This is a genomic window from Escherichia whittamii (assembly GCF_014836715.1).
Lineage (GTDB): Bacteria > Pseudomonadota > Gammaproteobacteria > Enterobacterales > Enterobacteriaceae > Escherichia > Escherichia whittamii.
Genome location: NZ_JACSQI010000002.1, coordinates 491,136 through 578,055, shown reverse-complemented (window position 1 = coordinate 578,055; position 86,920 = coordinate 491,136). Strand labels below are relative to the sequence as shown.

84 protein-coding genes, 5 tRNA genes, 3 pseudogenes, 1 riboswitch and 1 other annotated feature are annotated in these 86,920 nt (G+C 48.2%); of the genes and pseudogenes, 46 read left to right on the top strand and 46 right to left on the bottom strand.

The annotated features are described in order from the left end of the window. The first annotated feature begins 239 nt into the window (after window positions 1-239). From H9644_RS05755 to wzzB, 4 genes are all read left to right on the top strand, one after another. On the top strand, window positions 240-1,343 hold the full coding sequence (locus H9644_RS05755; RefSeq protein WP_064529428.1) for a glycosyltransferase family 4 protein: 1,104 nt from the start codon (window positions 240-242) through the stop codon (window positions 1,341-1,343). Between the two features lie 141 nt (window positions 1,344-1,484). Continuing rightward, window positions 1,485-2,891, top strand: coding sequence for an NADP-dependent phosphogluconate dehydrogenase (gene gndA / locus H9644_RS05750; protein ID WP_064529427.1), 1,407 nt, complete (start codon window positions 1,485-1,487; stop codon window positions 2,889-2,891). A 245-nt stretch (window positions 2,892-3,136) separates the two neighbouring features. Then, window positions 3,137-4,303, top strand: a complete 1,167-nt coding sequence (gene ugd, locus H9644_RS05745; protein WP_064529426.1) for a UDP-glucose 6-dehydrogenase — start codon at window positions 3,137-3,139, stop codon at window positions 4,301-4,303. 145 nt (window positions 4,304-4,448) lie between these two features. Beyond that, window positions 4,449-5,429, top strand: a complete 981-nt coding sequence (wzzB, locus tag H9644_RS05740) for an LPS O-antigen chain length determinant protein WzzB (protein ID WP_064529468.1) — start codon at window positions 4,449-4,451, stop codon at window positions 5,427-5,429. A 97-nt stretch (window positions 5,430-5,526) separates the two neighbouring features. Here wzzB and hisIE read toward each other — a convergent pair whose 3' ends face one another. The 9 genes from hisIE to hisL all read right to left on the bottom strand — a co-directional run bounded on the left by hisIE (window position 5,527) and on the right by hisL (window position 12,756). Then, window positions 5,527-6,138 carry a bifunctional phosphoribosyl-AMP cyclohydrolase/phosphoribosyl-ATP diphosphatase HisIE gene (gene hisIE, locus H9644_RS05735; protein ID WP_064529425.1) on the bottom strand — a complete coding sequence of 204 codons (612 nt, stop codon included), beginning with the start codon at window positions 6,136-6,138 and terminating at the stop codon, window positions 5,527-5,529. Then, window positions 6,132-6,908 (bottom strand): imidazole glycerol phosphate synthase subunit HisF, encoded by a 777-nt coding sequence (gene hisF / locus H9644_RS05730; RefSeq protein ID WP_064529424.1) that lies wholly within the window; start codon window positions 6,906-6,908, stop codon window positions 6,132-6,134. Before hisF ends, hisIE begins: the two co-directional genes overlap by 7 nt. After that, entirely contained in the window at window positions 6,890-7,627 is a 738-nt protein-coding gene (hisA, locus tag H9644_RS05725) for a 1-(5-phosphoribosyl)-5-[(5-phosphoribosylamino)methylideneamino]imidazole-4-carboxamide isomerase (protein WP_191773669.1), read from the bottom strand. The genes hisF and hisA overlap by 19 nt, the downstream gene beginning before the upstream one ends. Next, window positions 7,627-8,217 (bottom strand): imidazole glycerol phosphate synthase subunit HisH, encoded by a 591-nt coding sequence (hisH, locus tag H9644_RS05720; protein ID WP_064529422.1) that lies wholly within the window; start codon window positions 8,215-8,217, stop codon window positions 7,627-7,629. Before hisH ends, hisA begins: the two co-directional genes overlap by 1 nt. Continuing rightward, window positions 8,217-9,284, bottom strand: coding sequence for a bifunctional histidinol-phosphatase/imidazoleglycerol-phosphate dehydratase HisB (gene hisB, locus H9644_RS05715; protein ID WP_191773667.1), 1,068 nt, complete (start codon window positions 9,282-9,284; stop codon window positions 8,217-8,219). The genes hisH and hisB overlap by 1 nt, the downstream gene beginning before the upstream one ends. Then, on the bottom strand, window positions 9,284-10,354 hold the full coding sequence (gene hisC, locus H9644_RS05710) for a histidinol-phosphate transaminase (RefSeq protein WP_191773665.1): 1,071 nt from the start codon (window positions 10,352-10,354) through the stop codon (window positions 9,284-9,286). Before hisC ends, hisB begins: the two co-directional genes overlap by 1 nt. Continuing rightward, complete coding sequence (gene hisD / locus H9644_RS05705; RefSeq protein WP_191773663.1) at window positions 10,351-11,655, bottom strand: histidinol dehydrogenase; 1,305 nt, start codon at window positions 11,653-11,655, stop codon at window positions 10,351-10,353. Before hisD ends, hisC begins: the two co-directional genes overlap by 4 nt. A gap of 5 nt (window positions 11,656-11,660) precedes the next feature. Next, on the bottom strand, window positions 11,661-12,560 hold the full coding sequence (gene hisG, locus H9644_RS05700; RefSeq protein ID WP_000131782.1) for an ATP phosphoribosyltransferase: 900 nt from the start codon (window positions 12,558-12,560) through the stop codon (window positions 11,661-11,663). A gap of 46 nt (window positions 12,561-12,606) precedes the next feature. Beyond that, window positions 12,607-12,730, bottom strand: a sequence feature (His leader region). Next, window positions 12,706-12,756, bottom strand: coding sequence for a his operon leader peptide (gene hisL, locus H9644_RS05695; protein WP_001364200.1), 51 nt, complete (start codon window positions 12,754-12,756; stop codon window positions 12,706-12,708). (Overlaps the previous feature by 25 nt.) A gap of 281 nt (window positions 12,757-13,037) precedes the next feature. Here hisL and yefM point away from each other — a divergent pair, with 281 nt between their 5' ends. From yefM to plaP, 6 genes are all read left to right on the top strand, one after another. Next, window positions 13,038-13,289 (top strand): YoeB-YefM toxin-antitoxin system antitoxin YefM, encoded by a 252-nt coding sequence (gene yefM / locus H9644_RS05690; RefSeq protein ID WP_001259255.1) that lies wholly within the window; start codon window positions 13,038-13,040, stop codon window positions 13,287-13,289. Next, window positions 13,286-13,540, top strand: coding sequence for a type II toxin-antitoxin system mRNA interferase toxin YoeB (yoeB, locus tag H9644_RS05685; RefSeq protein ID WP_000767829.1), 255 nt, complete (start codon window positions 13,286-13,288; stop codon window positions 13,538-13,540). Before yefM ends, yoeB begins: the two co-directional genes overlap by 4 nt. An 82-nt stretch (window positions 13,541-13,622) precedes the next feature. Further along, entirely contained in the window at window positions 13,623-14,447 is an 825-nt protein-coding gene (locus H9644_RS05680; protein WP_191773660.1) for an SDR family oxidoreductase, read from the top strand. A gap of 45 nt (window positions 14,448-14,492) precedes the next feature. After that, the gene (locus H9644_RS05675; RefSeq protein WP_191773657.1) at window positions 14,493-15,422 is read left to right on the top strand and encodes a LysR substrate-binding domain-containing protein; all 930 of its coding nucleotides are present in this window, start codon (window positions 14,493-14,495) and stop codon (window positions 15,420-15,422) included. 214 nt (window positions 15,423-15,636) lie between these two features. After that, window positions 15,637-15,699, top strand: a complete 63-nt coding sequence (gene yoeI / locus H9644_RS05670) for a membrane protein YoeI (protein ID WP_010723108.1) — start codon at window positions 15,637-15,639, stop codon at window positions 15,697-15,699. Next, window positions 15,689-17,047, top strand: coding sequence for a putrescine/proton symporter PlaP (plaP, locus tag H9644_RS05665; RefSeq protein ID WP_000019197.1), 1,359 nt, complete (start codon window positions 15,689-15,691; stop codon window positions 17,045-17,047). The genes yoeI and plaP overlap by 11 nt, the downstream gene beginning before the upstream one ends. 73 nt (window positions 17,048-17,120) lie before the next feature. Here plaP and sbcB read toward each other — a convergent pair whose 3' ends face one another. Continuing rightward, the gene (gene sbcB, locus H9644_RS05660; protein WP_191773655.1) at window positions 17,121-18,545 is read right to left on the bottom strand and encodes an exodeoxyribonuclease I; all 1,425 of its coding nucleotides are present in this window, start codon (window positions 18,543-18,545) and stop codon (window positions 17,121-17,123) included. Between the two features lie 211 nt (window positions 18,546-18,756). On the opposite strand from sbcB, the gene dacD reads away from it, so the two are divergent. From dacD to H9644_RS05640, 4 genes are all read left to right on the top strand, one after another. Then, on the top strand, window positions 18,757-19,923 hold the full coding sequence (gene dacD, locus H9644_RS05655; protein WP_191773653.1) for a serine-type D-Ala-D-Ala carboxypeptidase DacD: 1,167 nt from the start codon (window positions 18,757-18,759) through the stop codon (window positions 19,921-19,923). Between the two features lie 118 nt (window positions 19,924-20,041). Beyond that, window positions 20,042-20,515, top strand: coding sequence for a DNA gyrase inhibitor SbmC (gene sbmC / locus H9644_RS05650; protein ID WP_130216383.1), 474 nt, complete (start codon window positions 20,042-20,044; stop codon window positions 20,513-20,515). A gap of 202 nt (window positions 20,516-20,717) precedes the next feature. Further along, window positions 20,718-21,776 (top strand): FUSC family protein, encoded by a 1,059-nt coding sequence (locus H9644_RS05645; RefSeq protein ID WP_064529412.1) that lies wholly within the window; start codon window positions 20,718-20,720, stop codon window positions 21,774-21,776. A gap of 171 nt (window positions 21,777-21,947) precedes the next feature. After that, the gene (locus H9644_RS05640; RefSeq protein WP_064529411.1) at window positions 21,948-22,277 is read left to right on the top strand and encodes a DUF496 family protein; all 330 of its coding nucleotides are present in this window, start codon (window positions 21,948-21,950) and stop codon (window positions 22,275-22,277) included. Between the two features lie 109 nt (window positions 22,278-22,386). On the opposite strand, the gene H9644_RS05635 is transcribed toward H9644_RS05640, so the two are convergent. Genes H9644_RS05635 through pduA form a run of 19 tightly spaced genes read right to left on the bottom strand, consistent with a single transcriptional unit; the run spans window position 22,387 to window position 36,918 of the window. Beyond that, window positions 22,387-22,830 carry a EutP/PduV family microcompartment system protein gene (locus H9644_RS05635; protein WP_064529410.1) on the bottom strand — a complete coding sequence of 148 codons (444 nt, stop codon included), beginning with the start codon at window positions 22,828-22,830 and terminating at the stop codon, window positions 22,387-22,389. 4 nt (window positions 22,831-22,834) lie between these two features. After that, window positions 22,835-23,185 carry a propanediol utilization microcompartment protein PduU gene (gene pduU / locus H9644_RS05630; RefSeq protein ID WP_064529409.1) on the bottom strand — a complete coding sequence of 117 codons (351 nt, stop codon included), beginning with the start codon at window positions 23,183-23,185 and terminating at the stop codon, window positions 22,835-22,837. Further along, window positions 23,185-23,739 carry a propanediol utilization microcompartment protein PduT gene (pduT, locus tag H9644_RS05625; RefSeq protein WP_191773650.1) on the bottom strand — a complete coding sequence of 185 codons (555 nt, stop codon included), beginning with the start codon at window positions 23,737-23,739 and terminating at the stop codon, window positions 23,185-23,187. The genes pduU and pduT overlap by 1 nt, the downstream gene beginning before the upstream one ends. Before the next feature lie 2 nt (window positions 23,740-23,741). After that, on the bottom strand, window positions 23,742-25,085 hold the full coding sequence (locus tag H9644_RS05620) for a 4Fe-4S dicluster domain-containing protein (protein ID WP_191773648.1): 1,344 nt from the start codon (window positions 25,083-25,085) through the stop codon (window positions 23,742-23,744). After that, entirely contained in the window at window positions 25,082-26,194 is a 1,113-nt protein-coding gene (locus tag H9644_RS05615) for a 1-propanol dehydrogenase PduQ (protein ID WP_064529406.1), read from the bottom strand. Before H9644_RS05615 ends, H9644_RS05620 begins: the two co-directional genes overlap by 4 nt. 10 nt (window positions 26,195-26,204) lie before the next feature. After that, window positions 26,205-27,590, bottom strand: a complete 1,386-nt coding sequence (gene pduP / locus H9644_RS05610) for a CoA-acylating propionaldehyde dehydrogenase PduP (protein WP_064529405.1) — start codon at window positions 27,588-27,590, stop codon at window positions 26,205-26,207. After that, window positions 27,587-28,594 (bottom strand): two-domain cob(I)yrinic acid a,c-diamide adenosyltransferase PduO, encoded by a 1,008-nt coding sequence (gene pduO, locus H9644_RS05605; RefSeq protein WP_191773646.1) that lies wholly within the window; start codon window positions 28,592-28,594, stop codon window positions 27,587-27,589. Before pduO ends, pduP begins: the two co-directional genes overlap by 4 nt. Before the next feature lie 11 nt (window positions 28,595-28,605). After that, a complete protein-coding gene (locus H9644_RS05600; RefSeq protein WP_191773644.1) occupies window positions 28,606-28,881 on the bottom strand; it encodes a EutN/CcmL family microcompartment protein in 276 nt (91 codons plus the stop codon). Window positions 28,882-28,884: 3 nt separating this feature from the next. After that, window positions 28,885-29,376: a microcompartment protein PduM gene (pduM, locus tag H9644_RS05595; protein ID WP_191773642.1), complete on the bottom strand. Its 492-nt coding sequence runs from the start codon at window positions 29,374-29,376 to the stop codon at window positions 28,885-28,887. Then, window positions 29,373-30,005: a phosphate propanoyltransferase gene (locus H9644_RS05590; protein ID WP_191773640.1), complete on the bottom strand. Its 633-nt coding sequence runs from the start codon at window positions 30,003-30,005 to the stop codon at window positions 29,373-29,375. Before H9644_RS05590 ends, pduM begins: the two co-directional genes overlap by 4 nt. A gap of 11 nt (window positions 30,006-30,016) precedes the next feature. After that, the gene (locus H9644_RS05585; protein WP_191773638.1) at window positions 30,017-30,430 is read right to left on the bottom strand and encodes a BMC domain-containing protein; all 414 of its coding nucleotides are present in this window, start codon (window positions 30,428-30,430) and stop codon (window positions 30,017-30,019) included. A gap of 23 nt (window positions 30,431-30,453) precedes the next feature. After that, the gene (pduJ, locus tag H9644_RS05580; protein ID WP_001057752.1) at window positions 30,454-30,729 is read right to left on the bottom strand and encodes a propanediol utilization microcompartment protein PduJ; all 276 of its coding nucleotides are present in this window, start codon (window positions 30,727-30,729) and stop codon (window positions 30,454-30,456) included. Between the two features lie 19 nt (window positions 30,730-30,748). Continuing rightward, entirely contained in the window at window positions 30,749-31,099 is a 351-nt protein-coding gene (locus H9644_RS05575) for a glycerol dehydratase reactivase beta/small subunit family protein (RefSeq protein WP_064529399.1), read from the bottom strand. Then, window positions 31,089-32,921: a diol dehydratase reactivase subunit alpha gene (locus H9644_RS05570; RefSeq protein WP_064529398.1), complete on the bottom strand. Its 1,833-nt coding sequence runs from the start codon at window positions 32,919-32,921 to the stop codon at window positions 31,089-31,091. The genes H9644_RS05575 and H9644_RS05570 overlap by 11 nt, the downstream gene beginning before the upstream one ends. 9 nt (window positions 32,922-32,930) lie before the next feature. After that, window positions 32,931-33,449 carry a propanediol dehydratase small subunit PduE gene (gene pduE / locus H9644_RS05565; RefSeq protein WP_064529397.1) on the bottom strand — a complete coding sequence of 173 codons (519 nt, stop codon included), beginning with the start codon at window positions 33,447-33,449 and terminating at the stop codon, window positions 32,931-32,933. A gap of 14 nt (window positions 33,450-33,463) precedes the next feature. After that, the gene (locus H9644_RS05560) at window positions 33,464-34,132 is read right to left on the bottom strand and encodes a propanediol/glycerol family dehydratase medium subunit (protein WP_064529396.1); all 669 of its coding nucleotides are present in this window, start codon (window positions 34,130-34,132) and stop codon (window positions 33,464-33,466) included. A gap of 9 nt (window positions 34,133-34,141) precedes the next feature. After that, the gene (gene pduC, locus H9644_RS05555; protein ID WP_064529395.1) at window positions 34,142-35,806 is read right to left on the bottom strand and encodes a propanediol dehydratase large subunit PduC; all 1,665 of its coding nucleotides are present in this window, start codon (window positions 35,804-35,806) and stop codon (window positions 34,142-34,144) included. A gap of 18 nt (window positions 35,807-35,824) precedes the next feature. Further along, a complete protein-coding gene (gene pduB, locus H9644_RS05550) occupies window positions 35,825-36,637 on the bottom strand; it encodes a propanediol utilization microcompartment protein PduB (protein WP_064529394.1) in 813 nt (270 codons plus the stop codon). After that, a complete protein-coding gene (pduA, locus tag H9644_RS05545; protein WP_001183614.1) occupies window positions 36,634-36,918 on the bottom strand; it encodes a propanediol utilization microcompartment protein PduA in 285 nt (94 codons plus the stop codon). The genes pduB and pduA overlap by 4 nt, the downstream gene beginning before the upstream one ends. A 513-nt stretch (window positions 36,919-37,431) precedes the next feature. Between pduA and pduF the strand changes: the two genes are divergently transcribed. From pduF to H9644_RS05505, 8 genes and pseudogenes are all read left to right on the top strand, one after another. Next, a complete protein-coding gene (gene pduF, locus H9644_RS05540) occupies window positions 37,432-38,241 on the top strand; it encodes a propanediol diffusion facilitator PduF (RefSeq protein ID WP_064529393.1) in 810 nt (269 codons plus the stop codon). A gap of 204 nt (window positions 38,242-38,445) precedes the next feature. Next, window positions 38,446-39,360 (top strand): transcriptional regulator PocR, encoded by a 915-nt coding sequence (gene pocR, locus H9644_RS05535; RefSeq protein WP_191773636.1) that lies wholly within the window; start codon window positions 38,446-38,448, stop codon window positions 39,358-39,360. A gap of 89 nt (window positions 39,361-39,449) precedes the next feature. Then, a riboswitch (cobalamin riboswitch) is annotated at window positions 39,450-39,624 on the top strand. A gap of 218 nt (window positions 39,625-39,842) precedes the next feature. Then, window positions 39,843-40,277 (top strand): cobalamin biosynthesis protein, encoded by a 435-nt coding sequence (locus H9644_RS05530; protein WP_191773634.1) that lies wholly within the window; start codon window positions 39,843-39,845, stop codon window positions 40,275-40,277. Window positions 40,278-40,411: 134 nt separating this feature from the next. After that, entirely contained in the window at window positions 40,412-40,957 is a 546-nt protein-coding gene (gene cobU, locus H9644_RS05525; RefSeq protein ID WP_191773632.1) for a bifunctional adenosylcobinamide kinase/adenosylcobinamide-phosphate guanylyltransferase, read from the top strand. Beyond that, complete coding sequence (gene cobS / locus H9644_RS05520; protein ID WP_191773630.1) at window positions 40,954-41,697, top strand: adenosylcobinamide-GDP ribazoletransferase; 744 nt, start codon at window positions 40,954-40,956, stop codon at window positions 41,695-41,697. The genes cobU and cobS overlap by 4 nt, the downstream gene beginning before the upstream one ends. 24 nt (window positions 41,698-41,721) lie before the next feature. Next, entirely contained in the window at window positions 41,722-42,801 is a 1,080-nt protein-coding gene (gene cobT, locus H9644_RS05515) for a nicotinate-nucleotide--dimethylbenzimidazole phosphoribosyltransferase (RefSeq protein WP_064529388.1), read from the top strand. A 60-nt stretch (window positions 42,802-42,861) separates the two neighbouring features. Next, window positions 42,862-43,797 (top strand): L,D-transpeptidase, encoded by a 936-nt coding sequence (gene ldtA / locus H9644_RS05510; RefSeq protein WP_074399582.1) that lies wholly within the window; start codon window positions 42,862-42,864, stop codon window positions 43,795-43,797. A gap of 75 nt (window positions 43,798-43,872) precedes the next feature. Continuing rightward, window positions 43,873-44,055, top strand: a pseudogene (locus H9644_RS05505) (transposase); the annotation flags it as partial. Window positions 44,056-44,102: 47 nt separating this feature from the next. Here the strand turns inward: H9644_RS05505 and H9644_RS05500 are convergent. Further along, entirely contained in the window at window positions 44,103-44,444 is a 342-nt protein-coding gene (locus H9644_RS05500; protein WP_064529386.1) for a DHCW motif cupin fold protein, read from the bottom strand. A 108-nt stretch (window positions 44,445-44,552) separates the two neighbouring features. Between H9644_RS05500 and H9644_RS05495 the strand changes: the two genes are divergently transcribed. Next, a complete protein-coding gene (locus H9644_RS05495; protein WP_225567258.1) occupies window positions 44,553-45,098 on the top strand; it encodes a tyrosine-type recombinase/integrase in 546 nt (181 codons plus the stop codon). A gap of 141 nt (window positions 45,099-45,239) precedes the next feature. Here H9644_RS05495 and H9644_RS05490 read toward each other — a convergent pair whose 3' ends face one another. After that, window positions 45,240-45,383: a tautomerase family protein gene (locus tag H9644_RS05490; protein WP_404825843.1), complete on the bottom strand. Its 144-nt coding sequence runs from the start codon at window positions 45,381-45,383 to the stop codon at window positions 45,240-45,242. 12 nt (window positions 45,384-45,395) lie between these two features. Beyond that, a complete protein-coding gene (locus H9644_RS05485) occupies window positions 45,396-46,136 on the bottom strand; it encodes an SDR family NAD(P)-dependent oxidoreductase (protein WP_064529385.1) in 741 nt (246 codons plus the stop codon). Window positions 46,137-46,255: 119 nt separating this feature from the next. On the opposite strand from H9644_RS05485, the gene H9644_RS05480 reads away from it, so the two are divergent. Beyond that, a complete protein-coding gene (locus H9644_RS05480; protein ID WP_064529384.1) occupies window positions 46,256-47,176 on the top strand; it encodes a LysR family transcriptional regulator in 921 nt (306 codons plus the stop codon). Window positions 47,177-47,249: 73 nt separating this feature from the next. Here the strand turns inward: H9644_RS05480 and H9644_RS05475 are convergent. Then, window positions 47,250-47,414 (bottom strand): annotated as a pseudogene (locus H9644_RS05475) (Arm DNA-binding domain-containing protein); the annotation flags it as partial. Window positions 47,415-47,567: 153 nt separating this feature from the next. Next, window positions 47,568-47,643, bottom strand: a tRNA-Asn gene (locus H9644_RS05470). Between the two features lie 324 nt (window positions 47,644-47,967). On the opposite strand from H9644_RS05470, the gene nac reads away from it, so the two are divergent. Continuing rightward, entirely contained in the window at window positions 47,968-48,885 is a 918-nt protein-coding gene (gene nac, locus H9644_RS05465) for a nitrogen assimilation transcriptional regulator NAC (RefSeq protein WP_064529383.1), read from the top strand. 101 nt (window positions 48,886-48,986) lie between these two features. Continuing rightward, on the top strand, window positions 48,987-49,937 hold the full coding sequence (gene cbl, locus H9644_RS05460; RefSeq protein WP_064529382.1) for an HTH-type transcriptional regulator Cbl: 951 nt from the start codon (window positions 48,987-48,989) through the stop codon (window positions 49,935-49,937). 36 nt (window positions 49,938-49,973) lie between these two features. Here cbl and H9644_RS05455 read toward each other — a convergent pair. Next, window positions 49,974-50,049, bottom strand: a tRNA-Asn gene (locus H9644_RS05455). A 160-nt stretch (window positions 50,050-50,209) separates the two neighbouring features. Here H9644_RS05455 and yeeO point away from each other — a divergent pair. Both yeeO and H9644_RS05445 read left to right on the top strand, forming a co-directional pair. After that, the gene (yeeO, locus tag H9644_RS05450; RefSeq protein ID WP_318240974.1) at window positions 50,210-51,667 is read left to right on the top strand and encodes a toxic metabolite efflux MATE transporter YeeO; all 1,458 of its coding nucleotides are present in this window, start codon (window positions 50,210-50,212) and stop codon (window positions 51,665-51,667) included. 129 nt (window positions 51,668-51,796) lie between these two features. After that, window positions 51,797-51,872, top strand: a tRNA-Asn gene (locus H9644_RS05445). A 94-nt stretch (window positions 51,873-51,966) separates the two neighbouring features. Here H9644_RS05445 and amn read toward each other — a convergent pair. The 3 genes from amn to H9644_RS05430 form a co-directional block, all read right to left on the bottom strand. After that, window positions 51,967-53,421, bottom strand: coding sequence for an AMP nucleosidase (amn, locus tag H9644_RS05440; RefSeq protein WP_064529381.1), 1,455 nt, complete (start codon window positions 53,419-53,421; stop codon window positions 51,967-51,969). A 101-nt stretch (window positions 53,422-53,522) separates the two neighbouring features. Beyond that, a complete protein-coding gene (gene shiA, locus H9644_RS05435; RefSeq protein ID WP_191773628.1) occupies window positions 53,523-54,839 on the bottom strand; it encodes a shikimate transporter in 1,317 nt (438 codons plus the stop codon). Between the two features lie 347 nt (window positions 54,840-55,186). Further along, window positions 55,187-55,276 (bottom strand) — tRNA-Ser (locus H9644_RS05430). 93 nt (window positions 55,277-55,369) lie between these two features. On the opposite strand from H9644_RS05430, the gene mtfA reads away from it, so the two are divergent. The 9 genes from mtfA (at window position 55,370) to H9644_RS05385 (ending at window position 64,341) form a co-directional block, all read left to right on the top strand. Next, window positions 55,370-56,167, top strand: a complete 798-nt coding sequence (gene mtfA, locus H9644_RS05425; RefSeq protein ID WP_064529465.1) for a DgsA anti-repressor MtfA — start codon at window positions 55,370-55,372, stop codon at window positions 56,165-56,167. 100 nt (window positions 56,168-56,267) lie between these two features. After that, a tRNA-Asn gene (locus H9644_RS05420) sits at window positions 56,268-56,343 on the top strand. Window positions 56,344-56,509: 166 nt separating this feature from the next. After that, complete coding sequence (locus H9644_RS05415; RefSeq protein ID WP_191773626.1) at window positions 56,510-57,772, top strand: tyrosine-type recombinase/integrase; 1,263 nt, start codon at window positions 56,510-56,512, stop codon at window positions 57,770-57,772. A gap of 803 nt (window positions 57,773-58,575) precedes the next feature. Then, window positions 58,576-59,037, top strand: a complete 462-nt coding sequence (locus H9644_RS05410; RefSeq protein ID WP_191773624.1) for a hypothetical protein — start codon at window positions 58,576-58,578, stop codon at window positions 59,035-59,037. Beyond that, complete coding sequence (locus H9644_RS05405; RefSeq protein WP_191773622.1) at window positions 59,034-59,282, top strand: helix-turn-helix domain-containing protein; 249 nt, start codon at window positions 59,034-59,036, stop codon at window positions 59,280-59,282. Before H9644_RS05410 ends, H9644_RS05405 begins: the two co-directional genes overlap by 4 nt. Before the next feature lie 1,039 nt (window positions 59,283-60,321). Then, a complete protein-coding gene (locus H9644_RS05400) occupies window positions 60,322-61,203 on the top strand; it encodes an integrase domain-containing protein (protein ID WP_191773620.1) in 882 nt (293 codons plus the stop codon). Between the two features lie 234 nt (window positions 61,204-61,437). Further along, window positions 61,438-62,067 (top strand): DarT ssDNA thymidine ADP-ribosyltransferase family protein, encoded by a 630-nt coding sequence (locus H9644_RS05395; RefSeq protein ID WP_134947454.1) that lies wholly within the window; start codon window positions 61,438-61,440, stop codon window positions 62,065-62,067. Window positions 62,068-62,071: 4 nt separating this feature from the next. Then, complete coding sequence (locus H9644_RS05390; RefSeq protein WP_058821674.1) at window positions 62,072-62,779, top strand: DarT1-associated NADAR antitoxin family protein; 708 nt, start codon at window positions 62,072-62,074, stop codon at window positions 62,777-62,779. A 299-nt stretch (window positions 62,780-63,078) separates the two neighbouring features. Beyond that, on the top strand, window positions 63,079-64,341 hold the full coding sequence (locus tag H9644_RS05385) for a tyrosine-type recombinase/integrase (protein ID WP_064529379.1): 1,263 nt from the start codon (window positions 63,079-63,081) through the stop codon (window positions 64,339-64,341). A 1,153-nt stretch (window positions 64,342-65,494) separates the two neighbouring features. On the opposite strand, the gene H9644_RS05380 is transcribed toward H9644_RS05385, so the two are convergent. From H9644_RS05380 to H9644_RS05360, 5 genes are all read right to left on the bottom strand, one after another. After that, window positions 65,495-66,379, bottom strand: a complete 885-nt coding sequence (locus tag H9644_RS05380) for an integrase domain-containing protein (protein ID WP_191773617.1) — start codon at window positions 66,377-66,379, stop codon at window positions 65,495-65,497. A gap of 814 nt (window positions 66,380-67,193) precedes the next feature. Further along, on the bottom strand, window positions 67,194-67,526 hold the full coding sequence (locus H9644_RS05375; RefSeq protein ID WP_191773615.1) for a type II toxin-antitoxin system PemK/MazF family toxin: 333 nt from the start codon (window positions 67,524-67,526) through the stop codon (window positions 67,194-67,196). After that, on the bottom strand, window positions 67,527-67,784 hold the full coding sequence (locus tag H9644_RS05370; protein ID WP_064529376.1) for an AbrB/MazE/SpoVT family DNA-binding domain-containing protein: 258 nt from the start codon (window positions 67,782-67,784) through the stop codon (window positions 67,527-67,529). A 422-nt stretch (window positions 67,785-68,206) separates the two neighbouring features. Next, complete coding sequence (locus tag H9644_RS05365) at window positions 68,207-68,458, bottom strand: helix-turn-helix domain-containing protein (RefSeq protein WP_191773613.1); 252 nt, start codon at window positions 68,456-68,458, stop codon at window positions 68,207-68,209. Beyond that, the gene (locus H9644_RS05360) at window positions 68,455-68,925 is read right to left on the bottom strand and encodes a hypothetical protein (RefSeq protein ID WP_191773611.1); all 471 of its coding nucleotides are present in this window, start codon (window positions 68,923-68,925) and stop codon (window positions 68,455-68,457) included. The genes H9644_RS05365 and H9644_RS05360 overlap by 4 nt, the downstream gene beginning before the upstream one ends. 481 nt (window positions 68,926-69,406) lie before the next feature. Between H9644_RS05360 and H9644_RS05350 the strand changes: the two genes are divergently transcribed. The 5 genes from H9644_RS05350 to H9644_RS21775 all read left to right on the top strand — a co-directional run bounded on the left by H9644_RS05350 (window position 69,407) and on the right by H9644_RS21775 (window position 79,970). Further along, entirely contained in the window at window positions 69,407-73,309 is a 3,903-nt protein-coding gene (locus H9644_RS05350) for a hypothetical protein (RefSeq protein WP_191773607.1), read from the top strand. A 3-nt stretch (window positions 73,310-73,312) separates the two neighbouring features. Beyond that, window positions 73,313-75,769, top strand: coding sequence for a hypothetical protein (locus H9644_RS05345; RefSeq protein ID WP_105289029.1), 2,457 nt, complete (start codon window positions 73,313-73,315; stop codon window positions 75,767-75,769). Window positions 75,770-75,906: 137 nt separating this feature from the next. After that, complete coding sequence (locus H9644_RS05340) at window positions 75,907-77,979, top strand: ATP-dependent nuclease (RefSeq protein WP_064529372.1); 2,073 nt, start codon at window positions 75,907-75,909, stop codon at window positions 77,977-77,979. Beyond that, the gene (locus H9644_RS05335) at window positions 77,972-79,705 is read left to right on the top strand and encodes a UvrD-helicase domain-containing protein (protein WP_105289030.1); all 1,734 of its coding nucleotides are present in this window, start codon (window positions 77,972-77,974) and stop codon (window positions 79,703-79,705) included. Before H9644_RS05340 ends, H9644_RS05335 begins: the two co-directional genes overlap by 8 nt. A 28-nt stretch (window positions 79,706-79,733) precedes the next feature. Continuing rightward, window positions 79,734-79,970: a hypothetical protein gene (locus H9644_RS21775; protein WP_316246032.1), complete on the top strand. Its 237-nt coding sequence runs from the start codon at window positions 79,734-79,736 to the stop codon at window positions 79,968-79,970. Here the strand turns inward: H9644_RS21775 and H9644_RS05330 are convergent. Together H9644_RS05330 and hchA are read right to left on the bottom strand one after the other, a co-directional pair. Further along, window positions 79,956-81,020, bottom strand: a complete 1,065-nt coding sequence (locus H9644_RS05330; RefSeq protein ID WP_064529358.1) for a glycosyltransferase family 9 protein — start codon at window positions 81,018-81,020, stop codon at window positions 79,956-79,958. The two genes, H9644_RS21775 and H9644_RS05330, sit on opposite strands and share 15 nt — an antisense overlap. A gap of 296 nt (window positions 81,021-81,316) precedes the next feature. Further along, a complete protein-coding gene (gene hchA, locus H9644_RS05325; protein WP_064529357.1) occupies window positions 81,317-82,168 on the bottom strand; it encodes a glyoxalase III HchA in 852 nt (283 codons plus the stop codon). A gap of 696 nt (window positions 82,169-82,864) precedes the next feature. Between hchA and H9644_RS05320 the strand changes: the two genes are divergently transcribed. After that, complete coding sequence (locus H9644_RS05320) at window positions 82,865-83,269, top strand: universal stress protein (protein ID WP_064529356.1); 405 nt, start codon at window positions 82,865-82,867, stop codon at window positions 83,267-83,269. An 89-nt stretch (window positions 83,270-83,358) separates the two neighbouring features. Here the strand turns inward: H9644_RS05320 and ompC are convergent, their stop codons facing one another. Continuing rightward, the gene (gene ompC / locus H9644_RS05315) at window positions 83,359-84,540 is read right to left on the bottom strand and encodes a porin OmpC (protein ID WP_064529355.1); all 1,182 of its coding nucleotides are present in this window, start codon (window positions 84,538-84,540) and stop codon (window positions 83,359-83,361) included. A 647-nt stretch (window positions 84,541-85,187) separates the two neighbouring features. On the opposite strand from ompC, the gene drpB reads away from it, so the two are divergent. The 3 genes and pseudogenes from drpB to dcm all read left to right on the top strand — a co-directional run. Then, the gene (gene drpB, locus H9644_RS05310; RefSeq protein ID WP_016158467.1) at window positions 85,188-85,469 is read left to right on the top strand and encodes a cell division protein DrpB; all 282 of its coding nucleotides are present in this window, start codon (window positions 85,188-85,190) and stop codon (window positions 85,467-85,469) included. A gap of 39 nt (window positions 85,470-85,508) precedes the next feature. Beyond that, window positions 85,509-86,228 (top strand): phosphohydrolase, encoded by a 720-nt coding sequence (locus H9644_RS05305; RefSeq protein WP_191773604.1) that lies wholly within the window; start codon window positions 85,509-85,511, stop codon window positions 86,226-86,228. Window positions 86,229-86,270: 42 nt separating this feature from the next. Continuing rightward, window positions 86,271-86,920: pseudogene (gene dcm / locus H9644_RS21545) on the top strand (DNA-cytosine methyltransferase); the annotation flags it as partial.

Below are 86,920 nucleotides of genomic sequence, written 5' to 3'. Positions count from 1 at the left end.
GATGCGAAAAGCAGCCATGGACAGAGACTACCTCGCGTCAGTCCTTGCGGGGGGCGGGCTTTCGTAATCTTGCCCTGGTTTAGAGCGTTTTTTATTAGTGCACATTTAAATAATTTTATAAACAATGATAATTTATTAATTATAATATTAAAGTGTTTTATATTTTAATTGCCAATTTTTTATAGCAATGCTCCATAATAATTCTGAATGGTGTTTTTTCGTAAACGGTAAACTATTATATGACAGCTAGTACAACTAAAGTTTTGCACTTACAATTACTCCCACTCTTAAGTGGTGTTCAAAGGGTAACATTAAACGAAATTAGTGCTTTATATACTGACTATGATTATACACTAGTTTGCTCAAAAAATGGTCCGCTAACCAATGCATTGCTGGAATATGATGTCGATTGTCATTGTATCCCCGAACTTACGAGAGAAATTACCGTAAAGAATGATTTTAAAGCATTGTTCAAGCTTTATAAGTTTATAAAAAAAGAAAAATTTGACATTGTGCATACGCATTCTTCAAAAACAGGCGTTTTGGGGCGAGTTGCAGCCAAATTAGCTCGTGTTGGAAAGGTGATCCACACTGTACATGGGTTTTCTTTTCCAGCAGCATCTAGTAAAAAAAGTTATTACCTTTATTTTTTCATGGAATGGATAGCAAAGTTTTTTACGGATAAGTTAATTGTCTTGAATAAAGATGATGAATATATAGCAATAAACAAATTAAAATTCAAACGGGATAAAGTCTTTTTAATTCCTAATGGAGTAGACACTGATAAGTTTTCGCCTTTAGAAAATAAAACTTATAGTAGCGCCTTGAATTTAGTAATGGTTGGTAGATTATCAAAGCAAAAAGATCCTGAGACATTATTGCTTGCTGTTGAAAAACTATTGAATGAAAATGTTAATGTTAAGCTGACACTTGTAGGAGATGGTGAATTAAAAGAACAGTTAGAAAGCAGGTTCAAACGGCAAGATGGGCGTATAATTTTTCATGGATGGTCAGATAATATTGTTAATGTTTTGAAAGTTAATGATCTGTTTATATTGCCTTCTCTTTGGGAGGGCATGCCATTAGCAATTTTAGAGGCATTGAGCTGTGGACTACCATGTATAGTCACCAATATTCCAGGCAATAATAGCTTAATAGAAGATGGCTATAATGGTTGTTTGTTTGAAATTAGAGATTATCAGTTGTTATCTCAAAAAATTATGTCATATGTTGGTAAGCCAGAACTGATTGCACAGCAATCCACCAATGCACGATCATTTATTCTGAAAAATTATGGATTAGTTAAAAGAAATAATAAGGTCAGACAGCTATATGATAATTAGTGAGACCGAAAAGTTAAAAAAGAACAGATTCTTCAAAGTAATAAATAAAATTACAGTTTTTTTATTGCAATGATTCACGTAACATCTGCATTACATTCAAGCCGCACACCCCGCGGTGACCACCCCTGACAGGAGTAAACAATGTCAAAGCAACAGATCGGCGTCGTCGGTATGGCAGTGATGGGACGCAACCTTGCGCTCAACATCGAAAGCCGTGGTTATACCGTCTCCATTTTCAACCGTTCCCGTGAAAAGACGGAAGAAGTGATTGCCGAAAATCCAGGCAAGAAACTGGTTCCTTACTATACGGTGAAAGAGTTCGTTGAATCTCTTGAAACGCCTCGTCGCATCCTGTTAATGGTGAAAGCAGGTGCAGGCACGGATGCTGCTATTGATTCCCTTAAACCATATCTCGATAAAGGTGATATCATCATTGATGGTGGTAATACCTTCTTCCAGGACACCATTCGTCGTAACCGCGAGCTTTCTGCAGAAGGCTTTAACTTCATCGGTACGGGTGTTTCCGGTGGTGAAGAGGGCGCGCTGAAAGGGCCTTCCATCATGCCTGGTGGGCAGAAAGAAGCCTACGAACTGGTTGCGCCTATCCTGACCAAAATCGCCGCCGTGGCTGAAGATGGTGAACCGTGCGTTACCTATATTGGTGCTGATGGCGCAGGTCACTATGTGAAGATGGTTCACAACGGTATTGAATACGGTGATATGCAACTGATTGCTGAAGCCTATTCTCTGCTGAAAGGTGGTCTAAATCTCTCTAACGAAGAACTGGCACAGACCTTTACCGAGTGGAATAACGGTGAACTTAGCAGCTATCTGATTGACATCACTAAAGACATCTTCACCAAAAAAGATGAAGACGGTAACTACCTGGTTGATGTGATCCTGGATGAAGCAGCGAACAAAGGTACGGGTAAATGGACCAGCCAGAGCGCTCTGGATCTCGGTGAGCCTTTGTCGCTGATCACCGAATCAGTGTTCGCACGTTACATCTCTTCTCTCAAAGATCAGCGTGTAGCTGCATCTAAAGTACTGTCAGGTCCTCAAGCGCTGCCAGCAGGGGACAAAGCAGAGTTCATCGAGAAAGTTCGCCGTGCGCTGTATCTGGGTAAGATTGTTTCTTACGCTCAGGGCTTCTCTCAACTGCGTGCCGCGTCAGAAGAGTACAACTGGGATCTGAACTATGGTGAAATCGCGAAGATCTTCCGTGCCGGTTGTATTATTCGTGCTCAGTTCCTGCAGAAAATCACGGATGCTTACGCCGAAAATCCGAAGATTGCTAACCTGCTGTTAGCTCCGTACTTTAAGAAAATTGCCGACGATTACCAGCAAGCTCTGCGTGATGTTGTTGCTTATGCTGTGCAGAACGGTATTCCCGTACCTACCTTCTCTGCAGCGGTTGCTTATTACGATAGCTACCGTGCCGCAGTACTGCCTGCGAACCTGATCCAGGCACAGCGTGACTATTTCGGTGCGCATACCTATAAGCGCATTGATAAAGATGGCGTATTCCATACCGAATGGTTGGATTAATCTGATTTAATTATCAATGCACTAAGGCCCGGCATTTATCGCCGGGCTTTTTTTTGCCATCAATCTTATTGATTTAATTTCATTGCTTAATACTAACTTAATAAATAGCAGCTATTCTTATAAAGAAAATCTGAAATGTTTTTCGTTTCGTTGACCAAGGTTCATCGTGGCGTTAAAACTTTTAACTCTTATCAGGGTGCTAAAAACATCATGATTCATAGTTAAGTTAATTCTGAGAGCATGAAATGAAAATCACCATTTCCGGAACCGGTTATGTTGGCCTGTCTAATGGGCTCTTAATCGCACAAAATCATAACGTTGCAGCATTAGATATTTTACCAACTCGTGTTGCAATGCTGAATGATCGGATATCTCCTATTGTTGATAAAGAAATTCAGCAATTTTTGCAATCAGACAAAATACGTTTTAATGCGACGTTAGATAAAAAAGAAGCCTACCGGAATGCTGATTATGTAATCATCGCAACCCCGACCGACTATGATCCTAAAACCAATTATTTCAATACATCTAGCGTAGAGTCTGTAATTAAAGATGTTACAGAAATAAACCCTTATGCAGTGATGATTATTAAGTCCACGGTTCCGGTAGGTTTTACGGCCGCGATGCAAAAAAAGTTCAAGACTGAAAACATCATCTTCTCCCCTGAATTCCTCCGAGAAGGCAAAGCCCTTTACGATAACCTTCATCCTTCCCGTATTGTGATAGGCGAACGTTCTGAACGTGCACAGCGTTTTGCCGCGTTATTACAGGAAGGGGCGATTAAGAAAAATATCCCTACTCTGTTTACTGATTCAACAGAAGCAGAGGCCATTAAACTTTTTGCCAATACTTACCTTGCCATGCGCGTGGCGTACTTTAACGAGCTGGACAGTTATGCAGAAAGCCTGGGGTTGAACACCCGTCAAATCATTGAAGGTGTTTGTCTTGATCCGCGTATCGGCAACCATTACAACAATCCATCATTTGGTTACGGTGGTTACTGTTTACCGAAAGATACCAAGCAGCTTCTGGCAAATTATCAGTCTGTGCCAAACAACATCATTTCTGCCATCGTTGATGCTAACCGTACCCGCAAAGACTTTATAGCCGATGCTATCTTGTCGCGTAAACCAAAAGTCGTCGGGATATATCGCCTGATTATGAAGAGCGGTTCAGATAACTTCCGTGCGTCTTCCATTCAGGGGATCATGAAGCGTATCAAAGCTAAGGGGGTAGAAGTGATTATCTATGAACCGGTAATGAAGGAAGAAATGTTTTTCAATTCACGACTGGAACGTGATCTCGCCACCTTCAAACAACAAGCCGATGTCATTATTTCCAACCGTATGGCAGAAGAGCTTAAGGATGTGACAGACAAGGTTTATACTCGCGATCTCTTTGGCAGCGACTAACCTTCTGTAATCAGGGCTATTTTCGCCCTGATTGTCTTTTGTAATTCGTATAACAATTCATTGTTTTTATCATTTATCCTATAGCATTCATGCAGATTATCGCTAAACTATGGCGACCTGAAATTTTCCGTCTGTTAGGGTAATGATGAAAGTTGAAAATAATAATATTTCTGGGCATAACAATGACCCGGAGCAGATTGATTTAATTGATTTACTGATGCAACTGTGGCGTGGGAAGATGACAATCTTCATCACTGTCATTGTGGCTATCGCGCTGGCTATCGGATATCTGGCGGTAGCGAAAGAGAAATGGACGTCGACAGCCATTATTACTCAGCCAGATGTGGGGCAAATTGCTGGTTATAACAATGCCATGAATGTTATCTATGGTCAGGCTGCACCGAAAGTGTCGGATTTACAGGAGGCGTTAATTGGTCGCTTCAGTTCTGCCTTCTCTGCATTAGCCGAAACGCTGGATAATCAGGAAGAACCAGAAAAACTGACCATTGAGCCTTCTGTTAAAAACCAGCCGTTACCGCTAGCTGTTTCTTATGTCGGGCAAACTGCGGCGGGCGCACAGAAGAAGCTGGCTGAATATATTCAACAGGTTGATGACCAGGTGAATAAAGAGCTGGAAAAGGACCTGAAAGATAATATTGCTTTGGGTATGAAAAACCTGAAAGACTCTTTGAAAACGCAGGAAGTGGTGGCGCAGGAGCAAAAAGATCTGCGTATCCGCCAGATTCAGGAAGCGTTGCAATATGCAAATCAGGCGCAGTTGGCAAAGCCGCAGATCCAGCAGACTGGTGAAGATATCACGCAAGACACATTGTTTCTGTTAGGTAGCGATGCACTGGAGTCGATGATCAAGCATGAATCAACTCGTCCTCTGGTTTTCTCGCCTGGCTACTATCAGACTCGTCAAAACCTGCTGGATATCGAAAGTCTGAAGGTTGATGATCTTGATATAAATGCCTACCGTTACGTCATGAAACCTACACTGCCAGTACGTCGCGATAGTCCGAAAAAGGGCATCACTCTGGTTCTGGCTGTGCTGCTGGGCGGTATGGTCGGCGCGGGGATTGTGCTTGGGCGTAACGCGCTGCGTAATTACAACGCGAAGTAATCTTTTTAGCTTTAAAGAAAACGGGCAGGGTGGTGACACCGTGCCCGTTTTTTGTTGCCGGATGCGACAACAGTGTCGCATCCGGTCAGCCTGCAACTCACTGATGCCGTTTACGCAGGTTCTCAATCACCGTCGTTAAATCCAGATCCTGATCCTGCAGCAATACCAGCAGGTGATACATCAAGTCAGACGCCTCGTTGGTCAGCTCAAAGCGGTCATGTACTGTCGCGGCCAGTGCGGTTTCCACGCCTTCTTCACCCACTTTCTGCGCAATGCGTTTGGTGCCGCTGGCATACAGTTTGGCGGTGTAAGAGGTTTCTGGGTCGGCAGATTTGCGTTCGGCGAGCAGTTGTTCCAGTTGATACAGGAACAACCACTGGTGAGCGGTGTCGCCGAAGCAGCTACTGGTGCCTTTATGGCAGGTCGGGCCGATGGGATTCGCCAGCACTAATAACGTGTCGTTGTCGCAGTCCGACGCAATGCTCACTACGTTGAGGAAATTGCCCGATGTTTCACCTTTGGTCCACAGTCTTTGTTTAGTACGTGAGAAGAAGGTGACTTTGCCGCTTTCGATGGTTTTGTCTAAGGCTTCCGGATTCATATAGCCCAGCATTAACACTTCGCCGGATACCGCGTGTTGCACAATCACCGGCATCAGCCCGTCGGTTTTTTCCCAGTCCAGTTCGCGGCGTTGTTGTTCTGTTAACATATCCTGATCTCCACGCCCTGTGTTGCCAGGTACGCTTTTAATTCACCAATATTGATTATTTGTTTGTGAAAGACGGAAGCTGCCAGCGCCCCGTCAACGTCGGCATCACGGAAGGCTTCAAGGAAGTGTTCCATGGTACCTGCGCCACCAGAGGCAATTAACGGCACGTGGCAGACGTCACGCACTTTTTTCAGTTGTTCGAGGTCGTAACCGTTACGCACACCGTCCTGATTCATCATGTTGAGGACGATTTCTCCAGCGCCGCGTTTTTGTACTTCCTCTACCCAGTCGAGTGTTTCCCATTGAGTGACGCGGGTGCGGCTTTCATCGCCGGTATATTGATTAACGTGATACTTGCCGGTTCCGGCGTCGAACCAGGTATCAATGCCGACCACAATACACTGCACACCAAAGCGGTCCGCCAGACGAGTAATTAATGTCGGGTCTGCCAGCGCAGGGGAGTTGATGGAGATTTTATCCGCGCCAAAGGAAAGAATTTTGGCTGCGTCATCCAGCGATTTAATCCCGCCCGCCACGCAGAACGGAATGTCGATCACTTCCGCCACGCGAGATACCCAGCTTTTATCTACCACGCGACCATCGCTGGAAGCGGTGATATCGTAGAATACCAGTTCGTCTGCGCCTTCTTCGGCGTAGCGTTTTGCCAGCGGCACGATATCGCCAATGATTTCATGGTTGCGAAACTGTATGCCTTTCACCACCTGACCATCACGAACGTCGAGACACGGAATTATGCGTTTTGCCAGCATGCGATAGCCTCCTTCACGGTGAATTTACCTTCCAGCAATGCACGACCAACAATTACGCCGCGCACGCCACTACCACGCAGGGCAGCGACATCATCAATGTCGCCAATGCCGCCGGAGGACTGAAATGCCACTTGCGGATATCTGGCGCACACCTCTTCATATAAAGAGACATTAGAGCCTGCCAGCGTGCCGTCGCGCGAAATATCGGTACACAGCACATGTTTCAGGCCGACAGGCAGATAGGCTTCCACCAGTTGTTCCAGCGAAACGCCCGAGTTCTCTTGCCAGCCGCTGACTGCCACCTGCTTGTTGCCTTGCTCGTCAATGCGCACATCCAGTGCCAGTACTAAGGCATCGGCCCCGAAGCGTTCAAACCAGCCTTTCACTACGTCGGGTGATTTCACTGCGGTGGAGCCAATCACCACGCGTGCAACGCCTGCTTCCAGTAACGCCGCCACGTCTTCTTCGCTACGCACACCGCCGCCAACCTGCACCGGGACGTTAACGCCCGCGACCAGGGTTTTAATCAGTGGAATTTGCCGTTTAGCTGGATCTTTTGCCCCGGTCAGATCCACCAGGTGCAGCACTTCGGCACCTTGTGCGGCGTAATCCTGTAAGCGCGGCAGCGGGTCGTTACCGTAATCGCGCTGTTTACCGTAATCGCCCTGATGGAGACGCACCACGGTGCCGTCGATTAAATCTAATGCCGGAATAATCATCACATCTCCAGGAAATTTTTCAGCAACTTAGCGCCAGCAGCGCCAGAGCGTTCCGGGTGGAACTGTACGCCGTAGAAGTTATCTTTTTGCACTGCAGCGGTGAACGGCTCGCCGTAGTTGCACTGAGCGATAGTCCACGGATTGATCGGCATCGCGTAGCTATGCACAAAGTAAAAATACGCGCCGTCTTCAATCCCCTGAAACAGGCGATTGCCAGCCTGCGGGTAAACGCGGTTCCAGCCCATATGCGGTAGCGGCAGACCGAAGTCGGTCATTTTCGGCACATCTTCGTCGATGATGCCCAGCAAATCGATGCCGTTGCTCTCTTCGCTGCGTCGCCCCAGCAGTTGCATCCCCAGGCAGATGCCCAGCACCGGTTGGGTACAGGCTTTGATGAGATCAAACAGTTCGCGCTCACGCACCTGATCCATCGCCGCTTGAGCGGTGCCGACGCCAGGTAAGAAAAGTTTATCGGCCAGCAACACCACGTCCGGGTCACGGCTGACTTTTGGTTCATAACCGTGACGCGCAATGGCAGACTTCACCGAGTTCAAATTGGCGCAGCCGGTATCAAGGATCACCACGTTCATTACAGCACTCCTTTCGACGAGGGCAGGGTGTCGCCTTCCACGCGGATGGCCTGGCGCAGAGTGCGACCAAAGGCTTTGAACAGGCTCTCTACACGGTGGTGATCGTTTTTACCTTTGGTTTTCAGGTGCAGCGTCACGCCCATGGTGTAAGAGAGCGAACGGAAGAAGTGTTCGATCATTTCGGTGCTAAGATCGCCCACGCGCTGGTAGGTAAACTCGGCTTTATATTCCAGGTGCGGGCGACCAGAGATATCCAGCGCGCAGCGGGCAAGGCATTCGTCCATCGGCAGCACAAAACCAAAGCGGCAAATACCGCGTTTGTCGCCGAGGGCAATTTTTAACGCTTCGCCCAGCGCCAGCCCGGTATCTTCGACGGTGTGGTGATCGTCGATATACAGATCGCCTTTAACGCTGATTTCCATGCGGAAACCGCCGTGTGTGGCTATCTGATCCAGCATGTGGTCAAAGAAGCCAACGCCGGTGTTAATCTTGCTGCCGCCTTCGCGATCCAGCCATACCTGAACGTCAATCTGTGTCTCTTTAGTGTTGCGCACTACGTGAGCGTAACGATCACGTCTGGTGAGTTGCTCGCCAATCATCGGCCAGTTCAGGGTTTCGCGGTCGTAGCGTAAACCATTAATACCCATGTTTTCCGCCAGTTGAATATCGGTCGCGCGATCGCCAATCACGTAACTATTGGCGCGGTCCATCGCCTGTTCAGCCAGGTAACTCTCCACCAGTTTTACTTTCGGCTTACGGCAGTCGCATTCATCGGAAGGCATGTGCGGGCAAATCAGCACTTCATCAAACTGCACGCCTTGCGAGGTGAAGATCTGCATCATCAGATTGTGCGGGCCATCGAAATCCGCCTGTGGGAAACTTTGCGTTCCCAGACCATCCTGATTGGTGATCATTACCAGCTTATAGCCCGCTTTTTGCAGCTTCAGCAGCTCCGGGATCACGCCTGGTTCAAAGGCGAGTTTGTCAAAACGGTCCACCTGAAAATCACTCGGCGGCTCGCTAATCAGGGTTCCATCGCGATCGATAAAAAGATACTTCTGACTCATCAAACTTGCTCCGCACGTAAGGCGTCAATGACGCGCTGGCTTTCTTCACGGGTTCCGACGGTAATTCGCAGGCAGCCGCTTAAAGAGGGTTGTTTATTTTGATCTCGTAAGATAATGCCCTGATCCCACAAAGATTTAAACACTGCGCTGGAAGCTTTAAAGCGCGCCAGAATGTAGTTGGTTTCGGAGTCGAAAACCTGCTCCACGCAGGGAGTTTCTTTCAGTGCGGTAATCAGGTACTCGCGTTCTGCGATGATTTGCTCCACTCGTTCGCGCATGGCGAGAATTCCCTGCGGACTTAACGCCTGAGCTGCAATGTCGGCAACCGGCGTGGACAGCGGGTAGGGGGCGATCACTTTCATCAGTAGGTTGATGACTTCTTCGTTTGCCAGCGTAAACCCGCAACGAAGACCCGCCAGAGCGAAGGCTTTCGAAAGAGTACGCAAAATAGCCAGGTGCGGATATTCCGCCAGCCAGCCCGCCAGCGATGCCTGCGGACAAAATTCAATATAGGCTTCATCGGCAACTACAATCGCCTTACCGCGCGTTAACTCCAGCAGCGTGCGAAAATCCTGCGGATTGATCAGTTGCCCGGTCGGGTTGTTGGGGCTGCAAACATAGACCACTTTTACGCCATCCAGCTTGTCGGAAATGCCCTGCAAGTCCAGTTGCCAGTTTTCCAGCGTCGGCACTGTTCGGCACTCAACGCCAATGGTTTCGGCGCTGACGCTGTACATGCCGTACGTTGGCGGGCAATAGAGAATCGCGTCTTTGCCCGGTTCGCAAAAAGCGCGAATCAGCAGTTCAATACCTTCGTCCGCACCACGGCTGACCAGAACCTGCTCCGGCTTCACGCCCGCATACTGCGCGTAATTTTCAATTACCGCTTTCGGCTGGCATTCCGGGTAGCGGTTGAGCGTTTGCTGAGTAAGCTGAAACTCGACGGCTGTGGGATATTCGTTGGCGTTCAGCCAGACGTCGCCGTTACCGCCCAGACGACGCGCCGACTGATACGGCGTCAGGTTGCGGACGTTTTCACGCGCTAAATCGGTAATAGTCACGGTGCTCATGCTTGCTCCTTCAGGGCGTTAACACGCAAGGTAACGGCATTTTTGTGGGCGGTCAGGCGCTCGGTGGCGGCCAGTGTTTCAATGGTCGAAGCCAGCGCGGAGAAACCCTCTTTCGACAGTTCCTGTACGGTCATGCGCTTCTGGAAATCCGCCAGCCCGAGGCTGGAACAGGTGGCGGTGTAACCGTAAGTCGGCAGCACGTGGTTAGTCCCGGAGGCGTAATCACCCGCCGATTCCGGTGACCAGTCACCAAGAAATACCGAACCGGCGCTGGTGATGCTATCGACCAGATCGCGGGCGTTGCGGGTCTGAATGATCAGGTGCTCCGGGCCGTACTGGTTGGAGATTGCCACGCATTGCGCTAAATCGTTGGTCACGATCAGGCGGCTGGCGCTCAGTGCCTGACGTGCGGTTTCGGCACGCGGCAGTTCTGCCAGCTGGCGTTCGACGGCTTCTGCAACGCGACGCGCCATATCGGCGTCAGGCGTCAGTAAGATCACCTGTGAATCCGGGCCGTGTTCTGCCTGGGAGAGTAAATCAGAGGCGACAAAATCCGGCGTAGCGCCGCTATCAGCAATCACCAGCACTTCCGATGGACCCGCAGGCATATCGATCGCTGCGCCGTCCAGACGCTGGCTAACCTGACGTTTTGCTTCGGTGACAAAGGCGTTACCTGGCCCGAAGATTTTGTCCACTTTCGGCACAGATTCAGTACCAAACGCCAGCGCAGCAATGGCCTGTGCGCCACCGACATTAAACACGTCCTGCACGCCGCACAGTTGCGCCGCGTAGAGGATCTCATCGGCAATCGGCGGCGGCGAGCACAACACCACTTTATTACAGCCCGCAATACGCGCTGGCGTCGCCAGCATTAATACCGTTGAGAAGAGCGGGGCAGATCCGCCAGGAATATACAAACCTACCGAAGCCACTGGTCGCGTTATCTGCTGACAACGTACGCCAGGCTGAGTTTCGACATCTACTGTCGGCAGTTTTTGCGCAGTGTGGAAGGTTTCAATATTCTTTACTGCGACCGCCATCGCCTGTTTTAGCTCGTCGCTCAGGCGTTCGCAGGCTTCGGCAATTTCTTCAGCTGACACTTTAATCGCGGTAACTGTGGTTTTATCAAACTTCTCGCTGTATTCCCGCAGGGCGTCATCGCCACGTGCTTTAACATTATTGAGAATGTCGTTAACAGTGCGGGTAATGCTTTCAGATGCGGAGATCGCCGGACGCGTTAACAGCTGGCATTGTTGCTCTGCAGTACAGCTATTCCAGTCAATGATTGTGTTAAAGCTCATGGCGATCACTCCATCATCTTCTCAATCGGCAGGACCAGAATCGAACTGGCACCCAGCGCTTTCAGTTTTTCCATGGTTTCCCAGAACAGAGTTTCGCTACTGACCATGTGCATGGCGACGCGCTGTTGGTCACCCGCCAGCGGCAGAATGGTTGGGCGTTCGGCACCTGGCAGCAGGGCGATAACTTCATCGAGGCGCTCGGTTGGTGCGTGCATCATGATGTATTTTGATTCGCGCGCCTGGATAACGCCCTGAATACGGGTCAGCAGTTTGTCGATCAGTTGCTGTTTGGATTCTTCCATTTCACCATCGCGCTGGATCAGGCAGGCTTTCGAGCGGTAGATAACCTCCACTTCGCGCAGGCCGTTGGCTTCCAGCGTGGCGCCAGTGGAAACCAGATCGCAAATCGCATCTGCCAGTCCGGCGCGCGGGGCCACTTCAACAGAACCGTTCAGTAAGCAGGATTTAAAAGAGATACCTTTCTGGTCGAGATAACGCTTGAGCAGGTGAGGATAAGAGGTGGCGATACGTTTACCGTTTAAGGAGAGCGGGCCGTCCCAGGCTTCATCAACCGGCGTTGCTAGCGAAAGGCGGCAGCCGCCGAAATCCAGACGACGCAGGGTAAAGTAGCGCGGATCTTCACCCTGGGCGCGGCGGTTAAGCAGCTCTTCTTCCAGCACGTTTTCGCCAATAATCCCGAGGTCAACCACGCCGTCCATCACCAGACCGGGAATGTCGTCGTCACGGACCCGCAGAATATCAATCGGCATGTTTTCTGCCATCGCGATCAGGCGCTGTGTGTGAAGATTAATTTTAATGCCACAGCGCGCCAGTAATTCGCGTGAGTCATCACTTAAACGTCCGGATTTCTGCATAGCTATGCGTAAACGAGTGTTGTCTGTCATTTTCTTCTTCCTCTTTTAACCTGTCTGAACCGTTATCAACCGCGCAATAAAAAAGCCCCCGGAAGGTGATCTTCCGGGGGCTTTCTCATGCGTTCATGCACCACTGGAAGATCTGAAAGTCTTCCAGCACACATCGCCTGAAAGACTAGTCAGGGTGATGGTGATGATGGTGGTGTTTAAATTGAACGCGTGTCATAAAATTCTCTGTGAATGTTTATTCAACTGATGTCTCTTAACCTAAACCACTTTAACGTTAGAAAGCAAGGGCTTTTTTATATATTTTGTGGCGATGGATTTGTTTAATGAATGAGCAGGGAAGGGAGGGGCTAAGAGGGCTGTCCTCTAACCTGACGGCACCAAAAATAGCAAAGTCTGATTTTTCGTCTCGCTGACAATGTCTTGATCTACAAACTAATTAATAAATAGTTAATTAACGCCCATCATTGTACAATGAACTGTACAAAAGAGGAGATTGACATGCGTACAATTAGCTACAGCGAAGCGCGTCAGAATTTGTCGGCAACAATGATGAAAGCCGTTGAAGATCATGCCCCGATCCTTATTACTCGTCAGAATGGAGAGGCTTGTGTTCTGATGTCACTCGAAGAATACAACTCGCTGGAAGAGACGGCTTATCTACTGCGTTCCCCCGCTAACGCCCGGAGATTGATGGACTCAATCGATAGCCTGAAATCAGGCAAAGGAACGGAAAAGGACATTATTGAGTGAAACTAATCTGGTCTGAGGAATCATGGGATGATTATCTGTACTGGCAGGAAACAGATAAGCGAATTGTTAAAAAGATCAATGAACTTATCAAAGATACCCGCAGAACACCATTTGAAGGTAAGGGGAAGCCTGAACCCCTGAAACATAATTTGTCAGGCTTCTGGTCCCGACGCATTACAGAGGAACACCGTCTGGTATACGCGGTTACTGATGATTCACTGCTCATTGCAGCATGTCGTTATCATTATTGAAGAGATTCATTCATAGAATGAATTGTCAGTTTTGATACGCTAGCGTAGCCTTATAGATCTAAGGTGTATCAGGAGAAAACGGATGAAAAAGGTCGCAATTGTCGGGTTAGGGTGGTTAGGCATGCCGCTGGCGATGTCACTTGCAGCGCGAGGCTGGCAAGTCACCGGGAGTAAAACTACACAAGATGGCGTAGAAGCGGCCCAAATGAGTGGGATTGATAGCTATCTGCTTCGCATGGAGCCCGAATTAGTTTGCGATTCTGACGATCTGGATGCCCTGATGGATGCTGACGCGCTGGTGGTTACGCTTCCGGCACGTCGTAGCGGCCCTGGCGATGAGTTCTATTTACAAGCTGTGCAGGAGTTGGTAGACAGTGCGCTGGCTCACCATATTCCCCGCATTATTTTTACCAGCTCAACGTCTGTCTACGGCGACGCACAAGGCACTGTGAAAGAAACCACCCCGCGTAATCCGCTGACCCATAGTGGACGAGTGTTAAAAGAGCTGGAAGACTGGCTGCACAATTTACCTGGTACTTCGGTTGATATTTTGCGTCTTGCTGGTCTGGTCGGACCTGGGCGTCATCCTGGACGCTTCTTTGCCGGAAAAACCGCACCGGACGGTGAACATGGTGTGAATTTAGTCCATTTAGAAGATGTTATTGGCGCTATCACTCTGTTGTTACAGGCACCTAAAGGCGGACACATCTATAATATATGTGCGCCAGCTCACCCTGCGCGCAATGTTTTCTATCCGCAGATGGCCCGTTTACTGGGGCTGGAGCCTCCGCAGTTCAGAAACAGTCTGGACAGCGGCAAAGGTAAAATTGTTGATGGGAGTCGGATCTGTAATGAACTGGGATTTGAATACCAGTATCCCGATCCGCTGGTAATGCCGCTGGAGTAAACCATCACGCCAGCAGGACGCCGCATACACTGCAAGGGGGCGTGTATGAAACCACTGCTGGATGTGTTGATGATCCTCGATGCCTTAGAAAAGGAAGGCAGTTTTGCGGCGGCGTCGGCCAAACTTTACAAGACGCCGTCCGCTCTGAGTTATACCGTTCATAAGCTGGAAAGCGACCTTAATATTCAATTACTCGATCGTAGCGGACACCGCGCTAAATTTACCCGCACCGGAAAAATGCTATTAGAGAAAGGGCGGGAAATACTCCACACTGTTCATGAACTGGAAAAACAAGCGATCAAACTCCATGAAGGCTGGGAAAACGAACTGGTGATTGGTGTTGATGATACCTTTCCCTTTTCACTGCTTGCGCCACTCATTGAAGCTTTTTATCAACATCACAACGTCACGCGTCTGAAGTTTATCAATGGCGTCCTGGGCGGTTCCTGGGAGGCCCTGACCCAGGGCAGGGCAGATATTATTGTTGGTGCTATGCATGAACCGCCATCTTCCAGCGAATATGGTTTCTCTCGGTTGGGCTGTCTGGAACAAGTTTTCGCGATTGCACCTCATCATCCGCTAGCTCTGGAAGAGGAACCGCTAAATCGCCGTATCATTAAACGCTATCGGGCGATTATCGTGGGTGATACTGCGCAGGCAGGCGCTTCTACGGCATCACAACTTCTCGACGAACAAGAGGCCATTACCGTATTTGATTTTAAAACCAAACTGGAATTGCAAATCAGTGGCCTTGGGTGCGGTTATTTACCGCGCTATCTGGCGCAACGCTTTCTCGATAGTGGCGCGTTAATTGAGAAGAAAGTGGTTGCGCAATCCCTCTTTGAACCCGTATGGATTGGATGGAATGAACAAACCGCAGGACTTGCCAGCGCGTGGTGGCGTGATGAGATTTTAGCAAATAGTGCTATTGCTGGTGTTTATGCAAAATCTGAAGACGGAAAATCAGCCATTTAAATAAAAAATTATATGACAAGCTTCTCATTCTCTTGTCATTTACCCCCCATTTAGGCACAATGCGCCGCTGTCAAAAAATGACTAAAAACCGACGTTTAATCTGCGTCGGTTATTTTTTGCTTCAAACCAATCATTCATACCAAGAGGCCGGGCTTCGTACCGGATAGATATTTACTAAAAATCGACAGTTGTTGTCGCTGAGGAATCCAAAAAAATGGGGCAATTTTTTGCTTACGCGACGGTTATCACCGTAAAGGAGAATGACCATGTCGCATAACGTTACTCCAAACACCTCTCGCGTGGAATTGCGTAAAACGCTTACGTTAGTTCCGGTTGTAATGATGGGTCTTGCCTATATGCAGCCGATGACGCTGTTTGATACATTTGGTATCGTTTCAGGCCTCACGGATGGTCATGTGCCTACAGCCTATGCGTTCGCGTTAATCGCGATCCTGTTTACGGCTCTGAGCTACGGGAAGCTGGTTCGCCGCTATCCTTCTGCTGGCTCTGCATACACTTACGCCCAGAAATCCATTAGCCCGACCGTCGGCTTTATGGTGGGTTGGTCTTCTCTGCTCGACTATTTGTTCGCGCCGATGATCAACATTCTGCTGGCAAAAATTTATTTTGAAGCTCTGGTGCCTTCCATTCCATCGTGGATGTTTGTGGTGGCGCTGGTGGCCTTTATGACTGCCTTTAACCTGCGTAGTCTGAAATCCGTAGCGAACTTCAACACCGTAATTGTGGTGTTGCAGGTTGTGCTGATCGCGGTAATTCTGGGCATGGTCGTTTACGGCGTATTTGAAGGTGAAGGCGCTGGTACGCTGGCAAGCACCCGTCCGTTCTGGTCTGGTGATGCACATGTCATCCCGATGATCACTGGTGCGACGATTCTGTGCTTCTCCTTTACCGGCTTTGACGGCATCAGCAACTTGTCGGAAGAAACCAAAGATGCAGAGCGCGTGATCCCGCGTGCGATTTTCCTGACCGCGCTGATTGGCGGCATGATTTTCATCTTTGCAACTTACTTCCTGCAGCTGTACTTCCCGGATATCTCTCGCTTTAAAGATCCGGATGCGTCACAGCCTGAAATCATGCTGTATGTTGCGGGTAAAGCGTTCCAGGTTGGCGCGCTGATCTTCTCCACCATTACCGTACTGGCGTCCGGTATGGCAGCGCACGCAGGCGTAGCGCGTCTGATGTACGTAATGGGTCGTGACGGCGTGTTCCCGAAGAGCTTCTTCGGTTATGTACACCCGAAATGGCGTACTCCGGCAATGAACATCATCCTGGTTGGCGCGATTGCTCTGCTGGCAATCAACTTCGACCTGGTAATGGCAACGGCGCTGATTAACTTTGGTGCGCTGGTGGCGTTCACCTTCGTTAACCTGTCGGTTATCTCGCAGTTCTGGATCCGTGAGAAGCGTAACAAGACGCTGAAAGATCACTTCCAGTATCTGTTCCTGCCGATGTGCGGTGCGCTGACTGTTGGTGCGCTGTGGGTTAACCTGGAAGAAAGCTCGATGGTTCTGGGGCTAATCTGGGCGGCTATCGGCCTGATCTACCTGGCTTGCGTGACTAAGAGCTTCCGCAACCCGGTTCCGCAGTACGAAGACGTTGCATAATCTTTAAAGCCGGATGACATAATCATCTGGTAAATCTCAAAAAGCCGGAGTTTATCGCTCCGGCTTTTTTGTTTCAGACGATCTCTTCCGCGTACTGCCAAAGCGCTTTTAACAGCGCTACTTTCTCTTTGTCATCGGCATATTGTTGTGCCAGCATCTGCAATTCATCAGCATAACCTTGCAAAAACTCTGGCGTGAAGACCTGACGGCGATGCTCCAGCCAGCGTTGCTGCTCGGCGTAATCCAGCGTTCCCGGAAAGTTACGCGCACGATAATTGAACAACAGTTTCTCAATACGTTTATCGACAAAGGTGATATCCAGTGCCGGTAAATTACGGGGCTCGGTTTCCAGCACAATTTTCATTGCTGCACGATCGGCGTCGCTGAAAAAGCCGTTATAAAGCTGGGCATCCACGTTATCTGAAGGCGTAAATGGTTCGGCTTCAGCGAATATCGCTACCACTTTTTCGCGCACTTGCGGGTTTTCACGCAGAATTTTCAGGTTATCGAGACAATGCTGACGATTAATTCCCAACCTGTCGGCATCTTCCGGGCGCAGCGTATTCGCCTGAGCCAGCACCGGGCATTTATTAATATGCACCAGCTTAACCGGAACGGCGGCGTTATCGTCCAGATCGGCTTTTGCGGTATACAGACGCTCGCGCAGCGTGTCGCTGTCCAGCTCCAGCAGTGGCGAAATGTCTCCCGCCAAATCCACCATAATCACGGCATTGCGATTTTCAGGATGCCACGCCAGTGGCGCTACCCAGCTGGTATTACCGCGCCATGCGCCAAACATACCGGAAACATGCACCAGCGGTTTCATCTGCGGCACATCTATTAACGCCGTCAGTTTGTGCTTATTACGATGGCTAAAGAGATAATCAAACAGGCGTGGCTGGCGCGTTTTCACCAGCTTCGCCATCGCGATCGTTGCGTACACATCGGCCATAGCATCGTGGGCGTTGCTATGCTCAATACCATTAGCTTTGGTTAAATGCTCAAGGCGAAAACTGGGCAAACCATCTTCATTTTCAGGCCAGTTGATCCCCTCCGGACGCAGGGCGTAGCAGGCACGCATCACGTCCAGCAGATCCCAGCGAGAGTTATCATGCTGCCAACTCCAGGCATAGGGATCGTAGAAATTACGATAAAAGATATTGCGCGTAACTTCGTCGTCAAAACGCACATTGTTGTAACCAAGAATACAGGTCTTCGGTACGGTAAAAAGCGAGTGAATACGGGCGGCAAAGGCAGCTTCGTTTTCCCCTTTCGCACGGGCTTCTTGCGGAGTGATGCCGGTAATTAACACCGCCCCTGGCTGTGGTAAATAATCATCCGCAGGCTTACAGTAAAAGACTTCAGGTTCGCCGATAATATTGAATTCGCTATCAGTGCGAATGGCGGCAAACTGCGCAGGGCGATCTAACGCGGGGTGCGTGCCAAAGGTTTCGTAATCATGAAACAAAAAGGTAGATTGTTGCTTACCGTCATTCATCGTTAGGTTAAATCCGTTATTTCTGTTGTATGCCAGAGTATCAAATATCACCGTGCTAATCAGCTTTAGAGCGATATTTTGGCAGAGAGTAACAGCAGATAATTTCAGATTAAAATGAGACAACAGTCACATTTTCTTGCACTTTATTCCAGCCAGTTCATCAGGATTTCCGTAAAAAGAACAGCTATTTGAAACTCCTGAGGATTTGCTGTTGAAACGCCGTCTTATTGTTGCTGCTTCTTTGTTCGTTTTTAATTTATCGTCTGCTTTTGCGGCGGAAAATATTCCCTTTTCACCCCAACCTCCGGAGATTCATGCTGGGTCATGGGTATTGATGGATTACACAACCGGACAGATCCTCACGGCGGGTAATGAGCACCAACAACGTAACCCGGCCAGCCTGACTAAGCTAATGACGGGCTATGTTGTCGATCGCGCTATCGATAGCCATCGCATTACGCCAGACGATATTGTCACCGTAGGGCGCGATGCGTGGGCGAAAGATAACCCGGTATTTGTCGGTTCTTCACTGATGTTTTTGAAAGAAGGCGATCGAGTATCGGTACGTGATTTAAGCCGTGGATTAATTGTGGATTCCGGCAATGACGCCTGTGTGGCGCTGGCTGATTATATTGCCGGCGGGCAACGGCAGTTCGTCACAATGATGAACAATTACGCTGAAAAGTTGCATTTACAGGATACCCATTTTGAAACGGTGCACGGTCTGGATGCGCCCGGGCAGCACAGTTCGGCCTACGATTTAGCCGTACTTTCTCGCGCCATCATTCACGGTGAACCTGAGTTTTATCATATGTACAGTGAGAAAAGCCTCACCTGGAATGGCATCACCCAGCAAAACCGAAACGGGCTATTGTGGGATAAAACTATGAATGTTGACGGCCTGAAAACGGGTCATACTTCCGGGGCCGGGTTTAATCTCATTGCGTCGGCTGTGGATGGTCAGCGTCGTCTCATTGCGGTGGTGATGGGGGCTGACAGCGCAAAAGGTCGCGAAGAAGAAGCAAGAAAATTACTGCGTTGGGGGCAACAGAACTTTACTACAGTGCAAATTTTGCACCGTGGGACAAAGGTTGGCACGGAACGAATCTGGTATGGCGATAAAGAAAACATCGCCCTGGGAACGGAACAAGAGTTCTGGATGGTGCTGCCAAAAGCGGAGATCCCTAATATCAAAGCAAAATATACCCTTGATGGTAAAGAACTCACTGCGCCAATTGCTGCTCACAAGCGGGTAGGGGAAATTGCGCTTTACGACCGGGATAAATTGGTTGCGCACTGGCCATTGGTTACCCTGGAATCTGTCGGTGAAGGCGGAATGTTTTCCAGGTTGAGCGATTATTTCCACCATAAATCCTGACCTTTATATACCGCAGACTGGCAGGAGTGCGAGTCTGCTCGCATAATCAACACTCATTCCTTGTGGTTTTAATATTGCAAAATACACTGTACAAAAAAACAGTGTATGTGGAGGCGTCATGAACTACGAGATTAAGCAGGAAGATAAACGTACCGTTGCAGGTTTCCATCTCGTTGGCCCGTGGGAACAAACGGTGAAGAAAGGTTTTGAGCAGTTGATGATGTGGGTAGACAACAAAAAAGTTGTACCTAAGGAATGGATCGCCGTCTATTACGATAACCCAGATGAAACACCCGCCGAAAAGTTACGTTGTGACACGGTGGTTTCCCTGGAGAACAACTTCACTCTACCGGAAAACAGTGAAGGCGTGATCCTGACGGAAATCTCCGGTGGGCAATATGCGGTTGCCGTTGCCCGCGTCGAAGGCGATGATTTTTCTACGCCATGGTATCAGTTTTTTAATACTCTCTTGCAAGACAGCGCTTATCAGATGTCCCCTAAGCCCTGTTTCGAAGTTTATCTTAATAACGGAGCGGAAGACGGCTATTGGGATATTGAAATGTATGTCGCAGTGCAGCCAAAAATGGGTTAATTCTGGTGCAACAACAAGGTGTTAACCTGATTGCTTCGCTGTTTTTCGTCATGTAAAAGGGTAAAATTGGCCTTCAGACTTCTGACAATTCCTTAGGGAATGTTCCTGATTACTGGTTGTAAGTCGGCTAGACACCTGGTTTAGTGTCTGGCCGCGGTAATCGTTCTGAGTTAACTTTATCCTTATTTAACGGAGTCCCAGCGTGCGAGCTGATAAGTGCCTTAGTCCATTTGAAATTCGTGTGTATCGTCATTACCGTATCGTTCATGGTACTCGCGTCGCGCTGGCATTCCTGCTGACTTTTCTCATTATTCGCCTGTTTACTATCCCGGAAAGCACCTGGCCACTGGTCACTATGGTGGTGATTATGGGGCCAATCTCGTTCTGGGGTAACGTCGTCCCTCGTGCATTCGAACGTATTGGCGGTACAGTGTTCGGCTCGATTTTAGGTCTTATAGCCCTGCAACTGGAGTTAATTTCGTTACCTCTGATGTTGGTCTGGTGCGCGGCGGCAATGTTCCTTTGCGGCTGGTTGGCGCTGGGCAAGAAACCTTATCAAGGCTTATTGATAGGTGTGACGCTGGCGATAGTTGTTGGTTCCCCAACAGGTGAAATTGATACGGCATTATGGCGAAGTGGCGATGTCATCCTCGGCTCTTTACTGGCAATGCTGTTTACCGGTATCTGGCCACAACGGGCGTTCATCCACTGGCGCATTCAACTGGCGAAAAGTCTGACCGAGTATAATCGGGTCTATCAATCTGCATTCTCACCGAACTTACTTGAACGCCCGCGTCTGGAAAGCCATCTGCAAAAACTCCTGACCGATGCCGTGAAAATGCGTGGGCTGATTGCACCCGCCAGCAAAGAAACCCGTATTCCAAAATCGATATATGAAGGTATCCAGACGATTAACCGTAATCTGGTTTGTATGCTGGAGCTGCAAATCAATGCTTACTGGGCCACCAGACCCAGTCATTTCGTGCTACTGAATGCACAAAAACTGCGCGACACACAACAAATGATGCAGCAAATAGTGCTGACTCTTGTTCATGCTCTGTACGAAGGCAATCCACAGCCGGTTTTTGCCAATACAGAAAAACTGAACGATGCTGTGGATGAGTTGCGCCAGTTGCTCGCTAATCATCATGATCTGAAAGTCGTTGAGACGCCGATTTATGGCTATGTGTGGCTAAACATGGAAACGGCGCATCAACTGGAGTTGCTGTCAAATCTGATTTGTCGGGCTTTGCGCAAATAAATTCCGACCTTCAGAATCAAATTGCTGCTGCTTCGATTCAGCAAGGATAAAGGGTATGATAGTGAATAGGGATAAAAGCATTGTCATCTGCGGCAGCTATGAGTAATGTTGGCCCTAACGAATAGCGGTTGCTTAAACGAATCCGACTCTCACATTATCAGGGGTATAAAAATGGAAACTACCAAGCCTTCATTCCAGGACGTGCTGGAATTTGTTCGTCTGTTCCGCCGTAAGAACAAGCTGCAACGTGAAATCCAGGACGTTGAGAAAAAGATCCGTGACAACCAGAAACGCGTCCTGCTGCTCGACAACCTGAGCGACTACATCAAACCGGGTATGAGCGTTGAAGCAATTCAGGGCATCATCGCCAGCATGAAAGGCGACTATGAAGATCGTGTTGATGACTACATCATCAAAAATGCTGAACTCTCCAAAGAACGCCGCGATATCTCCAAAAAGCTGAAAGCTATGGGCGAGATGAAAAACGGCGACGCGAAGTAAGTTCTACTTTATTCAATGAGGATTGCCGGGCAATCCTCATTGTTCATTGATTCTTTTCTCAGTGTCGTAAGTCATCATTCCCGTCTGATAACAGATTGAAATTTCTAACTTAACGACAGCCTTCTTCTGTATGCAGCAAGGCAAAAAGTTCTGCAACTCCGATGTTATTTACCGCACTGGTCACTAACACCTTTCGTGCTCCGGCTTCCCGTAGCCAGCATTTCACCAAAGATATCTGTTCTTCATTGGCTAAATCCACTTTGGTGACTATTCCAATGACCGGACGATTCATTGACGTGGTAAAGCCAGGTGAAAAGGGGGACCACGGTGCGTCCGCATTAAGCACCAGGGCGATAATGTCTGCTTCGCAGGCGCTGACCAGCAGCGCGCTGTAAAGACTGCGGTTTTCTAGGTATTCCCCGGGAGTGTCAATGGTGGCCGGTGACCAGACGATTGCCTGCGTTTTCTGATACTGAATGTCTTCCCCACGCAGGCATTGCGTGAGTGACGTTTTTCCGCACTGGCTTGGGCCGATGAACATCATTCGTTGCATCGTGTCAGGTCCGCGTAATGGGGCAGGCGGTAAAGCGCATCATTTCACCCAGTGTACGGGTAACCTGGCTAAGTGCATATTCGATAGCAGAAACATCGCCAGTCAGTACTACCGCGCCGGTAAAGCGATCAAGAAAACCAATCTCTACAGCGCCTGACTTTGTGGCGATATCGCACGCGATGATAGATGCTTCACTGGGGGTAATCGTCAGAATACCAATGGCAGAAACGGTGTCTGGTAAACCTAATTTCTTAAACAGATCCTTTCCTGGATTTGCAATAACATGTGCCAACGTAACCTGTTTACCGGGGACGTATTCCTGAATCATTCGTTCAGTAGTGTGCAGAGTTGTCATTATCCCTCCACCATCTGCCGCCACATGGCTTCATGCGGACGGGCAATCACCGAGCGATAGACCAACAAACCTTTTTCCCCCGCTCGCTCGCTGGCGACGGATACCGCGTTATTAACATCTGAAATATCGCCCGCAACCACCATGTAGCATTTACCGCCAATGCCGAAGGCCATATGTACCCGCACAAGTGTGACGTTCGCAGCTTTAACCGCATAATCGGCAGCATCAATGCAGGCTGCGACACTCCAGGTTTCGACGACACCGACAGCCCGGCGCTGTTCAACGTGGTTCAGACCGCTGATAGCAGGCAGGATGCTGGGATGAATATTGGGGAGGACCAGACTGTCGACCAGCATTTCACCTGCAAGGGAAGTGCCGCTGTTGATGGCTTGTTGCACCGCACCCACATCGCCCCCGAGCATCAACAAAAATTTACCGGGGCATAGCGTTTTGCTGACCAGTAATTCAACATTGGCGCTTTTCAGCATGGCATCGCCGGTTTCCATCCCTTTCGCGATACTACTAAGTTCTAAAATACCTACCGCTTTCGACATGGTTAACCTCTCACTATCGTAATCGCGTTTTCTGTCACATCGCCGATCGAGCCATCAATACTGGCATGAATAGGGGCACCTAATGCACCATGTGGAATTTGCCCCACGCATTGCCCACGAACGACGCAATCGCCTTTTTGTACACATGGAATTGCGCTGGCACCGATGTGCTGGCGTAACAATAGCGTCACTTTTTCGGGGTTTGGTACGTGTTCAGACAATGGTGCGTCCTGATACCACGAGGTTAATCCCAGTCGGGCCACCAGCCGCTTTACTGGAATCAGCCGATAATTTGCCATGACATCTTCAGGATTTAAGGCACCTTCATAGCGGAGATTTTTGGCGCGTAATTCCTGCTTAAGCAGGCGGTTTATGCGCATCGGTGAAATACCTACCGGGCAGGCGATGCTGGCACAGACGTTGCACTCCGAACAGGTGAGCGCAGTCAGTAACAGTTGCGGCGTAGCGAGCTGTTGGTAGTTAAGTGCCCGTACTAACAAATGTGGCGACAGTTCGTGACCAATTAAATGACGTGGGCAGAGATCGGTACATAAGCGGCATTGCTCACAAACGGTTTTCGCGACGGCAAGTACGCTAAGGTCATCCTGCATTCGACGTTGGATCAGTGAATGAGAATTGGGTAAAACCAGCAATCCGCCAGTGGTTTTACTGACTGGCGTATCGAGCGATGTGATCAAACTTCCCATCATCGGTCCGCCATTGATAAAACCAGGATTATCCACTGTTGCGCCGCCCGCCAGCGCCAGTACTTCGCGTAAAGACATCCCGATGGGAACGGTCACCGTTATTGGTTTAGCCACTGCACCATTAATGGTTAGTGTACGGCGCGTTACCGGATATTGTTGTTCAACGGCTCTGGCAATATTGAGCACGGTCTGGACGTTATTGACGACTACGCCGACGCTAACGGGTAACGCGGCTGGTGGAACGCGGCGACCTGTTGCCATCCAGATGGTCAGCACTTCGTCCCCTGCGGGGTAAACGTCGGGCAAAATATGCAGGCGGATATCCGGCGGTAGCAGTGGCGTGAGTGCGTTTATTGCCAGTTGATATTTCTCTTTCAGCGCGATGATTCCGCTACTGGCCCCGGTGGCTTTCATCGCATAGTGAACACCGCGAAGCAGGCGGCTGGCTTGCTGTGCCATTAACTGTTGATCCACTTTCAACATGGGTTCGCATTCCGCCGCATTCACCAGGAAAGTGTCAACACGCGCCTGCAGCTTGATATGCGTTGGAAAGCCTGCGCCACCAGCACCCACTACCCCTGCTGCCTGTACTCGCTCGCAGATCGTCTGGCCGTCGCAGGACGTTAACTCGACGTTCATAACAACTCCTCAAGCAGTTCCGTAATAGCATTGGCATCAGCTGCACGTGGGTTGGTACGCAATGTAGCGTCCGCCAGCGCCGCCTGAACCATATCCGCGATCCGCGATGGCCATTCTGCTTTTTTTTCTTTCAGAGCATTGGCGAGAGTTGGTATTGAACACGCTTTTTTGAGCTGTTCAATATGTTGAATGAGTGCATTCAGGCTTGCGGTGTCATTGGTATTTTCCGGGCATAAATGACACGTTTTAGCCAGCCGGGCGTAGCGTTTGGCGGCGCGAGGATCGCCAGCATTAAAACGAATAACTGACGTGAGGAGGAGCGCATTTGCCAGACCGTGGGGCAAATGAAACTGCCCGCCGAGTTGATGGGCAATTGCATGGTTTAACCCAAGCCCCGCCTGGCTAAAGGCCATTCCTGCAAGCGTCGAGGCATTATGCATTTTGCCACGGGTGGCAAGACAATCGCCTTTCTTCACGGCTGTAGGCAGGTAGTGAAAAACAATTTGCACAGCTTTTTCAGCCAACGCATCCGTGAAGTCGCTGGCACGGGGAGAAATATAAGCTTCAAGCGCATGAGTTAAAACATCCATTCCGGTATTGGCAGTTATCGCCGGTGGCACGCTCACGACCAGCGAGGGATCGAGGATCGCGATATCCGGATAAAGTGCGTTATCGAAAAGGGGATATTTAATTCCTTTCTCAGGATCGCTGATGACACAGGCGCTGGTCACTTCTGAACCGGTACCGCTGGTGGTGGGAATGGCGACGCAGGTTTCAATCTCAATGGCACACTGGCGACTAAACCAGACAATAGCTTTTGCGGCGTCCAGAGCAGAACCGCCGCCAAAACCGATAACCACATCCGGGCGTAAAGTTTGCATCTGAGAGATGCCTTTTACCACGGTCTGGATAGTTGGGTCGGGCGTTATTTCGCTAAAAATACTGAAGCGGTTGCTGTCGGGTAGCGCCTGGCGCAACGTATCAATCAATGGCGATCGTGCCAGAAAAGCGTCGCAAATAATCCAGATGTGCTTATTCGTGAAACGGCTAAGAACTTTGAGACTTCCCGGTCCGCTGTATAAACGCGTCTGCAGTGAAAAAGTATTCATTTCCGTTTCTCTAGCGAATGGAAAAGCCGCTGGTTAACACACAGCGTCGTGAGCGGGAAAAAGTCCGTGCAGACGTTGTCCCTTCTCCGGTCGGTGTAGCAATGGTGAAGGTGGTAAAGCCTTCGCCGCCGACGCCAATGCCAGCCCAGGAAGGGCCGTTTTTAACAAAGATTGAGGTTTGCATAACGCGCGCGGCAAGGTTGAGCCGTGAGATGTTCTGCGAGTGCATAATTGCGGTGTGGTGCAAACTGTCTTCCACATTCAGCGCCAGTGTGAGGGCGCTATCAAAATCGTTGACCTTCACAATGGGTAGCATTGGCATGAGTTGTTCGCTGGTAACCCAGCTATCATCGGCGTCAACAACGGCAATCAGTAAGCGTGGCGCTTTTACTGGCAAAGGGAGGCCTGCGGCTTCCAGCAAGGTTGATGGGCTTTTGCCGACCAGTTTTTTATTGGCGACACCGTCTGGCAGGCAAACGACTCGCAATTTTTCAGTTTGCTCATGGTTAAGAAGAAGGGCGCCAAAACTTTGCATTTGCTGGATTAAATAATCTGCCACTGACGCCACGACGATCAGGCTTTTTTCAGCGATACACGGCAGGTTGTAATCAAATGAGGCTCCGTTGATGATGTCTTCGGCAGCTTTCACAATATCTGCCGTTTCATCGACGATGCAGGGGGGATTACCCGCACCGGCACCAATCACTTTCTTGCCACTTTTCATTCCCATGGCGACGATGCCCGGACCGCCGGTAATCGCCAGAACGCTGATTTTAGGGTGCGCCATCATCTGTTCGGTGGCAGCAAAGGTCGGTTCAGATACAGTAACGATCAGGCTATGAATGCCACTACAGCGAAACGCGATGTCTTCGATTATGGTGATCAATTTCAGCGATACGTTTTTGGCTCCCGGGTGTGGACTGAAGTAGACGCTATTGCCAGCTGCAAGCATGCTGATGCTGTTGTTAATGATAGTTTCCGTGGGATTGGTACTTGGCGTGACCGAGCCAATAACGCCAAACGGGGAGTATTCAAACAAAACCATGCCACCATCACCGGTCAGTGCAGTGGTGGTTAAATCTTCAATTCCAGGCGTGTTATCGAGTGCCGCTTTGTTTTTTAAGTACTTATCTTCTTTATTTCCCATCCCCGTTTCGTTGGCGCTCTCTTCCGCCAGTTCTGTAAGGCGGGGAGTTAATTCTTCGCGAATGGCGCTGATAATGGCGCTGCGGGTTTTAAGCGGACACTGTTGAAAGCGCAAAAAGGCCAGGTGTGCAGCGCAGACAGCTTCATCGACAGTCTGGAAAATACCGTTTTTATGCGTTTGCGAAGTCGTGGGGACTAACTGCTCGCGCAGAATATTGCGGATCAGTGTTTCTAATTCAGAGTTGTTCATTGGTTTACTCCCACGTTAATCGCCGCCATTGCGCTTTGGGCAATATCCATGTCTTGTTCAACACTACCGCCGCTAATGCCAAGCCCTCCAAGCAATATTCCGTCACGCCAGAGGGGGAAGCCGCCACCAAAAGTGACGACTTTGCCTTGCATATGGCTTTCGAGCCCGTAAAGCGGCGCACCCGGTTGCACGGTATCAGCAAGCTTGTGTGTTGCCGTTTTCATCGCCACGGCGGTCCAGGCTTTTTTCGGTGCCAGTTCACTGCTAACCAGCAGTGCATCAGGCATCCGCCAGGTAACACTTTCTGTTCCGTTGGCATCGACAATGCTGATAACAACGGGAATATGCAGTTCATCCGCACGCATTGCCGCGCTACGAATGAGCTGGTGAAGATCCTGAAAAGTGAGCGACATCGTGCGTTCCTTCAATGCTGAAGTGTGGTTGGCCTCGCGATAACGTTTTGTGATTTCCTGAATCATCAGGTTCTGATGAGCAACGTTGTCTTCCATGCGGGCGAGGGCATACAGGCAATCGGAAAGTCGGTTGATATAGTGCAGTAAAACATGGCGGACGCTGGCTTCTGTTGTCAGTTCAACCAGGCGCCTTTCAGCCCGTCGGGCTACCGTGCGGGCGAAATGCATGCGGCTCGCGGCTTCACAACGTCCCGGCAGAATGAAGCTGTGAACTGGCGGAACAGCGTTCATTGCGCTATCGATCGCTTTTTCAAGCGCGGCAATTTCTTCCGTGCTGATGTAACGCTGCTGCGTTGATGGCTGTTCGCTTTCACTGGCGAGTTCGGCGCTAAACCAAAATATCTGTTGTTGAATGGCTTCCAGTAATATGCGATGGCTTTCGATGGAGGTGGCGCAATAACACAGACTTAGTGTCGCGTTCAGTTCATCCAGCGTGCCGTAGGCTTCGACGCGTAGATGAGTTTTACTGACGCGTTGTCCGGTAAATAGAGATGTACTTCCTGAATCACCTGTGCGGGTATAAATCGCCATCTTTCAACTCCTTAGCGTGAAAGCGTATCTACAATGCCGACCACTGCCAGGTCGATGGCTTCGTTGGGGCCGTTAAAAACATGTCTGGCGCTGGAGCCGCTGCTGAGGAGTACCAACTCACCGACGCCAGCGCCAACGGAATCAACGGCAACTTCGTCGCCAGTTAATGGCGTGAGAGGCAGTTCGCCGTCAACACTGACCCGGCGAACCAGCAGCAGTTTTTTCCCGACCAGGGAAGGTGATTTTTGCGTGGATACCACCGCGCCAGTGACTCGAGCCAGATGCATGGGTTACTCCTGCCTGATTAACTGAATGTTTCGGGTAATTGCCGCTTCGCGCGCGAGTGCAGTCACACAACATTTCCGCTGTAGCACCAGAATCCCCGCGCATAACTGCGCTATGTCGGCATAACTTAAAAGTCGGTCATGATGAAGGTAGATTGGTTGCCCTTGTTCATCGCACCAGGTTAGCGGTAGACGGGCGAGAGCCTGCAATTTGATGGCGTTCAGGAAATGACTCTGCAACGACAATTGAATGTGCACTCCCCAGGCTAACGCCCCGTGAATGAAGAGCGCCGCTCGATCTGACGTTTCGTTGTCCGCAAGTTGTCGCAACAGCGGCAGATCGACATATCGAATTTGTAACGATGCATACTGACGAACTATCTCGTGAACGCTTGCTTCTCGTAGTTGCGGAACAGTCAGTGCGAGTGTTTTTCCCGCTCGTTGTTTCAGGCGAAAAATGACTTCGTCAACAATATGCTGCATCAGCACGCTATTCATGGCGCTGACACCAGAGTGGCAAAAACTTCAGGATTATCAGCGCCTGCGGCGTTGGCCTCGTCGGTATCAATATGCATTTCAAGACGCATATCCGGTGCGACGCGAACAGCAACGTTATCGAATATCAGTCGTCGCTCATTACCTTCAACGGCGACCGCCACTTTATCGCCATGTGTAACGCCATAAATCAGGGCATCAAGCGGAGACATATGAATATGCCGTTGCGCGACAATAACGCCAGAAGCGATTTCCAGCTCTGCAAATGGGCTTATCAGACGAACCCCAGGAGTGCCGCTGAGATCGCCTGACATACGTAGCGGGGCTGTGATCCCTAACGTTCTGGCGTCGGTCCGGGAAATCTCCACCTGACTTGAGTTACGTAACGGCCCCAACAAGCGAACGTTGTGTAATTTTCCTTTTGGTCCCACCAGCGTAACAACTTGTTCAGCAGCGAATTGACCTGGTTGCAATAATAGTTTTTTCTCGCTGATCGGCTGTTCAGGAAAAAGGCGCACATAATCTGCTGTTGAAAGGTGAATATGACGACTGGAAACGCCCAGAGGGATAGGGCGCTTGCGCATCTCATCCAGGACCAGGCTAACAGTCTCCTGCAAAGTTTGTTTATCCATTGCTACACCTCTCACTTAGTGGAGTGCAGGCAAAGAGAGCGGGGCTCACCTTTTTGCCGTTGGCACGCTGGATCAAGACACAAATTACAACTGATAACCTCTGAGGCAATTGTTGGTGCTGGCGTTTCGCTTGCTTCGACCCTCACATTCAATGCTTCTGTTGTGCGGGGCAGTATTCCTTCTCCCGGGCGGGCAATTACTTTGTGTGCGACAAGGCCATTTCGCTGTCCGGCGAAACTGGCACCCGTCGCGATCGCCGCATTAACTGAGGCGACGTCACCGGTGATTTTGATGAGCGTCCAGCCTGAACCATTGGTCTTCTCAATGCCAACCAGCGTGATGGACGCGGCTTTTGCCATAGCGTCTGCGCAACTGATGGCGAGTGCCAGACCACTGACTTCAAGTAATCCCAGTGATTGCTTCACGCTGTGCTCCTTAGTAAATGGGTTTATGCAGATTTAGGTAGAATGGCCTCAACATCACTGTGTGGCCGTGGGATGACATGGCAGGATTTCACTTCGCCAACTGCGCTTGCCGCGGCGCTCCCTGCATCAACGGCGGCTTTTACTGCGCCAACGTCGCCGCGGACCATTACCGTAATCAGACCTGAACCAATCTTTTCATAGCCAACCAGTTGCACGTTGGCGGATTTAACCATGGCATCTGCAGCTTCAATTGCGCCAACTAACCCTTTTGTTTCAACCAGTCCTAGTGCGTTGTTCATACAGCGTCTCTCCTGTGGATTATGAGTGGCATTCCCTGAAGGGAATGCCTTTTACCAGGCGGGCAGCGTTATTGCCGATGCTACGCCGGGCATGGTTATCTTGTTGATACATCAGCGTAAACAGTGGCGCTGATGCCGGTAAGTTTTTGTAATGCACAATCAGTTTTTCCCGGTCGCAGGCTATGCCAACCAGCAGGGGGGACTGACGAGCAGCCAGCCAGGCGCTATCGATAACTTCACCTGACGGAATATGTTGAATGCGAAAGGGAATACCTTCCTCTTCAATGCCAAGAAGCACCTCATTCCATGTATTGATGCAGTCACCGATTTCTGTGACGACAATGACTGGCGCATGATCTTTACTTTCCATGAGCCGATTCCTTGTGCCAGGAAATGAGTAGCCCGGTAGCTACCGCATTGCGCGGGCCTTCACTACCACGGATATTCCCGCGCCCGGCGACCAGCCGATAATGCGCCAACGCATCGGTGACTAACTGCGGTACTTCGAAATCCAGCGAAGAACCGCCCACCAGAACGACGAACGGAATATCGCGAATGTTTCCGCCAGGACTTACCTGACGTAGCGCGCGCAGGGCATTGGTTACGAAGACGCGCTCTTTCGCACTGCGACGAACAGCACGAACTTTTTCCAGCGTTAAATCGCCGGGAATAGGCACCAGTTCGTCAGGTTTCACTACACAAACGCGGGCAAATACATGAGGGGATAGGGGAGTAGGGAAGAACTGAACGCTGCCGTCTTCATGGCGTAAGTGGAACAGGCTTTCTACTTTTGCCAACGGGTACTTTTTGATTTCTTCTGCCAGATAACGATCATTTAAGCCCAGTTCCCGGGCAATAATCATGGTCACCATGTCGCCCGCACCCGCAAGGTGAGTGGCTATCATTTCCCCTTTCTGATTGATGATGGAGGCATCGGTAGAACCTGCGCCTAAGTCCAGAATTGCCAGAGGGCGTGTGGTTCCAGGGGTAGTCAAGGCTCCCTGAATTGCGGCTTCTGCTTCAGCGCCTCCAACCTGAACATCAACATGCAGTTTTTGCTTAATTTCACTGGCGATCATCGCCATTTGCAGTCGGTCGGATTTCACCATTGAAGCGATACCCACTGCCTGTTCCAGTGAAAACTCACCAGCCAGACCACCGGTTACGCTGACGGGAACAGAGGTATCTATCGCCAGTAAATCCTGAATAAAAATTTCGTGGCTGGGTTTATTGGTCAGCTCCGCCATAGTCTGGCGAACATGTTCCAGCATACCGCCGATGTTGGTGCCTGGTTCTCCCGTCACGTTTTCCAGTTTTGAGCACTCGCCGACGGCTTTCATAATGGCGTCGGCACCTGCAGCAACATCAACTCGAATTGTGCGTCCGGCAGAAAGCAGTTCGATGTTTCCGGCGGGTATCGAACGGGCTTTAACGTCGCCAGAAGGTGTTTTCACCACTACTGCAGAACGGTTGCCGATTAGCGCTCGTGCAACAGGAACGATATTTTTAGTCTCTTCAGCATTGAGGGCGAAAACGGTGGCAATCCCATACGGGTTCGACAGGGTTTCGATAACCTTCCCGGGAACGGCGACTTCAATAGCGGCCAGCATACCGAGCGGAATACGATCGATGTAGAGGACTTCATCAACAATGGGTAAAGGGATTTCCAGTCGGTTACTGACCAGCACGCCATCATCGCGTTGCAGAATAACGCCAGTCAGTTGATATCCAGCACGCACGGAGGCGTTTATCATGGTCGCGATATCGGCAAAATCAAATGCCGATGACACGACCAGAATGTACGGGGTGTTTGCCGGGCGTGTTAACAACTCTTGTGGCGTGATGGTGAGCCCCACGCCCAGTCCCACTCCGCCCGGAGTTTTCGGATTGTGACCAATCATGGTTGATTCGGTGATGATGGTTTCTGTAATGGTTTCCATCGCCACATCACCAATGACCGGAGTTGCTTCGTTGATACGAATAAGCGAAATATCGCTGACATTGATGCCGACTTTTTTCGTTGCCTGTGCGAGCGCCTCCTGAATACCATGTACGTTACGCAACGTACCTTTGATTCCAGTAGTTTCCGCAAGAGCGCTGCTCACGAATGACAATTCTCCAGACGTACTGAGCGTCGCCAGTGCCACTTCTGTGGATGAATTGCCGATATCAATGCCTGCTATATATCGCATAGTTCGTCCTTAATCATCGCCTTTCAGTTTTTTACGCTCGACATAGAGTTCTGCAGCTTCGCGGACAAATGCAGCGCAAATTTTGGCCTGATAACGACGTTCAAGATCGTCAGCAATGGCAATGAGTTCTTGCTTAGTTGAACGATAAGGGCGTAACGCATTGTAGATTTCAAGGATGCGATCGTCCGGCACAGAGGTAAGCTCGGCGGCACGTTCAAAATTCATCGCCAGGCGATCGCGACCAGCATCTCTGGCAATCGCGGCCTGAATACGCAATGTTTCAGGGGTTATGCGCATGTCCTGGGCGATGACTTTATCGCTGAGTACATTTTCCAGAGTGAAATCGTCGAGCGTTTTATTGGTCGCCGTTTTGACCCATTCTGGATGTTTATTTGCCAGTGGGTAATCAGTCACTTTGGCGCTCTGTATTGACGCGTTGGGGGCTGCAGGAACAGGAGTTACACTCTGTAGACTGTTCATGCGGTTCAACACGTCCCTGACCATCGACTCAATTGCATCGGTATTCATGAAGGTTTCCTTTGTTAAAACGTCACGCGCAGTTCTTGCGGTTTTTTGCCAGTTACCACGTACTTCGTCTCTTTGATATGCAAAATGGCTGATTTGGCCTGGTATTTAGGCCGCGCCATTTGATCGTTGAGGGTCGGAACTGGTTGTGGAGACTCACGCTTCGCATAACGCGCGGCGTTTTTGCCAATCTGGCGATAAGTTTCCAGCGTCAACAAAGGCGCTTGCGGGAAAAGTTCCAGGTTAGACAAAGGGGGAAGCCCCTGCTGGTGGATAACCGTGGTGCCTTTTGACTGAATACCAATAGCAATGCCGGAACCACTAAGGCGATCGCCTTCGACCGCCACGAATGCGACATCAGACGATTTAAAGCAGCGAATCACACGGGCTTTAATGCCTTCTTCTTCGATACCGGCAATCACTTCGCGCAAGATGTTTTTATGCGGAATGCCGATAATATTGACGGTCTGCGCCAGGCCAAATGCCGGGCCTACAGCAATAATGACTTCATCCTGCTGAGTGCCTTGTTGGGCTTCGCCTATTTCGGTCAAAAAACTCCCGGCATCCGGTGCAGAAGTGGCAGTTGCGGAGACAGGTGCGCGAAATGAAACGGACTTGTCGCTGGTTTGCATTTCTGCCAACACGTCTTCGATTACCTGACGTAGTAATTTTTCGTTAATTTCCATTTCTCACCCTTAGTCAATTTCGTTGGGGTCAAGTGCACCGGGAATATTTTTGATCTCTTCCCAGCGTTTCCCTTGTAGGCGATAACCCGTAGCCGGTCCGGCGTAATCATTGACGTCATTGACCGCAGAGAGCACTTGTCCGTCATCGACGATAATGGCTGAGGTATGGAGATAATCGCCGGTCAGTTTCGCTTTTTGCATGTTGAGCATGTCCTGGGCGACATCGGTAAACCCACCTTGCGCCAGGGCTTTCACTACTTCCAGGCTGTTACGGTTTTTATTGATAATTTCCTGGGCGAACTTAATGTCTTCTACGATGTTGCGTTCTGGCATATCTTTCGAGCCGTGGGCATAGGTCGCCGCTTCGACTTCTTCATCGGTAATAGGGGGTAAACCCATACCGGCAAAGACAGCCTGTAAAGCGCGTGCGGCTTTATTGCGGATGGCGACAACATCTTCTTCGCGCACCGGTCGCAGACCGCCATCAACCTTCAGGTCACGCTGAATGACGTTGTAATCATCGAAGTCTTCGGCATCTTCGTTTGAACCGGCAAACATGTTGTCGTAGTTCGGCACAGCGGAAAAACCGGAAGAGATAAAGTCAGTACCCGGCAGGAACTGCATCAGAAAACGCGCGGTACGGCGCATATCTGAGTGGGTAAAGGTCTGGTCATTACTGGAGGCACATTCCAGATCCAGCGATGCGCAAATTAGGTTTTCCGCCAGCACTGCACGGATGCCTGACGGCACCGCTGATGGAACACCAATGCAACTTACCGAACCATTCTGCAGCCCCTGAACACCTGCGGCTTTGGTGATGTAAATGCAACGAGCCTCGAGATAAAGCATTGATTTTCCTTCCGCGTAGCCCATCTGCACTTCAGAGCCGGAGCCGGAAGTAAAGCGCATTTTTAAGCCGCGAGAAGCATAAGACGACGCGAGAAATCCTTTTGACCACGGGGTGTCATCGCCATCGGTGAAAACGGGTTCTGTGCCGTAGACAGAAATAGTTTCGGCGTAACAGGTGTGGCCTAACATACCGAGTTTCAGTTCGGTGGCTTCTTCCAGCGAACACTGGGTCAAAACGCCCGGGCGCCCAACCTGCGAACCTACCAGCAGAGCGATGGCGTTGAACGGGGCATAGCGAGCAACAGCGACGGTGGTTTCCTGTTCGTCAAACCCGCGCCATGCCCCTTCAGCCGCGTCGGCAGCAATTTGTACCGGATTATCTTTAACGTTGGTGACGTGAGCCTGTTGTGATGGTGTCCGACGGGCGCGCATTTTTTGCATCGCCATCATCATCTCTACCACGTTCATTTGCGAAACGACTTCGACGATTTTAGCGGGCGTCATTGCTGTGGTAAGGGGAACGATATCGCTACGTTTGACATTTGGATCGCACAACATATTGGCAAGTTTGACCGAATCCATCGCGATGACTTCTTCGGCGCGCGCGAGATTGATGCCGTAGCGGGCGATAAAGTGGTCGATCAGGTCAAACTGGCTGGCGGGCTTTCCATCCAGCTCGGTGACGACGCCGTTAACAATTTTGATTGACGGTTTTGGATCGTTCGGGCTTTCCATCGCAATGAAGCCTTCTTCAATCCACTCTTTAACGAAACCGTCCTGGTTGACCGGGCGTTTGGCCAGTGCTTCAAATCTTTTCGATCTCATGAATCTGCCTCAGGGAATTCAGATGTAGGAAGGGCGATCGTTTTTCGGTGTATCGCCGAGAGTCGAAAGTACGGTTTTACCGATTTCGCGTGCGGAGATGACCGCCTGACGGACTGCGCCGGAGTCACCCGAGATAATCAGAATGACTTCATTGCTGTAGCTGGTGCCATGAGCAGGTGAGCTGTACGCCACGACATCCACATTGGCGGACTTCAGCGCGGTATCGGCCATCAGAACACCAACAGCAGCTGGAGCGCCGACAATAACGCCGCAAGCGCGCCCCAGCGGAGCGCCAAACGCTTTTTCCAGTGCATAGCTGGCACGGGCGGTATATTGCAGTTCAAGATGCCCGGCTTCGTTGGCATAGACATCACCAAAGGTCCGGTCGAGTTCTTTCAGGGCAACTTCAATACCGCGTTTCACATCGGAAACATCGTTGCCACCTAAGAGGATTAATGAGCCGTGTCCGGCACCGCCTTTGGTATCGCGAGGAAGTTCAATACTAATTACTTCAGTGTTGGTGGCTTTGACCGCTTCATCAGCAGCCATAATGTGTGGACCTGCGCCAATACGCGCACCCAGAATGCCAATGGAGCGATAGCGTTTTTCGAGTTTCATCGCGTCCAGCAGGGCGCTATCAACGTTCGCAATGACCAGACCTACAGTGTCGCCAATAGCGGTGCCAACAAATTCTGTTAACGTGCAGCTTTTTTCTGCCATAGCCGTCTCTCGTGTTTGATGAGTGGTTTCCGGGAGAACCTCATGCTCTGGCGTCGCTACGCGGGCGATGACCTGTGCCATGATTTGTTCGACCAGTTCATTGCTGCTCATGGGTTAATTCCCTTTGGCAAGATTTTTTCGACATCGGTATGTGGGCGGGGAATAACGTGTACGGCTTTCACTTCACCGACGTTACGCGCAGCGGCGGCACCTGCGTCTGTTGCCGCTTTTACCGCCCCGACATCACCACGAACGATGACGGTCACCAGCCCGGAACCTATTTTTTCGTAGCCGACCAGCAATACATTTGCCGACTTCACCATGGCGTCTGCGGCCTCTATGGCGGCAGTTAAGCCTTTGGTTTCTACCATTCCTAACGCTTCTTGTTGCATAAAGACCTCGCATGGATTTTTTGTCGATATGACTATAAAAAAAAGCGAGGAAAAAGAATGGCTGACTTAACCGGCCAATGAGAAAAATTAATAGAGAACAAATATTATAAAATTGCTTTTATAAACTATATGTTATTAATTTATTGGTTATTTTATGGGTGTTTCAATGTGAATTAATTGCGTTGGCTAGTGGGCTTAATCGAGAATAATATTTCGTTGGGTTTGGTTCGCAGAAGGGAACTGTGATATTTGTTTAAATTTTATTATATCGTGATGACAATTTTTTATTGTGAAAATTGGGCAGTAATTATTACTATCAGCACTGATTAACGCTGTGTTGCATGCTTCGGCAATGACAATAATTTGCTATGTCAGCACGATTTTTCCACGAGTCTGTCATGCATGTTAGCAATATTTTCTGCAGAGCAATTTTTATAGTTGCGCTCGATATACACAACAATCAGCAATTCTGTTGGCTGATGAAGAAATAAACTCCGCAAAGAAGGTGTCACTATGAATGATTCACTCAAGGCGCAATGCGTTGCCGAGTTTTTGGGCACCGGACTGTTCCTCTTTTTTGGCATTGGTTGTTTGTGTGCCCTCAAACTTGCCGGGGCAAGTCTGGGACTGTGGGAAATTTGTATTATTTGGGGGTTAGGTATTTCACTTGCTGTTTATCTTACGGCAGGAATTTCCGGCGCTCATCTCAACCCGGCGGTTACGATTGCTCTATGGTTGTTCGCCGCTTTTCCTGGCCGTAAAGTGCTGCCATTTTGTGTGGCGCAATTAGCGGGTGCCTTTGGTGGTGCGGTTCTGGCGTATTTTTTATATAGCAATTTGTTTACCGATTTTGAATCTACCCACAATATGGTTCGTGGTAGTACAGAAAGTTTACAACTCGCCAGTATCTTCAGTACTTACCCGGCAGCGGCAATAAATGTATGGCAGGCGGCGTTGGTCGAAGTGGTCATAACGTCTATGTTAATGGGATTGATTATGGCGTTGACCGATGACGGCAATGGCGTACCAAAGGGGCCTCTTGCCCCTTTACTGATTGGTATTCTGGTTGCTGTTATTGGTGCTTCTACTGGACCATTAACTGGTTTTGCCATGAATCCAGCGCGTGATTTTGGACCAAAAATTTTCACCTGGCTTGCTGGGTGGGGAGAAATAGCGATGACTGGCGGACGCAATATTCCTTATTTCATTGTACCCATTATTGCTCCGGTCATTGGTGCCTGCGTTGGTGCGGCGATTTATCGCTTTCTCATTGCGCAAAATTTACCTGTCAATAGTGTTACGCCTAAAGATATCACCGAATAACGAAATAACCAGGCGGTTATAAACGTTTATTTTTTTACTGTTTGTGATCTGCTTTCCGAACTTATTAAAAAGTCTCCCGCTTCATGGAGGCTTTTGTTATTGTCTTTTGTGCTTCTCGTCAGTAAATCATCAGGGATGATGTGAAGATTAAATGTAAAACAATTGTTTTTTACAATAACAATAAATTAACTGGGAGGTTTTATCATGATTTCTGCGGCGGTACTTAATTCAGAACTCATTAATAAAATCGCGCAGGATTTTGCACAGGCGACCAGCCTTGCGGTTGTCGTGGTCAATATCCACGGTGATGAAATTTCCGAACTGTTTAACTTCACCCCGTTTTGTCAGATGATGCGGCAACATCCACAGCTTAGTACTCGTTGCCGCATGAGCGATCGTTGCGGAGGCCTGGAAGCCTCTAAATCCGATCAACCTTGTATTTACCGTTGCCACGCAGGGTTAACCGATTTCTCTATTCCTTTGGTGATTGCCGGGCATTTAGTCGGCTTTGTGTTGTGTGGACAAGTCCGCCTGCGTAATGGTGATGTCGATTTGATCGATATTCTGAATGTCGATGATCGTTGGCAAGCCGATCCCGAATTACTTAATGAATTTCGCAAAGTCCCGGAGATGGATTACTCGCGAGTTATGGCCTCTGCTGATTTGTTGAAGTTGATTGTGGAAAATTGCCTCAAAAAACAACTCAATTTTGTTGTTATTAAAGAGAACAAATCTCAGTCAGATTCGGTACGCCAGACTCGTGCGCCTAATCCCCACGACAATAAAATGAAAAAAGCTTTACGCTATATTGATTCGCATTTATCGGACGATTTGCGTTTGGAAGATGTTGCCTCGCACGTTTATCTAAGTCCTTATTATTTTAGTAAATTATTTAAAAAATACCATGGGGTCGGTTTTAATGCGTGGGTAAACCAACAACGGATGGCTAGTGCTCGTGAGTTGCTGTGTCATAGTGACTGGAGCATCGCCAGCATTGCGCGTAATTTAGGTTTTTCGCAAACCAGTTATTTTTGCAAAGTTTTTCGTCAGACTTATCAGGTTACGCCGCAGGTGTATCGGCAGCAAGTGAGTGAAACTGCGGCGATGGAAACGGTATAGAGTAAATGCCCAAAAAAGAGGAAGGTTTAAATAAACTCTGGAATGAATAATTAACGTTATTTACGTGTTATGGGAAAAGTGAAATCAGCTCATAACATACGCTGACAGGTGTGGCACATTTGTGCCTGGGAAGAGGGTGGAAATCCCTCGCAGCCCCCGCTGCTGTAATGCTGACAACCCCGAAAATACCACTGATCGCGAGATTGGGAAGGCCGGGGGAGGATGATGCGAAGCCAGAAGACCAGCCTGTTAGTCAATACCAACAACTTCGGTGGGAAGTGGGTTGTCCGGAAGCGCCCGGTTGAGTACTGGCGCGTCTTTATACCCCTACCACCCTGAGAGGATCAGGGTATGGCGGCATCATTTAGTTCATTCATTGTAGTGCCGACAGGCACCTGGGCTGCACTTAAATCGCGGCAATCGTTTTTTTTGGTATATCAGCCTGACCGTCATTGCAGGAAACGAAGCGGAGGACGGGGGATATGAAAATGATAAAACCCGAATCGATAGCTCTTTTTTGCCTCTCCTCTGGCGATATTAATCTGGCGAAATATCTGGCTGAAATGTTGCCTGTTACCTGTTTTGTTGGTGAGGATTGGCAGCAAAATTTCCTGCCTTTTAACGGTGGGCCAGAACAATCATTATCAGATGCGTATAGCGATTATTCAGTGCTGTTATTGATTGCTGAAAGCGGGACACTCATACCAGAAAGGCTCCCTCAGTCTGATGGCGTGACGGTAATCTTAATAGTAGAGCACAATGCTCGTTTGCTGACTGGTCCGGCTGGTGGGGCTGTAGCGTTAATCCATTATCTGAATGAAACGTGTCAATTCAGAGAAACCGTTGCTAATGACACATTCTGTCGGTCGTTCACGCAGGGAAATCGGGCTATTTCACAATGTCTCCCTCATTCGTAATGGATTGAGAATGCTGGATTTTTATTTTTAATACGCGCAGTATTAATCGAAGAAATGTTATTACGGTCAGTAACAATGGAGCATCCATTGTTCTGGTCAATAAATACCATCATACAATTGAACCGGGAGCCCGTATGATGATTTTGGTGACGGGAGGCGCACGGAGCGGGAAGAGCCGGCACGCCGAGGCGCTTATTGGGGATACTCCACAGGTCCTGTATATCGCCACTTCGCAAATCTTTGATGATGAAATGGCGGCGCGGGTTGAACATCATCGGCAAGGCCGCCCGGCGCACTGGCACACGGTGGAACGCTGGAAAAATCTTGATGAGTTTATTAACGCAGACATTAATCCGCAGGCTGCCGTGTTGCTGGAATGCATTACAACAATGGTGACTAATCTTTTGTTTGAATATGGCGGCGATAAAGATCCTGAAAAATGGGATTATGACGCGATGGAGCAGGCGATTAATGGTGAGATTCAGTCGTTGATTGCTGCCTGTCAACGTTGTACTGCAAAGATCGTATTAGTGACCAATGAAGTGGGAATGGGGATTGTGCCGGAGAATCGTCTGGCGCGACATTTTCGTGATATTGCCGGGCGGGTAAATCAGCAGTTGGCTGCTGCGGCAGATGAAGTATGGTTGGTGGTTTCGGGTATTGGAGTAAAAATCAAATGAGTAAATTATTTTGGGCGATGCTCTCTTTTATTACGCGTCTGCCTGTACCGCGTCGCTGGTCCCAGGGGCTGGATTTCGAGCATTATTCTCGCGGTATCATAACTTTTCCTTTAATTGGTTTATTGCTTGGCGCGATTAGCGGACTTGTCTTCATGGCGTTGCAGACATGGTTCGGCGTACCACTGGCGGCATTGTTTAGCGTGTTGATGCTGGCGCTGATGACCGGTGGATTCCACCTGGACGGCCTCGCAGATACCTGTGATGGCGTATTTTCTGCACGTAGCCGCGATCGCATGTTGGAAATTATGCGTGATAGCCGTTTAGGTACCCACGGCGGTCTGGCGCTGATTTTTGTGGTTCTGGCAAAGATTCTGGTGTTAAGCGAGTTGGCGCTGCGTGGCGAACCGATCCTTGCATCGCTGGCGGCGGCATGTGCGGTTAGCCGTGGGACTGCCGCATTGTTGATGTATCGTCATCGTTATGCCCGGGAAGAAGGGCTTGGTAATGTGTTCATTGGCAAAATTGACGGGCGACAAACCTGTGTCACCCTCGGTTTAGCCGCTATTTTTTCTGCCGTATTATTACCAGGCATGCACGGTGTTGCTGCTATGGTGGTGACGATGGTGGCGATTTTCATCCTTGGTCAGCTTCTCAAACGTACTCTGGGCGGGCAAACCGGCGATACGCTGGGAGCAGCCATAGAGCTTGGTGAACTGGTCTTCCTGCTGGCACTGCTATAAGACTGATTACCTAAGAGACGCGACATGCAAACACTTGCCGATTTACTGAATACGATCCCTGCCATCGATCCTGCCGCGATGTCGCGTGCCCAACAGTATATTGATGGGTTACTCAAACCTGTCGGTAGTCTGGGAAGACTGGAGACGCTTGCCGTACAGTTGGCAGGAATGCCGGGGCTGAATGGTGTGCCTCATGTGGGCCAAAAAGCAGTACTGGTTATGTGTGCCGATCACGGCGTCTGGGATGAAGGTGTTGCTATTTCTCCGAAAGCGGTGACAGCCATTCAGGCTGAAAATATGACACGCGGAACAACTGGGGTGTGTGTACTGGCAGCACAAGCGGGCGCTAAAGTTCACGTGATTGATGTTGGGATTGATACCGTTGAGCCTATCCCAGGGCTAATTAACATGCGTGTCGCACGAGGTAGCGGTAATATTGCCGCGGGCCCGGCAATGAGTCGCAGTCAGGCTGAAGAGCTGCTTCTGGACGTCATACAATATACGCGCGAGTTAGCGAGAAATGGCATCACGCTGTTTGGTGTGGGTGAACTGGGGATGGCAAATACCACACCGGCAGCGGCGATAGTCAGTACGATTACTGGACACGATCCTGAAGAAGTGGTCGGTATTGGCGCAAACCTGCCGACAGATAAACTGGCTAATAAAATTGATGTTGTTCGTCGGGCAATAACATTGAATCAACCGAATCCACTGGATGGTATTGATGTGCTGGCCAAAGTGGGTGGCTTTGATTTGGTCGGAATCGCTGGCGTGATGTTAGGTGCCGCATCCTGTGGTTTACCGGTGTTGCTGGATGGATTTCTTTCTTATGCCGCTGCACTTGCCGCCTGCCAGATGTCGCCTGCAATCAACCCCTATCTCATTCCTTCCCACTTGTCGGCGGAAAAAGGGGCGCGTATTGCGCTGGCACATTTGGGACTGGAGCACTATCTCAATATGGACATGCGTTTAGGTGAGGGGAGTGGTGCAGCGCTGGCAATGCCCATCATTGAGGCTGCCTGCGCGATATACAGCAACATGGGCGAGCTTGCTGCCAGTAATATTGTTCTACCGGGGAAGACGACTTCTGAATTGAACAGTTAAAAACGAAAAGCCAGATAAAGCTATACTTATCGGATAGCTTTCGCGACTTAGGAAAGGGACATGATGCGTCGTGTAAATATTCTTTGCTCATTTGTTCTGCTTTTTGCCAGCCATAATAGCCTGGCGGTAACTTATCCACTCCCTCCAGAGGGTAGCCGTTTAGTTGGGCAGCCTCTTACGGTTACGGTTCCCGATCGCAATACCCAGCCGCTTGAAACCTTTGCTGCGCAGTACGGGCAAGGGCTGAGTAATATGCTGGAAGCGAATCCGGGAGTTGACGTTTTTTTGCCGAAGTCTGGCTCGCAACTCACCATTCCGCAGCAATTGATTTTGCCCGCCACTGTTCGTAAAGGGATTGTAGTTAACGTCGCCGAGATGCGTCTTTATTACTACCCGCCAGACAGTAATACTGTGGAAGTTTTTCCTATCGGCATCGGTCAGGCCGGGCGTGAAACGCCGCGCAATTGGGTGACAGCCGTTGAACGCAAACAAGAAGCGCCGACCTGGACGCCAACCCCTAATACTCGCCGCGAATATGCGAAACGTGGGGAGAGCCTGCCAGCATTTGTCCCCGCTGGACCCGATAATCCTATGGGGCTTTATGCCATCTATATTGGTCGGCTTTATGCCATCCATGGTACTAATGCCAATTTTGGCATTGGCTTACGGGTGAGCCAGGGCTGTATTCGTCTGCGCAAAGATGACATAAAGTATTTATTCGATAATGTTCCAGTCGGGACGCGCGTGCAAATTATCGATCAGCCGGTGAAATATACAACGGAACTGGATGGCTCAAAGTGGCTGGAAGTTCATGAACCGTTGTCGCGCAATCGGGCGGAATATGAGTCCGACAGAAAAGTGCCACTGCCGGTAACTCCTTCATTGCAGGCGTTTATCAACGGACAAGAAGTTGATGTAAATCGCGCAAACGCAGCCTTGCAGCGTCGTTCAGGAATGCCAGTGCAAGTTAATTCTGGGGCGAGGCAGATGTTTTAAAATAGTTGTTACGTAGAAAGCAAAAAACCTGCTCGAAAGCAGGCTTTTTTGAATCTGGCTCTTCTGGTTGGATGCGGCTCAAATGAAAATACAAACAGATTACTCAGACAGTATTTTCCAAAAGGAACTGACTTATCAGTTCACAGCCAACAAAGACTAAACAGTGTTGCCAGACAGCTCAACGAGAGGCTGAGAAAAACGCTAGACTATGAATCACCCGCAGAACGGTTCAATAAGTGTGTTGCGTCTATCAGTTGAACTCACAGCTGGAATCGGACGTCACAATCGCAACAACGATGAATCCGTCAGTCCACGATAAAGAGTTTTGCTCCTGTCTCCGTTCTGGACTGATGTGATTCTGCGTTATCACCAACCTGATAACTCATCCCCGCAGTTAAAGTGAATTTGCGGCCATCTGCGAGTAGTGTTTCGAGTTCACCCTCCAGGCATAAAAGGACATGACCTTTACTGCACCAATGATCCGCAAGGTAACCTGGGGTATATTCAACCATTCGCACACGGATTTGGTTTGGCTTGTGACCAAAAAATTGTGTGCGCCAGTAGGCCATGCCTGTTTCCCCTGGATGTTCTGTTTTTTCGACTTCACCCCAGTTAGTGGTGCCAAAAGCAAATGCTTCGATATTCATTTTATGGCCTTTCGTTGTTAAGAAAGAGTTCTTGAACTCAGAGATTTGAATATGAACACGTCACCGTGGAACAAAGACCGTATCATAGGCTAAAAAAGACCACTTCAGATATCTCATATCTGGGGTATCCGAATCCGACTTGAACTGGAAGGTAAAACGCGCGATTTAGCTCTGTTCAATATGGCCCTGGACAGTAAGCTTCGGGGCTGTGATCTGGTCAGACTCAAAGTATCTGATGTTGCATATGGTAGCTCTGTTTCAAGCAGAGCAACGGTGTTGCAACAGAAAACCGGTAGCCCTGTGCAATTCGAGATAACCAAAGGGATAAGAGAAGCTGTTGCTGCATTGATAAAGCTTGGCAACTTGCACAGTAAAGACTTCTTGTTCCGATCTCGTGTTGGTACTAACCAGCACATATCAACCCGTCAATACAACCGAATTTTTCATGGGGGAGTAGCAAAGCTTGTTCTCGACGATTCGCTTTACAGCACACATTCCATAAGAAGAACAAAACATTACCTAATCTACAAGAAAATTAAGAATCTTCGGGTGATCCAACTTCTGTTAGGTCATAAGAAACTGGAGAGCACAGTCCGTTATCTGGGAATTGAGGTCGATGATGCGTTAGAGATCTCGGAGTCGATTGAAGTCTAAGGTTGTCAGGGCTGCAACAGCAGCCCTGTGCCAGAGGAAGAGGTTTATTTTTACATTGGAAAACGCTTGGTTCGGTGAACATAAAGACGAGTTTTCCAGATAGAACGCCCGGTCAGTACTGACAGACTGGACTGAATTTTATCAGGAAAATTTACGGCAGCCTATGACGCAAAGGATGACACCGAATGTAATCAGTATCATCAGCGGGCTAATGGCTTCAATCAGCAGTCGTTTATGTTCAGCGCTGACGCCTTCCCTGGTGACCTTGATATTGACATAAGACATCGTACACTCTCCTTACCAGACACCTGCGCTGGCACCACCATCTACCGTCAGCACTGTTCCTGTGACAAAAGTAGAGTCGGCCAGATAAAGCACCGCATCAACGATATCCTGGGGGTGCCCAATCCGTTCAGTCGGAGCCAGCCCCTTTAAAAACTCCAGACTCTGTTCATCCGACTCATGCATAGGAGTCGCGATGACGCCGGGCGCAACGCCATTAACCATAATATTATGCGGCGCCAGTTCCAGCGCTAGCCCGCGGATCGCCTGATTCAACCCACCTTTAATCAGCACGGGTAACAATGCCGGGATTTTACGGTTAGGCTGCATCGCGATTGACGCCGTGATGGTAATGATATGCCCTGAACCACGCTGTGACATGTGGCGTGCCGCAGCCTGCGCCGGATAGAAGAAGCCCTTAAGATTAGTGTCTGTCATGGAAACGACGTCCTGGGGCGTATAGTCAGTAACGGGTTTTGCAATAAAAATACCCGCATTGTTGACCAGAATATCGACCTGCCCGAAGTGCTTCTCAGACAGGGTGAATAAGTTGGCTGCCGTTTCAGGGAGTGAGATATCACCCGGCACTAGCAGCAAATTACGCGGGTTGCCCAGACCATCAGCCATGTTTTGCAATCGCTGAAGTGATCGAGCGTTCGCGACAACATTATAATTCCTGGCCAAAAAGGCCTGTGCAATCGCTAAACCCAGACCACTTGATGCGCCCGTCACAATAACCGTTTTCGTTCTGTTCATGTTATGTCCTCTTTCAGGAAGTTAGTTGCGTGACATGAACGTTAATTCATACCCAGAAGTTGAAAAACAGGGCTTAATGAATTTTAATTAATACATAATGTAATAAATGAGGAAGCAGTGTGCGGCGCTATTTTGACGATCTCCAGTTGGGCAGTATCGAACTATTTTGCCTGACAGTTGAAACTGGTAGCTTTACTGCCGCCGCAGCGGCGGCAGGTGTAACGCCAGCCGCCGTCAGCCGCTCTGTCGCCAGACTGGAGAAACGGCTGCAAACACGATTATTTATTAGAACAACACGCAGCATGCGTCCGACAGACATCGGCCAGCGTTACTATCTGGATTGCCGCAGGGCGCTGAACCAGTTCGTGGAGGCAGAGGAAAAAATATCTGATCAACAGCAGATTCCTGTTGGCACTCTCAGTATCAGCGCTCCCTCGCTTTACGCGCACTTTCGCCTGCTGCCACGGTTGTCTGAATTTTGCGCCCTTTATCCTGAGCTGACAGTGAATCTGGAAGTGAGCGATCAGAATATTGATTTCTCTGAAGACAAATTTGATCTGGCCATTCGCGGCAGCGAACTGCTCGACTCTGGTCTGGTTGCGCGCCGCCTGGAAGATGCTGAACTTATTGTTGTCGCGACGCCGTCATATCTGCGAAATCATCCGGCCCCGACCACTCCCACCGATTTGGCGCATCACAACTGCATTCAGTACATCCTTCCGGGCAATGGCCGTCCTGCCCCCTGGTCGTTTATGGAAAAAAAACGGGAATTCAGAATTGAAACCAGCGGGCGGTTAGTCTGTCGGGAAGATTATCTTGCGACCCTGACGTTAGTTAAAAACAGCGCAGGTGTGATGCAGGTTTACCGATTTAGCGTCGAGGATGAGTTAAAGCGCGGAGAGTTGATTGAGCTATTGCCTGGCTTTGGCGGCACCTCCCGACCCTTTATGATTATCTATCCATATAAGCGCTTTCTACCGTTAAAGGTCAGAAAATTTATCGATTTCCTGACAGGGGTAACAGAACCGTGTATTGACTGATTATCCCGACAAATACATATCCACGAGCGTCAGGTACTTTGACAAAACCGATACACCTTACGCAGCGTGATCAGGGGACAAAGGCTAACTTTTTCTCTTTGCCGTCGATACGGTACTTCATGTACCAGTGTTTTGAACCATTATGTTTGACCAATAGGTACAGTCCGGAACTGTCTGTCATTTTGAAGGGGTTGTCAGAGGATTTAGTCTTGCGAATAGCTGTGTCTGTTAATGCTATAGCGTGGGGGCTCCTTTTGCTCGCTGAACCGTGAAGCCCCCAAAAACCATGGACATCAAAAAACCCGGTGGTTTCTTTTGAAACAACCGGGTAAATATAATTTCTTGTTTTTAAACATCTTAAGACTCATAGAGATGTCTCAAGACTAAAATCTGGCTCCTCTGACTGGACTCGAACCAGTGACATACGGATTAACAGTCCGCCGTTCTACCGACTGAACTACAGAGGAATCGTGTGAACGGGGCGCATATTAATGGCAGTGCATGGGGATGTCAAAGGGGGAAATGCATTTTTTAGTTTGTTTGCTGCCAATTTCAACAAAGTGGTGAGCTTTCAATCTTTTGGGTAATGAACCATCGTGGTGCATACCCTTCTGTCATGGGGCAGGGAACGCTTTTTCTGATAACAAGAGCAAATGACGAAACTATCATAATCTCTTATTTGACAGGCGGTTAGCTTGCGCATCAACGACAAAATAAAACTGGCAAGCATTTTGCAATCTGGTTGTAAGTAATGGCGGCACTTGGGCCGATTCTTAAAAACCGGAGGCAACATGAACTTCAGACGCCTGAAATACTTCGTAAAAATTGTAGATATTGGTAGCCTGACCCAGGCTGCCGAAGTGTTGCATATCGCGCAGCCTGCGCTCAGTCAGCAGGTCGCCACACTGGAAGGCGAGCTGGACCAACAACTTTTGATTCGCACTAAACGTGGCGTTACCCCAACAGATGCCGGAAAAATACTCTATGCGCATGCGCGGGCCATTTTGCGTCAGTGTGAACAGGCCCAACTGGCGGTACATAACGTAGGTCAGACATTATCGGGTCAAGTTTCGATTGGCTTTGCGCCAGGAACTGCTGCGTCGGCGATCACCATGCCCTTATTACAGGCGGTACGTGCCGAATTTCCGGAAGTGGTTATCTCTTTACATGAAAATAGTGGCGCTGTTCTTAACGATAAACTTATAAATTGTCAGCTTGATATGGCGGTAATTTACGAGCATTCCCCTGTGGTAGGCGTATCCAGCCAGGCTTTGTTAAAAGAAGATCTTTTTCTTGTCGGAACTCAGAATTGCCCAGGGCAAAGCGTTGATGTTAATGCTATAGCGCAAATGAACCTCTTTCTTCCCGGCGATTACAGTGCCGTGAGACTCCGCGTTGATGAGGCATTTTCTCTACGGCGACTCACGGCAAAAGTCATCGGTGAAATTGAGTCTATCGCTACGCTTACCGCAGCGATCGCCAGCGGCATGGGGGTTGCAGTATTACCCGAATCGGCCGCGTACTCGTTATGTGGCGCAGTTAACGGTTGGATGTCACGTATTACCACGCCGTCAATGAGTCTCTCCTTGTCATTGAATATACCCGCCAGAGCAAACCTGTCGCCGCAGGCGCAGGCAGTGAAAGAACTGTTATTGTCAGTGATTAGTTCTCCAGTCATGGAAAAAAGACAATGGCAATTGGTTAGCTAAACGTTATATCTGGATGGAATAAGATGCGGGTTTTTATTATTTGTTATGCCGGGCGTTAGACTTTAACAATAGCGGAATGTCTGATCTGCCCGGAGTTTACCGTGAATTTCCAACAACTAAAGATAATCCGCGAGGCTGCGCGTCAGGATTACAACCTGACAGAGGTTGCGAATATGCTTTTTACCTCACAGTCAGGCGTTAGCCGTCATATTCGAGAGCTGGAGGATGAGCTTGGAATAGAAATATTCGTTCGTCGGGGCAAGCGGCTGCTTGGTATGACTGAACCGGGCAAAGCATTGCTGGTCATTGCAGAACGCATTTTGAATGAAGCCAGTAATGTTCGTCGACTTGCCGATCTTTTTACCAACAATACATCTGGCGTTCTCACTATCGCAACGACGCATACCCAGGCACGCTACAGCTTGCCGGAGGTTATTAAAGCCTTTCGCGAACTTTTCCCGGAAGTGCGGCTTGAGCTTATCCAGGGGACACCACAGGAAATTGCGACGTTGCTGCAAAATGGCGAGGCTGATATTGGCATCGCCAGTGAGCGTCTGAGCAATGATCTGCAACTCGTCGCCTTCCCATGGTTTCGTTGGCATCATAGTTTGCTCGTTCCAGTTAATCACCCCTTAACCAAAATTACGCCATTGACGCTGGAATCAATAGCGAAGTGGCCGTTGATCACTTACCGGCAGGGAATTACAGGCCGCTCGCGTATTGATGACGCATTTGTCCGCAAAGGTTTGCTGGCAGATATTGTATTGAGTGCGCAGGATTCTGATGTCATCAAAACCTACGTCGCTCTTGGTCTGGGGATTGGAATAGTAGCCGAGCAATCCAGTGGCGAACAAGAGGAAGAAAATTTAATCCGTCTGGAAACGCGCCATCTTTTTGATGCTAATACCGTCTGGTTGGGGCTAAAACGAGGACAATTACAGCGTAACTATGTCTGGCGTTTTCTGGAACTGTGCAACGCAGGACTGTCGGTTGAGGATATTAAGCAACAGGTGATGGAAAACAGTGAAGAGGAAATTGATTATCAGATATAACAAAAAGCCCGCTATAAAACGGGCTTTTCAGAAATCTGGCTCCTCTGACTGGACTCGAACCAGTGACATACGGATTAACAGTCCGCCGTTCTACCGACTGAACTACAGAGGAATCGCTGTTGAGGCACATCTTAACGGCGAAAAATTTTTTGTCAAACCTGATTTTTAAATTTCTCAACCGTTTGCCGTTTCTATCAACAGTTTGTTGCATTTGCAGACAATTTGCTGGCGAAAATCTTTGCAGCTTTGCTGATTCTCCCTCATTATTTGAAATGTGGTTTCACTTTCTGCAATTAAGGTCAGTTTTGAATATCTCCTCAGCTTTACGCCAGGTTGTTCACGGCACTCGCTGGCACGCAAAACGTAAGAGCTACAAAGTGTTGTTCTGGCGTGAGATAACTCCACTTGCTGTTCCTATCTTTATGGAGAATGCCTGTGTCCTGTTGATGGGCGTACTGAGCACATTTCTGGTCAGTTGGCTGGGAAAAGATGCAATGGCAGGCGTTGGGTTGGCGGACAGTTTCAATATGGTCGTTATGGCTTTTTTTGCAGCTATCGACCTTGGTACTACAGTCGTTGTGGCATTTAGCCTCGGTAAGCGTGATCGACGGCGAGCGAGGGTAGCGACGCGGCAGTCATTGGTGATCATGACATTGTTTGCCGTACTGTTGGCAGCGCTTATTCATCATTTTGGTGAGCAAATTATCGATTTTGTTGCAGGTGAGGCCACGACACAGGTGAAAGCACTGGCGCTGACTTATCTGGAACTGACAGTCATCAGTTATCCTGCGGCGGCTATCACCTTGATTGGCAGCGGAGCACTTCGCGGTGCAGGGAATACGAAAATACCGCTTCTTATAAATGGTAGTCTGAATATCCTTAATATCATTATTAGCGGCATATTGATTTACGGTCTTTTCTCATGGCAGGGGTTGGGGTTTGTCGGGGCAGGACTGGGATTAACTATTTCCCGTTATATTGGCACTGTCGCCATTTTGTGGGTTCTGGCGATTGGTTTTAATCCTGCGTTACGGATCTCGTTAAAAAGCTATTTTAAGCCATTGAATTTCAGCATTATCTGGGAAGTCATGGGGATTGGTATTCCAGCAAGTGTGGAATCCGTATTATTTACCAGTGGGCGGTTATTAACACAAATGTTTGTTGCCGGGATGGGGACGAGTGTTATTGCCGGGAATTTTATCGCTTTTTCGATTGCAGCTCTTATCAATTTACCAGGAAGTGCACTTGGATCTGCTTCTACAATCATTACGGGTCGAAGGTTGGGGGTAGGGCAGAGAGCGCAAGCAGAAATTCAATTGAGGCATGTGTTCTGGCTGTCCACTATAGGATTAACGGCAATAGCCTGGTTAACAGCCCCCTTTGCCGGGATTATGGCGTCGTTTTATACCCAGGATCCGCAGGTTAAACATGTCGTTGTGATTCTTATTTGGTTGAATGCTTTATTTATGCCGATTTGGTCTGCCTCCTGGGTACTGCCCGCCGGTTTTAAAGGCGCTCGAGATGCACGCTACGCCATGTGGGTTTCTATGTTAAGTATGTGGGGATGCCGGGTAGTAGTCGGTTATGTGCTGGGAATCATGCTTGGCTGGGGTGTGGTTGGGGTCTGGATGGGGATGTTTGCCGACTGGGCCGTGCGGGCTGTGCTGTTTTACTGGCGAATGGTTACAGGGCGATGGCTATGGAAATACCCTCGTCCCGAGCATAAATAGTATGAATAAAAGCCAGATGTGTCGGAATAAACGACAAAACGCAGATTATTTCAGCAAACGATTCAAAATTAAAAAACAGGCTTTGACATTGTGGATGGGCATCGTTAATATTCGCCCCGTTCTCGCGATTCCTCTGTAGTTCAGTCGGTAGAACGGCGGACTGTTAATCCGTATGTCACTGGTTCGAGTCCAGTCAGAGGAGCCAAATTTCTGAAAAGCCCGCTTTTATAGCGGGCTTTTTGCTTTGTTACTTAATCAAATCCTTCGCATCTTTTCATGACGCAAAGGATCTGAACTCATTATCGGAACGGTGGTTCATTAAAGGTTCGCAGTTTACGCGAATGTAGTCGGTCGCCTTCTGCGCGCAGTAAGTCTATCGCCCGAATGCCAATTTGCAGGTGCTCGGAAATTGCGCCTTCATAAAAACGGTTAGCCTGACCGGGAAGTTTAATCTCACCATGCAACGGTTTATCTGAAACACACAGTAGCGTCCCGTAGGGTACGCGGAAACGATATCCTTGTGCTGCAATGGTGGCACTTTCCATATCAATCGCCACGGCCCGACTTAAATTAAAACGAAGTGCAGAAGCTGAGTAGCGTAACTCCCAGTTCCTGTCATCAGTGGTTACTACAGTTCCAGTACGTAGCCGCTGTTTAACTTCTTCACCCGGCCTGCCGCTGACGAGTTTGGTGGCGTCGTAAAGTGCACGTTGCACTTCAGCAATACTCGGAATAGGAATATCGGGGGGCAGAACCGCATCAAGAACGTGGTCATCGCGTAAATAAGCATGCGCAAGTACGTAATCTCCTATAGCCTGGCTTTCACGTAATCCTCCACAGTGACCAATCATCAACCAGACATCCGGGCGTAGCACCGCCAGATGATCGCAGATAGTTTTGGCATTTGACGGCCCCACGCCAATATTCACCAGAGTAATACCCTGGCCATCGGCAGTGATTAAATGCCATGCGGGCATCTGGTGTTTCTTCCATGCAAGATCGGAAACTGCCTCTTCAGGTGCTTCGGTTTCAGCGGTGATCCAGTTCCCGCCGGCACAAGAAAGGGCAATGTAGGGGCTATCAGGATCAAGGATCTGGCTGCATCCCCAACGTACGAATTCATCCACATAACGTGTGTAGTTGGTAAACAAGACGAACGGCTGAAAATGTTCGACTGGCGTACCCGTATAATGGCGTAACCGTGCGAGGGAAAAATCTACCCGGCGTGCATCAAAATGCGATAGCGGGGAGAATTCCGTTGGATGATAAATGCCGTCTGCCGTTTCATCGCCAATTTGTGCCAGTTCGGTTGTCGGGAAATAGCGAGTTAATCCAGCGCTCATTGAGCGATCAAGCGTCAGCTCTGAGCCGTCGATGACATACGGATAAGGAATTTCATGCTCTGACGGTTGCACGGAAATATGGGCACCATAATCCTGGTACAGCAGAGTTAATTGTTCATTAAGATATGAACGAAAGAGAGCAGGGCGGGTGATGGTGGTGGTGTAGCTGCCAGCGTGAGTAAAACGACCAAACGCGCGTGTTTTGGGAGGGTTTGTTGCGCTACCGTCCCAGGTCACGGTCAATGATGGATAGACAAAAAGACCGTGTTTTCGGGCGTTTTCATCAGGCAATTCGCCACTTTTAATATATTTGCCAATGGCGTTGCGTAAAGCGACTACAGATTGCTCATACAGCGCTTCAAGTTCATTCAGTGCCTGAGCTGGGGTCAGACCGGAGCCCTTATTATTCATATGTCTCTCCTGTTCCATACAATTACCGCACTTCCGATAGTATGTCACAGGAATGTGAAACAAAAGTGTAAGGCGAAGATCGGACGATCTTCGCCAGGCTATCAAGTGCGTTGATTGTCTTTCATCAACAGAGCGGTTATTGCGGAAATCAGGCAGCCTGCCAGCAAATAAATGGCGACACTATGCCAGTCTCCAGCAAAATAAGTAATGAGAGCGGCGGCAATAAAAGGTGTAAATCCGCCGCCTACCACGCTGGCAACCTGATATCCGACGCCAGCGCCGCTATAGCGATAACTGGCACCAAACATCTCGGTGAACATCGGTTGTTGCACACAAACCACCATGTCATGTGCAATATTCGCCAGCATAATGGAGAAGAAAACTATCCAGAAAATGGACTGAGCTTCAAGCGCCATGAAGAACGGAAATGCGCTTAATGTCCCGATTAATGCACCTGTAATATAAACCTTGCGGCGGCCAAAGCGGTCAGCAAGCCAGGCAAAACAGGGAATTGTCAGGCAGCTTAATCCCCCCACCAGCAAACCAATATTGAGGAACAATTCGCGCGGCAGCCCCATATTCTGGGTCGAATAGTTAAGTGCAAAGGCGGTAACGATATACATCGTCAGCAACTCGCACAGTCGCAGCGCAATAATCTTAAGGAAAGCGCCGGGATGCCGTAACAGAGCTTCGATAACCGGGATGCGTTTTTGCACTGCCGCTTGATTATGCTGCTGTTGTTCAAATTCAGAGGACTCCTCCATGCCATTGCGCACCCACAATGCACCCAGCACCAGTACGATGCTAAACAGGAAAGGAATGCGCCAACCCCAGCTTAAAAATTGCTCGTCAGTTGTCAGCATACTGATCAGTGAAACCAGTCCGGTTGAAAGGAGTAACCCTACTCCGTAACCAACCTGGACGCCGCTACTGTAAAAGGCTTTTTTGTTGTTGGGCGCGCTCTCAACGGACAGCAGCGCAGCGCCTCCCCATTCGCCGCCAACAGCAAATCCCTGAATAGCTCGCAGCATCACCAGTAAAATTGGTGCCCACCAGCCAATAGTTGAGAACGAAGGGAGAATGCCGATCAATGCAGTGGCGATGCCCATCATCCAGACGGTAAGCATCAACATGCGCTTACGCCCCAGGCGGTCGCCAAAATGGCCGAAAATGACACCACCGAGCGGACGGAAAAGGAAACCGACACCAAAGGTGGCAAATGCGGCGAGCGTTCCCATTGCAGGGCTTACCTGCGGGAAAAACTCGCGATTAAACACTAATGCGGCGGTAATGCCATAGAGTAAAAAATCATACCAGTCGACGACGGCACCCGCGAAACTGCCTAACGCAGCGCGTCGGGCGCGACTTAACGAAAGCGTTCCTTCATCGGGACGCGTGGAGATGAGCGTGGAGTCCATAGTGATCCTGTTTGTACTGTCTTTTTATAATTAGTATGGAAAAGGTAACTCACATTGCCGTCGATCTATAAACGAGCCTAATGAGACTACCGCGACAGAAAGCATCTGCAAATGTTTTTATGTCAGAAACTGAGGATGAAGGTCCGGAAGGGGGGGACTGTAATATGCTGGAAACGATACATAATTATGAGTTCAGTTGCATATCATAACCGCGTTGGACAGAAAAATGTGAATGCTAAAGCCACAACGCATACTCGTCTGACACTATTTTTCTCTGATGGATTTTTTTGAATTTTCCTAATGGGATTTGTGTCACTGACACCAGGCGAGCTAATTGCTTGAATGATTGGCGGAGAGAGGGGGATTTGAACCCCCGGTAGAGTTGCCCCTACTCCGGTTTTCGAGACCGGTCCGTTCAGCCGCTCCGGCATCTCTCCGTTCAGATGGTTGCCATGATGCCAGGAAATTTGGCATTTTAACAGTCCCTGTCCGTGCAATTTTGTTCAAGTGACGAGTTTGCGAGCAAAACGATGATTAAGTGGCCCTGGAAAGTACAAGAAACAGATCATGAACATACGCTCCCATGGAAGGAAGCTCTGGCGATACCTCTTTTGACATGTCTGACAGAGCAGGAGCAAAGCAAACTAGTCACTCTTGCCGAACGTTTTTTGCAGCAAAAAAGACTGGTTCCGCTACAAGGATTTGAACTTGATGCATTGAAAAGTAGTCGCATCGCCTTACTTTTCTGCTTGCCTGTCCTGGAGCTTGGACTGGAATGGCTGGATGGTTTTCATGAAGTGCTAATTTATCCTGCGCCATTTGTGGTAGACGATGAATGGGAAGACGATATAGGGCTGGTGCATAATCAGCGTATCGTTCAATCAGGACAAAGCTGGCAGCAGGGCCCAATTGTGCTGAACTGGCTCGATATACAAGATTCTTTCGATGCCTCGGGCTTTAATCTGATTATCCACGAAGTTGCACATAAACTGGATACACGAAATGGCGATCGCGCCAGTGGGGTTCCCTTTATTTCTTTACGTGAGGTCGCTGGATGGGAACACGATCTTCATGCTGCGATGGATAACATTCAGGAAGAAATTGAGTTAGTGGGCGAAAATGCCTCCAGCATCGATGCTTATGCTGCCAGTGACCCAGCAGAATGTTTTGCCGTGCTTTCCGAATACTTTTTTAGTGCACCCGAGCTTTTTGCGCCACGCTTCCCTTCGCTGTGGCAACGCTTCTGCCAATTTTATAAACAGGATCCATTACAACGGCTACGAAATGCCAATGGGCCAGACTCCTGTTCAGTACCAAATGTTCATTAAATATAAATTTTGTTGCTTAATTAACCGATTGAAATGGCTTGCGAATTTTAGTGTTGACACTCGCTGCGCTGCTAAGTAATATTCGCCTCGTTCTCACGATTCCTCTGTAGTTCAGTCGGTAGAACGGCGGACTGTTAATCCGTATGTCACTGGTTCGAGTCCAGTCAGAGGAGCCAGATTTTAGTTTTGAGACATCTCTATAAGTCTCAAGATAGTTAAAAAACAAGAACTTATCTTTACCCGGTTGTCTCGCAAGAGGCTGCCGGGTTTCTTGAAATCCATAGTTTTTGGGGGCCTAATCAGGGGCCTCACGGTTCGGTGAGCAAACGGAGCCCCCACGCTATGGCATTAACAGACACCGCTATTCGCAAGACTAAATCTTCTGACAAACCCTTCAAAATGACAGACAGTTCTGGACTGTACCTGTTAATCAAACCTAATGGCTCAAAACTCTGGTACATGAAGTACCGCATCGACGGGAAAGAGAAAAAACTGGCCTTTGGCCCCTACCCGGAGATCTCCCTGTTGCAGGCTCGCCGCCTGCGCGAAGCAGCACGCAATAACATTCATGCAGGCGTCGATCCTGCTGCGGTGAAGCAGACGGAGAAGCAGAAGCGGAAAAACGGGCAGACGTTCAGCCAGATCGCCACTAACTGGCATGGCGAGCACAAACGCTGGTCTGAGCATTACGCGAAAACGGTTATGCGCAGGCTGGAAATGTATGTTTTCCCGGATATCGGGGATCGCCTTATCGAGGAAATCGAAACGGAGGATTTGTTATTCACACTGCGCAAAGTGGAGAGCAAAGGCTTTCTGGAAATCACCGTGCGGCTGAAAAACTACGTCACCGATATCATGCACTACGCGATGAAAAAGAAACTGCTCAAAGCGAACCCGGCGCTGTATCTGGACGGTGAGTTTGCCGCGCCAGAAAAGAATCACTATCCGGCTCTGTCGCTGGACAAACTGCCTGAGCTTTTAACCCGCACGGACAGCTACTGCGGCAGGCTGCTGACAAAATACGCCCTTAAGCTGTCGCTGATGTTTTTTGTGCGCTCCAGCGAACTGCGCTTTGCCCGCTGGAGTGAAATCGACTGGCAGCAAAAACTGTGGGTGATCCCGGAAGAACGCGAGCAGATCGAAAACGTGCGCTTCTCTTATCGTGGTACGAAAATGAAAATTCAGCATATTGTGCCGCTGTCGGATCAGGCGATTGCGATCCTCAAACAGATCGAAGCCCTCTCCGGGCATCTGCCCTTTATTTTCCCCGGCGAGTACGACCAGGACAAGTGCATGAGCGACAACACCGTGAATAAGGCGCTGCGCGTAATGGGCTATGACACTAAAAAAGATGTCTGTGGGCATGGTTTCCGGGCGATGGCGTGCAGTGCGCTCAGTGAGTCGGGGTTGTGGAGCAAAGAAGCCATTGAAAAGCAGATGAGCCACCAGGAAAGAAACAGCGTGCGTGCGGCTTATATCCACAAGGCTGAATATCTGGAGGAACGGATCGAGATGATGCAGTGGTGGTCAGATTATCTTGATGCAAATAATGGCGAGTATGTCTCGGCTTACCAGTATGCCCGCCGCCTGAAACAGGCGTCGTAATCAAACAGCGTATTTATTAAAGGGGAAACCGGTGTTTCCCCTTTGGTGCGTTTCAATCTGAGAATTATTTCAACAGATCAATCAGCCGCAGCAGAGCCAGTAAAAGCTCCAGTACGGCGATGAGCACAATCAGCTTATGCGTCAACGTGTCCATCCGCTCTCCTTTTGAAAGGAGCGCAACGCCTGCATCTTACCCTTACACTGCCTGTCGGTGCAGGATCACATCTGCTAGGATTGTATTATCACGCTCCAGACCGGGGCACTGCCTGCGGCACCACCCGTCCGGCAGTCAGGGCTTGAAATCGGTCTGGCCTGAAACGTGATAAACCCAGCGTCTGGCATTAAAAGACCGGGAGCGTTTGTTTGCAACGGGAAACAAAGCGGGTTAAACTTATTCTGCTAGGATTGTATTGTCGCGCAACGCCGCTCAGGTCGCCATCCGCAGCCTGAGGACGAAAAATAAAGAACCCTGCCTCACCAGCGGGGTTTTTTATTTCCTGCGATCTGCCTTCCAGTAAATCCCCTTGCCGTTAATGACTTATCGCTGTATCTTTTGCCCGCACCTGCATAATCAGGTGCCGGGATTGGTCTCCTGAATATAAACCTTACTGGCGACATATAGCGCGCATTGCGCTTTTTTATGTTGTCCAATCGGTCACATCTCAATGGTGGGCCGGGCGGGGGCGTCGCAAGACGCGCCAGTGTCCAGTAAGGCTGGTAAGACCAACTCCGTCCGGTTCCACCACCCGCAAGATTGGTCTCTTCGGTGGTGGTTTAGACAATCACTTACTGGAGGCAGCCCTATGGCTACAATCCTCACCCCTGACAATGATTTACTGTCTGTTCCTTTCAACGCCGCCACTGATTTCACCGATCTGGCGAATTATTGTGATCGCTTTGCTGAAAACCTGCTTGAATGCCACGATCCGGCGCTGAAAATGGCGCTCTGCGGCAGGCTTAACGCCTGCCTTGCGCTACTGCGCCCCACGCTGGGCGAGCCGATCCCGCCGCATCTGATCGAACGCTTTACTGTGGACACGCTCCCCGATATTTCACCCGATTTTGCCCCTGATGCCGATCTGCTCTGTGATTACTGTCTCGCGCTGACGCAGGTACTGAACGGGCGCTCGCTGCTGCCGGAAACCGAAACGACGCTGACCGGGCTGTTGTGCGATCTGGTCTGGTATTTTGCCGACGGTCTGAAAGCCCCGCACTGGATACGCACCGCCGATGGCGTGCAGGCGATCAGCGGGGTGACGGCATGATGCAACCAGACTGGCACCCTGCCGATATTTTCGCGGGATTAAGAAAAAAGGGAACATCAATGGCGGCACTCTCACGCAAAGCAGGGTTAAGTTCTTCCACGCTGGCAAACGCCATCAGCCGTCCGTGGCCGCGTGGAGAAAAACTCATTGCCGATGCGCTGGAAATATCACCAGAAATTATCTGGCCTTCCAGATACTTCGACGGAGAAGGCCACCGCATAGAAAGGATCATGCGAAAACAATGAGCCTGATAGCAGAGATGAATGGCTGAACGATCAGGAATACTGATACCGTCACATCGAATCTCCCGGTGTGTGGTCAGCCAGTGGCTGATCGCACTCCGGGAGACGACAAGCGAAGCGCGGCAGTGTGCCATTCACAAATTCCCCTTTCTGCGTCAGAAATAACGGTGTAATCTCCCTTTTGCATCATAGTTGTCGTAGACAACGCCCATGCTTCATGGTCTGAAAGAGGCGCCTGTTTACAGGATGACCAGCCCTTACTGGCGTTGATCTCTGAAAACGCCGGAGACGCCAATCCCTCGCGTCTGAGACTGAAGTTTATACACCGGACGGCTCCATCGTCATCGCTTAACGGCAACGGCCTTTACTGGCTGAATGGCTTATTTTTGCCGGAAATTTCCCGGTGAACTCATACCCTGCTGGCTGACAGCGCCCTTTACATTGACGGGCTGCGGCATGCATTGCCGTCAGGCTTTGCTGCCGCGTGGCCGTCATCCTGCACCCCGGACGATTCTGTCGTCATCACTTAACGACAACGGCCTTCACTGGCTGAACGGTTTACCTTTGCCGGAGTTTTCCCGGCTGACTCATAACCTGCTGACAACCAGCACCCTTACATGACGGGCTGCGGCCTGCATTGCCGTCAGGCTTTGCTGCCGCGTGACCGTCATCCTGCACCAGAAACGCAACGTTTACGCCCTGCACCAGACGAGGCGTCACTTTGATCGCGTCAGCGAAAAAGCAAAGTGACGCACAACCACCACACCGCGCTATGCCCCTGTTTTCGGGGTTCCGGCGCTCATTCCCGAATCTGACACGCCTTTTTGGGGCCGCTGTCAGCAAGAAAGAGGAGAAAAAGATCGATACCGAGGGGGGCATGATGCCCCGGAGAATTCCTGCTCCGGCAGGCAGTCTGTACCGCGTACAGCCTGAAACTCCCTATACCTCAACAAACTGCCACTCCGGCGTGAAGGTATCGTTCTGGCGCAGCCAAAAAGCATACGCCGGAGACTATTTGTTTTTTCAAATCAGAGGGGTATGTATGGGTAAGTTGGGCGGTGAAACGAAGGCGCTGGCAAAGCACTGTGGTGGGAGCCATAAAACAGTGAACGATCGCATTCATATCGTGCAACGTTTTGACCAGCATTTACGGGCGTTGAACATCCAGATCCAGCGAGTGGCGCAGATCAAGGTTCGCCACATTGAAAACTACATTCATGAAAGACTGGCGCAGGGGATCGGTAAACGCACGCTGCAAAATGAAATGGCCTCGCTGCGTGCCGTACTTCAACAGGCCGGGCGTAAGCAAGTGGCAGAACATGAGCGGCTAACTAATAAATCACTGGGGCTGTCTGCTGCATCGCGCAACGGTACGCGGCAGGCTATTACGCCAGATCATTACCGCCATATGCTGGAGGCTGCACAAATGAAAGATCCGGGACTGTCGGCAGCACTGGAACTGGCACGATTGATGGGTTTGCGCTCGCAGGAAGCGGTACAAAGCGCTCAATCATTGAAAACGTGGAAACAAGCCGTTGAACGCGGTGACACGCGCCTGATGGTGGTTTTCGGCACTAAAGGCGGGCGGCCCCGCGAAACGGTAATTTTGGATGCTAATGCAGTTAAAAAAGCACTGGACAATGCCTTAGCTGTTGCAGAAAGCTGTCATGACCGGCTGATCGACAAGCCGGATCTGAAAAGCGCGATGGATTACTGGCACAACCAGGCGGCGCGTATTGGTCTGACTGGCACATATTCTCCACATTCGCTGCGTTATGCGTGGGCGCAGGATGCCATTCGTCACTATCTGGCGCAGGGGTTAAGTAGGAAAGAAGCGCTGGCAATGGTGGCGATGGATCTGGGGCATGGAGATGGGCGTGGGCGGTATGTGGCACAGGTGTATGGGCATATAAAAGAACAATAACCCCTATTACTGGTACCGTTTAACTACTAACTGAACATCAAAAGGAAGAACGTTGAAAGAGAAAAATCAAGACATGTAATTTTTTATTCAAGATAGATAACGATACTGGCTAGGACGTTTGGCCTATGCCTTATGGATTAAGAAAATGTTTAATTGATGTAAATCATTTTGTGTTTTTTGGACATAAGATAATTTTGCATAAATACCATTATTTACTCATAAGGTTAGGTTAAAATGCATCGTGAACAAATACGTCTAAAAGCAGAAACACTACAAATTCCTTTTTTGGTCCATTTTACTCGAGTTGTTAATTTACCCAGTATTATGGAACATGGCCTTGTACCTGTTACTGGTGCAGGTGATCGAAACATAACTCCAGAGATTAATGATGAATTAAGACTTGATGGGCATAGGGACAGCACCTCTCTTTCGATTGCATTTCCTAATTATCGAATGTTCTATCGATATAGAATGGACAATCCTGGTGTTGAGTGGGTTGTTTTGGGCATTCATCCATCTATCCTTTGGCGCAATGATTGTGCTTATTGTTGTCATAATGCAGCAGACGCACGGATCAGTGTCCAATCATTAGCTCAACTAAAAACTCTTGAAGCATTTGAAGGCATGTTTGCGGAAATTGACGGTTTGGAGTCTCGGCAGGAACAGAGATTGAGTAATTTTGACCCTACAGATGGACAAGCAGAAGTGCTATCCTTTGGTATTATAGAACCACAGTTCATTTTTGCTGTTATTTTTAACAATGAATTAACAAAAAATTCATATCAACACGTTCTCGGCAATAGACAAATATTAGTTAATCGTTCTGGCTCAGGATACTTCGCATCTCGCTCATATGTAAGGTAGTTTAATGGCACAAAGACCTGTTTACATTCCCACTGGTGAAAAGCAACTCTATGTTAAAACTGAGTCAGTTGACTTTACTTGGTTCGCAGGGATGTCAGTGAAACAGAAGCAAAGATCCGTAGACTCCTTACACGAAGCAGCTAAGAGCATATTGCCAAATCCTGGCAAGATTCTCGAAATTTCAAGTAAATCCCATGATGATCTTGGCATTGCATTAAGTGCTTTTAATCTTTCGTTCACCACTTTAAAACATCAGAGAACGTTGACTATTGAATGTGCATTCCAAGGAAGTAAAGTCTTCCAGAGAGGCGGGCCTTATACTGACATATTTGAGATGACATCGCGCGAGGCCAAGAAGGACAAGCGCCTCTTAACCTCGGGAAGACTCACTGGGTTCAAATTTTTTGGCATAGAATGGGAATTGGAACCACTAACAGCTTTTTACGACTGGCTTTACATTAGCGCTCTCAGAAAACGAACTGAACTGGCAGAGCAGATTGTTGAATACAATGCTTTTACAGATATCGAATTTAATCCTGAACGTTCAATAAATTGCCAAGCTTACTCTGCTGCGCTGTATGTATCATTGTTCAGGTTAGGTATTCTCGACGAAGCTATATCCTCAAAGGAAAGTTTCTTGGAAACGATTAATCGCGCATCTGTATGTAATGCCAGACAAAATGAAGCCACTCAATCTGGTTTTAAATTCTGAGAAAGATGTGATCGATTTCACATTTCAAATTATCTCTGACGCTTGGGGCCTTAATAAGGGCCCCATTTTAATTAAAAGAAATAAATTAATTAAAATTCAACATGATATATCAAATATCGCATCCAGTCAGAGGAGCCAAATTCTAGTTTTCATGCTTATCTGTACATCTCTATCTGTTTATGATTCAGTAAGTTAGCGTGAAAATCCTTCTCGGTGCGTATCTGATTTTCTCTCCGCATCGGGATAATTTGGTGGTCAGATCTGGGGTCAGTTTGGTTCGATTCTGGAGTGACCCCCAAATGTCTTTAAACGATTCTAAAATCCGCAAGTTAAAACCTTCTTCCCGTCCGGTAAAACTCTCCGACTCTCATGGTCTGTATCTGCTCGTCAATCCGGGCGGTTCACGCATCTGGTATCTCAAATATCGCTTTAGCGGCAAAGAATCCAGAGTCAGTCTCGGTGCATATCCGCTTGTCTCACTGGCGGAAGCCAGGCAGCAGCGCGACGGTATCCGCAAGTTGCTGGCGCAGAACATCAACCCGGCGCAGCAGCGCATGGCAGAAAAAACGGCCTGCTCTCCTGAAAAGTGCTTTAAGGCGGTGGCGCTGGCCTGGCACAAAACCAACAAAAAATGGTCGGCTGATTATGCCGCCCGCATTCTCGCCAGTATGGAAAACCATATCCTCCCGGCGATTGGTCACCTGTCCGTTGCCACGCTTAAAACGCAGGATTTCACGGCCCTGTTGCGGGTTATCGAGGATAAGGGCTTTCTGGAAGTCGCGTCCCGTACGCGGCAGCAACTCAGCAACATCATGCGTTATGCCGTTCAGCAGGGACTGACCGAAAGCAACCCGGCGCAGCATCTGGATGGCGTTGTCGCCTCACCCGTAAAAAATCACTACCCCGCGTTACCGCTGGAGCGGTTGCCTGAACTGCTTGACCGTATCGGCGACTACCAGCAGGGTCGCGAGTTAACCCGGCTGGCGGTGGTGCTGACGCTGCACCTGTTCATCCGTTCCAGTGAACTGCGCTTTGCCCGCTGGAGCGAGATCGATTTCAGGCACAAAATCTGGACCATCCCCGCCACCCGCGAAGCGATAGATAAAGTGCGTTTTTCAGGTCGCGGTGCAAAAATGCGTACTCCGCATATCGTGCCGCTCTCCCGCCAGGCGATTGCCATTCTGAAACAGATACAGGAACTTTCCGGCCATCTGGATCTGGTGTTTCCTGGCGATCACGATCCCTACAAGCCAATGAGTGAAAACACCACCAACCGGGCGCTGCGCCTGATGGGATATGACACCAAAACCGAAATCTGCGGGCATGGACTCCGGGCAATGGCCTGTAGCGCCCTGGTGGAGTCGGATCTCTGGTCACGCGATACGGTGGAACGACAAATGAGCCACCAGGAACGTAACAGCGTGCGGGCGGCATACGTGCATAAGGCGGAGCATCTGGAGGCCAGAAAGGCCATGATGCAGTGGTGGTCGGATTATCTGGATGTATGTCGTGAAGGGTATGTTGCGCCGTATATTTATGCGCGACAACATAAGGCGGCCTGAATCAGAAATAGCGTAAATGATTAAAATGGAAAAGCAGATCCTGATTGACCGGGATCTGCTTTTTTGTATTGAGAGGTATTGCCGTTTTTTTTGTTATTATCAATCGGAAAGTATCTAAAAATATTTGGCCCCAAATAATTTTGGGTGAAAACCAATCAATAAACCACTTATCAATAGGTAAGTACCGGAAATTATTCCAGTAGAATATTTTCAGTCGATTGCCTATTAATAAATACATTATTGATAGATAACTACCTTCTGTGATTTGCCCGCAAATCACAGAAGATGAAAAGCTATCAATAATCGATATTTTCACGGAATTACCACTTAATACATCCCCAAAAAATACGCCATAAAATACCGGACAATCTTTCCTGATACACATTATCACTGCACCAGCTATATAGAGACAAAATAATCTGCACCCGTCCCGGATAATCTGCTATCTGCGCCAGCGTCCCGCCGCTCTACCTATTCAGGACTGCGCCAGTTTCTGGCCCTTTGATTTTCGGCCCTTTCCGGTCAGGCGCTGTTACCCTTATCGCCCCCTTAGCCTTTTATAGCCCTTTCTCTTTCTGGCGCAACCAGTTTATCCGGAAATACACCTGGACTATCTGCACCAGATTGTATTTCACCACAAAATAACGGCACTAAGTGCAAAAAATAACATGAAGCACCTAAGATTGTTAATTTATATGCAGCAGGTTATGGTATCAAAAACCGTCGCAGCATTTTTATAAAGTCATGAGACATTCTGTGATTATACAATATATGTCACAGGATGCAGGAAAACACAGAGAGAATTATTCAGATATAATCCTGCGCCAGAATTAATGTGATTCCCCGGTGAATTTACATTTTCAAATTTTTCCAGTCCTGTGGTATCGGTAAAAACGATTGAACCACCTGTTATTAATCGGGATCGTTTCGAGTGATTACAGGGTAATCACTATAATATTCCGGCGAGCTACATTGGTTCAGCAGGAAAATCTGAACTGTTGTTATTTTCTCGCCATACAGTAACAATATTCTCATCATATTGTTACACGGTAACGACAGGTATCCGGTTATTTTATTTCATCCGGTCCCTGCGCCAGACTGATCGCTGTCGTTACGCAGTAACGGCATTATTTTGCGACATTCATGAAATCCGTCATTCCTCCTTCCAGCGATAGCCGTACACCTGTTTCACCCAGCGTCCGCGCCCGTCACCGTGGCCCAGATCCGTTGCCGTCAGCGCCAGCGATTCCTTCTCGCTGAATCCCTGCGCCAGATAATGGCGGATCGCGTCCTGCGCCCACGCATAGCGCAGCGAGTGCGGGGAAAATTCCCCCTTCAGCCCCACCTTAATGGCCTGTTTGTGCCAGTGATCCAGCGCCGTTTTGAGGTCAGGTTTGTCGATCAGCCTGCCATTGCGCTGTCTGGCGATCGGTAATGCGTTTTCCACCGCCTTTCTGACTGCGCCAGCGTCCAGGATCGTTGTATAGCGGGGACGCCCGCCCTTGGTGCCGAACACCACTTTCAGCCGGGTTTCTCCGCGTTCAATGGTTTTCAGCCATGTTTTCAGCGACTGTGAACTCTGTACCGCTTCCTGCGAGCGTAATCCCATCAGCCGTGCAATCTCCACCGCTGCCGCCAGCCCCGCGTCCTGCGCACGGGCGTTCTCCATCACTTTTTCATAATGTTCCGGCGTAATGGCGCGGCGCGTGCCGTTGCGCGAAGCGCCTGACAGCCCCAGCGCCTTATTGGTCAGGCGCGGGTGCTCCACCACCTGCCTGCGTCCCGCCTGTCTCAGCACGGATCGCAGCGCCGCCATTTCGTTTTGCAGCGTGCGCAGACCAATATCCTGCTCCAGCCGCTCCTCAATGTAGCATTCGATATGACGAACTTTGATCTGCTCCACCCGCTGGATCTGGATATTCAGTTCGCGCAAATGCTGACTGAACCGCTTCGTGGCATGGATACGGTAATCCACCGTTCTGAAGCTGCCGCCCGCTTTCTTCGCCAGCGCCTTCATTTCACTGCTTAATTTACTCATAACGACCCCCTGCAACAAAAACAAACAGTCTCCGGCGTGTGCTTTTTGGCTGCGCCAGAACGATACCTTCACGCCGGAGTGGCAGTCTGTTGAGGTTTAGGGAGTTTCAGGCTGTACGCGGTACAGACTGCCTGACGAAGCAGGGGTGTCTCCGGGGCGTCGTGCCCCCCTCGGTATCGATCTTTTTCTCCTCTTACTCTGAACTGACAGCGGCCCGAAAGGGCATGTCAGGCGGCGGAAACAGGGCGCAGGCCAGAACTGGCGCGGCTTGCGGCGGTATGTTGTGCGGCGTCACTTTGCTTTTTCGCTGACGCTGCCAAAGTGACGCCTCGTCTGGTGCAGGGCGTAAACGTTGCGTTCTGGTGCAGGGTGACGGTCACGCGACTGCAAAGCCTGACGGCAATGCAGGCCGCAGCCCGTCATGTGAGGGCGCTGGTCGTCAGCAGGATATGAAGCAGCCGGAGGCTTCCGGCAAAGTCAGAGGGCCAGCCCGTGAAGGCGTTGAACAATGTGGTGACGGTGAAGCCGTCCGGTGTGTATGTCCTTCAGTCTCAGACGCGGATGTCTTGCGTCTCCGGCGTTTGCAGAGATCAACGCCGGTAAAGGGTGCCATGCTGGCGATGCCAGGCGCTTCTTTCAGGCGTGAAGCGTCAAAGGGACTGCCCGGAGGCAGTTTATTGCAGGCGGGAGACTGCGCCATTATTTCTGGTGCAGGAAGGAAAAACTGTTTTTGGGTTTGAAAGTTTGTTCTACAGAGAGGCCCAATAAACGAGGGTGCTGTAGCAGCGCCCTCAATCAGTTAGCATAAAAATCATCATGTCAGGATGGTTTCCAGCCTTGCCAGTACCTCATTAATGATACTGTCAGGGATGCGCTCCAGCCTTTTGCCGTTCCTGGCTCCCATATCAATAGTTCTGGGCTGATCGCAACGTATGATCCCCGTCGTTTTCGTGCCAGCTCCCTCCAGCGAAACTGCAAAACCCGCGTTACGGGCAAATTGTCCGCCACTGGTTACCGGAACAACGATGGGTAAACGTGTTACCTCATTAAACGAGGCCGGAGAAATAACAAGCACCGGGCGCTTTCCGCTTTGCTCGTGTCCGGCGGTAGGATCAAGTGAAACAAGCCAGATTTCCCCTCTGTCCATTTACAGGATCTCCTTCCCTGCGGCAGGCGCGTCAATCCATTCCCGCTCTTCATCGCTCATTTCGGCATGTGGATCGTACTGCGCCAGCAGTTCAGCCAGTGAATAGCGGGGGCGTTTTTGAGGTTCGATAATCAGGCAGCCGTTGTCAACGGTCACGCCGACTTCGCTGTCCGGCATCAGGGCCAGCGTTTTCAGCACCGCAGGCGGGACGGCCAGCATGACCGAGCCGCCAACTTTTTTCAGACGTGTGGTATACATAGGGCACCTCCAGAAATTATATTTAAATATAACATCCATACTCTGCAATGTACAATTATCAGTCAGATCCATTGTGATTTCCTTAGTGTAACGAAGTGTGATGAAAGCCTTAATCTGTCTGTTGACAGATCCGACAGTTTTCAAAGGTCCTGTCGTACAAGGGCGACCATCCTGATACATCAGGCGCTTCTTTCAGGCCATGAAGCATTTTGAGCAGGAGAAAACCTACAGCGCGGCGGTGATGGCGATAAGGGAACACTGTTTTTTCGTTGCGAAGGATTATTTGTTGGGCGGGGAATAGAAATACAGCGCAGAATCTGTGCTGTAATCATCTCCCTGTGCGCAATCAGCCAGAGACTGATCACACACCGGGAGATACCACGTATCAATGTTCCTGATAGTTCAGTCATTGATACCTGTAATCAGGCGCGTTTTCGCATTACTCTTTCTGTGCGATTTCCATTGTCATCGAAGTATCTGGAGGGCCAGATAACTTCCGGTGATATTTCCAGCGCATCAGCGATGATTTTTTCGCCACGCGGCCACGAGCGGGACAGCGCATTGGCGAGTGTGGCTGACGCCAGCCCCGCCTGACGTGAAAGCGCCGCCAGTGACATTCCCTTTTTTCTTAGTCCTGCAATAATATCGGCAGGATGCCAGTCCTGTTGCATCATGCAGTCGCCTCACTGATAAATTTCACACCATCGGCGGTACGCAGCCAGCGTGGCGCTTTCAGCCCCTCGGTAAAGTACCAGACCAGTTCACACAGCAGCCCGGTCAGGGTTTGCTCTGTTTTTACCTCCGCCGGGCGTTCCAGCAGAAGCTGGAGCAGCGCGAGGCAGTATTCGCACAACGAGTCAGGTTCGGGGTCGAAGTGTTGTGGTGTAGCGGGAAGGGTATCAACGGTCAGGCTTTCGGTAAGATGCGGCGGGATGGGGTCGTGTAGTGTGGGTTGCAGCAACGCAAGGCAGGCGTGAAGCCGTCCGCAGAGCGCCAGTCGCAGCGCCGGATCGTCGGTTTCTATCAGGGTTTCGGCGAAGCGGGCGCAGTAGTCGGCAAGGACGGTGAAGTCCGTGGCAGCGTTAAAGGGAACGGATAATAAATCGAGTAAATCGCAGTCAGGGGTGAGGATTGTAGCCATAGGGCAACCTCCGATGAGTAATGTTTATTACCGCCAACGGAGAGGTCAATCTCACGGGTGGCGGAACCGGACGGGGTTGACCTTACCGGCCTCATCGACACCGGCGCGTCTTGCGACGCCCCCGCCCGGCCCGCCATTGAGGTGTAGCCGTGCGCACGACACAAAAAAAACGCTGACGCGCCTTTGTGTCGTCGATGAAGGATTTCAGGAGGTCAAGCCCGACGCCTGATTTTGCAGACGTGGGATAAGGATACTGCGATTGGCGGTGAGCGGCAAGAGTGAAGAAGGAGCACTGCTTATGCCAGATATCTGGCATACAACAACAGTATAACATCCTGACTTATCATTATGTTACTGAATGCGTAATGCGCATTGTTTTATAACGAAAAATTCACCATAAGCATTGTAATGCTATTCGAGCGGCGTAACATAAGTTGTTGAAATAGTAGTCGTTGAAAAGTCGATATGGATGAGGTGACATGTGAATACCCCGTTATTGCGTTCTTATAATGCCGTTATCGAATATACGTTATCTCAGGCGAAAAAATCTAAGGCAGTGAAACGTATTGCCGGTTTTTGCCAGCTTCAGGGACCAACGGGTAGCGGAAAAACCAGCTCACTCTATCGCTCTGGCTATGCCGATAACGCTCTCCCGGCACTGGAGACGATAAAAAAATCAGGCTCTCAAGCCATTTTGGTTACCCATCGCTGGAATATTTTGCACGACATTTATGAGAAAACGGCAGTGCATAAAGACAGTAACGGGGAACCATTCACCGTCAGCGTGCTCTACGCACAAGATGAGCAGATTGTTTCTGCCATTGAGATCACTCCTTTACCTCATGAGAAAAATATTTCCTCAGACTCACTTCCCGATCCATTTGACTCCATCAGTAATCTGGAAAACAGGAATTTATTTGCCAGTCAGGATATTGCCGACAAATTGCGTAGAAATTGCAAAAATATACTGCATATTAACAAATCGCTGAAAGGATATCCGACACGTTTTCAGACGGCCATTGCCAGTGAAAAAGAATCATTAATCAAATCGTGTGCGGCGGTGGAAATAACTCTGATTCAGAATATTAAATCGCTGGAAAAAGAAGCTAAGAAACAAAAAGAAAAATATGGCGAAGAGCATGAACTCACGCAGGCAGCCAGGCAACGAATTGCTGATTTCCGTCGCCACGCCTGGGTCAGGCGAATTTTGCCCGCCATTGCCTGGCGTGACGAAAAACAACACCTGCTGATCATGACCACTCAAAAGATGGCTTCATCGTTTTACGATGGGCGTCGCAAAGTAAAAATGTCCAGCAAAGAGCTGCGTAATTACATCATTTTCATCGATGAATTTGATTACCAGGCTGAGGTATTACAAGAGTATCTGGCACAGGCGCAATGGGTTCAGGAGCCACCTGAATGTCTGGGTCAGTTGCTCGACGGGGGACGCAGATTACTACAACGTATGCAGTATGTTGAAACGGAACCTGCACCGATGATCCGTGAACGTCTAGAAAAATTTATTAATGATCTGGATAGCGCATTAACAGAAAAACATGTTGATTTAACACATGCTAGATCACTGGTTATTCCTCTTCAGCAATATCTGGATAATAAACCCTTTGGTGAGCATTATTTGTTCCGTTCCGATCAACTGGTGACCAGTGACCGGCTTATTATGCGGAAAGAAGAACATGGCTACGAAATTATCAGGCCAGACTCTCCGCTTCAGGATAGCGATCAGACTATCGACATCAGTGATTTTTTACGCTTGATGGAGAAATTCATTCGGCAATTTAGCCTGATGTTGACCGACCTGACTGCCAGTGAAGATGAAGCGTATGAATACATTAAAAAGTTAACCCGACTTCTGTTCGACCCCGTTAATGATTACAGGCCATCATACTACGGCTCAACCCTGCCCAATATGTCCCGATTTCTGTTACCGCGTACTGACCTGCCGGAACTACGGGAATTAAGGAAAAGTAATATTTTACCCAATACTCATGCCAGTATTTTTGGCTTGACCAACTGGTTGCTGAAACAGAATGTCTCAGATACGGATATCGATCCGTTACGGATACAGATCAAACGTGCCTTTCTGCCCACGACGGCAGAAGGTCTGCTGCTTTCTCTCGCCAGTCGTAATCTTGTCTTTGCACTGTCGGCTACGTCATATATTGAAAGAGCCTGTAATCACTTCGATGTCAGGTGGATTAATTCAGCGCTTCGTTATATTGCAGAAGCGCGCAACCCTGCTGTTACACAAAGTTTTCTGGGAACAACTTTTGAAAAACGACCTGCCGACTGGTTTAAAGAACCGATACCTTATGTCCAGACGGTTGATGATTTCCAGTTGCAGTATTTAGCTATTGAAGAGCTCAATAACAGCAAAGAAAATATTAGAAACACGCAACTGAATGCAGAGATTCATGATTTCAATAGCATAAAGAATAGCCCGTATTCTGTTGATCTGCTCGCTTCGCTAGCCCCCGATTTTTTCCAGAATGGCGATGACCCCTCATCGGATTTCGAATCAGAATATCGAAAAAATATACTGCTAAAATTGCTTAATGTGTTGGATCTTGCGGGAAAAAGACCTCAACACCGGGGGCATCTTGCTTTCGTGAATTCCATCGCCTATTTAAGAAAATGGCTTACCACTGCAATAGCAACGCAAAGTAGAGAATGCCTCGCATGGTTAAAAATGGAACAACCTTTATCTGATGATCCTCTGCTAAAAAGTTTTGCTGATGTGTTTATCCCGGTGACCATACATAATGAGCCTGCACTGATTTGTCTGTTAACCGCAGAATGCCAGAAGAAAAAGGGCTTTAGTGATGCTTATCAGGCCGCATTTGCCTCCCGGCGTATTGTCATAGTGCTGACGCAGACCGCCTCTGCGACGAATGGTGTGAATCTGGATTTCAGCCTGCCTGAATCTGGCAAAAGTATGGATCTGACCTGTTTATATTTGCTGGAATCGCGACATTATTACTTTTCCGCTTTTCAGGCCAATGCAGAAAGCAATGATGATATGGCGCATGCAGGTTTCCAGTTACGCAATCTGGAAAAACTGCTCCGTGCTGGTGAAATTTCTCGTCAGCAGCATCAACGCTTCATTCTGCCATTAATGATGAACCGAAAATATGAGATTTCCCGATTAAACGGCGAATATAAGAGAACCAGTGATTACATAAAAAATACGGCAGCCAATGTACAGCAACAGGTTGGTCGTATTGAACGAGCCTGGTGTGAAGTCCCCAATGCTGAAATCCATCTTGATTCTGAACTGGCAAAAGACCTCTCGCGCTTTGCTTCATTACCTGTTTATACATCGAACCGTCGTCAGCTTTCTGCTCTCAATCGCCAGTTACTGGATATTTTACGGGAACGTGATGAAAAGATGCAGGATAATTTCCTTAACCTGATTATGACACCGACACAACCGGGTAAATTGGCTCTGGATTATATCGATAAACGCCTGGTTCCGGCCATACGATTGTTGCGAGAGCAATCAACACCCAGAAATGATGTCACGCAACTCTGGAGACAATTAGGTAAAGCGATACTTCAACACGACCTTGCCTGGAAACCAGGACATAATGACTTTGGTATTGATCTTGAACTGTACAAGTGGGCTTGTTTTAAAAAACCAGAATCTGCATTGAATAGTGGAGAAATCTGGTATTCCCCTCAGACCTGGCAGTTTTTTGAGGAAGCAGCAGAAGGACGGCGTAAGTACAATCCTCAGGTGTTGTATCAACATATACAGCGTCATTCGGACATTACTGACTGGTTTAACCGTAAAGGGTACAGAACATCTTTAATGCCTTACGCTAACGATCTGGAAGAACATTACGCCTTCCACCCGCTGATCGCGCAACGTCTACTTATGGGGCGCTTGGGTGAAGAGGCTATTCGGGCACTACTTCATGAGCGTTATAAAATTATTACTACGACTCAGGTAAGCGACCATCGAGTTTTCGAACTGTATGATTTTAGTGTAAAAAACTCGGATTACCGCATAGATGCGAAATTTTGGGGACAGGATACTCTCGACAAAGCGGATGAAGAATATCAGCAATGGCTGGCGTCTGGTGCTGACCCGACTCAAACTCCTCTGGGATTAAGTAGCAAATTAGAAAAAATACGTGCGGTTGAGGGAGACAACGTCAAACTTGTTATCGCTAATTTCGTGGCTCCCCATTCTGATTGTCAGTTGCTGGGATTTTCAAGTCAGTTAATTCCGGTTCAGGATCTTTATCATGCAGATATTCTCATTCTCGGCGGGTGTGTTACTCCCAACACGGTTTCATCAGTTACGCCAGGATTTGGAAGTCTTATTAAAATAATCGAACAGAATATTAAGGAAAGGGCATAATTTATGATGAACCATGATGCCGAAGTAATCCGTTCACTTCCCCTTTCTCATATGATTTATCGGGACAGTGAGATCGACCAGGAGAAAGCTGAAAAGCTGATTGTTTACCATTATCCATTAAGCAAAAATTATCGCTGGAAGCAGTGGGAAAATCATCTTGATCGTGAATTAGGTGACCGATATCATCCTTATCTGATGCGCTTCTATAAAGAGCAATTTGGATTGTTCGTTGCGGTTGATTCAGAACAGGATACTCCTCCCGTTATTAAAAATGCCGATGGCATAATCATCTCACCAGAAAGGATAAAGTACGAGACCTCGCTTAATCCCATATGGATTCGTCTTATCATGCGTAAAATCTCTGCATTTGGTTCTCATTGCAAGGGTAGCCACTCATTAGGCCGACCACTACTACAGACAGATGCCTGGAAAAGTAAAACCAGTTGCGGTATCAATACCATTAGCCTGGACTGCCGAACTCAGCAAAGAAGTGATAAAGATACAACAGAAGTCGTTTTATTTTATGAAAATGTACCACTACGACCTGTGGATATGAAAAGCGAATTTTCAACCGCCTCTCAGGCACTGTGGGTGTATGACAAAAATAAAGTGCTGGTCCGCTGGATGCCTGAAAAATCAACAAGGCAAAAATTTCAGGCTTATCAAGAAATACCTAAAAAAAAGAATAAGCGTAAGCTTCGTCCCTTTATTGATCTCTCTTCGCCTGATGCGTTAAGAAATAGTTGGCCATGGATCCTCAAACCTGTACAAAATGAATTTATTGAACAAGCCAAAATTTTTGGTTTTACATTAACCCCCGTAGTTCTCCAGTTGCGTCCACTGCCGCTAAAGACTAAATTCAAAACGACTGAGAGGGCAAAATTTCCTGGCGTACAGCTTAATGCCGAGATCAAAGTACTTGATTTACGTTTTTCGCGAAATATTCCCCCACAACAGATAGTGACTCAGATACAAAAGGTGTTGAACAAAAAATATCCTAATGTACAGCTGGAGTTATTACCGGATTCAGAACCCTCATCATTTGAACGGTTGGAAAAAGATAATTCTATATGCATCCTTGTTTTGTTAGATCAGATCCGCGGCATAATTGATGACCGCTATCTGTTAACTCAGAATCTAAGAACTAAAATTGCGTGCCAGCATATCAACGTTAATCCGTTTGATCTTGGCGGTGATTCTGTTGTTGATAATTTATTAATTGAACAGGATACTCCCGATGGGACTACCCGACTCATCCCTACGGTAGATTCTTGCTATTACGACTATACTATTCAAGATTTTGAGAAAAAGACCTGTCTTGATGCATTGGCGCGTAATGCCGAAGTTGCGTACAAAGAACTTGCGTTGAAATATCTTTTACTTTGCAAAGAAACAAGAATCAGTACAAGCCTGACAGAGCAAAAAGACTTACTGACTCATGACCTATTGGTTATCACCGAAGGATATTTATTCACCGCTGAACAAGACCGCCCAGTAATTTTACCTTTTAATCCTTCTTGCCCGGATTTAGTTAAAGCCTGCGATGAAAGGCTAAAACTATTTGATACCTCTGTCGAGGCTCTTCTTACTCTCTTAAATAAAAAATGGCCTTATGCATATCGCCCTGAATCAGTAGCACAAGGTTTTGGCAGCAGTGAAGAAAAACTAGCCAGATTTGCTCAGAGATTGACAATAATCATACATCGAATGGAGGAAGTATCCATTCTTCTCCAGGACCCGAAATATGATACTCCTAATATGATCCCTGAAAATTTAGATGCCTTAATGACGGTTATTGATACTCAAAGTCAGCAACTCCCACTTAATCACTGGCTATTACCAGATGCTGAGGTACTGTCATATTATATAGAGAAACTTAATGAGGAAGATGAATTATCTAACGCCAATAAAAACGCACTATTGAGTGAATTAGACTTACTGTGTGATATATGGAATTGTGCTCTGCGTGAGTATTACTGCAATAATAAAATTAATGTAACCTATGATGTTTTAAAAAAGTATACATTCTCTAAATGGCCTGAAAGAAAAAATTCACTCCAGGTGGGTGATCAAAAGCTGGTGAAAAAAGCCAGCTCATCATTAATAGCATCATGGAATAAATTACTCTCTCGAATTTTTGATTTGCCTTTAGGTGATCCGCGAAACTGGTTGAAAAACATACCAGGCATTACACGACTCTGGCATGATCCAGAACAAAATTACGTTATCGTCGGGAGTTTGGCCCCGCTTCAACCTCAAATTCAGCGCCAGCCCAGTATTCGCCAGTGGCACCCATTACAAGGGGAACTGAATCCTGAACTTCTGGCTGGATTAGTTGATGTTGACTGGGTCAGAATGAATCAACTGGCGGGTAACCCCTGTGTAGCAACGCTTATTCGACGATGGAAAGAATGCCAACCTCAACCGAATGATGTTCGTGAGGCCTCTTTGACCGAGTGAGATACCAAAACATACCTCAGGAATAAATATAGCCTGAGGTACATTTTGCATAGCAGAGTAATCGCAAGAATGAAAATTACAGGCAGAGCAATAACATCAGATTTATCGATAGACTATAAATAGATCATGAGGGACATATGCGCATTCATCAGGTTGAAATAAAAAACTTCCGTCTTTTAGCTGATGCAGAGCTTGTATTGGAGGAACAGACGACCGTCATTGTTGGAAGAAACAACAGCGGAAAAACATCACTCTCAGAAATAATACGCAGATTCTTAGCAGACGGTAGCGCTACTTTCCAACTTGAAGATTTTTCCAGTTCCTGCTATGACCGTTTTTGTGATGCTCTGGAAGCACTTAACGAAGGCATAGAAGATCATCTCGTTCGAGAACTTATTCCCGCCATTGAACTTCGACTGAAATTCCAGTACGACCCTGCACAGCCTCAATTAGGTCCATTGAGTCCTTTTGTTATTGATTTGGATCCCGCGTGTTCTGAAGCGCAGGCAGTAGTCCGATATGAATTGAAAGGTGGTCAACTGACACAATTTCTTGAAAGTCAGACTGAAATGCCACTTTCCGGAGAGGACCGTCTCGCTTTCCTCCGTATATTGCGAGAACGTATCCCTAATAATTTCTGTGTGAAAATATGGGCTGAAGATCCCAACGATCCTGATAATCGTCGCGAGTTACCACCAGGTACATTGCGCAGTCTGGTCAAATCGGGCTTTATCAACGCTCAGCGAGGACTTGATGATGTGACATCCCGAGAATCCGATGTACTGGCTAAAACGGTTGAAAATCTTTTCGCAACGGCCTCTTCGGCATCTGCGGGAGCGGCTGATAAACAAATTGCTGATGCATTGAAAGGTGCGGTTCAGGGCATTCAGACTCAAATTGACACAAACTTCGGAAACCAGCTCAACAATCTGATTCCGGCGCTAGAAACTTTTGGATACCCCGGATTGGGAGGCCAGTCGTTACATACTGAAACATTGCTCGATGTTAGCAAGTTGCTATCAAACTTCACTAAAGTTCGCTATTCAGGTTATAGCGGCATCGCATTACCGGAGTCATATAACGGTCTTGGTACACGTAATTTGATATTTATTCTCTTGCAATTAGCTGGTTTCTATAAAGCATTTTGCGCCGAAGTTACTGGGCCGGGTGTACACCTGATATTCATTGAAGAACCTGAAGCCCATCTGCATCCGCAAATGCAGGAGGTTTTTATTCGTCAACTTGCCAAAATTGCACAGCAACTGGTGGATGGTACTGAGGACAGGAGACCCTGGCCTGCACAGTTTGTTGTGTCTACACACTCGTCTCACATTGCCAATGCGGCTGGTTTCGAGAGTATTCGCTATTTTCTGGGGGCTCCAACACAGGGGACTCAGGAAGGTGTCCGAACAACCAAAATTAAAGATCTCCGTAAAGGTCTAAAACATATTCCAATTGATGATAAAAAATTTCTTCATCAATATATGACGTTGACACGTTGCGATCTGTTTTTCGCAGATAAAGCGATTCTTGTCGAGGGGTTAAGCGAGCGATTATTGCTTCCCGTCATCATCAAAAAACTAGAATCAGCTGAACCAGAAAGACCGAAGCTGTCGAGCCAGTACGCCACGGTGATGGAAGTTGGCGGTGCTTACGCTCATTTGTTCTTCGAGTTATTAGAGTTTCTTGAGCTTCAGAGTCTAATCATAACAGATCTGGACGCAGTCCTAAGAGCAGGAGGTCAGGCATGTGTTGTTCATCAAGGTACATATTCCAGTAATGCTTGTTTGAAAGCATGGTTCTCTGAAGATACCCCTTTCACATTAGCTGGTTTGATTGCCAAGAGTGACGATGATAAAGCTCGTAATGGAAATCGTATTGCCTATCAATGTGCAGAGGTAACAGGTGGTCCCTGCGCACGCACATTCGAAGATGCATTCATCCTTGCAAATTCTGCTCTATTCGGGCTGGTTGGGGGAAATATTCAGGCACTGGAAATAGAAGCCCGTGATAAGGCGGCAGAATGGAAAAAATCAGAATTTGCATTGAAATACGCAATTACAGAGACAGAATGGAACGCACCAAAATACATAGCCGATGGAATTCGCTGGTTAGCTGACAGCAATGAGTCTATGACGCAAGACCCAGTATTGGCACAGGTTATCGAGGCCACCGCTAGCATTGAAGAAGGAGCCCGCGCTGATGCCTGAGATCAATTCGCCCGCTGAAGCTGCTAGCCAGCGTGCTTTGGAATCTATGTATACCTGTCTCAGTGAAGGACAAAGCTTCCGACTGGAAGCTGGCGCTGGTGCGGGTAAAACGTATTCTCTCATTAAGGCACTTAGATTCTTGATTGAGCGAAACAAGGATTTATTTGAAAAACGTAGCCAGCAAATCGCCTGTATCACTTTTACTAACGTGGCGAAGGATGAAATTGTCGCGCGGACAGATCGAAGCCCCATCGTTTTTTGTGATACCAATCATGCGTTCTGTTGGTCGCTAATCAGTAGCTTTCAAAAACCGTTGAGAGAACTGATTGAAACAATGCCAGCATGGATAGAAAAGCTCGAAGAAGTTGATGGAAGCCTTGGTAATCGTAGTGTTGAGTATAATCTTGGACATCGCTCTATTCGTGACCATCGTATAACTCTTCATCATGACGATGTTCTTTCTTTAACTATCTCACTCATGGAGCACGAAAAATTCCGTAGAGTGATTGCAGAACGCTTTCCAATCATTCTGGTCGATGAGTACCAGGACACTGATAAAAACTGGGTTGAGGCAATTAAACGGCATTTTCTTGGACAAACCAGAGCACCTTTATTTGGTTTTTTCGGCGACCATTGGCAAAAAATCTATGGTGGTGGATGTGGAAAGTTGGAACATCAGGATGTAGTTGAAATAGGTAAAGAAGCCAATTTTCGTTCGGACAAGATAATTGTTGATGCCCTTAATCGAATGAGACCTGAGCTATCGCAGTGTGTTAAAGATCCTGAGGCTGTAGGTCTGGTACGCGTTTTCCATACAAACAATTGGCAAGGAGTACGTCAGAAAGGCGTGCACTGGAGTGGTGATTTACCATTAAGTGAAGGCCAAGCTACTCTGGAACGAGTTAAAACAACGTTGCAGCAGGATGGTTGGGACTTTTCTCCCAATCACACCAAAATTCTCATGTTGACCCATCGACTTTTAGCCAATCAGCAGGGCTATTCTAATATCGTGGCAACGTTTAGATACAATGAATCCTTCACGAAAAAGGAGCATGAACATATAGCCTTTTTTGTAGACAAACTGGAACCCGCCTGCGATGCCTTTGCCGCTCGTAAGTATGGAGAGATGTTTAATGCGCTTGGCGGTACTACACCACTGCTGCGTAGACATTCAGACAAGGTGAGTTGGCACAATGTAATGACGCAACTTCTTGCTCTCCGTGAAACAAGTTCAATCGGCGAAGTAATTGAGTTCATCCGTGCTCAACGGAAACCCAGACTTCCAGATAAGGTTGAAAAACTTGAGCAGGAGTTACTCCATTTTGACAGAACGGCTGATGTTGAAATGCCCAGAAGATTGAAAGAACTTGAAAAGCTGAAAAATATTTCCTATTCGGAGGTCAGATCCCTTCGCCGTTATCTCGATGGTCATTCTCCATTCGAAACTAAACATGGTGTGAAAGGTGCTGAATTTGAGAATGTTTTGGTTGTTGTTGGGCGCGGGTGGAACCAGTATAACTTCGGAGAAATGTTGGAATTCGCTGGAGCCCAAATGATTCCAGCCGATAAGCAAGACTCATTTGAACGAAACCGAAATTTGTTTTACGTCGCTTGTTCCAGACCCCAAAAGCGCCTTGCGATCCTGTTCACCCAAGCTTTGTCACCTGCGGCACTGGCAACACTTGGAAATTGGTTTGGAGCAGATACTATAATACCAACACCGTAGTTGGTGTTGTTTATCAGCGTACGATTGACTGAGGGGTGAGCGTAAAATATGCCGTTGGTTTCAAAGTAAAAAGGTGGTCACTCTGGTGGTCTTGACAAGTTCTATTTTTAAGTTTAGCTTACCAATCAGCCAGTTAATGGCTACGGCGATCCCAGTCAGAGGAGCCAAATTCAAAAAAGCCTGCTTTCGAGCGGGCTTTTTGCTTTTCTGCAAACGTGCTTTATTGTTTGAATTTTTGTTAGGGCTTTCATTACGCTGTGATTAAAATTTTCGCGATAATCCTTTTCAGCGTATTGCTGAATTCATCCAAATTTAGATGATCAATAGCCTTTCCTACCACAATCGTCTCTGAAATATCTGCCATGGCAGGCCAGCGAGTCTTATAATCAGCATACACGGCGATGACAGGAACATTATAAGCACTTGCCATGTGTAAAATAGATGTGTCTGGCGTTATCGCGAGGAAGGCGTCTCTAATGATTGCGGCAGACCGCATTATTGATGGTGATAACGACAAATGATAAACATTTTCAAAATGCCGGGTTAGTTCCACGGCTGTTTCCGAACCTTTCGGACCATGAACAATAACAATTGGCATGTCTGATTGTATTTTGATCGCCTCGATGATTTTTTGTGCCATTGTTAATGAAAATGTTCTCTCTTGCACGCTACCTTCTAAATTAAGAGCAATATATGAACCTAATGAATGCATCTCACAACGTACTTCTTTTATTACTATTTCGCTGAGGGGCAATTCAAATAATGGTGGGGGCGCCGGAAATCCTACTTCTCGCATCATGAAGGCCCATGTCAGCGGCACTGGGGCGCGTAGTGACTGATCCATTTTCGACGCCGATTTACATATCGGTGAATAACATTTCATCGTTAAACCCACAACCTGCAAATTTGTATTGGCCCGTAAATGATTAATAAATAGCATCGTCTTCAGGTTTTTCTTGCGCATTGCTTCAATACAAAGGTCAGGCGTGCCATATTGTTCATTGATGTTTTTTGCTAAATTTTTTATTTCTTTAATACTGGCATGATCCTGCATTGTCATAGTGACCAATGTTAATTTTGTTTGTTCCAGATGAAGTGCCTCAAAAACAGATTTATTAATTGTTGATGTAACAATCAACAAGTGTTTTATTTTATGCTTTTCAAGCGATCGGATTATTGGGTAAATAGCCATGGCATCCCCAATTTGATCGGGGATGTGAATAACTACAAAATCACTTTTTGCAATATCAGTATTTTTGCAGCGATAATCATAATACGCAAATGCAATACGTCTGAAAATTGATACCAATGACATTTCCAACCTCGCTTCCATTCTGGTTAAAACGTGGTGAAGTTTATCAGAAATGATTGATTTCTAAAATCGATAAATAATAACGTGAGATATACTATATGTTTATTATTTATGCGTTAATCATTTTCGCAAATTATCATTCTATTTAAAAACAGCTTATGTCGCGTTCTTCAGACTGGGGGCGTAATGCGAAGGTAAGGGAAGCGTTAAAACGTCAGCAATTGAAGGGGGGCGTTTTTATGTTTGGTAAGTGGGGGAGAGTTACCCCCACTTTTTACTCCACAGTAAGTGTCAGCCGATTAACCTACGTATGCGGCCAGCATCTCCTGTGCGGCCAGTTTACCTAACGCGTTTGCTGCGAAAGGACTGTCACCGGTTAAAAGTTTACGATCTTTGTGTACCCGGCCGGTAATATCATCATTGACGATGTTCATGCCCATTTTCTTCAGTTCTTCACCAAAGTACCAGGTCAGATGACCCGGCATGTAGCCAATCTCTGGCGTTTGCTTGTCTGCAGCGTCAGGGAATGCGCAAATGGAATAACCATTTAATGGGTTATTGCCGTGGCGAAGCGCCAGAAATGCTGCTGGACCGTGGCAAAGGGATATAACAAAACGGTCATTTTCAATTGCCCACTGCAGAGCGGCAGCTACGTCTTTGCTTTCTGGTAAACCAATGAGTGCACCGTGACCGCCAGGAACAAAGATTGCTGCGTACTCGCTGTCTGCGTTGAGGCTGGCGACAACATCTGCCAATTTTTTCGGATTACGGAACAGAGATTTGTGCTGCTCAAAGAATGGCATCACTTTTTCATCTTTATGCGGCATAGCCCAATATTCAAATTTTGTCATCAGGCCAGAAAGCGTCGCAACCTCGAACTCGAAACCAGCAGCATGCAGATGATATAACGGCAGCAATGTTTCAATCGGATGGTTTCCTGTTGAGAAGAGCTTACCATTATCAGTTGGTAAATAGCGCTCATCGGCGGCGATTACCAGAATTTTTTGTTTTCCGCTATACGGTTTTGGATAGTCTACCCCATCAAGATCAGAAATCGGGCTGGTATATTGACCTAACGAATATTCTGACGGGAAGAAAGCATTATCTTCAGCCATATCGATTTGCGGATTCTTACTTTGTTGAACAGTCATAGTGTATTCCTTGTTGTTACTTATATAGGTTAGTCACTATATTCGCGACTGAGCTGGTTGCTATTTTTAACCAGATAGGAAATTGGAGTCAATATATCGAAAGCGGTATGCGGGGAGGGGGGATGTGCGATGATTATTCTGCACTTGTGTCGAATATGAGTCATGCCAGTTTTCTCCTTATTGCGTAGAGTTGTCGGAATTGGTGTTAATTTATTTTAGTCCATTTTTCAGAAATCAGGATATTGACTCACTGGTAGCACAATTTTTAATTGTGGAGGTTTTTTGTGTTCATGTGATGCTTAGAGCGGCACCAGATGTGCCGACAATAGGATGATTCGCCTGAGGTCTACTTAAGATAGGTAAATGCTGAAGCAAAGAATCTTCCCCCGACCGTGCGATCAGAGTATAAGTTAAGAAAATGAGATTATTGGCAAAAAAATAATCGTAAAACCATCTGGCACGAGAGATTATCGCGAAAAAATGATGATCCAGATTAAGGTTTAACTGATGACAGATATGATTAATTACTTGTTATCAGATGTACTCTTTGCGCAATTTGTCATAGGGAATGGACTGGAGACTAAAGTGGAGCAGCAACGATAACTTTTCCAAAGATAATGACATAAATATAGCATTAAAAATATGCACTAATCATTCAAATGCAGTTGATAATATTGAGTTTTTCAGGGAATACCTATGTACCGAAATATTGTTATTCCGGTGAATATTTTTTCTCGGGATGATAGAGAACAAGCGTTTTTCCATGCACAATTTTTCGCCAATGTTTCTTCCGCGCATGTTCACTTACTTGGCTTTATACCGGAATATTTAAGAGTTCTCGATCGTGGGTATATTTCTGATATGCACCGTTTTAAAGAAGTGCTACGTGGTCAGGCTTTGTGCCGTTTAGCGCATATGGCAGAACAACTGGTTTTGCCCGAAGGATTTATTCATACGCATGTTCATTTCGGCACTCTTCCGGAAGGGATAAAGGAACTTGCTGAACAGCAACTGGCTGATGTTATTGTGCTGGGAGCTACGCAAGAATTAGTTTTTATCGATATGTTACGGCAGCTTACTGTGCCGCTGTTGGTGATTTAATGTGGGGTATAAAAAAGCCTGAGTTCAATGAGGGACGAACTCAGGCCGGTATTATGTTTTACAGTTACGTGCCGCGGCGCGTAGGCTGATTAGAACTGGTAGACTAAGCCTACAGCAACGATATCGTCTGTCGCGATGCCGTTTTCTTTGTAGAAGTCGTCGCCGTTGTCCAGCAGGTTGATTTTATAATCAACATAGGTGGACATGTTTTTGTTGAAGTAGTAGGTCATACCGATATCAACATATTTGACCAGATCTTTGTTGGTGTAATGATGATTACCCTGGCTGTCGAAGTTATCACTATTTACACCGCCTAAATCCTTACCTTTAGATTGCAGGTAAGCAATGGACGGGCGCAGACCGAAGTCGAACTGATACTGAGCAACAACTTCAAAGTTTTGCGTTTTGTTAGCGATAGCATCAGCATCACCGTAACCAGTCATGTTACGGGTTTCAGCATACATGGCTGCTAAGTAAACGTTATTAGCGTCGTATTTAGCACCAACGGTCCATGCTTCTGCTGTTTCACCGCCAGCAGTTGCATCGAAGCGATCTCCGTAACGAGTGTTATGAGTACCTTTGTGAACCTGATTGTCGGTACGGTCAGAGTTAGAATATGCAGCACCCAGACTTAAGCCGAAGTCGAAGTCATAGGAAGTGGACATACCGAAGCCGTCACCATTTTCTCTGGTAATGCTACGTCCCTTACCAGAACCTTCCTGACCGAATGGTCCACTGCTCTCATTATTACCTTGATATTGCAGAGCAAAGTTCAGGCCATCAACCTGACCGAAGAAGCCATTGTTACGGTAGGTTGCAACACCATTAGTACGACCGTTCATGAAATTGTCGGCGCCAGCATAGGTATCGCCACCAAATTCTGGCAGCATATCGGTCCATGCTTCTACGTCATATACAACACCGTAGTTACGACCATAATCGAAAGTACCGTTCTGACCGAAACCTAAACCTGCAAATGCCAGACGAGTTGCGGTATTACCTTTGTCGCCTTCAGCACCGTTTGCACCAATGTTAAATTCCCACTGACCGTAACCAGTGAACTGGTCAGCGATCTGGGTTTCACCTTTGAAGCCGATACGGGCATATGACATGTCGCCATCGCTGCCAGAATCATCAGAGAAGTAGTGCAGACCATCTACTTTTCCGTACAAATCCAGTTTATTGCCATCTTTATTATAGACTTCAGCCGCATTTGCTGCGCCAGCAACTAATAACGCCGGGACCAGCATTGCCAGAACTTTTCTTTTCATTATGTATTCCCTTGTGATTATAATCTTCATGAATATATCAATAAGTGCCGTTATCCAAAAAAAGCACATTTGGATACTATTCTATGAAGTTCATTTTATTTTAAAGATTACATGTAACAAATATATTTAAAAGATTTCAAAATGTTTCTATTCTATTTAATATAATTCATGGTTATGAAATGTAGATATAAACATTCATGAAATTTATATCAATATATCAATGAGTTATTTTTTTTCAGAAGTGATGGGTAGCATCAATGATTGTTGAGCTAAAGACTTAGTGTGATCGACTGCACATTAATGAAAGCATAAAAAAAGCCGGCATCATGCCGGCCCAAAAATATAAACAAGACGATAAAAGGCTAATAACGCGGTTATCATGACACAGAAAACAAAAAAGGTATAATTGTATTCAATGCCAATATATTCAAAATATGAATTAATCAATTATGCTCAAACGAAAAGAAAATGTCTTCTGACTTGTTTTTCCTGCAAATAATGTCACTGGTTAAGATTCATATATTTGTTCAAAAAATGAGTGAGACTTGACTGGCTCGACCGATGTGGAAAAATGTGACTTTTATCACATAACAATGTTAAGTCTGAATTTTCCGGGTTATCTCAAAATGGAGAATGGTTCGACAGCAATGGAAGAAAGACTCTCTCGTAGCCCTGGCGGCAAACTGGCTTTATGGGCTTTCTATACCTGGTGTGGTTATTTTGTCTGGGTAATGGCGCGTTACATCTGGGTAATGAGTCGCATCCCCGATGCCCCCGTGTCTGGATTTGAAAGTGATTTAGGTTCAACTGCGGGAAAGTGGTTAGGTGCGTTAGTGGGATTTTTGTTTATGGCCATGGTCGGGGCGTTGTTAGGCGGTATTGCCTGGTACACGCGACCTCGACCCGCACGTAGCAGACGCTATGAGTAAAAACTGCTAAGGTTGCGACTCTTTGGCCGCGGAGCGCATATGGACTTACAACACTGGCAGGCACAATTCGAGAACTGGCTGAAGAACCATCATCAGTATCAGGACGCGGCCCATGACCTGTGTCATTTTCGCCGCGTCTGGGCGACGGCACAAAAACTGGCGGTAGATGAAGACGTGGACATGCTGGTGATTTTAACCGCCTGTTATTTTCACGACATCGTGAGTCTGGCGAAAAATCATCCGCAACGGCAGCAATCTTCAATACTGGCAGCAGAAGAGACGCGTCGCCTGCTATATGAAGAGTTCGCGCAATTTCCGGCGGAGAAAATCGAGGCCGTTTGTCATGCCATTGCCGCACACAGTTTCAGTGCGCAAATTACGCCCTTAACGGCGGAAGCTAAAATCGTGCAGGATGCGGACCGGCTGGAAGCCTTAGGCGCGATTGGCCTGGCGCGTGTGTTTGCAGTTTCAGGCGCGTTGGGTGTGGCGCTGTTTGATGGCGAAGATCCGTTCGCGCAGCATCGCCCGCTCGATGATAAACGCTACGCGCTGGACCATTTCCAGACCAAGCTGCTAAAACTACCGCAAACGATGCAGACCACAAAAGGTAAACAACTGGCGCAACACAACGCCCGTTTTCTGGTGGAGTTTATGGCTAAACTCAGTGCCGAACTGGCGGGGGAGAATGAAGGTATTGATCACAACGTGATTGATGCGTTTTCGCCAACTGCCTGTGCGCGTGGCCCTAAACCAATGTAATTATGTTAACCTGTCGGCCATCTCATATGGCCGGTTAAATCTATGCAGGAAAATATTTCAGTAACCGATTCATACAGCACCGGGAATGCCGCACAGGCAATGCTGGAGAAACTGCTGCAAATTTATGATGTTAAAACGCTGGTGGCGCAACTTAATGGCGTAGGTGAGAACCACTGGAGCGCGGCGATTTTAAAACGTGCGCTGGCGAATGACTCGGTATGGCACCGTTTAAGTGAAAATGAGTTCGCGCACCTGCAAACGTTGCTACCCAAACCGCCAGCACATCATCCACATTATGCGTTTCGCTTTATCGATCTCTTCGCCGGGATTGGCGGTATCCGTCGCGGTTTTGAGTCAATTGGCGGTCAGTGCGTATTTACCAGTGAATGGAATAAACATGCGGTGCGCACCTATAAAGCTAACCATTATTGCGACCCGGCAGCTCATCATTTTAATGAAGATATCCGTGATATCACCCTGAGCCATAAAGAGGGCGTGAGTGATGAAGCGGCGGCGGAACATATTCGTCAGCACATTCCTGAACACGATGTTTTACTGGCCGGTTTTCCTTGCCAGCCATTTTCACTGGCTGGCGTATCGAAAAAGAACTCGCTTGGGCGGGCGCACGGTTTTGCCTGCGATACCCAGGGGACGTTGTTCTTTGATGTGGTGCGCATCATCGACGCTCGTCG

What these genes read in the sequence shown, in the direction of transcription:
- ugd (WP_064529426.1), top strand. Translation starts at nt 3,137, where the DNA reads ATGAAAATCACCATTTCCGGAACCGGTTATGTTGGCCTGTCTAATGGG.
- H9644_RS05570 (WP_064529398.1), bottom strand. Translation starts at nt 32,921, where the DNA reads ATGCGATATATAGCAGGCATTGATATCGGCAATTCATCCACAGAAGTG.
- H9644_RS05590 (WP_191773640.1), bottom strand. Translation starts at nt 30,005, where the DNA reads ATGGATAAACAAACTTTGCAGGAGACTGTTAGCCTGGTCCTGGATGAG.
- H9644_RS05640 (WP_064529411.1), top strand. Translation starts at nt 21,948, where the DNA reads ATGGAAACTACCAAGCCTTCATTCCAGGACGTGCTGGAATTTGTTCGT.
- hisC (WP_191773665.1), bottom strand. Translation starts at nt 10,354, where the DNA reads ATGAGCACCGTGACTATTACCGATTTAGCGCGTGAAAACGTCCGCAAC.
- H9644_RS05675 (WP_191773657.1), top strand. Translation starts at nt 14,493, where the DNA reads ATGAAACCACTGCTGGATGTGTTGATGATCCTCGATGCCTTAGAAAAG.
- cobS (WP_191773630.1), top strand. Translation starts at nt 40,954, where the DNA reads ATGAGTAAATTATTTTGGGCGATGCTCTCTTTTATTACGCGTCTGCCT.
- H9644_RS05400 (WP_191773620.1), top strand. Translation starts at nt 60,322, where the DNA reads ATGGGTAAGTTGGGCGGTGAAACGAAGGCGCTGGCAAAGCACTGTGGT.
- H9644_RS05335 (WP_105289030.1), top strand. Translation starts at nt 77,972, where the DNA reads ATGCCTGAGATCAATTCGCCCGCTGAAGCTGCTAGCCAGCGTGCTTTG.
- H9644_RS05380 (WP_191773617.1), bottom strand. Translation starts at nt 66,379, where the DNA reads ATGAGTAAATTAAGCAGTGAAATGAAGGCGCTGGCGAAGAAAGCGGGC.
- sbcB (WP_191773655.1), bottom strand. Translation starts at nt 18,545, where the DNA reads ATGAATGACGGTAAGCAACAATCTACCTTTTTGTTTCATGATTACGAA.
- amn (WP_064529381.1), bottom strand. Translation starts at nt 53,421, where the DNA reads ATGAATAATAAGGGCTCCGGTCTGACCCCAGCTCAGGCACTGAATGAA.
- H9644_RS05345 (WP_105289029.1), top strand. Translation starts at nt 73,313, where the DNA reads ATGATGAACCATGATGCCGAAGTAATCCGTTCACTTCCCCTTTCTCAT.
- H9644_RS05360 (WP_191773611.1), bottom strand. Translation starts at nt 68,925, where the DNA reads ATGGCTACAATCCTCACCCCTGACTGCGATTTACTCGATTTATTATCC.
- hisB (WP_191773667.1), bottom strand. Translation starts at nt 9,284, where the DNA reads ATGAGTCAGAAGTATCTTTTTATCGATCGCGATGGAACCCTGATTAGC.
- yeeO (WP_318240974.1), top strand. Translation starts at nt 50,210, where the DNA reads ATGTGGTTTCACTTTCTGCAATTAAGGTCAGTTTTGAATATCTCCTCA.
- H9644_RS05635 (WP_064529410.1), bottom strand. Translation starts at nt 22,830, where the DNA reads ATGCAACGAATGATGTTCATCGGCCCAAGCCAGTGCGGAAAAACGTCA.
- H9644_RS05600 (WP_191773644.1), bottom strand. Translation starts at nt 28,881, where the DNA reads ATGCATCTGGCTCGAGTCACTGGCGCGGTGGTATCCACGCAAAAATCA.
- pocR (WP_191773636.1), top strand. Translation starts at nt 38,446, where the DNA reads ATGATTTCTGCGGCGGTACTTAATTCAGAACTCATTAATAAAATCGCG.
- pduJ (WP_001057752.1), bottom strand. Translation starts at nt 30,729, where the DNA reads ATGAACAACGCACTAGGACTGGTTGAAACAAAAGGGTTAGTTGGCGCA.
- pduT (WP_191773650.1), bottom strand. Translation starts at nt 23,739, where the DNA reads ATGTCGAAAGCGGTAGGTATTTTAGAACTTAGTAGTATCGCGAAAGGG.
- H9644_RS05755 (WP_064529428.1), top strand. Translation starts at nt 240, where the DNA reads ATGACAGCTAGTACAACTAAAGTTTTGCACTTACAATTACTCCCACTC.
- mtfA (WP_064529465.1), top strand. Translation starts at nt 55,370, where the DNA reads ATGATTAAGTGGCCCTGGAAAGTACAAGAAACAGATCATGAACATACG.
- pduU (WP_064529409.1), bottom strand. Translation starts at nt 23,185, where the DNA reads ATGACAACTCTGCACACTACTGAACGAATGATTCAGGAATACGTCCCC.
- hisIE (WP_064529425.1), bottom strand. Translation starts at nt 6,138, where the DNA reads ATGTTAACAGAACAACAACGCCGCGAACTGGACTGGGAAAAAACCGAC.
- wzzB (WP_064529468.1), top strand. Translation starts at nt 4,449, where the DNA reads ATGAAAGTTGAAAATAATAATATTTCTGGGCATAACAATGACCCGGAG.
- nac (WP_064529383.1), top strand. Translation starts at nt 47,968, where the DNA reads ATGAACTTCAGACGCCTGAAATACTTCGTAAAAATTGTAGATATTGGT.
- ompC (WP_064529355.1), bottom strand. Translation starts at nt 84,540, where the DNA reads ATGAAAAGAAAAGTTCTGGCAATGCTGGTCCCGGCGTTATTAGTTGCT.
- sbmC (WP_130216383.1), top strand. Translation starts at nt 20,042, where the DNA reads ATGAACTACGAGATTAAGCAGGAAGATAAACGTACCGTTGCAGGTTTC.
- gndA (WP_064529427.1), top strand. Translation starts at nt 1,485, where the DNA reads ATGTCAAAGCAACAGATCGGCGTCGTCGGTATGGCAGTGATGGGACGC.
- H9644_RS05575 (WP_064529399.1), bottom strand. Translation starts at nt 31,099, where the DNA reads ATGGAAAGTAAAGATCATGCGCCAGTCATTGTCGTCACAGAAATCGGT.
- plaP (WP_000019197.1), top strand. Translation starts at nt 15,689, where the DNA reads ATGTCGCATAACGTTACTCCAAACACCTCTCGCGTGGAATTGCGTAAA.
- pduA (WP_001183614.1), bottom strand. Translation starts at nt 36,918, where the DNA reads ATGCAACAAGAAGCGTTAGGAATGGTAGAAACCAAAGGCTTAACTGCC.
- H9644_RS05305 (WP_191773604.1), top strand. Translation starts at nt 85,509, where the DNA reads ATGGACTTACAACACTGGCAGGCACAATTCGAGAACTGGCTGAAGAAC.
- H9644_RS05415 (WP_191773626.1), top strand. Translation starts at nt 56,510, where the DNA reads ATGGCATTAACAGACACCGCTATTCGCAAGACTAAATCTTCTGACAAA.
- H9644_RS05320 (WP_064529356.1), top strand. Translation starts at nt 82,865, where the DNA reads ATGTACCGAAATATTGTTATTCCGGTGAATATTTTTTCTCGGGATGAT.
- yefM (WP_001259255.1), top strand. Translation starts at nt 13,038, where the DNA reads ATGCGTACAATTAGCTACAGCGAAGCGCGTCAGAATTTGTCGGCAACA.
- H9644_RS05330 (WP_064529358.1), bottom strand. Translation starts at nt 81,020, where the DNA reads ATGTCATTGGTATCAATTTTCAGACGTATTGCATTTGCGTATTATGAT.
- pduF (WP_064529393.1), top strand. Translation starts at nt 37,432, where the DNA reads ATGAATGATTCACTCAAGGCGCAATGCGTTGCCGAGTTTTTGGGCACC.
- hchA (WP_064529357.1), bottom strand. Translation starts at nt 82,168, where the DNA reads ATGACTGTTCAACAAAGTAAGAATCCGCAAATCGATATGGCTGAAGAT.
- pduO (WP_191773646.1), bottom strand. Translation starts at nt 28,594, where the DNA reads ATGGCGATTTATACCCGCACAGGTGATTCAGGAAGTACATCTCTATTT.
- H9644_RS05405 (WP_191773622.1), top strand. Translation starts at nt 59,034, where the DNA reads ATGATGCAACCAGACTGGCACCCTGCCGATATTTTCGCGGGATTAAGA.
- H9644_RS05680 (WP_191773660.1), top strand. Translation starts at nt 13,623, where the DNA reads ATGAAAAAGGTCGCAATTGTCGGGTTAGGGTGGTTAGGCATGCCGCTG.
- H9644_RS05340 (WP_064529372.1), top strand. Translation starts at nt 75,907, where the DNA reads ATGCGCATTCATCAGGTTGAAATAAAAAACTTCCGTCTTTTAGCTGAT.
- H9644_RS05370 (WP_064529376.1), bottom strand. Translation starts at nt 67,784, where the DNA reads ATGTATACCACACGTCTGAAAAAAGTTGGCGGCTCGGTCATGCTGGCC.
- drpB (WP_016158467.1), top strand. Translation starts at nt 85,188, where the DNA reads ATGGAAGAAAGACTCTCTCGTAGCCCTGGCGGCAAACTGGCTTTATGG.
- H9644_RS05485 (WP_064529385.1), bottom strand. Translation starts at nt 46,136, where the DNA reads ATGAACAGAACGAAAACGGTTATTGTGACGGGCGCATCAAGTGGTCTG.
- H9644_RS05375 (WP_191773615.1), bottom strand. Translation starts at nt 67,526, where the DNA reads ATGGACAGAGGGGAAATCTGGCTTGTTTCACTTGATCCTACCGCCGGA.
- pduM (WP_191773642.1), bottom strand. Translation starts at nt 29,376, where the DNA reads ATGAATAGCGTGCTGATGCAGCATATTGTTGACGAAGTCATTTTTCGC.
- H9644_RS05560 (WP_064529396.1), bottom strand. Translation starts at nt 34,132, where the DNA reads ATGGAAATTAACGAAAAATTACTACGTCAGGTAATCGAAGACGTGTTG.
- pduC (WP_064529395.1), bottom strand. Translation starts at nt 35,806, where the DNA reads ATGAGATCGAAAAGATTTGAAGCACTGGCCAAACGCCCGGTCAACCAG.
- cobU (WP_191773632.1), top strand. Translation starts at nt 40,412, where the DNA reads ATGATGATTTTGGTGACGGGAGGCGCACGGAGCGGGAAGAGCCGGCAC.
- H9644_RS05615 (WP_064529406.1), bottom strand. Translation starts at nt 26,194, where the DNA reads ATGAATACTTTTTCACTGCAGACGCGTTTATACAGCGGACCGGGAAGT.
- hisD (WP_191773663.1), bottom strand. Translation starts at nt 11,655, where the DNA reads ATGAGCTTTAACACAATCATTGACTGGAATAGCTGTACTGCAGAGCAA.
- H9644_RS05620 (WP_191773648.1), bottom strand. Translation starts at nt 25,085, where the DNA reads ATGAACGTCGAGTTAACGTCCTGCGACGGCCAGACGATCTGCGAGCGA.
- H9644_RS05410 (WP_191773624.1), top strand. Translation starts at nt 58,576, where the DNA reads ATGGCTACAATCCTCACCCCTGACAATGATTTACTGTCTGTTCCTTTC.
- pduB (WP_064529394.1), bottom strand. Translation starts at nt 36,637, where the DNA reads ATGAGCAGCAATGAACTGGTCGAACAAATCATGGCACAGGTCATCGCC.
- H9644_RS05395 (WP_134947454.1), top strand. Translation starts at nt 61,438, where the DNA reads ATGCATCGTGAACAAATACGTCTAAAAGCAGAAACACTACAAATTCCT.
- pduE (WP_064529397.1), bottom strand. Translation starts at nt 33,449, where the DNA reads ATGAATACCGATGCAATTGAGTCGATGGTCAGGGACGTGTTGAACCGC.
- hisG (WP_000131782.1), bottom strand. Translation starts at nt 12,560, where the DNA reads ATGACAGACAACACTCGTTTACGCATAGCTATGCAGAAATCCGGACGT.
- H9644_RS05365 (WP_191773613.1), bottom strand. Translation starts at nt 68,458, where the DNA reads ATGATGCAACAGGACTGGCATCCTGCCGATATTATTGCAGGACTAAGA.
- H9644_RS05490 (WP_404825843.1), bottom strand. Translation starts at nt 45,383, where the DNA reads ATGTCTTATGTCAATATCAAGGTCACCAGGGAAGGCGTCAGCGCTGAA.
- pduP (WP_064529405.1), bottom strand. Translation starts at nt 27,590, where the DNA reads ATGAACAACTCTGAATTAGAAACACTGATCCGCAATATTCTGCGCGAG.
- hisF (WP_064529424.1), bottom strand. Translation starts at nt 6,908, where the DNA reads ATGCTGGCAAAACGCATAATTCCGTGTCTCGACGTTCGTGATGGTCAG.
- H9644_RS05390 (WP_058821674.1), top strand. Translation starts at nt 62,072, where the DNA reads ATGGCACAAAGACCTGTTTACATTCCCACTGGTGAAAAGCAACTCTAT.
- H9644_RS05385 (WP_064529379.1), top strand. Translation starts at nt 63,079, where the DNA reads ATGTCTTTAAACGATTCTAAAATCCGCAAGTTAAAACCTTCTTCCCGT.
- ldtA (WP_074399582.1), top strand. Translation starts at nt 42,862, where the DNA reads ATGATGCGTCGTGTAAATATTCTTTGCTCATTTGTTCTGCTTTTTGCC.
- cobT (WP_064529388.1), top strand. Translation starts at nt 41,722, where the DNA reads ATGCAAACACTTGCCGATTTACTGAATACGATCCCTGCCATCGATCCT.
- shiA (WP_191773628.1), bottom strand. Translation starts at nt 54,839, where the DNA reads ATGGACTCCACGCTCATCTCCACGCGTCCCGATGAAGGAACGCTTTCG.
- hisA (WP_191773669.1), bottom strand. Translation starts at nt 7,627, where the DNA reads ATGATTATTCCGGCATTAGATTTAATCGACGGCACCGTGGTGCGTCTC.
- H9644_RS05530 (WP_191773634.1), top strand. Translation starts at nt 39,843, where the DNA reads ATGAAAATGATAAAACCCGAATCGATAGCTCTTTTTTGCCTCTCCTCT.
- hisH (WP_064529422.1), bottom strand. Translation starts at nt 8,217, where the DNA reads ATGAACGTGGTGATCCTTGATACCGGCTGCGCCAATTTGAACTCGGTG.
- H9644_RS05500 (WP_064529386.1), bottom strand. Translation starts at nt 44,444, where the DNA reads ATGAATATCGAAGCATTTGCTTTTGGCACCACTAACTGGGGTGAAGTC.